At 48.1% G+C, this 89,976-nt stretch carries 81 protein-coding genes and 8 pseudogenes; 40 read left to right on the forward strand and 49 right to left on the reverse strand.

What is annotated here, in order from left to right:
- The 8 genes from A2F46_RS06630 to cmk form a co-directional block, all read right to left on the reverse strand.
- The coding region (locus tag A2F46_RS06630; protein ID WP_156471588.1) for a RodZ family helix-turn-helix domain-containing protein at positions 1 to 443 on the reverse strand (443 nt) is incomplete at its 3' end.
- A complete protein-coding gene (gene pilW, locus A2F46_RS06635) occupies positions 443 to 1,210 on the reverse strand; it encodes a type IV pilus biogenesis/stability protein PilW (RefSeq protein ID WP_066568325.1) in 768 nt (255 codons plus the stop codon). The genes A2F46_RS06630 and pilW, both read right to left, overlap by 1 nt.
- A gap of 4 nt (positions 1,211 to 1,214) precedes the next feature.
- Positions 1,215 to 2,297, reverse strand: coding sequence for a 23S rRNA (adenine(2503)-C(2))-methyltransferase RlmN (rlmN, locus tag A2F46_RS06640; protein WP_066568327.1), 1,083 nt, complete (start codon positions 2,295 to 2,297; stop codon positions 1,215 to 1,217).
- A 119-nt stretch (positions 2,298 to 2,416) separates the two neighbouring features.
- Positions 2,417 to 2,842 carry a nucleoside-diphosphate kinase gene (ndk, locus tag A2F46_RS06645; RefSeq protein WP_066568330.1) on the reverse strand — a complete coding sequence of 142 codons (426 nt, stop codon included), beginning with the start codon at positions 2,840 to 2,842 and terminating at the stop codon, positions 2,417 to 2,419.
- A gap of 118 nt (positions 2,843 to 2,960) precedes the next feature.
- A complete protein-coding gene (gene zapE / locus A2F46_RS06650) occupies positions 2,961 to 4,103 on the reverse strand; it encodes a cell division protein ZapE (RefSeq protein WP_066568530.1) in 1,143 nt (380 codons plus the stop codon).
- 189 nt (positions 4,104 to 4,292) lie between these two features.
- On the reverse strand, positions 4,293 to 4,610 hold the full coding sequence (locus tag A2F46_RS06655; RefSeq protein WP_066568333.1) for an integration host factor subunit beta: 318 nt from the start codon (positions 4,608 to 4,610) through the stop codon (positions 4,293 to 4,295).
- A 5-nt stretch (positions 4,611 to 4,615) separates the two neighbouring features.
- Positions 4,616 to 6,298: a 30S ribosomal protein S1 gene (gene rpsA / locus A2F46_RS06660; protein ID WP_066568340.1), complete on the reverse strand. Its 1,683-nt coding sequence runs from the start codon at positions 6,296 to 6,298 to the stop codon at positions 4,616 to 4,618.
- Positions 6,299 to 6,509: 211 nt separating this feature from the next.
- Positions 6,510 to 7,178 (reverse strand): (d)CMP kinase, encoded by a 669-nt coding sequence (gene cmk, locus A2F46_RS06665; RefSeq protein ID WP_066568347.1) that lies wholly within the window; start codon positions 7,176 to 7,178, stop codon positions 6,510 to 6,512.
- Positions 7,179 to 7,519: 341 nt separating this feature from the next.
- Here cmk and aroA point away from each other — a divergent pair, with 341 nt between their 5' ends.
- From aroA to A2F46_RS06690, 6 genes are all read left to right on the forward strand, one after another.
- Positions 7,520 to 8,836, forward strand: coding sequence for a 3-phosphoshikimate 1-carboxyvinyltransferase (gene aroA, locus A2F46_RS06670; RefSeq protein WP_066568349.1), 1,317 nt, complete (start codon positions 7,520 to 7,522; stop codon positions 8,834 to 8,836).
- 160 nt (positions 8,837 to 8,996) lie between these two features.
- Positions 8,997 to 10,028: a Holliday junction branch migration DNA helicase RuvB gene (ruvB, locus tag A2F46_RS06675; protein WP_066568351.1), complete on the forward strand. Its 1,032-nt coding sequence runs from the start codon at positions 8,997 to 8,999 to the stop codon at positions 10,026 to 10,028.
- A 58-nt stretch (positions 10,029 to 10,086) separates the two neighbouring features.
- Entirely contained in the window at positions 10,087 to 11,004 is a 918-nt protein-coding gene (locus A2F46_RS06680) for an alpha/beta hydrolase (protein ID WP_066568354.1), read from the forward strand.
- Entirely contained in the window at positions 11,001 to 11,246 is a 246-nt protein-coding gene (locus A2F46_RS13245) for a GFA family protein (protein ID WP_197457586.1), read from the forward strand. The genes A2F46_RS06680 and A2F46_RS13245 overlap by 4 nt, the downstream gene beginning before the upstream one ends.
- Positions 11,246 to 11,419 carry a hypothetical protein gene (locus A2F46_RS13250; RefSeq protein ID WP_255358754.1) on the forward strand — a complete coding sequence of 58 codons (174 nt, stop codon included), beginning with the start codon at positions 11,246 to 11,248 and terminating at the stop codon, positions 11,417 to 11,419. The genes A2F46_RS13245 and A2F46_RS13250 overlap by 1 nt, the downstream gene beginning before the upstream one ends.
- A gap of 63 nt (positions 11,420 to 11,482) precedes the next feature.
- Positions 11,483 to 12,874 carry a phosphomannomutase/phosphoglucomutase gene (locus A2F46_RS06690; protein ID WP_066568357.1) on the forward strand — a complete coding sequence of 464 codons (1,392 nt, stop codon included), beginning with the start codon at positions 11,483 to 11,485 and terminating at the stop codon, positions 12,872 to 12,874.
- Positions 12,875 to 12,941: 67 nt separating this feature from the next.
- On the opposite strand, the gene A2F46_RS13425 is transcribed toward A2F46_RS06690, so the two are convergent.
- The 15 genes and pseudogenes from A2F46_RS13425 to A2F46_RS06755 form a co-directional block, all read right to left on the reverse strand.
- A complete protein-coding gene (locus tag A2F46_RS13425) occupies positions 12,942 to 13,721 on the reverse strand; it encodes an amino acid ABC transporter ATP-binding protein (protein ID WP_231867738.1) in 780 nt (259 codons plus the stop codon).
- 81 nt (positions 13,722 to 13,802) lie between these two features.
- Positions 13,803 to 14,453: pseudogene (locus A2F46_RS13430) on the reverse strand (amino acid ABC transporter permease); the annotation flags it as partial.
- A 211-nt stretch (positions 14,454 to 14,664) separates the two neighbouring features.
- Positions 14,665 to 15,075 (reverse strand): bacteriohemerythrin, encoded by a 411-nt coding sequence (locus A2F46_RS06700; RefSeq protein WP_066568366.1) that lies wholly within the window; start codon positions 15,073 to 15,075, stop codon positions 14,665 to 14,667.
- A gap of 537 nt (positions 15,076 to 15,612) precedes the next feature.
- Positions 15,613 to 17,103 (reverse strand): cardiolipin synthase, encoded by a 1,491-nt coding sequence (cls, locus tag A2F46_RS06705; protein WP_066568369.1) that lies wholly within the window; start codon positions 17,101 to 17,103, stop codon positions 15,613 to 15,615.
- 87 nt (positions 17,104 to 17,190) lie between these two features.
- Complete coding sequence (hemE, locus tag A2F46_RS06710; protein ID WP_066568532.1) at positions 17,191 to 18,255, reverse strand: uroporphyrinogen decarboxylase; 1,065 nt, start codon at positions 18,253 to 18,255, stop codon at positions 17,191 to 17,193.
- Positions 18,256 to 18,333: 78 nt separating this feature from the next.
- Positions 18,334 to 19,536, reverse strand: a complete 1,203-nt coding sequence (locus A2F46_RS06715; RefSeq protein ID WP_066568380.1) for a heme biosynthesis HemY N-terminal domain-containing protein — start codon at positions 19,534 to 19,536, stop codon at positions 18,334 to 18,336.
- Positions 19,533 to 21,002 (reverse strand): uroporphyrinogen-III C-methyltransferase, encoded by a 1,470-nt coding sequence (locus A2F46_RS06720; protein ID WP_231867733.1) that lies wholly within the window; start codon positions 21,000 to 21,002, stop codon positions 19,533 to 19,535. Before A2F46_RS06720 ends, A2F46_RS06715 begins: the two co-directional genes overlap by 4 nt.
- The gene (locus tag A2F46_RS06725; protein WP_066568382.1) at positions 20,999 to 21,727 is read right to left on the reverse strand and encodes a uroporphyrinogen-III synthase; all 729 of its coding nucleotides are present in this window, start codon (positions 21,725 to 21,727) and stop codon (positions 20,999 to 21,001) included. Before A2F46_RS06725 ends, A2F46_RS06720 begins: the two co-directional genes overlap by 4 nt.
- Positions 21,727 to 22,665, reverse strand: coding sequence for a hydroxymethylbilane synthase (gene hemC, locus A2F46_RS06730; RefSeq protein WP_156471589.1), 939 nt, complete (start codon positions 22,663 to 22,665; stop codon positions 21,727 to 21,729). Before hemC ends, A2F46_RS06725 begins: the two co-directional genes overlap by 1 nt.
- 144 nt (positions 22,666 to 22,809) lie before the next feature.
- Positions 22,810 to 23,496 carry a Sir2 family NAD-dependent protein deacetylase gene (locus A2F46_RS06735; protein WP_066568389.1) on the reverse strand — a complete coding sequence of 229 codons (687 nt, stop codon included), beginning with the start codon at positions 23,494 to 23,496 and terminating at the stop codon, positions 22,810 to 22,812.
- A 1-nt stretch (position 23,497) separates the two neighbouring features.
- Positions 23,498 to 24,682, reverse strand: coding sequence for an acetylornithine/succinyldiaminopimelate transaminase (locus tag A2F46_RS06740; RefSeq protein ID WP_066568391.1), 1,185 nt, complete (start codon positions 24,680 to 24,682; stop codon positions 23,498 to 23,500).
- A gap of 66 nt (positions 24,683 to 24,748) precedes the next feature.
- The gene (gene coq7, locus A2F46_RS06745) at positions 24,749 to 25,372 is read right to left on the reverse strand and encodes a 2-polyprenyl-3-methyl-6-methoxy-1,4-benzoquinone monooxygenase (protein WP_369796317.1); all 624 of its coding nucleotides are present in this window, start codon (positions 25,370 to 25,372) and stop codon (positions 24,749 to 24,751) included.
- A 403-nt stretch (positions 25,373 to 25,775) separates the two neighbouring features.
- Positions 25,776 to 26,396, reverse strand: a complete 621-nt coding sequence (locus tag A2F46_RS12995) for an MlrC C-terminal domain-containing protein (protein ID WP_255358756.1) — start codon at positions 26,394 to 26,396, stop codon at positions 25,776 to 25,778.
- 39 nt (positions 26,397 to 26,435) lie between these two features.
- A pseudogene (locus A2F46_RS13000) lies at positions 26,436 to 27,296 on the reverse strand (M81 family metallopeptidase); the annotation flags it as partial.
- Positions 27,293 to 28,609 carry an MFS transporter gene (locus A2F46_RS06755; protein ID WP_066568394.1) on the reverse strand — a complete coding sequence of 439 codons (1,317 nt, stop codon included), beginning with the start codon at positions 28,607 to 28,609 and terminating at the stop codon, positions 27,293 to 27,295. The gene A2F46_RS06755 and the pseudogene A2F46_RS13000, both read right to left, overlap by 4 nt.
- 123 nt (positions 28,610 to 28,732) lie before the next feature.
- Here A2F46_RS06755 and A2F46_RS06760 point away from each other — a divergent pair, with 123 nt between their 5' ends.
- Positions 28,733 to 29,683: a LysR family transcriptional regulator gene (locus tag A2F46_RS06760; RefSeq protein WP_066568543.1), complete on the forward strand. Its 951-nt coding sequence runs from the start codon at positions 28,733 to 28,735 to the stop codon at positions 29,681 to 29,683.
- Between the two features lie 29 nt (positions 29,684 to 29,712).
- Here the strand turns inward: A2F46_RS06760 and A2F46_RS06765 are convergent, their stop codons facing one another.
- The 3 genes and pseudogenes from A2F46_RS06765 to A2F46_RS06775 form a co-directional block, all read right to left on the reverse strand.
- Entirely contained in the window at positions 29,713 to 30,234 is a 522-nt protein-coding gene (locus A2F46_RS06765; RefSeq protein WP_066568397.1) for a DUF2478 domain-containing protein, read from the reverse strand.
- Positions 30,235 to 30,329: 95 nt separating this feature from the next.
- A complete protein-coding gene (locus A2F46_RS06770; protein ID WP_066568398.1) occupies positions 30,330 to 32,498 on the reverse strand; it encodes a cation-translocating P-type ATPase in 2,169 nt (722 codons plus the stop codon).
- A 91-nt stretch (positions 32,499 to 32,589) separates the two neighbouring features.
- Positions 32,590 to 32,804: pseudogene (locus A2F46_RS06775) on the reverse strand (heavy-metal-associated domain-containing protein).
- Positions 32,805 to 32,897: 93 nt separating this feature from the next.
- Here A2F46_RS06775 and A2F46_RS06780 point away from each other — a divergent pair.
- The 3 genes from A2F46_RS06780 (at position 32,898) to A2F46_RS06790 (ending at position 37,490) form a co-directional block, all read left to right on the forward strand.
- Positions 32,898 to 33,338 carry a MerR family DNA-binding protein gene (locus A2F46_RS06780; protein WP_066568401.1) on the forward strand — a complete coding sequence of 147 codons (441 nt, stop codon included), beginning with the start codon at positions 32,898 to 32,900 and terminating at the stop codon, positions 33,336 to 33,338.
- A gap of 31 nt (positions 33,339 to 33,369) precedes the next feature.
- Positions 33,370 to 36,885, forward strand: a complete 3,516-nt coding sequence (smc, locus tag A2F46_RS06785) for a chromosome segregation protein SMC (RefSeq protein WP_066568407.1) — start codon at positions 33,370 to 33,372, stop codon at positions 36,883 to 36,885.
- Positions 36,886 to 37,001: 116 nt separating this feature from the next.
- Positions 37,002 to 37,490: a type IV pilin protein gene (locus A2F46_RS06790; protein ID WP_066568410.1), complete on the forward strand. Its 489-nt coding sequence runs from the start codon at positions 37,002 to 37,004 to the stop codon at positions 37,488 to 37,490.
- Positions 37,491 to 37,611: 121 nt separating this feature from the next.
- Here A2F46_RS06790 and A2F46_RS06795 read toward each other — a convergent pair whose 3' ends face one another.
- Entirely contained in the window at positions 37,612 to 38,139 is a 528-nt protein-coding gene (locus A2F46_RS06795; protein WP_082783613.1) for a TlpA disulfide reductase family protein, read from the reverse strand.
- Positions 38,140 to 38,222: 83 nt separating this feature from the next.
- Here A2F46_RS06795 and A2F46_RS06800 point away from each other — a divergent pair, with 83 nt between their 5' ends.
- The 6 genes from A2F46_RS06800 (at position 38,223) to hemL (ending at position 41,568) form a co-directional block, all read left to right on the forward strand.
- Positions 38,223 to 38,483, forward strand: coding sequence for an ArsC/Spx/MgsR family protein (locus A2F46_RS06800; RefSeq protein WP_231867734.1), 261 nt, complete (start codon positions 38,223 to 38,225; stop codon positions 38,481 to 38,483).
- Entirely contained in the window at positions 38,477 to 38,593 is a 117-nt protein-coding gene (locus tag A2F46_RS13005) for an ArsC/Spx/MgsR family protein (RefSeq protein WP_231867735.1), read from the forward strand. Before A2F46_RS06800 ends, A2F46_RS13005 begins: the two co-directional genes overlap by 7 nt.
- On the forward strand, positions 38,581 to 39,228 hold the full coding sequence (locus A2F46_RS06805) for a YdcF family protein (protein WP_066568414.1): 648 nt from the start codon (positions 38,581 to 38,583) through the stop codon (positions 39,226 to 39,228). The genes A2F46_RS13005 and A2F46_RS06805 overlap by 13 nt, the downstream gene beginning before the upstream one ends.
- A 100-nt stretch (positions 39,229 to 39,328) precedes the next feature.
- Entirely contained in the window at positions 39,329 to 39,748 is a 420-nt protein-coding gene (locus tag A2F46_RS06810) for a CopD family protein (protein ID WP_066568545.1), read from the forward strand.
- A gap of 7 nt (positions 39,749 to 39,755) precedes the next feature.
- Positions 39,756 to 40,229, forward strand: a complete 474-nt coding sequence (locus A2F46_RS06815) for a CYTH domain-containing protein (protein WP_066568416.1) — start codon at positions 39,756 to 39,758, stop codon at positions 40,227 to 40,229.
- 52 nt (positions 40,230 to 40,281) lie between these two features.
- Positions 40,282 to 41,568: a glutamate-1-semialdehyde 2,1-aminomutase gene (gene hemL, locus A2F46_RS06820; protein WP_066568418.1), complete on the forward strand. Its 1,287-nt coding sequence runs from the start codon at positions 40,282 to 40,284 to the stop codon at positions 41,566 to 41,568.
- Positions 41,569 to 41,677: 109 nt separating this feature from the next.
- Here the strand turns inward: hemL and A2F46_RS06825 are convergent, their stop codons facing one another.
- From A2F46_RS06825 to A2F46_RS06870, 10 genes and pseudogenes are all read right to left on the reverse strand, one after another.
- The gene (locus A2F46_RS06825) at positions 41,678 to 43,660 is read right to left on the reverse strand and encodes a PhoX family phosphatase (RefSeq protein WP_066568421.1); all 1,983 of its coding nucleotides are present in this window, start codon (positions 43,658 to 43,660) and stop codon (positions 41,678 to 41,680) included.
- Between the two features lie 172 nt (positions 43,661 to 43,832).
- On the reverse strand, positions 43,833 to 44,474 hold the full coding sequence (locus A2F46_RS06830; RefSeq protein ID WP_066568422.1) for a DUF4190 domain-containing protein: 642 nt from the start codon (positions 44,472 to 44,474) through the stop codon (positions 43,833 to 43,835).
- Positions 44,475 to 44,678: 204 nt separating this feature from the next.
- On the reverse strand, positions 44,679 to 46,325 hold the full coding sequence (gene groL, locus A2F46_RS06835) for a chaperonin GroEL (RefSeq protein WP_066568424.1): 1,647 nt from the start codon (positions 46,323 to 46,325) through the stop codon (positions 44,679 to 44,681).
- 68 nt (positions 46,326 to 46,393) lie between these two features.
- Positions 46,394 to 46,681, reverse strand: coding sequence for a co-chaperone GroES (groES, locus tag A2F46_RS06840; RefSeq protein ID WP_066568427.1), 288 nt, complete (start codon positions 46,679 to 46,681; stop codon positions 46,394 to 46,396).
- 343 nt (positions 46,682 to 47,024) lie between these two features.
- Positions 47,025 to 47,237: a hypothetical protein gene (locus tag A2F46_RS06845; protein WP_066568429.1), complete on the reverse strand. Its 213-nt coding sequence runs from the start codon at positions 47,235 to 47,237 to the stop codon at positions 47,025 to 47,027.
- Positions 47,234 to 47,632 carry an RseA family anti-sigma factor gene (locus A2F46_RS06850; RefSeq protein ID WP_066568432.1) on the reverse strand — a complete coding sequence of 133 codons (399 nt, stop codon included), beginning with the start codon at positions 47,630 to 47,632 and terminating at the stop codon, positions 47,234 to 47,236. The genes A2F46_RS06845 and A2F46_RS06850 overlap by 4 nt, the downstream gene beginning before the upstream one ends.
- 5 nt (positions 47,633 to 47,637) lie before the next feature.
- Positions 47,638 to 48,237 (reverse strand): RNA polymerase sigma factor RpoE, encoded by a 600-nt coding sequence (rpoE, locus tag A2F46_RS06855; protein WP_066568435.1) that lies wholly within the window; start codon positions 48,235 to 48,237, stop codon positions 47,638 to 47,640.
- A gap of 60 nt (positions 48,238 to 48,297) precedes the next feature.
- On the reverse strand, positions 48,298 to 49,005 hold the full coding sequence (gene tilS, locus A2F46_RS06860; RefSeq protein WP_369796318.1) for a tRNA lysidine(34) synthetase TilS: 708 nt from the start codon (positions 49,003 to 49,005) through the stop codon (positions 48,298 to 48,300).
- 87 nt (positions 49,006 to 49,092) lie between these two features.
- A pseudogene (gene tilS / locus A2F46_RS12310) lies at positions 49,093 to 49,658 on the reverse strand (tRNA lysidine(34) synthetase TilS); the annotation flags it as partial.
- Positions 49,636 to 50,595: an acetyl-CoA carboxylase carboxyltransferase subunit alpha gene (locus A2F46_RS06870; RefSeq protein WP_066568447.1), complete on the reverse strand. Its 960-nt coding sequence runs from the start codon at positions 50,593 to 50,595 to the stop codon at positions 49,636 to 49,638. The pseudogene tilS (A2F46_RS12310) and the gene A2F46_RS06870, both read right to left, overlap by 23 nt.
- Positions 50,596 to 51,031: 436 nt before the next feature.
- Here A2F46_RS06870 and A2F46_RS06875 point away from each other — a divergent pair, with 436 nt between their 5' ends.
- The 9 genes from A2F46_RS06875 to A2F46_RS06910 all read left to right on the forward strand — a co-directional run bounded on the left by A2F46_RS06875 (position 51,032) and on the right by A2F46_RS06910 (position 58,247).
- Complete coding sequence (locus A2F46_RS06875; protein ID WP_231867736.1) at positions 51,032 to 53,206, forward strand: acetate--CoA ligase family protein; 2,175 nt, start codon at positions 51,032 to 51,034, stop codon at positions 53,204 to 53,206.
- Positions 53,185 to 53,751, forward strand: a complete 567-nt coding sequence (locus tag A2F46_RS13010) for a GNAT family N-acetyltransferase (protein WP_231867737.1) — start codon at positions 53,185 to 53,187, stop codon at positions 53,749 to 53,751. The genes A2F46_RS06875 and A2F46_RS13010 overlap by 22 nt, the downstream gene beginning before the upstream one ends.
- A 96-nt stretch (positions 53,752 to 53,847) precedes the next feature.
- On the forward strand, positions 53,848 to 54,096 hold the full coding sequence (rpsP, locus tag A2F46_RS06880; RefSeq protein ID WP_066568451.1) for a 30S ribosomal protein S16: 249 nt from the start codon (positions 53,848 to 53,850) through the stop codon (positions 54,094 to 54,096).
- A gap of 11 nt (positions 54,097 to 54,107) precedes the next feature.
- Positions 54,108 to 54,620, forward strand: a complete 513-nt coding sequence (gene rimM, locus A2F46_RS06885) for a ribosome maturation factor RimM (RefSeq protein WP_066568455.1) — start codon at positions 54,108 to 54,110, stop codon at positions 54,618 to 54,620.
- Complete coding sequence (gene trmD, locus A2F46_RS06890) at positions 54,620 to 55,363, forward strand: tRNA (guanosine(37)-N1)-methyltransferase TrmD (protein ID WP_066568458.1); 744 nt, start codon at positions 54,620 to 54,622, stop codon at positions 55,361 to 55,363. The genes rimM and trmD overlap by 1 nt, the downstream gene beginning before the upstream one ends.
- Before the next feature lie 17 nt (positions 55,364 to 55,380).
- Positions 55,381 to 55,746: a 50S ribosomal protein L19 gene (gene rplS / locus A2F46_RS06895; RefSeq protein WP_066568460.1), complete on the forward strand. Its 366-nt coding sequence runs from the start codon at positions 55,381 to 55,383 to the stop codon at positions 55,744 to 55,746.
- A gap of 242 nt (positions 55,747 to 55,988) precedes the next feature.
- Positions 55,989 to 57,023, forward strand: coding sequence for a phosphoribosylformylglycinamidine cyclo-ligase (gene purM, locus A2F46_RS06900; protein ID WP_066568462.1), 1,035 nt, complete (start codon positions 55,989 to 55,991; stop codon positions 57,021 to 57,023).
- Between the two features lie 242 nt (positions 57,024 to 57,265).
- Complete coding sequence (locus tag A2F46_RS06905; protein WP_066568470.1) at positions 57,266 to 57,727, forward strand: Panacea domain-containing protein; 462 nt, start codon at positions 57,266 to 57,268, stop codon at positions 57,725 to 57,727.
- Between the two features lies 1 nt (position 57,728).
- Complete coding sequence (locus tag A2F46_RS06910) at positions 57,729 to 58,247, forward strand: hypothetical protein (protein WP_156471590.1); 519 nt, start codon at positions 57,729 to 57,731, stop codon at positions 58,245 to 58,247.
- Between the two features lie 42 nt (positions 58,248 to 58,289).
- Here the strand turns inward: A2F46_RS06910 and A2F46_RS06915 are convergent, their stop codons facing one another.
- Positions 58,290 to 58,562 (reverse strand): helix-turn-helix domain-containing protein, encoded by a 273-nt coding sequence (locus A2F46_RS06915; RefSeq protein ID WP_066568476.1) that lies wholly within the window; start codon positions 58,560 to 58,562, stop codon positions 58,290 to 58,292.
- Between the two features lie 100 nt (positions 58,563 to 58,662).
- Here A2F46_RS06915 and A2F46_RS06920 point away from each other — a divergent pair, with 100 nt between their 5' ends.
- Both A2F46_RS06920 and A2F46_RS06925 read left to right on the forward strand, forming a co-directional pair.
- Complete coding sequence (locus A2F46_RS06920) at positions 58,663 to 59,094, forward strand: hypothetical protein (protein WP_066568478.1); 432 nt, start codon at positions 58,663 to 58,665, stop codon at positions 59,092 to 59,094.
- 348 nt (positions 59,095 to 59,442) lie between these two features.
- Complete coding sequence (locus A2F46_RS06925) at positions 59,443 to 59,793, forward strand: hypothetical protein (RefSeq protein ID WP_156471591.1); 351 nt, start codon at positions 59,443 to 59,445, stop codon at positions 59,791 to 59,793.
- 423 nt (positions 59,794 to 60,216) lie between these two features.
- Here the strand turns inward: A2F46_RS06925 and A2F46_RS06930 are convergent, their stop codons facing one another.
- Positions 60,217 to 60,606 (reverse strand): hypothetical protein, encoded by a 390-nt coding sequence (locus tag A2F46_RS06930; RefSeq protein ID WP_066568482.1) that lies wholly within the window; start codon positions 60,604 to 60,606, stop codon positions 60,217 to 60,219.
- A 478-nt stretch (positions 60,607 to 61,084) separates the two neighbouring features.
- Here A2F46_RS06930 and A2F46_RS06935 point away from each other — a divergent pair, with 478 nt between their 5' ends.
- Genes A2F46_RS06935 through A2F46_RS06945 form a run of 3 tightly spaced genes read left to right on the forward strand, consistent with a single transcriptional unit; the run spans position 61,085 to position 63,184 of the window.
- The gene (locus A2F46_RS06935) at positions 61,085 to 61,291 is read left to right on the forward strand and encodes a hypothetical protein (RefSeq protein WP_156471592.1); all 207 of its coding nucleotides are present in this window, start codon (positions 61,085 to 61,087) and stop codon (positions 61,289 to 61,291) included.
- Positions 61,279 to 61,674 (forward strand): plasmid mobilization relaxosome protein MobC, encoded by a 396-nt coding sequence (gene mobC, locus A2F46_RS06940; RefSeq protein ID WP_066568488.1) that lies wholly within the window; start codon positions 61,279 to 61,281, stop codon positions 61,672 to 61,674. Before A2F46_RS06935 ends, mobC begins: the two co-directional genes overlap by 13 nt.
- Before the next feature lies 1 nt (position 61,675).
- Positions 61,676 to 63,184 (forward strand): relaxase/mobilization nuclease domain-containing protein, encoded by a 1,509-nt coding sequence (locus A2F46_RS06945; RefSeq protein ID WP_066568491.1) that lies wholly within the window; start codon positions 61,676 to 61,678, stop codon positions 63,182 to 63,184.
- Between the two features lie 139 nt (positions 63,185 to 63,323).
- Here the strand turns inward: A2F46_RS06945 and A2F46_RS06950 are convergent, their stop codons facing one another.
- From A2F46_RS06950 to A2F46_RS06960, 3 genes are all read right to left on the reverse strand, one after another.
- Positions 63,324 to 64,685, reverse strand: coding sequence for a site-specific integrase (locus A2F46_RS06950; RefSeq protein WP_066568497.1), 1,362 nt, complete (start codon positions 64,683 to 64,685; stop codon positions 63,324 to 63,326).
- A 244-nt stretch (positions 64,686 to 64,929) separates the two neighbouring features.
- Complete coding sequence (locus A2F46_RS06955; RefSeq protein ID WP_066568499.1) at positions 64,930 to 65,274, reverse strand: hypothetical protein; 345 nt, start codon at positions 65,272 to 65,274, stop codon at positions 64,930 to 64,932.
- An 8-nt stretch (positions 65,275 to 65,282) separates the two neighbouring features.
- Positions 65,283 to 66,074: a D-alanyl-D-alanine carboxypeptidase family protein gene (locus tag A2F46_RS06960; protein WP_066568501.1), complete on the reverse strand. Its 792-nt coding sequence runs from the start codon at positions 66,072 to 66,074 to the stop codon at positions 65,283 to 65,285.
- Between the two features lie 176 nt (positions 66,075 to 66,250).
- Between A2F46_RS06960 and ilvA the strand changes: the two are divergent.
- A pseudogene (gene ilvA, locus A2F46_RS06965) lies at positions 66,251 to 67,782 on the forward strand (threonine ammonia-lyase, biosynthetic).
- A gap of 240 nt (positions 67,783 to 68,022) precedes the next feature.
- Here the strand turns inward: ilvA and hisC are convergent.
- From hisC to A2F46_RS06985, 4 genes are all read right to left on the reverse strand, one after another.
- Positions 68,023 to 69,081, reverse strand: coding sequence for a histidinol-phosphate transaminase (gene hisC, locus A2F46_RS06970; RefSeq protein ID WP_066568504.1), 1,059 nt, complete (start codon positions 69,079 to 69,081; stop codon positions 68,023 to 68,025).
- Positions 69,082 to 69,092: 11 nt separating this feature from the next.
- Positions 69,093 to 70,082, reverse strand: coding sequence for an alpha/beta hydrolase (locus A2F46_RS06975; protein ID WP_066568506.1), 990 nt, complete (start codon positions 70,080 to 70,082; stop codon positions 69,093 to 69,095).
- 97 nt (positions 70,083 to 70,179) lie between these two features.
- Complete coding sequence (locus A2F46_RS06980; RefSeq protein ID WP_197457589.1) at positions 70,180 to 71,823, reverse strand: SulP family inorganic anion transporter; 1,644 nt, start codon at positions 71,821 to 71,823, stop codon at positions 70,180 to 70,182.
- 117 nt (positions 71,824 to 71,940) lie between these two features.
- Complete coding sequence (locus A2F46_RS06985) at positions 71,941 to 73,068, reverse strand: 5-(carboxyamino)imidazole ribonucleotide synthase (RefSeq protein WP_066568510.1); 1,128 nt, start codon at positions 73,066 to 73,068, stop codon at positions 71,941 to 71,943.
- 535 nt (positions 73,069 to 73,603) lie between these two features.
- Between A2F46_RS06985 and phbB the strand changes: the two genes are divergently transcribed.
- From phbB to phaC, 3 genes are all read left to right on the forward strand, one after another.
- A complete protein-coding gene (gene phbB / locus A2F46_RS06990; RefSeq protein WP_066568518.1) occupies positions 73,604 to 74,353 on the forward strand; it encodes an acetoacetyl-CoA reductase in 750 nt (249 codons plus the stop codon).
- A 235-nt stretch (positions 74,354 to 74,588) separates the two neighbouring features.
- The gene (locus tag A2F46_RS06995; RefSeq protein ID WP_197457590.1) at positions 74,589 to 74,930 is read left to right on the forward strand and encodes a phasin family protein; all 342 of its coding nucleotides are present in this window, start codon (positions 74,589 to 74,591) and stop codon (positions 74,928 to 74,930) included.
- A gap of 170 nt (positions 74,931 to 75,100) precedes the next feature.
- Complete coding sequence (gene phaC, locus A2F46_RS07000) at positions 75,101 to 76,861, forward strand: class I poly(R)-hydroxyalkanoic acid synthase (protein WP_197457591.1); 1,761 nt, start codon at positions 75,101 to 75,103, stop codon at positions 76,859 to 76,861.
- Positions 76,862 to 76,979: 118 nt separating this feature from the next.
- On the opposite strand, the gene A2F46_RS07005 is transcribed toward phaC, so the two are convergent.
- Complete coding sequence (locus tag A2F46_RS07005; RefSeq protein WP_066568522.1) at positions 76,980 to 79,262, reverse strand: NADP-dependent malic enzyme; 2,283 nt, start codon at positions 79,260 to 79,262, stop codon at positions 76,980 to 76,982.
- 371 nt (positions 79,263 to 79,633) lie between these two features.
- On the opposite strand from A2F46_RS07005, the gene A2F46_RS07010 reads away from it, so the two are divergent.
- From A2F46_RS07010 to erpA, 3 genes and pseudogenes are all read left to right on the forward strand, one after another.
- Positions 79,634 to 81,502, forward strand: coding sequence for a potassium transporter Kup (locus A2F46_RS07010; RefSeq protein WP_066568524.1), 1,869 nt, complete (start codon positions 79,634 to 79,636; stop codon positions 81,500 to 81,502).
- Positions 81,503 to 81,584: 82 nt separating this feature from the next.
- A complete protein-coding gene (argC, locus tag A2F46_RS07015) occupies positions 81,585 to 82,628 on the forward strand; it encodes an N-acetyl-gamma-glutamyl-phosphate reductase (protein ID WP_066568527.1) in 1,044 nt (347 codons plus the stop codon).
- 73 nt (positions 82,629 to 82,701) lie between these two features.
- Positions 82,702 to 83,048, forward strand: a pseudogene (erpA, locus tag A2F46_RS07020) (iron-sulfur cluster insertion protein ErpA).
- Positions 83,049 to 83,394: 346 nt separating this feature from the next.
- On the opposite strand, the gene A2F46_RS07025 reads toward erpA, so the two are convergent.
- Entirely contained in the window at positions 83,395 to 84,636 is a 1,242-nt protein-coding gene (locus tag A2F46_RS07025; protein ID WP_369796319.1) for a polyamine ABC transporter substrate-binding protein, read from the reverse strand.
- Positions 84,637 to 84,816: 180 nt separating this feature from the next.
- Between A2F46_RS07025 and A2F46_RS07030 the strand changes: the two genes are divergently transcribed.
- Together A2F46_RS07030 and A2F46_RS07035 are read left to right on the forward strand one after the other, a co-directional pair.
- Positions 84,817 to 85,344, forward strand: coding sequence for an RNA pyrophosphohydrolase (locus A2F46_RS07030; protein ID WP_066568528.1), 528 nt, complete (start codon positions 84,817 to 84,819; stop codon positions 85,342 to 85,344).
- A 110-nt stretch (positions 85,345 to 85,454) separates the two neighbouring features.
- Positions 85,455 to 87,433, forward strand: a pseudogene (locus A2F46_RS07035) (DNA topoisomerase IV subunit B).
- A gap of 328 nt (positions 87,434 to 87,761) precedes the next feature.
- Here the strand turns inward: A2F46_RS07035 and A2F46_RS13255 are convergent.
- Positions 87,762 to 87,893 (reverse strand): hypothetical protein, encoded by a 132-nt coding sequence (locus A2F46_RS13255; RefSeq protein ID WP_255358755.1) that lies wholly within the window; start codon positions 87,891 to 87,893, stop codon positions 87,762 to 87,764.
- Between the two features lie 123 nt (positions 87,894 to 88,016).
- Here A2F46_RS13255 and A2F46_RS07040 point away from each other — a divergent pair.
- Positions 88,017 to 89,419 (forward strand): annotated as a pseudogene (locus tag A2F46_RS07040) (DHA2 family efflux MFS transporter permease subunit).
- The last annotated feature ends 557 nt before the right edge of the window (positions 89,420 to 89,976 follow it).

Consider the following 89,976-nt stretch of genomic DNA (forward strand, 5'->3'; position numbering starts at 1 on the left):
TGCTTGGCATTCTCAGCGCTGGACTTGCTTTGCCATGCATACACCACACCACCAATAATAGCCAGTACCACCACACCCATCACCCATTTGGGTAAGGTTTTTTTCACCGGAGCGCCTTGAAAATTCAACTCTGCAGAGGTATTGGAGGAAGCTGTTGGTGCTGTTGTTTTGCTACTGGGGAACACCTGGCTTAAATACTCATTGACCTCAGTAATATCGGTATCCAAAAAACGGGCATATGTATGGACAAATCCTTTCACAAATACGGGTTCAGGCAGCCCTTCGTAGCACCCGCTTTCCAGCGCCTCAACACGGCGAGCAGGAAATTTCAACCGCTCAGCCACCTCGCCCACCGACAGGCCTTTACGCTCTCGTGCTTGGCGTAATACCGCCCCTAAGGCTGCAGCGGCATTCGGGATATCGTTGTTGTGGGTCTCACTCATTACATTCGTCCTGTCGAGATTTCTTGCAACTCATTAGAATAAGGAAAATTGGCGCGTAATTGTGCTTCATATTCATATGCTGCTTGGCTATAACCCAATGATCGGGCAATCTTCCAACCCAGCAATAAATCATCTGCGTCTAAATTATTAATGCGACTTTGGTATTGGCGAAATAGATAATCAGCATCTTGCGCATTACCCGCCAGCAAGGCCGTTCTGGCCATTTCTTTCTGTGCTGGCGCAAAATTACGATTGGCCGCTAAAGCACGTTCAAAGTACGCCTTAGCAAGACTGTACTGACCCATGCGTGTGGTACAAATGCCTTTATTCATGTTCGCTACTTCTGGCGATGGATAAGTGGGATCAGCCAAAGCCTTATCAAAATAGGCAATCGACGCCGCAGGATTATTGCGCACATCACACACAAACCAACCATAATTATTATTGACTTCCGCACTATCAGGCGCCAATGTCAAAGCCCGTTTAAAGCTTTCTTCAGCTTTAACGGGTTCCTTCAAATACTGCCAAATTTGCGCACGAATCAGCCACGCATAAACATAAGAACTATTGCTCTGCAATGCTTCATCAATGGTGCTAACCGCCTGACGATAATCACCTGAACGCATGAATTCGACAGCCAATTGGGTTTTAATTTGCGCAACTTCTTCCACGCGTTCCGCTCGCGTCGGCTGCTTCAATCCTTGTGAAGCACACCCTACCAACAGCACACCCAAGGTTACCGCCCAAACAGCTGCTTTGATGTTCATCTCATTATTCCTTCATCAATTGCCATTTTTGCTGGCGCCGGGTTTTATCATTGACCTTGCCTGCCAATTGACCACAAGCAGCATCAATATCGTCGCCACGGGTTTTACGTACAGTCACCACCAACCCTGCTTCCTGCAAAATATCGCGAAAGACACGAATACGCTCATTGCTGGACCGTTCAAATCCCGAATGAGGAAAAGGATTAAACGGAATCAGATTGAATTTACACGGTACATTTTTAACCAAATCAATCAGTTCCCGCGCATGTTGTGCTTCGTCGTTAACCCCTTGCAACATTACATATTCAAAAGTAATAAAATCACGTGGTGCTTTAACCAAATAGCGTTCACATGCCGCCATCAATGTCTTCAGCGGGTATTTTTTATTCAACGGAACAATTTCGTCACGCACCACATCATTAGAGGCATGCAGCGATACCGCCAACGCCACCGGCATCACGTCCCGCAATCGATCCATTTGTGGCACCATGCCAGACGTGGATACAGTTACGCGTCGACGCGACAAACCATAACCGTGATCATCCAGCATGATGCTGAGCGCAGTAACCACATTATCAAAATTGGCTAGTGGTTCGCCCATGCCCATCATGACCACATTGGAAATAACACGCTCATTCTTAGGCGTAACCCCCAGCGCTTTATTGGCCCACCACAATTGGCCAATGATTTCTGCAGTATTCAAATTGCGGTTAAAGCCCTGCCGACCAGTGGAGCAGAACAAACATTCCAGCGCGCAGCCAATCTGCGAAGAAATACACAATGTACCACGTGTATCTTCAGGGATGAATACAGTTTCCACACCATTGCCCGTACCCACATCCAATAGCCACTTGCGTGTACCATCGCTGGACTTTTGCTCAGTAATCAAACCGGGCACTGCCACTTCGGCACGTTCCTGTAATTTAGCGCGCAGCGATTTGGCTAAATCAGTCATGTCATCAAAGTTATTGGCACCGCCCAAATGCATCCACCGCATCACTTGCTTCGCGCGAAAAGGCTTTTCACCCATTTGGGCAAAATGGGTGGTTAGGCTCGGCAAATCATAATTCAATAAATTCGTTTTCATTTCAGGCTTCAATCTTTTGGGTTAAGCTCAAACAGCCAATCAGCCAGCCAAGCTTAACGCAAAGGACTTAAAGGCTGCCTGAATAACTCAGGCAGCCTGTGTCTTAGCGACAAGGGCGATTAACGCGGGCAAATTTCGCTGTCATCAAAGAAATAAGCCACTTCAATGGCAGCATTTTCCAAACTGTCTGAACCGTGCACAGCATTGGCATCAATAGAATCAGCGAAATCCGCACGAATGGTACCTGAAGCGGCTTCTTTTGGATTGGTAGCACCCATCAATTCACGGTTTTTGGCTACGGCATTGTCACCTTCCAAAACCTGAATCATCACTGGACCGCTGATCATAAAAGCCACCAAATCAGCAAAAAATGGGCGCTCTTTATGAACTGCATAAAAGCCTTCGGCTTCCGCACGCGACAAGTGCTTCATTTTGGCCGCAATAATTTTCAAGCCGTTGCTTTCAAACCGAGAATAAATCTGACCAATCACGTTTTTGGCCACAGCATCTGGTTTCACAATCGACAAAGTACGTTCAATAGACATTTAAAACTCCAATAGTTCAATTACCGTCTGGCATCTCAAAGCAAATCCCAGACACAAAAAATCAAATGTGCCGCATTTTAGCAAGTTTTGGGCAGTTTTAATACGCTTTTAACCCTATCTAAACAGAACCTGCAACATCTAAAGTCAAATGTGGCAATGCCAAATATGCCTCAGACTGCATTTCTGTCAATCGACTGACAGTCCGCGTAAACTCTTCAGCAAAGTCACCTTCGGTATAGAGTTCATTCATCACCACATCACTACTGGCACAAAGTTTTACTCGATAATCGTATAGCACATCAATAAGCCAAGTCAGCCTGCGCGCCTCATTGCGTTCGGTCGATGCCAATTTAGCCATACCAGAGATCAACACCACGCGGTAATGCTGAGCCAGGAACAAATAATCATTTTGCGAACGTGGGCCGCGGCATAACTCATCAAAATGAAACCAAATGCAGGCATCACTTTGCCCTTGGCTGTGGATATTTCGACCCATTACCGTAATTTGGCCTGGCGTCGGTGCTTGCCCATTACTCATCTGCATAAACAGCGTCGCCAATTTTTGCTCATTTACCGTATTGGCTGGTACATAAAACACATCTGCAGGCTTAAGCGTACGCAAACGATAGTCTTCACCCCCATCCACGTTTAATACAGTCAATTCACGCTCAATCAGTGCAATGGTCGGCAAAAAACTGGATCGATTTTGCCCTTGAGGATACAGCGCTGAAGGCATGTAATTTGAAGTAGCCACCAACACCACCCCTTCATCAAATAAACTTTCCAGCAACCGTCCCAAAATCATCGCATCGGCAATATCGCTGACATGAAACTCATCAAAACACAACACACGCACTTCCTTGGCAATATCATGCGCAACTGCCTGCAATGGATTGGCTTCACTGTGGTGTGCTTTCAAGCGCTGATGCACTTCTGCCATAAATGCATGAAAATGCACGCGGCGCTTGCGTCGATAAGGCAAACACCCAAAAAACACATCCATTAGAAAACTTTTCCCACGCCCTACACCGCCATAAAAGTACACTCCTTTGGGGGACTGCGGTGAACGCAAACTTCGTCCCAAAAAACGATTACGTTTGCGTTTAAACATCATCAAATCATCCCACAGCTTATCCAATACTTTTATGGCACGATATTGTGCTGCATCTTGAATAAAACCAGGCTGCTGTTGGGCTGCCTGATACCAAGTCAACGGGCTTTGATTTTGAAAAGAAGGGGAGACAAAAACAGGAGCAGTCATGGATTCGATATTCATTTCTCAGATGGAAACCAGGAATAAGGCTTTCCTCATGCATCAACCAACCACATGGAATAGCCCAGAAAATTAGACGGTGAACCATATCATAAGGCGACTACCCAAGCCACCATGGTGTCCAAAAAAACAAAAACGCCGCTGAAATCAGCGGCGTTCAATCAAGCCAATAAGGCTTTATTTGGTTTGATCCAGCAAAGCCTGATCCACGCGTTCGCGCAATTCCTTGCCCGGTTTAAAATGCGGCACAAATTTCTCAGGTACCGCTACTTTTTCACCAGTTTTGGGATTCCGCCCCAAACGAGCTGGGCGGTGATTCAAGTCAAAGCTACCAAAACCACGGATTTCAATGCGTTGGCCACGAGCCAAGGAGCGTGTCATGGTGTCCACCAAGATTTTCACGCTCTGCTCCACATCTTTGGCGACCAATTGAGTATTGCCATTATCCGCGGTATACAACTCCGCCAAACGAATCATTAACTCAGACTTGGTCATAATGCTTACTCGTTGTCACCAGATAATTTGGCTTTCAGCAAATCGCCCAAGCTGGTGGTGCCCGCATTGGCATTATCTACAGACAAGGAACGCAACGCTTCATTGTTTTCTTTAGCGTCTTTGGCTTTAATAGACAAATTAATGCTGCGGTTTTTGCGATCAACCGTAGTGATGACTGCTTCGACTTCTTCGCCTTCTTTCAACACGTTGCGGATGTCTTCCACGCGGTCGCTGGAAACTTCAGAAGCACGTAAGTAGCCTTCCACGTCATCAGCCAAAGCAATCACTGCGCCTTTAGCGTCCAATGATTTCACGGTACCTTTAACCAAGCTGCCTTTGTCGTTGACGCTGATGTAGTTATTGAAGGGATCACCAGCCAATTGTTTGATGCCCAAAGAAATGCGTTCTTTGTCGACATCAATGGCCAATACCACGGCTTCAACTTCTTCACCTTTCTTGAATTGACGCACAGCTTCTTCGCCGCCGTCACTCCAAGACAAATCAGACAAGTGCACCAAACCATCGATGCCACCCGGCAAACCAACAAATACACCAAAATCAGTGATGGATTTAACCGCACCAGTGATTTTGTCGCCTTTGTTGTAATTGGCTTCAAATTCTTGCCATGGGTTGGCTTGGCATTGTTTCATACCCAAAGAAATACGGCGACGATCTTCGTCTATTTCCAGAATCATCACTTCTACTTCATCACCCACTTGCACTACTTTGCTTGGGTGAACGTTTTTGTTGGTCCAATCCATTTCAGACACATGTACCAAACCTTCAATGCCTTGTTCAATCTCCACGAATGCACCGTAATCGGTCAAATTGGTTACTTTACCAAACAGACGGGTACCTTGCGGATAACGACGAGCCAAACCATTCCAAGGGTCTTCGCCTAATTGTTTCAGACCCAAAGACACGCGGCTGCGCTCTTGATCGAATTTCAATACTTTGGCTTCGACTTCTTGGCCCACTTCCAATACTTCGCTTGGGTGTTTCACGCGGCGCCAAGCCAAATCGGTGATGTGCAACAAACCATCGATACCACCCAAATCCACAAACGCACCATAATCGGTAATGTTTTTCACAATACCTTTCACCACAGCGCCTTCGGCCAAGTTTTCCAACAACGCCTTGCGTTCTTCGCCTAAGGTTTCTTCCAGTACGGCACGGCGAGAAACAACCACATTATTACGGCGTTTGTCTAATTTGATTACTTTGAATTCAATTTCTTTGCCTTCAAAGTGAGACGTATCCTTAACCGGACGCACATCAACCAAAGAACCCGGCAAGAAAGCACGGATGCTGTTGATCATCACAGTCAAGCCGCCTTTGACTTTACCATTGATCACGCCAGACAGGATTTCGCCATTTTCCATGGCTTCTTCCAATTTAATCCAATCGGCGGCGCGTTTGGCTTTTTCACGTGACAACTTGGTTTCACCAAAACCGTTTTCCACGGATTCGATGGTCACGGTTACAAAGTCACCCACTTTAACTTCAATCTCGCCCGCTGCATTTTTGAATTCATTCACGTCAATCAGAGATTCTGATTTCAAACCGGCATTCACGGTCACGAAGTTATTATCAATAGCCACGACTTCCGCGGTGATTACTTCGCCGGGGTTCATCTCTTGCAGGGTGAAGCTTTCTTCCAGCAGTTGGGCAAAATTTTCCATAGTCATCTAATCATCTCTTGTGTACTGCCAAGGCGTACGAGGTTGGTTATGTAAAGCCGCTGCACCCTGGCTGCATCGGCTGCCTGAAACCTTTCTGGCCAACATACCCACCCCAACAAAAGTTGGGTCAATACGTTGAAGACAATCCGCCATCAGTTTCGCGTTTGATCCGACCCAATCGCTGAATCAAACCAAAGCGCGCCATTGTACATGAATTTTAGATTTGTTGATACCAATCAAGCACTTTTTGTACGCTGTGTAGAATATCCAAATTAGAGGTATCCAACACATGCGCATCCGCTGTAGGCTTCAATGGTGCCACGCTGCGATTGCGGTCTGCTTCATCCCGTTTTTCAATATCTTGCAAAATGCGCGTGTACTCGGCACTACCCACAGCCACACCCAATTGTTTGGCACGTCGCTCAGCGCGTACGGGTGCACTGGCCGTAAGGAAAATTTTCAATACCGCGTAAGGAAACACCACTGAAGCCATGTCGCGGCCATCAGCCACCAAACCAGGCGCCTTCAAAAAATCACGCTGGCGTTGTAATAAAGCGGTGCGGACAGCAGGCAACTTGGCCACCGCTGATGCACCCATACCCACGGCCTCACTGCGAATGGCTTCCGTCACATCAGCACCCGCCAACAACACACACCCTTCACCAAAGCACACTGGTAAATGTTGTGCCAATAGCGCCAGCGAAACTTCATCATCCCAAGCCACGTCTTGTTGCTGCGCGGCCAATGCCGTGAGCCGATACAACGCACCAGAATCCAAATAAGCCCAGCCTAAATGGTCTGCCACCCGAGCGGCCACCGTGCCTTTACCAGAAGCGCTGGGGCCATCAATGGCAATCACAGGATAAGGAGAAATTGGGGAGGACATACGGTCTCCAAACAGTTATCAAGCGCTTGCCCCAACACGCACAAGCTGCCCATGATTCAATCAAACGAAATTTGGCTTGTATTATAACCCATCTACATCTAACAACGACCAACGTGCTCGCTTATCCATCAACAGAATCGAAAAACATAGGTAGCAGATCACCCCAAAACCATCATCGCCAAACAAATGCCTACAACACCGCAACAAATAATGAATTTCTTTTCAGGCAACCTACACTTGCCGTACAGCACAGCCACCACATGCACCAGCAGCAGTCACAACGGTGCATTAAAGAACGGAATTGGGCATAATAAGCACCATCTGATTTTCGCGATCACACCATGAACACCCCTACTTTGCATTTACCGCCCGCCCAACTCAAAACCACCAGCTCAGTTTTGCTACCCGGCTCTAAAAGCATTTCCAATCGCACGTTGCTGCTCGCAGCACTGGCCGACAACACCACAGAAATCCGCTCGCTGCTGCATTCTGATGACACCCAACGCATGCTCGAAGCATTGGTCAAGCTGGGTATCCATATTGAGTCCTTGCCAAAGACGGCAGCTGATCCTACTGTAGGCCTACGCGTACAAGGCAGCTGTGGCCGTTTCCCCCAGCAGAAAGCCGATTTATTTCTGGGCAATGCTGGCACCGCATTCCGACCACTCACCGCAGCACTGGCGCTCTTAGGTGGCGATTATCATCTGCACGGCGTGGCACGCATGCACGAGCGCCCCATCGGCGATTTGGTCGATGCTTTGCGCGCAGCAGGTGCCCACATTGATTACTTGACTAACGCTGGTTTTCCGCCGCTGCACATCGGCCCATTCGAACACCGTCCCGATCCGTGTTTATCCATCAAAGGCAATGTATCCAGCCAATTCCTGACCGCATTACTGATGGCGCTGCCGCTGACCGGACACGCTTATCGCATTGCAGTAGTGGGTGAATTGATTTCCAAACCCTATATCGACATCACCTTAAAATTGATGGCCCAGTTTGGTGTCGCCGTGCGCCACCATGATTACCGCACATTTGAGCTGCCTGCCCAAGCGCACTACCACGCTCCGGCTGTGGTTCATGTGGAAGGTGACGCCTCCAGTGCTTCATATTTCCTGGCCGCAGGCCTGATTTCAGGCAACCCTGTGCGGGTACTGGGCATTGGTCGAAACAGCATACAAGGCGATGTGGCGTTTGCGCAGGAATTAGAGAAGCTCGGAGCCCAACTCACATGGGGCGAAAATTTTATTGAAGTATCGCGCGCGGCCAATCAAGCCGTGTTGCCGTTTGACTTGGATGCCAACCACATTCCTGATGCGGCCATGACCTTGGCCATCGTGGCTTTAGCCAGCGGCCAAACCTGTCGACTACGCAATATTGCAAGCTGGCGCGTCAAAGAAACCGACCGCATCAGCGCGATGGCAACCGAATTGCGCAAACTCGGCGCCACCGCAGTGGAAACCGAAGACAGCCTCACCATCACGCCACCGGCAAAGCTCATACCTGATGTCCACATCGATACCTACGACGATCACCGCATGGCCATGTGCTTTTCATTGGTCAGCCTGATGGATACCCCCATCTACATCAATGACCCCAGCTGCGTGAACAAAACGTTTCCCCATTATTTTGATGTATTTGCCCAACTGCATGTCTGATCAAGGGATTAAAACACCCTCAGGCTGCCTGAAACAGCACTCAGTCTGAAGCGCGTTTATTTTCAGGCAACCGTATTCTGGCGCCACCGCTACCGAGAGCCATCATCCATTTCCCATCTGCTTTGCGGTATCATGAGCGTATTCATCAGGCGAGACCGTTATGCTGCAAACCGACAATCTTTCTGGCGCCGCACCCCAGCGCGTCATCAGCCCCCAAGCAGCCTCCGGCCAAGAAGAGCTACTCGAACGTGCTCTGCGGCCCAAGATGCTGGCCGATTACATCGGCCAAGAAAAAGCCAAAGAACAGTTGGCGATTTTCATTCAGGCCGCCAAAAAACGCGGCGAAGCCTTAGACCACACACTACTCTTTGGCCCGCCCGGCTTGGGCAAAACCACTTTGGCCCACATCATTGCACGGGAAATGGGCGTGAATTTGCGCCAAACCTCTGGGCCTGTCTTGGAGCGGGCGGGCGATTTGGCAGCCTTACTCACCAACCTTGAACCTCATGATGTGTTGTTTATTGATGAAATCCATCGCTTAAGTCCAGTGGTGGAAGAAATTCTCTATCCAGCTTTAGAAGACTATCAACTCGACATCATGATTGGTGAAGGGCCGGCGGCGCGCTCAGTCAAGATTGACTTACCCCCATTCACGTTGGTAGGGGCCACCACCCGCGCCGGCATGCTCACCAATCCGCTGCGCGATCGTTTTGGCATCGTGTCACGCTTGGAATTTTACAATCACACTGACTTAACCACCATCGTATCTCGCTCGGCAGCACTGCTGCAGCTCCACATCGATGAAAGCGGTGCAGCAGAAGTCGCCAAGCGCAGCCGCGGTACTCCACGTATTGCCAACCGCTTATTGCGCCGCGTGCGTGATTATGCAGAAGTCAAACACCAAGGCCGCATTGATGCAGGCGTGGCCGATGCAGCACTCAAAATGCTGGATGTGGACGACAAAGGTTTGGATGTGATGGATCGCAAATTCTTAGAAGCCATTTTATGCAAGTTCAGCGGCGGTCCCGTGGGCTTAGACAACATTGCTGCAGCGATAGGCGAGTCCACTGACACCATTGAAGACGTGATCGAACCCTACTTAATCCAGCAAGGCTTTTTACAGCGCACGCCGCGAGGGCGCATGGCCACCGAAAACAGCTACCTGCATTTTGGCTTGCCTTATTCATCTTAATTCAGGCTGCCTGAATTCGACGTAGTGGCATCCATCACCAATCGAAAGGAAAGGCAACATGCACACCACGATTTGGCAGCAATGGCAAAAATACAGCATAGGCTTGCTTAACCACGCATTTTTTCACCCACTGGTGCCTTTTGCTTGGCAACGATTATGCACCGACAGTTTGGCACAAAACCCATTGCTGCTGACACCAGGAATCACAGAAACAACACTGAAGCTCAACGGCGTTTCCGCACGTTGTTTCAGTCCGCCCAACCCCAGCCTCGACAGCCTGATGGTCTTTTTTCATGGGGGTGGATTTACCACCGGCTCCAGCCGCAGTCACCGCCCCTTATGCCAACAACTGGCCAAAGCCTGTGGCATTCGGGTATACAGCATTGATTACCGCTTGGCGCCAGAGCACCCTTTCCCTGCAGCGCTGGATGACTGCGAGGCCGCTACCCATGCCTTAATGCAACAATCCGATCCAAATCAAGCACACGTGATACTGGCGGGCGATTCGGCGGGCGGCAATTTGGCTTTGGCCACCGCCAAACGCTTGCAGAAACAATCATACCAACCGTCTGCATTGCTATTGTTGTCGCCTTGGGCAGACCCCACTGATGCCCAATTGCCATGGGTGTTTGACCCCATCATTAACCCGTTATGGGGATGGGTCAGCGCCCAAGCCTACCGGGGCGATACAAGTATCCACAACCCTGAATTGGCTCCGCTTTATGCCGACCTACATGGCCTGCCGCCCACTCTATTGCAAGCAGGCAAAGAAGAATTTTTATTGCCGCAAATACAGCGTTTAGCCAATGCATTACAGGATGCTGATGTGCCGCTCACATTTACGGTTTATGATGGACTCTGGCACAGCGGTCAAATCGCCGCCAACCTCAACCATGATGCGGCCAGAGCCATTGCACAATGTGGCACATTTGTGGCCAATATTTTGGCCACAAATGCACCAGTGAGCCATTCATGATGATGCCCACCCGTCTTGAGGGTGGTTGTTTGTGTGGGCGCCTGCGCTACTGCATTCAGGGCGCGCTGATTGACGCTGGCTTTTGTCACTGCCGCATGTGCCAAAAAAGCAGTGGCGCGCCAATGATGGCATGGGCTACTTTTTTCGCCAATGACGTGGTCTACACCCAGGCTCTGCAGCCATTTACCACAGCAGTGCTTCAGCACAACGCGAATTTTGTCAACATTGTGGTAGCCCTTTGATGTTTCGCCACCAACACCAATCCAATCTGGTGGACGTATCCTTGGCTAGTTTAGATTTGCCCGACACCATCAGTCCGCAATATCATATTTGGGTGGCCAGCCGCCGAACGTGGTTGCATTGTCATGACCGCTTGCCTCAGTTTATGGATGGCGGCCCAGATGGGCGCCTTTGATGCAGGCAAGTTGCCTCAACACACCCATGAATATAACTCATCTTCAACTTTTTAAGGAACACCATGTCTGCCCATTCTACGGATCCTGGCATTTTCAAAGCATACGACATTCGCGGCATTGTTGGCCAAACGCTCACCCCTGAAACTGCCTATTGGATTGGCCGCGCAGTGGCCGCCGAAGCAGTAGCACGCCAAGTCAATGAAATTGCCGTTGGCCGTGATGGCAGGCTCTCAGGCCCGCAGCTGGCGCAAAGCCTGATGGCCGGAATCACTGAGAGTGGCATCAATGTGGTGGACGTGGGCATGGTGGCCACACCCATGTTGTATTTTGCTGCTGTACAACATTGCGGTGGCAGCGGCGTGATGATTACCGGTAGCCACAATCCGCCCGATTACAATGGCTTCAAATTGATGCTAGCGGGAACCACCCTAGCGGGTGACGACATCCAAGCTTTGCGCCTGCGCATTGACAACGCCGATTGGGTAAAAGAAGTTGCTGCTGAAGGCAGTGTGGCAACATTATCCATCGCACCAGAATACACACGCTACATTGCGGCACACATCCAATTGAAGCGACCGATGAATATTGTGATTGATGCGGGTAATGGTGTAGCCGGCGCATTTGCAGGCGATCTTTACCGTGCTTTGGGCTGTCAAGTCACCGAATTATTTTGCGATGTTGATGGCCATTTCCCCAATCACCATCCTGATCCAGCCAAACCCGCCAACTTACAAGATTTGATTCGCGCATTGCACAGCAGCGATGCCGAAATCGGGCTGGCTTTTGATGGTGATGGCGACCGTTTGGGGGTAGTGACCAAAGAAGGCCAAATCATTTATCCCGATCGCCAACTGATGCTGTTTTCCGCCGATGTTTTGAGCCGCAACCCTGGCGCGAAAGTGATTTTTGATGTCAAATCCACCCGTCTTTTAGCCCCTTGGATACGGGCGCATGGTGGTGAACCCATTATGAGCAAAACCGGCCACAGCTTCATCAAAGCCGCCATTAAGCAGCACGGTGCATTGGTGGCTGGAGAAATGAGCGGTCATGTATTCTTCAAAGAACGCTGGCTGGGTTTTGATGACGGGCTATATGCTGGTGCACGCTTGTTGGAAATTCTCTCGGCCAGTGATGATCCTTCGGCGGTGCTCAATGCCTTGCCTTCTGGCGTGTCCACACCAGAATTAAACATTGATGTCCCTACTGGATTGTCAGGTCATGATCTGATTGATGAGTTGGCTAAAAATGCGCATTTTGATGGTGCACAGGAGTTGATTACGATTGATGGTTTGCGCGTGGAATTTGCTGATGGTTTTGGGCTGATGCGTGCATCCAATACCACACCCGTTTTGGTGCTGCGTTTCGAAGCCGACAATGCAGCAGCCTTGGCCCGTATTCAAAACCAATTCAAAACAGTGATTGAACAAAATCCAGCTTTGGTTTGGCCGATGTAAATCCATCGCATCACCATAAAAAGGCTGCCTGAAAAGCGTTCAGGCAGCCTTTTTTATTGATGCCTACTTAATCATCGTGGCGGTGCATAAAAGCATCCAAGCGTTCATGGTTCATGCTCAACAATGCCTGCGGTGTGCCGCTCACCACCACATGGCCATTTTCCATAAACACCACTTTATTGGATACTTTAAAGGCAAAGCTCATTTCATGGGTCACAATCACCATGGTCAGTCCTTCTTGCGCCAACTGTTCCATCACTTTCAATACTTCATTCACCAGTTCTGGATCCAGCGCTGAGGTAGGCTCGTCAAACAACACCACCGATGGCTCCATCGCCAAAGCACGGGCAATGGCCACCCGTTGCTGCTGACCACCAGAAAGCTGATGCGGATATTTATTGGCATGCGCCTTCATCCCCACTTTATCCAACATAGCCAAAGCCGTCAGCTTGGAAGCCAACTTGTCACCCAAACCATGATAAAGAGGCGCCAACATCACATTTTCTAATACCGTTTTGTGCGGAAACAGATTAAAGCTTTGGAACACCATACCAATGTGCACAATGCGCTGCTTATATTCGGCTGAATCGGGTGTCAACGTATGATCTTTCAAAAACGGTTCGCCCAACAGATTCACTTCACCTTGATCCAAAGACTCCAACCCATTGAGGGTGCGGATAAAAGTGGTTTTCCCTGAGCCAGACGGCCCGATGATGGACACCACTTCCCCCCAACCCACATCCAGATCAATGCCCTTGAGCACTTCATGATCCCCATAGGCTTTGTGGATGTTTTTGGCTTGCAAGGCAAACGCGCCTTTGTGTTCCACGTCCAAATGCTTGCGCATGGCCACGGCCACGCTTTCGGCCGGGATGCTTTCATTGTTTTCCAACAAGCCTGGTTTGCGACGGCTCACATCAATTTTGCGTTCAAATGATTTAATCAACCAATCAAACACCGTCACAATCAGCACATAATAAAAGGCCACGCCCAACAACGTTTCCATAACCAGAAAATTTTGCGTATACAGGCGTTGCCCCACCAGTAGGATTTCTGCCAGCGAAATCACCGACACCAGCGAAGTCAGCTTCACGATGGTAATGTATTCATTACCCAAGGCTGGCAAGGCTACCCGTATGGCTTGAGGAATCACAATCAGTCGCTGAATACCCAAATATTTAATGCCTAAGGCTTTGCCTGCCTCTACTTGACCGTTGGGGACCGCAGATAAACCGCCACGGTGAATTTCAGCAATATAGGCCGCTTCGCTCAAAGTCAGCGCAATCAAACCGGAAATAAACGGCGATGACAAAATAACACTACTGGCTTGCCACATCTGTGGAACGTTATAAATAAACACCAACAGCACCAACAGCGGCAAACTGCGGAAAAACCAAATATACACGCCACAGGCTTTGGATACCGCCCAAATTTTGGAACGCTGACCCAAAGCCAAAAACAATCCAAATACAATCCCCAAAATCCATGCCGCAACACTCAGTTCGATAACCGTCAGCGTGGCATGCCAAAAATCCTTATTGGCCAAGAGGCCCAAGGTATAGGACCAATCAAATCCCATGGCTAGCTCCAAATGGTGTGTGTATAAAAGTCATCATTGGCCTGCACTTGATGACTTAGATTGGTTATAAAGCATCGCTCTCGATTAATACATTTTTAAAAACCGATGCACCCATAATGAAAAACCGATGGCTGCCACCAAAACACCAACAAAACAGGCTGCCTGAAAGGTTTCAGGCAGCCTGTAATCAGATAAAAAGTTTACGAAGAGGCTATTCTTGCATCGCCGCCATGGCTTCACGAACCACCGGCACATAAGCCTTGTCAGCATGGCCTAAATGGCTAAAAGCCCAAGACTGCAAGAACAATAGGCTGTCGTCCACTTTATCCTCACCATCTTGCCACGCTTTGGCTTGTGCCATTATTTTTGCCAAAAACTGTTGGTGCATTTGTCGGTGTCGCGCCAACAGGTGATAACCCGCCAACTCCATTAAGGCTTCTTCATCGGTGAAATGCGCCTCGGCCAAAGACTGTAAATCTGCATATATTTGGGTTACAGCGGCTTTATCCCCTTGTTCATGCGCGTTGTTTAAGGCATTGGTTAAATCAAAAAACTGCCGATGTTGCTCATCGATGCTGTCAAAACCACTGACCAAATCACGGGTCCACTCCACAATATTCATTGCTGCTCTTCCTGAAGCCCATCATGGGCTTTAATGATCGCTTGTTTATTGGTTGGGTATTTTACCTGTTGTGACCCAAACATTCATGCCATTTTCATGAATAATTGTTCTAATTTTATGGTAATCGCATGATATTTTTGATCATCAAATTTGTCGGTATAACTCGATCTAGCCAAGCGGTACAGCTCAATCGCGCATGCCAACCAACAAGCAAGCAAAGAACCACAATCCACCCCATCTACGAGGCATTTCGCCGCTGGTTATTTTTCACAACCCCATGCACCATTGATAAGGCGGTGATGAAATGATTATTTATCGACACCCAGGATAACGAAAAGGGTGTATGGGATCCAAATAAAAATGGTCTGAACAAAGCCAACAGAAGATGAGATATAGACAGAGATCAGATGAATCAACGATGCAAGCGGGCAACCTATCTGCCACACAGCAAGCGCAATCACTCAGTGGACAACTAGCCCACCGGCCATACCAACGACCCAAATGCCTTTCAGGCAGCCTTTAGGACATGAAATCCAATTATAACAATGGACTAAATAATCGCACGGTATTTTCCACCAAGCCCCACCATTTGGCCCGAGCTTGCCAAGCTTTCAACTCAATGTAAGTGCATTGCTGTAGATACTGATTTTGCAGTGCAACCACTTGTTTGGTGGTTTTTTCATCAAAAATCTGCAGGCTGATTTCCAAATTCAGATAAAAACTGCGCATGTCCATGTTGACCGTGCCGAATAAGGTGTAATGGGTGTCTACCGTAAGCGTTTTGGCATGCAACAAACCGCCCGTGAACTGAGCAATATTGACGCCCGCCTTCAATAAATGCGGGTAATAAGCGCGTGAAGCGTATTTCACCAATTTTGAATCGACGTGTTTGGGCACCACCAAGGTCACGTTTACGCCGCGTTCGGCGGCAGTGGTCAACGCCAACAACAAAGCATCATCGGGCACAAAATACGGCGTGGTGATAATGATGCGGCGCGTCGCAGAGTGAATGGCACTGATGATGGTAGCATAAATGGCATGATTACCCGGTTCGGGTGACGAGGGAACTACTTGGGCAATAATGCCACGATCCGCTATTGCGACAGACCGAGGACGCGGCAGCGCCTCAGCGCCATAGCGATCCAACCAGCCTTGAACCTGCTGCAAATTAGGTTCATTTTCTACCGCAATATCCACCGCGCACACCGCCGCCATCGCCTGCACCATACTGCCTTCACAGCGCATCATCACATCGACCCATTGGCCCACGCCGGCATCTTGTTTGAAATAACAAGGATCCACCAGATTGAAGCTACCGGTATAACCAATTTGTTGATCCACCACCAACAATTTACGGTGATAACGCAAATCCGCACGCACAAATAACGTGCGCAGCAACCCTACAGGCAAAGCTGGCGTCACCACAATGCCCACTTGGCGAAGTTTTTGCGGCCATTCACTGCGCCAAAATCCCAAGCTCCCCACTTCATCGGCCAAAATACTGCACACCACACCGCGCTCTGCCGCCGCCATCACATCCATCATCAGGCCTTCAATCATCCCTTGCACATCAATGATGTAAAACGCCAATAAGCAGCTGCTTTGGGCTTGTTGGATATCATGACGCATGGCCGCAACAATCGCTGCATCGTGATCAAGCAGTTGCAAATGATTGCCTTCTGTGGCTACCAAGCCGGTTTTGTCGGCGGCAATCAGGCTGATACCGTGATAGCGCTCATCCAGTTCATGGCTGACATTGTGGTTGATGTCGATTAAATTGCTGTCACTGAATGCATGATAAAAAGCCGTCATTTCATCTCTTCGGCGCAAGCGATCATTCCCCAATCGGGGCTCACCAACCAACGCATACGCCAGTGCACCGGCAAATGGGAAGGCAAACAAAATCACCAACCACGCCACGCTCACACCGATGTCACGTTGATGATACAAAACCCGAATCATCAAGCCCACCACAATAGACACGTGCACGACCAGCAGTATTTCACCCCAAGGAATATGAAAAGGCATACGCCAAGCTCCCGAATCTCACACCCAAACAAACAGGCTGCCTGAACCGTTCAGGCAGCCTGCATATTCGCACAAACCACACCAAACTTAAACCGAGTGGTAGGCACGCGATAAATGATGCACAGCATCCACCAAAATTTTGGCGTGTTCAGGATCAGCATACTGACTGATGCCATGCCCCAGATTGAATACATGACCACTGCCTTCGCCATATGCCGCAAGCAAACGGGCCACTTCTGCTTCAATACACGCAGGAGAGCCAAACAAGGCCATGGGGTCAAAATTTCCCTGCAAAGCCACTTGATCGCCCACCCGCGCGCGCGCCTGTGCAAGCGAGCAGGTCCAATCCAAACCCAATGCATCGGCACCACACGTCGCCATAGCCTCTAGCCATTGGCCCCCACCTTTGGTGAACACAATTACCGGCACTTGTCGCCCTTCAGCCTCGCGCGTGAGCCCTGCAATGATTTGCTGCATGTAGCGCAAACTGAATTCGGGATAAGCGGCGTCACTGAGCACACCGCCCCACGTATCAAAAATTTGCACAGCTTGGGCACCAGCAGCAATCTGCGCATTCAAATACGCCGTGACCGCTTGGGCATTGACCGCCAGAATATGGTGCAACAATTCTGGCCGACTATACATCAAGGTTTTGATGGTACGAAACTCTTTGCTACTGCCACCTTCCACCATATAACAAGCCAAAGTAAACGGGCTGCCTGAAAACCCGATGAGCGGTACACTACCGGCCAAAGCCTGGCGGATGCTGGCAACCGCATCAAAGACATAGCGCAGCTGATTCATATCGGGTACAGCTAAGGCGCGGATAGCGGCCTCGCTTTGCAATGGGTGGGTGAATTTAGGCCCTTCCCCTTCTGCAAAATACAGACCCAAACCCATGGCATCGGGCACAGTCAGAATATCTGAAAACAAAATGGCTGCATCCAAATCAAAACGACGCAAAGGCTGTAAGGTCACTTCCGTGGCCAATTCAGTGTTTTTACACAACGCCAAAAAACTGCCCGCTTGCGCCCGCGTGGCCTTATATTCAGGCAAATAGCGCCCTGCCTGACGCATCATCCATACGGGCGTATAAGGCACCGGCTGCTTCAACAAAGCACGTAAAAAAACATCATTTTGTAAAGGCTGCATGCCATCTCCGCAAAAAGCCTTCATGCAGTGCTCCAAGATGGACGCCGCGTGAAGGCCGGTTACTGTCAAATCGTTTGTTTAAAGCTCATCGTCGCTGTCTAAGCTGGCCAACACATGGTTGCGTTGTGCCTGAGCAGCTGAATGATCACCAGATTGGTCCAATACCTTTGCCAGCACCAATCGTGCTGAAGCGCCATCTTGAATGCCCAAGCTGGCTTCCAGATAACTTTGGGCCTTACCCCATAATTGCTGCCCATAGGCCATTTCACCCAAAGCCAACAACAACTGAGCATCTTGCGGGCGGTCTTTCAACCAATCTTCAGCCACATCCATGATCTTTTGTTGCTCTTTGTCACCCAAATATTGGGCTGCCTGAAGCAACGGCGGCAACAAAGCCGCTTCGTGTTGGCGAGGATAAAGCTTTTTAACCCATTTCACTACTTGCGGGTACATCCCAAGCTGTACATATTTTTCCGCCACCACCACACTCAAATCCTGCTCGCGTACATCCGCAGGAATGCGTTTCAAAGTGGTTTTCAACAGATCGGTCGTCGTGGCGCGACTCAGCCATTCTCGATAAGCCCACAAGCTGTACTGGTTGTATTCCTCTTCACTCAAAGCACCGGCACGGTTGAGCTTGCCCGCTGTTTCCAATACCGCATCTGCATGGTTTTGGTCAAACGCATAGCGTAATTGTAATTTCACCAACCGCGTGAGATTGGGGTTGATAGCGGCAGCCCCTTGAATCGCTTTTTCAGCGGCCACATAATCGCGCTTGGCCAAAGCCGATTCGGCCAGCAGCAAATAGCGTGACAACTGCTGCTTTTCAGGCAGCCCGGCCAAATCGTGCAAATAGGCATCACGCGCCTCAGTATCATCCATCTGATCAGCACTGTGTGCAGCCAGCATCAAAGCCAAAGTTTTATTGTCACCACCGCGCTTATTTTGTAACACCTTGCCAGCTTGTGTTTCAGCTTGTTCAAATTTACCTTCAAAATAGGCCAAACCTGCGTGGTTCAACGCCACCACGCTTTTGTGTGTTTGGTGTTCGCTATACCAGCCAGACACACGCTTCGGCAAATGTGCCGTCCCCAAAACCAGCCGCAGCAACACATACAACAGCACCACGGTCAGCAGCATCACACCCACAAACAAATGCAAATTAACACGCACCGTCGTCTCTTCAGTCACGATATACACATTGCCACTGTAATACTGCGCACCCAGCACCAAAGCCACGGCCACCACAAACAGCACAATAATCCAAATTAAGCCCTTCATAAGGCATGACCTCCCTGATGCGCTTCAGAAGCGGTTTTGGCTTCTGCTTTGGGTGTGGGCACGACTGCTTGTGGCGAGGTTGCCGCATTTGCAGGTGCACTGGCCGTGGGCGCAGATGCGCCTAAATCGGGCAGTGCCGTACTCATGTCCATACCAGCCTGCTTCTGATAGCTGCGTACCGCCGCCAAACTGGCCGACAACACATTGCCTTGCTGTGCACTTTGCACATCCATGGTTTTCAATTGCGCCAATTCTTTCAACCACGACTGGGTGGCAGCCGATTGGCCATCAAAATATTGTTTTACAGTGGCTTCGGCCGTATTTAAATCACTGGCATACACTTCACCGCTGCGCTGCATCAGTGCCAAGCGGGCATCCATCAGACGCATACGTAAATTTTCACGCACAAAATACAACTGATCAGGCGACATCAACATGGCGTCGTTGCTGTTCACTCGTCGCACTTCCACCATTCCTTTGAGGCTATTCAAAGTATTTTGCCACGCGCGCTGCCACCAAGTTGCATTGGGGTTAACCGGTGCGGGCGTGTTGCTGCCTGGTTTCAAGGTATTATCAATGATGAGCGGCAAGCCAGATACCGCGGTTTCCAAGCGATTCAGACGCAGCGAGACACTGGCCACATCCAGATAAGGTCGGTTTTTTAGTTGCGTTAAATCACTGCTGATGGCTTGTTTAATGGGCAATAATTGCGGCTGATCAAACCGCGCCAAACGGGCATCCAAGCTCTCTAACACGCTCACTGCCACCGGCACATTACCGGAAATCAGCAATTGTTGGGCCGCCAGATTCAAGGTGGCTTCCACTTCATCCACCAACCAATCGGCACGGGTTTTTACCAGCTCTTGGTAAGCCTTATTAGCCGCACTGATTTCATCTCCTTGGGTCTTGCTTTGCTGCTGCAAAGTCGCCAGTTCCTGACTCAGTTCATCAATCTTCGCTAGGTTGCTTTGTAACAAAAGGGCATTTTTACTTTCACCCAAACCAGCAGCATCAAGTTTGTGCGAAAAAGATTGGTCTTGGCTTTTCAATACATTTTGGCCCTGCACAAATAGAAAGCCACTGGCACCCAATGCCAGAATAGACAATACCAACGCACCCAATGCCACACCTTTGCCACCAGATTGTTTGATAACCACCGGTGCTACGGTAGGCTGAGAAGAAGCATTTACATCAGGCATGGTTGTTCCTGTTGGGGGTAAAGACGTTGCTGCGGTTTGAGGCACATCCGCAGCGGTTGTGGAAGATGAGGATTGAGCCCGTATCGGTTCTATCTGAACATGTTTAGGCTGTTCAATATCAGCCTTGCCAGTTTGAGCCTCGGGCTTGGTATCGGCTTCAGTTGGTTCGTCAGCAGGCGGTACCGATACATCGCCAGCACTGTTCACCACCATAGGGGCAGTGGGTTTGTTGTTGCGGTTATCGCCAGCATCATGCTGTTCACTCATGGTGTAAGGCTCCCTGTTGAGTTGAGATGCGCTAGCCCCTGAGCCAGCGTATTCACCACTTTAACGTTTAGTCCGTGATGCCGTAGCACCGCGGCCACGCGTTCATGATGAGTCAAGTATAACAAGCTTTGCCATGAATCGCGCAAAGACGGTGGAATTTGCCCCCACCAAGCTTCAAACATCGAAGAAGCGGCCACATACACTGCATTCAGGCTGCCTGAATGCAAATAAGGCAGCAGTCTTGCCCAATCAATGGTTTGCGCTACCCGCCGATACACCTCAGCCACCTGTACCACCCAACCACGTGCACGCAAAGCATCGACCAAAAAATCACGGCCACCGACACCACGCACCACCAGCACGCGTTTGGGGGCATCTTGCCACAAAGGCAAGCGCAATACGGCTTCACTGTCGTGGCCATCAGATGGGAGCAAGACCTGTTGCACTCCCTGAGCGCGTAATGCGCGGGCAGTCGCATCGCCCACAGCAACGTGTATTGTCGACGCTGTTTCTGGCAACACCGCAGCAGCCACAGTTACCGCTCCTGGGCTCACCCAAAACACCACATTAGCGTCTTGAATGGCTTCAGGCAACGTAGACAGTACAGCCGACTCCGCAACCAAACACATGGGACTAACCACCACGGGCAGCCAACCCAATTGTTGACACACCGCCACATCGGCGACAGCCTGTGCAGCGGGACGCAACAACAACACTGTCGGCATCAGCTTGGCTCATACGCCAAAATCGCGGCAATCAACGCAGGCGCACCGGCTTCGCTTAACTCTTTGGCGGCGGCGCGCCCCAGTGCATCCGCATACGCCACGGGCGCGGATACCTCTGTGGTGTAGGTAACAGAACCATCGGGATGACCCACCAAACCGCGCAAGGTCAACACACCCGCGTCTTCCGTACAATACGCCGCCAACGGCACTTGGCAACTGCCACCCAATGCCCGCGCCAATGCGCGCTCAGCAGTCACACACGCAACGGTTTGCGCATCATTCAATGGTGCCAGCAAAGTCATTAAGTCATCACGCTGGGCAGCAATCTCGATGCCCAAAGCGCCCTGACCGGCGGCAGGCAAACTTTCTGCGGGTGAGAGCACTGTTTTGATGCGTTCATGCAAGCCCAAGCGTTCCAAACCCGCAGCAGCCAGGATAATGGCATCGTATTCGCCTTCATCCAATTTGCGCAAACGGGTTTGCACATTACCGCGCAATGGTTTGACCTGAAGCTCTGGGTAAGCAGCCCGAATTTGCGCTTCTCGCCGCAAGCTGGCCGTACCGACGACCGCACCTGACGGTAATTCACCCAAACCCGCATAATGATTAGAAACAAATGCATCAAACGGATTGGCCCTAGCCGTAATCGCGGCCAAAGCAAAACCCGGTGGTAGTTCCATGGGGACGTCTTTAATCGAATGCACCGCAATGTCACCGCGACCATCTTGCAAAGCCTGTTCCAATTCTTTGATAAACAGGCCTTTACCGCCGATTTTAGACAGCGTTTTATCCAGTATTTGATCGCCCCGAGTACTCATTCCTTCTATGCGTACGGTGAGGGTTGGGTAGAGTGTTTGCAAGCGGCTCTTGATGTATTCAGCCTGCCACATCGCCAGCATGCTTTCGCGGCTGACAATCACCAAAGTATTGTTGTTCATGCTGTGCTGCTTTATAAAAAATGATTTGGATTTTAACATGGCTGCGCCATATGCGTTTTCAGGCTGCCTGAAGAAACGCCGCTTATCTGGCAATACAGCCACGATGAAGCAATCAGCCCCTTTTAATTGGGGGGCATTTAGTACTTATTTCAACCATGATGACACCAGTGGCGGAACGCCCTCTTTAGCAATTTTGGCAATCACCTCTATCTCCGTTAAGCCCGTTGGTGGATGTGGGTCAACCAAACTGACTTCCGCTTGAGGCGACGCATATTGCAGCAAGCCTGCTGCTGGATACACCTTCATCGACGTCCCCACCACCAACACCTTATCCGCATCGCGCATCCACTCAATGGCCGTATCAATCAATGGTACGGCTTCGCCAAACCACACGATAAACGGGCGCATCGGTGCGCCATGAGGATCAACATCTGCCAGAGTTTGATCACCCAAACACGGCACCACATAAGCCTCATCCACGCTGCTGCGGGCTTTGGCTAACTCACCATGTAGATGCAAAACACGGGTACTGCCCGCACGTTCATGGAGATTATCAACATTTTGCGTGATGATGGCCACGTCGTAAGCAGGCTCTAGCGCGGCCAGTGCCTTGTGCGCAGCATTCGGAGCCGCAGCCAGCATTTGCCGTCGGCGTTCGTTATAGAAATCCAACACCCGTTGTGGATGGCGGGCAAAAGCTTCTGGCGTGGCCACATCTTCTACTCGATGCCCTTCCCACAGCCCGCCACTGTCTCGAAATGTTTTTAGCCCACTGTCGGCGCTGATCCCCGCACCCGTCAGCACCACAATTTTGGCCTTGGCATGGCTCATTTCAAGCCGCCACAAAATCAGCCACAGCGGCCCGCAGTCGAGTCATGCCTTCATTCAGATCTTCGTCAGAAAGCAATAAGCTCGGCGCCAAACGCAATACATTCGGACTGGCCACCAACACCAACAAACCATGCTGCAAAGCTTTGCCAACCAGCTCACCAGCACGGCCTCGATAGGCATCTGCCAATACACAGCCTATCAATAAACCTTTACCGCGCACGATTTCAAAAGCACCGGTGTCTTGGGCAATGGCACGCAAAGCCGCTGCGAGTTTTTCACCTTGCTCGTTGACCCGTTGCAGCGTTTCTGGCTGGCTGATAATGTCGAATGCGGCACAGCCCACAGCGCACGCCAGCGGATTGCCGCCAAAAGTACTGCCATGGCTGCCTGGGGTGAAACTGGCACCCACTTTGGCGGTGGTAAGCATGGCACCAATCGGGAATCCGCTGCCCAAGGCTTTGGCACTGGATACAATATCAGGTGTCACGTTGTAATGCTGATAAGCATAGAGCTTACCCGTGCGGCCCATCCCCGTTTGCACCTCATCCAACACCAGCAAAGCATGGTGTTCATCACACACCGCGCGGGCGGTTTCCAAAAATTCGGCACTCGCAGGCAACACACCACTCTCCCCTTGAATCGGCTCAATGACCACAGCACAGGTGCGCCCGTTCACCGCCGCCCGCAAGGCTTCAGCATCATTAAATGGCACATGCGTGATGCCACTGGGTAAGGGCGCAAAATCCTGACTGTATTTGGGCTGGCCGCCCACCGATACCGTAAACAAAGTGCGGCCATGAAAACCATTCACACACGCCACAATCTCATTCTTGCCATCACCAAAATGATCACGCGCGTATTTGCGCGCCAGTTTAAATGCAGCCTCATTGGCTTCGGCACCAGAATTGGCAAAAAACACCTGATCCGCAAACGTGTGCTCTACCAAGCGTTGCGCCAATGCTTGCGCAGGTTTAGTGGTGTATAAATTGGAGATATGCCACAGCTTGTGTGCCTGTGCATCTAAGGCTGAGATCAATGCCGGATGGCAATGACCCAGCGCATTCACCGCAATGCCGCCCGCCAAATCGACGTATTCGTGATTATCGGTACTCCACACTCGGCTGCCCAAGCCATGATCGGGGATCATTTCGGCAAAAGCAAAATTGGGGGTCAAATAATTGTGCATGGTGAATTTTCCAAATATTCGGTGAGGTAAAATGGTTTTCAGGCAGCCTTTAGGCTGCCTGAAAGATTAGATTCGATAACTGATTGTAGTCATTATTTTCGACGTCAATGTCATCATTTTTTTGACCGGCAAAGGCAAATTGGCCGCGCCGATTTCATGCGCCATCTGCGCGTGTTTCATTTCATCTTGCTGCATTTGGGCCACAATAGCGCGGCTCTTGTCATCCTGTTCCGGCAACCCTTCCAAATGGCTTTGCAAATGAGCGGCCACTTGGTGTTCGGTTTCCTCCAAAAAACCCAGATTCCATTTATCGCCCAACAGCCCAGCACCCACGCCCACGGCAAATGATGACGCATACCACAGCGGATTGATCAAGCTGGTGCGCCCGCCCAACGCGTGCACTCGATGTGCCGTCCATGCCAAATGTTCTATTTCTTCATGCGCCGCATGTGCTAAAGCCGCTTTATTATCCACATCCCGCGCGGTTAATGCCTGCCCCGCATACAACGCTTGAGCACACACTTCACCTACGTGGTTAACCCGCATCAAGCCCAAAGCGTGCTGCTTTTCGGTGTCGTTTAAATCGGCTTCGGCCACGTCTGCATCTGGGTGTGGGCGCGTCGAATGCGCCTCGGCAAACAAGGTGCGTAAGGCCACATCCACCTGACCAATGATTTTGTCGGCCAACATCATGACCCTTCCATTCTGCTCAAGATTAACGCCATTATAACAATTTCGCGTGTTTTGTTGCAGAGCCTCATTCATTGACCACACAGCCTCTAATAAAATCAGTTCAGGCAGCTTTTTAAGCTGCCTGAACTGATTATTTCTCCTGTTACAGGTTAATTACGGCGCATCATTAGAAGCACCAAGACATCCTTTCTACCCGCTGCTACACCAACACTGGTTACACAATCATCAAGCAACAAGATCATGGAGCCACAACCAGGCCTGCCATGTCATCTCAAATCGTTCACGTCCAATTCACTTTTCTTGTAGTGACCTGATTGACACGAGCCATCACAGACATACGCAGCGTAGATGCCATAGATTCAGAATAGAAGCCGATGCCCGTCTGCTCCGGCAGCGGCAATCAACTGGATATGTCCGTGGTTGCCGCAATCATTTCCAACCGAGTTTTGCCCAAGGGCGAGGTACGCCGCTGCGGATCCAGATTCTGCCATGGCAAATCGGCTGGGTCAGCAAACATCGGTCCTGGGGCTTTACCAATTAAAATGGTGGACGCAATAGGTTGAAAATCAGCACGAAAGTGAACAGAGCTCTTCACCACCACAATGGCCTTTTGTTCGGGCACGATCCCCGCCATTTTAAACAAGTTGCGATCCAGCATTTGAGCTTTCCCAGAAGTCAGCACAATTTCCACACCGCCCACCGATAAACGCACAGCATCACCAACATCCACCAGCACACCGTGCATCATTGGACCATCGTAACGACATTTACCCTGGTAAAATCCTTCAATCCGGCAATCCACAGTGAACGGTTCATCCCCTTTTGCACCCGATTGTCCACCGAGCGTCAACGTCATTCGCTCACCCACATTATGTTGCTGCACTTGTTTCACTGCATCTGGATCGCTAATCAACCCAATGGCGGCATTGCTGGCTTGATTCGCCACCAATGCACGTAACATACCGGTGGTGTTGGAATCACCACCAGCACCTGGATTATCTTGGGTATCAGCAATAACCACGGGGCCGCTGTGTTGTTGCGACAATGCTATAGCCTGTTTAACAGCTTCATCTGGTGGCAAAAAATCCACCACCCAAGCTGCTTCTTGATTGGCCACCAGCGCAAATAGCCGATCTACGGCGTTAATCACCTGCTGTTCATCTTCACCATAGCCAAATACCGTACCCCCGCACTCTGCGATGTCTGCAGCTGGGAAACCCTGTGCAAAAGACAAGCTGGTTGCAGTGCCTTTTTCCCACTCTGCTAAGCGTTGATAAACGGTTTTGGCTGGTTCCAAAAAAGTACTCTGAGCATTGATCGCAGTCAGAAAAGGCAATCGTCTGAAGTGGCGGTATAGATGATCACCTTGCAACAATCGATGCATCACGTGCGCGCAACGCTGGCCTGTTTGCGCCATGTCTACATGTGGATACGTACGAAATGCAGACAATACGCTGGCTTCATCAAACATTTTTTGGGTCACATTGGCATGCAAATCAAGACTCACGACAATGGGCATTTCTTTGCCCACAAGCTGACGAATCCGCTGCAATAGTTCGCCTTCCCCATCGGTTAAATGCTCCGGCACCATGGCGCCATGCAAATCCAAATAGATGCCATCTATCTGATGTGTCTTCACGCCTTCCAGTATTTCTGCCACGATGGACTCATAGGTTTGCTGTTCAACAAAAGATGATGGTGTGGCAGCAGCCCAAATGATCGGAATCATTTCATAACCCAAGGATTCTGCCTTCTAAATAAAACCGCCAATGGGGATATTCATCGATTCCATATCAAGAATCGCTTGGCCACGAGCCATGGGCGGAAAACCGCCACCATTTTCAAAATGTTCATAACGTGCCATTGAAGGTGCAAATGTATTGGTTTCATGTTGAAAACCGGCAATTAAAATGCGTTTCATGATTTCACCTCTTGTTTCAAAGCAAAGGCACCCAGCAAAGCCAAACCGCCCAAAGCCAATAAAATGGCCATCACAATCCAACCAGCCATCAGCGATTGGGTCATGGATTGCGCCATGCCCATGATATTGGGACTGATAAACCCACCAATCAGGCCAATACTGTTAATCAAAGCAATGCCCCCAGCTGCTGCGGTATCCGTCAGGTATCTAGATGGAATGGCCCAAAATATGGTATACGCAGCCCACATTAAGCCTGTGGCCAAAACAATGCTGACAAATGCCGCCCAGAAATGCGTGGTAAACGAAACCGAAACCAACAACAAAACACCCGCGCCCAAAGCAGTGAGCGACCCATGCCACTTCCGCTCTTGCATGGCATCAGATGTTTTGGCAAACACCAACATAAACACAATACTGACCAAATAAGGTATCGAAGTGAGCCAACCCACCGTATTCAAATCATGGATGCCACTGTTTTTCAGTAAGGTAGGGAACCAAAAACCGATGGCATAGATGCCACTAATGATGGTCAAATAAGCAAATGCCATGCAGTAAATCCATGGATCCTTCAATACAGTTTTAAATCCGGTATGGGTCGTGGTTTGATGCACCTGGATTTCTTGTCGAATTAGCTGTTTTTCGCTTTCGGTCAACCATTTGGCTTGATTGGGGTGATCAGTTAGGTAGAAAAAAGTCACCATCCCTAAAACCACCGTAGGAATGCCTTCAATCAGAAATACCCACTGCCATCCTGCCAACCCATGGGTGCCATCGAATAACGTCATGATGTGTGTGGATAAAGGGGAGCCCAACATTCCGCCCAATGGTGCCGCCATCATCACAATAGCCATCACTCGCGCCATGCGCGCACCCGAATACCAGTAGGTCAGAAAGAAAATCATCCCCGGCGCAAAACCCGCCTCAAACACCCCCAATAAAAAACGCAAAACATAAAACATGGTGGGCGAGGTCACAAACAACATTGAAGCAGAAGCCAGGCCCCAGAGCACCATAATGCGGGTAATCGTTTTCCGAGCACCAATTTTTTCTAGTAACAAATTGCTGGGAATTTCAAACATCACATAGCCCAGAAAAAAGATCCCGGCAGCCATGCCATACACCGCATCGCTAAACCCCAAATCCTGTTGCATTTGCAATTTAGCAAAACCGATATTGATGCGATCCAAATAAGAAAAGAAATAACACAGCAATAACAAAGGCAGAAGCCGCCAACTGATTTTTTTATAAACGCGATTCAGTTGTTCGGCATGGGCTGTGTTCAGGTTTGATACAACGGCATTGGGTGTATCCATCATCACTCCCTAGAATGTGAATTGAATGAAATGTGTGTACTGCCAACGCAGTATAGGGAGCTGATTTGCTGACAACAATGTTATGATTAGGCACTATTGATGTTTTTTTATCATCAGGCCACCATGAAAAAAAATTTTACATATGATTTTTTAATACAAAGTGTTAATGAAAAACGCCTGCGTTATTTTTATCTGGTGATGATTTCCGGCTCAATGCGCCAAGCCGCGGAAATTTTAGATATTGATCAAGCCGGAATCAGTCGGCAAATTCAAGTATTCGAACAAGAATTAAACATCAAATTATTTGAACGAAAAGGCAGAAATATTATACCCACGGAGGCGGCATATATTGTCTTGGACTATTTCAAAGAGCAAATGCGCTGTGAAAATGCCTTGTTTCATCAATTGCACGAACTCAAGCAATCACGTCAACAAAATGTTTCCGTGGTATCCAGTGAAGGCTTTATCTATACCTTAATCAATCAAGTTTTGAAGCCTGTTAATCAACAATATGCTGATTTGTCGATTCGCTTAGAACTGATGGATGTCAATTATATTGTCCGGCTTGTGGCTGAAGGAAAGGCAGATTTGGGCTTGGCTTACAACCCGCCACTACACCCTGATGTGTGTATATTGGGTCAAAAAAACGACCCGGCCATTTTGGCGGTGCCATTCAATCACCCTTTAACCAAGCTGAAAAGAGCCATTCGTTTTGAAGAATTATCCGCTTTTCGCTTTGCAGTAATGCCTTTAGGATATGGGTTTAGGCAAATCATGGACAGCGAGCTGGCACGCACCCAAACCAGCCTAGACATTGGTCTGGTCACCAACTCCATGTCTGCCTTAAAAAATTACGTGGCAGCAGGACATGGTATTTCTATCCTGCGTGCAGTGGATGTCCATCAAGAAGTAGGCAGCAAGCACATTCAAATGTTGCCATTGGATTCCGAACTCTGTTCACAAGCCCAAAGTCAGTTATTGATGCGAAAACACGTCACTGTATCTGATTCATGTCGGGTATTGATTCGACAAATCCAAACCAGCTTTGGATTAACAGCCATTACGGACGTTTGATGGCTACTGCACACCAAGCAAATTGCGCATCATTGTGGTGACTGATGCTGCCTCCACCATACTTCAATGGCCTCTGCATCGGGTGGCAATACGGTCACATATTCGTCACCAAATGCGCGCCACGCTGTCTGAAAAGAAGGCGAAAGCAAACACAATACTGGCAAAGATGCTGCGGCAGCAGCCCCATATTCGGCCGCAAAGCCCCGCCCTTCTGCCTCAGCATGACCAAATTTATTGATGATGAGTAAATCTGGCTGGGCAGCCATGTCGCGTCGCAATACGCTGGCCGCATCAGCCAAGGCTTGCTCATCCAACAAACAGCTGCTTGAGCCCGTTCCCAAACATTGCAAAATGCTAAAGCATGTGCCATCGGCTACCGATTGAATGACATCACTTTGCCGCAAACCTTGCTCATTACACGCATTCAACAATCCCCCTAGGTGCCATCCCTGCTGCTGCCATTGTTGAATCAAGCGCCACACCAATGCCGTGGTACCATCAGCATCCTCATACAGCACGCCCGCCATTAATGCATTATTCGCCACGCCCATACTGAAATACCTGTTTTGAAATCAAATTGTCACCATGACCAAGCACCTGCGCCACAAAATACGCCATCAACTTCAGCGCGTCGATGAACCTATTTTTATTCCGACAAGCGGCTATTTTTCAAACGTAACGCATTACCCAACACCGAAATCGAGCTTAACGCCATGGCTGCGCCGGCAATGACCGGACTCAACCAACCCATCGCGGCCAAAGGAATACCCAGTATGTTGTAGAAAAACGCAAAAAATAAATTTTGCTTAATGTTGCGCACAGTGTCTTGAGCCAAGGCCAAAGCATCCGCTACTTGATTCACAGAATGCTGCATAAGTGTGGCGCTCGCCGTGTGCGCCGCCACATCGGCGCCGCCATACATGGCAAAACTCACGTCAGCCGCCGCCAAAGCCGGCGCATCATTCACGCCATCGCCCACCATGGCCACAACTTTACCCTCTTTCATCAAAGCTTCCACAGCCTGTGCCTTGTCGCGCGGGCTCATCTCCGCTTGATAGTGGCCGATATCCAATTGTTCAGCCACATGCTGTACCACACCGAGGTGGTCTCCGCTCATAATGTGCACATCCATGCCCTGTTTCTGCAAACGGCGCACGGCTGCCAACGAATCGGCCTTGAGGGTATCGGCCAAGGCAAAAGCACCCACTACCTCGCCGGCCAAGCTCACCGCCACCACGCTCGCACTCTGCCATTGCACATGGGTTTGCAATTGCTCAGGCAACTGCCAGCCCACATATTTCGGCTGCCCCACTTTAACCACGCCAAAACCCTGGACTTCGGCGGCGATGCCTTGTCCAGTTTCACTGTGACTTTGTGCCGCAGTAGGCCATACCAATTCTTTCTGCTGGGCTTCCGCCACAATGGCCTGTGCCAAGGGATGATTAGCCAAACTTTCAACTGCCGCGCTGATACGCCATACGTCTTCCGCTGTTAATTGACCATGTTCAGGCAACCACTGTGCCACTACCTGCGGCTGCCCCGTGGTCAAAGTGCCTGTTTTATCCAAAATGACGGTATTCACTTTACTGGCTCGCTCCATCGACGCCGCATCTTTAAACCACACCCCAAAACCGGCGGCCTTACCCATACCCACCATGATGGCTGCCGGTGTGGCCAAACCCAACGCGCAAGGACAGGCAATCACCAATACCGCTACCGCGCGCATCAAGGCATCATTCAGGTTGGTTGTTAACCACGCATTAAGGACAAAAGTCAGCACGGCAATGGCCAATACCACGGGTACAAATACCGCCGCCACTTTATCCGCTAAGCGCGCAATCGGCGCTTTGCTGCCTTGGGCTTCCGCCAACGCCGCCATCATGTCGCCCAAAAGCGTCTTACTGCCCAAACTGTGTGCCTGATACACCACGCTACCATCGGTCACCAATGCGCCGGCCAGCAAGGTATCCCCCACTGTTTTCAGCAAAGGCCGCGATTCGCCCGTGAGGTGGCTCTCGTCCACCCATGCTTCGCCGCGCTCGATGGCACCATCGGCTGCCACGCGTTCACCTGCGTTCACCTGCAAAATGTCGTTCACGTGCACTTGATCCAAAGGCACAGATTCCCAAGCTGAGCCATTTTGCTTACGCACCATTTGGGGCGTCAGCTTGAGCAATAAGCCCATACTATTGAGGCTCTGTTTTTTGGTGCGCGCCTCCAAATACTTACCTAACGAAACGAATGCAATCACCATCACACTGGCTTCAAAATAAATGTGCCCATGTCCATTCATGTCTGATGGCGCAAACAACATATAACTGGAATAGAGCCAAATCGACAGCGTACCCAGACTCACCAATACATCCATATTGGCCAATCCACCTTTAATCGATGCCCATGCGCCTTTATAGAATGGCCAAGCCAAGCCCCACTGCATGATGCTGGCCAAGACGAATTGCCAAATGGGTGACAACATCCAATCGTGTCGTCCTAAAAACATGCCCACCATGCCCACCAGAAAGGGCAATGTAATCAGCCATTCGAGCGCCAACCGTGCCGAAAATTTCGGCATCGCGCCCAATTGCGGCAAAGCATGCTCGTCAATGGGCTTGGCGTCATAACCTGCTTTTTGGATAAAACCCACAATATCCGCCGGTTTAAGCTGGCTATCGTCAAAATGGACTTGCGCTTCCTCTCCAGCAAAATTCACACTGGCCGAACTCACTGACTGCTGACGATTCAGTACTTTCTCAATACGCGTGGCGCATGCTTGGCAAGTCATGCCTTCAATCTGAAAACGGGCTTTTTGCATCATGGCCTCCTTCTTCTTAATTTATGCCTCAATGCGTCAACATTCAGGCAGCCCCAAGGCTGCCTGAAACCACACTAAAACCAATGCATCCCATTTACTGTTCAATTTTTACATCGTAGCCCGCATCTTCCACTGCTTCGACCAATGCTGTTGGGCTGGTTTTGGCCTCATCAAATTCAACTTGGGCTTGGGCATGGGCCAAATCCACATGGCTTTTACCACGCCAGATACCGCGAGTAATGCTCGGGTAACACTTTTAACACACCCGCCACAACTCATACCGTCTATGTGTAGAATCACATTTTGCATGATGAATCTCCTTATCGATCAAGTGGAAACAGCATAAACCTTTACCCTATGTTAAAGTCAAATTTTTAAACTTCACGCTTAGGCACAACAACCATGATCAATATTAGTCAAGCCGCCAGTGCCGTTGGGCTATCAACCAAAGCCATACGCGATTATGAGACCGCCAATCTGATCCACCCAATGCGTGCCGACAACGGCTATCGACTCTACAACGCCAATGATATCGAAACCTTACGCTTCATCAAGCATGCCCGCGATGTGGATTTTTCACTGGCTCAAATTACCCAATTGCTGGCTTTGCGCAACAATCCACAACGCGCCAGTGCTGACGTCAAAACACTGGTCGGCCAACACATCCATATGCTCACCCATAAAATTGAACGCTTAAGCTCCATGAGAACCACTTTGCAAGGCTGGTATGACCAATGTGGTGGCAATCATCAACCCGACTGCGCCATATTGACCGGACTGAGTAAAGCCGCTGATCACGGTGCCAACAGCCAACCGGCAGCCAAAGTGCCCAAAATTCGCTAAAATAGCGCGTTTTGTTGCCACTTATTTCTCCATGCGCCTAACCCACATCAAGCTTGCCGGTTTCAAATCCTTTGTTGACCCCACTACCTTAACCGTTCCGGGCCAGCTGGTTGCAGTCATCGGCCCCAATGGTTGCGGTAAAAGCAATGTGATTGATGCTGTGCGCTGGGTATTGGGCGAAGCCTCAGCCAAACAATTGCGCGGCGAAAGCATGCAAGACGTGATTTTCAACGGAGCCAACACGCGAAGACCAGCACCGCGCGCCTCTGTAGAGTTGGTGTTTAACAACAGCGATGGCCAATTGCAAGGCCCTTGGGGACAATACACCGAGGTGGCCATCAAACGCCAACTCACACGCCAAGGTGAATCAACTTATTACATCAACAATCAAGTGGTACGTCGTCGCGACATTACCGATTTATTTTTGGGCACGGGTGTTGGTGCTCGTGGTTATGCCGTCATTGAACAAGGCATGATCTCGCGCATTATTGAAGCACGGCCCGAAGAATTACGCGCCTACATTGAAGAAGCTGCAGGTATTTCCAAATATAAAGAACGCCGCCGCGAGACTGAAAGCCGCCTCAAGGACACCCGAGAACACGTACAACGCTTGGGTGATTTACAAAGCGAATTGGATCGCCAAGTTGAAAAATTACAACGACAGGCCAAAACCGCAGAGCAATACCAAGCCCTTAAAGCGCAATTAACCCAACAGCAAGATTTACTCGACTACGTGCAATGGCAACAAGCTTTACAACAAGCCGATGAAGCCACTACACGGCATCAGCAACATCAAGCCACACAAACTGAACTCACCGCTCAAATCAACGCGCTTCAGGCCGCCGCACACGCCATGCAGCAACAAGAACAGCAACAACAGCAGCAAGTGCATGAATGGGGTAATGAGCGAGCACTTCTGCGCGAACAATGGGCGCGTTTAGAAGAGCAAATCCGCCATCGACAAAGCCTGCAACAACGCTTTGAGCGCGAACAAAACCAAGCACAAACCCACTTACAGCGCCTACAACAACAAACAATAACACTGGCTGAAGAATCAACGGGCCTAGATGAGCAATTGGCAGAGCAGCAGTTGTCACTAGAAGAATGGGCGTGGCAAATCACTGAGCATGAAACCCTATTGCCTGAGTTGGAAGAGCAAGCCCAACAAGCTGAATTGGCGCGCCAAAGCCAGCAAAGCGAGTGGGCACGCCTACAACGTGAATATGCGCTCAAGCAACAACAACAAAAACATGCCGAGCAAAATATTACCCAGCTACAACAGCGCCAATTACAACTCGCCGACGAGCAAAAACAACTGGCCTTGCCTGAAGAATCGGTCGTTGCGGCTGCCCAAGAGGCCGCGGCCCTGGCTGAAGCCGAGGTATTGGTGCTGGAAGATGACTTAGTACAGAGTGAAGCACATCATGCCGATATGCAGGCAGCCTATCAAGCTGCGCAAGCACAGTTGCAGACCTTAGAAAAGCAGCAACTAACATTAACGGCCCAACAATCGGCGCTGGCGGCCTTACTGCCGGCTGTGGAAGCCGACGACTTTTGGGCACAAACCGCACACACACAAGCCCTTTCCGTGTGGCAACAAATAGAAGTAGACACCGATTGGCAGCAAGCATTGGGTGTGGCTTTGGGCAAACGCCTGCAAGCTCGATGCTTGCCCAATTTTCAACCACCGGAACCGCTCCCCCCTGGCAGTGCTCAATGGATTAACCGCAACATGACACCCAGCAGCCCCATCGCGGATCCTTTAAGTGCACACGTACACGCGCAAAGCAGCCCGCTTCTTCAGGCAGCCCTACACCACTGGCTTGATCACATTGGCTGCGCGGAAACGTTGTCTGAGGCCATAACTCGCCAATCGGAACTGACCGGACAACAAGCCCTGATTACCCCACAAGGACATTGGGTAGATGCTGTGAGCATCAGCTTATTTGCCGAAACCGACGGCGAACCTTTGCTACAACGCCAACAACAATTACGCCAATGGGAAATAGAATCAGCGGCACTGGAAGTCCCTTTGCAACAGGCACAGCAGGCTTTGGCTCACTGCATGGATGAAATGGCCTTGGCCAAGCAACAACAGCAACAGCAACAAAACCAACTAAAACAGCACCAACAAACGCTTCAGGCAGCCAGCAAACGTGCCACTGAATTGTTGACGCAGACCAATCAAGGTCAAATGCGGCAAGAACGCATTCGACAAGAATGGGCACAAATCACCGCTGCACTGAGCCAAGAAAGCCAACAACGGGATGCTGCCGCTGCCGATGCAGGCACTTTACAACAATCCATCGCAACATTAGCTGATCAACAACAACATCAGCAGCAACTGCATCAGCAGCAATTGCAGTCACTCAAACAAACCCAATTGAGCTTATTAGAAGCACGCCGAACCCAAGGCATGGTTGAAATGACCGTGATGCGCCTGCAACAACGGCAACACGCCATTGCCCAAGAACAATCGCGCATTACGCAAGAGCGTGAAGAATGGCAAGAGCGCCAAAGTGAATTGGCACTCCACCATGAGCAAGAAAGCTTAGATGGGGAGTGGCAAGCGCAACTGGCAGAGTTGAATGCTCAAATGGAAGCAGCCAATGCCCGCTATGATGAAGCGCAAAGCCAATTAAATGCGCAGCAAAAACAGGTTCAAGCAATCTACGAACAACAACAAACACTCAGCAACAGGCTGCCTGAAAGCCAAGCCGCGACACAACAGGCATTGTTGCAGCAACAAGAAGCACTACTCAATGCCAAGCGTTATCATGAAACCTTAAAAAATAATGGCGCTGATCTAGATGCCTTGGCTCAGCAACACAAGGACAGCAGCCCTCAGGCATTGGGCAATGACATAGCAACTTTGGCCCAACGCATCGCTGCTTTGGGTGCAGTGAATCTCGCGGCACTGCAAGAGCTGGCAGAAGCGACAGAACGGCAGCACTATTACACCGCACAGAGAGATGACGTCCAAGCGGCCATCGCGCTATTGGAAGAAGCCATTGCCCAAATCGACCATGAAACCAAAGCCCGTTTCAAGCACACCTTCGACGCCGTCAATGAGAAAGTACAAGCCTACTTCCCCACGCTGTTTGGTGGTGGCGAAGCCGCTTTGCACATGGTTGGCGATGACCTGCTCAGCGCTGGCGTCTCCATCATGGCGCGACCGCCTGGCAAAAAAAACAGCACCATTTACCTGTTGTCGGGCGGCGAAAAAGCGCTGACAGCAATGAGCTTGGTGTTCGCCTTGTTTAGCCTCAATCCAGCGCCTTTCTGCTTGCTGGATGAGGTGGATGCGCCACTGGATGATGCCAACACCAGCCGCTTTTGCCAATTGGTCAAAGAAATGTCGGCGCAAACCCAGTTTTTGTATATCTCACACAATCGCCTCACCATGGAAATGGCCGAGCAGTTAGTGGGGGTTACCATGCAGGAAAAAGGCGTCTCGCGCATTGTGGCGGTGGACATCCAGCAAGCATTGAGCATGGCAGAGCCTAATCGGCATAATGTCATTCATAAAAACTGCCCCGCCTCGTGACGCACGGCCAGTACACAGCAATATTGGCCAGCAATCCATATTGACAATGGCATAATTATCGCCAATGATGTTTTCATGTTGCGCTTTCCGCTGTCTCCCATACAAGGAAAACAATCATGAAGACACAGAGAAACCTTCGACAGCAACATCAATCCAATGGATTTGGCTTGATTGAACTGGTAATGGTGGTGGCAATATTGGCCGTGCTGGCGGCCATTGCCATCCCAAGCTATCGGTATTACCTCAAAAAAACACGGCTGTCTCAAGCAAAACAAATTTTACTCACCAACAGCCATGCGCTGGATCAATATTATCAGCGCCACCTAAGCTACAAAGCCAATTCCACCACATGGATGACCTTGCCACTAACACAAAACGATCATTTTTGCTTCCGCCTGGTTGGCAACCCGCGCGGCGCAACCAATGAGCGTTATAACGTGAAAGCAGTTGCTTTGGACTCTGAAGAAGAATCTCGGGTGATGAAAATCAGTCAAGATGGCACAGTTTTGCTGTGTGCACAAAGCAGCAGCCGTTGCAGTGATCCCAACCCTTATTTCAGTGGCGGCAGTGCCGTGGATAAAGAATGCCGTGTTTTTGGTACCTAGTTACTTTCTCATACGAAACGATATGCCATTTCGACTGCCTAAAATACTATACGACCATGGTAAGTCAGACTGGCACACCGGTAGCTTCTCTTGATTATTTGTTGAGCCGCTGCTAAGCAACTCAATGTACCGCGATGCGTCTGGACGCACATTGCTGCTTCGCTTGTTTCACCAATAGATCCAACTTTGCGGCGCTGATTTCACCCAATACTGCTTGCTGGAAACCACATTTTGGCGCGCGCACCAGCGTAAATGGCAAAGCCCCCACTGCATTACCCAAGCCTTGCATAAACTGGCGACTGTCCTGCCCCACATAGCGCCACAGCGGATAGCGTACATTTACCTCGCGGGTAAAACGCTGTAAATTGGCGTCTGTATCCAAAGCAATGCCAATTAACTGCAGTGCCGTATTTTTGCCGCCATAACCATGTTGCCGATACCAGCGATTGAGCATGGGCATCTCTTTGCGGCACGGAGCACACCAAGTAGCCCAAACATTCACGACCTGAATCGGCTGAGCAACGGTAGCCAAACCCACAGGCTTCCCCGCCGGCCAAGTTTGCAAATCAGCCGCCCATACCGGGGCACAAAAAATAAAACCGATTCCCCCAAATAAAGCCTGAACGCATAACGCTGAGGTGATTTTCATGGATAACACTTGCATTCACTCCGTTCGCACATACAATAGACACATAATCATCATACTATTGAATCGCGATACGAGAACACTTCATGGCACCCAATACCATCATCCTCTACCACAACCCCCGCTGCTCCAAATCACGCGCAGCACTGGCACTTTTACAGGTGCGCGACATCAAAACCAAAGTCATCCCCTACCTCACTGAGCCATTGAGCCGTGAACAAATTCAAACGTTGATCCGTCAACTTGGCATCACATCGGCGCGGGCAATGATGCGCACCAATGAGCCAGAATATCAAACACTGGATTTGGCCCATGCCGATGAAGAGAAATTGATTGGCGCATGGTGATTCACCCTATTTTGATTGAGCGTCCTATTGTGGTTTGGGGTGACCGGGCCGTCATTGGCCGCCCATTAGAAAACATCGAGGCGTTGCTGGATTCGTCATGCCAGGCATAAATGCGGGGCGCGGTTTTTTTTATCATCTGCGCACGGGCTTTTTTGTGAGCCTGCTGTTTGTGTTGGCGAATTATTTACTCAGTGTGGCCGAAGTCTACAACATGAGCAAACCCAAGATGCCCAGACAAGCGGATGCGGCAGTGATTCTAGGCGCAGCGGCGTGGGATAAACGACCTTCGCCAGTGTTTCGTGAGCGCATCAATCACGCCTTATATTTGTATCAAACCGGCATGGTGAAAAAATTGATTTTCACCGGTGGCACGCCGAAAGCAGGATTTATGACCGAAGCCGCAGTGGGGCGTCGTTATGCCTTGCAGCATGGTGTAGATGCCGAAGATATTCTATATGAGAATATGTCGCGCGATACCTATCAAAACCTAGTGAATGCCAAAGCATTGGCTGATGACAACAACATCGACAGCGTGATTATTGTGAGCGATCCATATCACATGGCTCGCGCTGCGTTCATGGCTCGTGATCTCAACATGCAGGCGCAAACATCGCCCACCCCGACAACGCGTTTTACGGCCACCCAATCGCAATTACGCTTTTTGGCACAAGAAGCTTATTTGTTAATGGCTTATCAGTGGATGCAAACCGTGCATCGTGCCAGCACGCGGTTCCAACTCATCTAAATAGCAGCTACAATCACACCAGACACACTTTTACAAATCGATCGCACCTTCAGGCAGCCTGTAAACCTGTATTTTGCGCTTTCACTCAATGGTATCTGCTATGTATCTTTGGCTTAAATTTTTCCATATTGCTTTAATGTTTGCGTGGCTGATCGGTTTATTTTCATTGCCTCGGCTTATGGCCCATTTGGCCGCCACATCGCCTGGCAGTGTGGAATACCAGCGCCTATTGTTTATGGTAGAAAGACAGTGCAAGCCATTGTTGTATTTGGGTGTCCCAGCGCTCTTAGTGGGTTTGGCGATTCCGTTTGTCAATCATTGGTGGGGCCAAGGCTGGGTGCATACCGAGATTACATTGGGGGTGATTTTGTTGGGTTACAACGGGTTTTGTTGGAAATTACTGCAAGACTTTCAAGATGGCCGCAATCGTTATTCTCTTACTTGGTATCGCGGCCTCAGCACCGTGCCAGTGGTGGTGATGTTATTGGCGCTGTATTTAGCCATTTTTCAACCTTTCTGAATAAACGATGGCTTTAGAAATTGAACGTCGGTTTTTAGTCAATGGCACAGAATGGAAAACGCTGGCTACACCGCAGTTATTGCAACAAGGCTATTTAAAACTCAACGCTGAAAATGATATTCGTGTACGCATTATTGATGATGAGGCGTGGATTACCATCAAAAAAAGGCGTACTGACGTATCACGCTGGGAATTCGAATACCCCATTCCAGTAGCCGATGCCAAAGCCATGCTGGCACAATTATGCACCCAGCAATTGAGCAAACGTCGCTATCGTGTCTGCTATCACCAGCAGTTTTTTGACATAGACGAATATATGGGCAATCAATCACCTTTAATACTGGCTGAAATCGAATTGACCAGCGAAAATACCCTCATTGAACCACCCCCTTGGTTGGGTACGGAAGTCACACACGATGAATGCTTTCAGTTGGCTTATTTAAGCCAGCACCCTTATGCCACTTGGTCTGACCCAGCATAAACTCAACCACTGGGTCATCATTCACACAGCAATAACGAACAAGGATTGTGTTATGGATCGCAACGAAGCACTATTTCAGGCTGCCAAAAAGGTGATTCCTGGTGGCGTTAATTCCCCTGTACGTGCCTTTGGCAGTGTTGGTGGTGTCCCTCGCTTTATCCACAAAGCCAAAGATGCCTGTGTATGGGATGAAGACGGCAACCAATACATTGACTATGTGTGTTCTTGGGGCCCAGCTATTGTTGGCCATGCCCATCCTGAGGTAGTGGACGCGGTGCGCGAAGCCGCATTGGGCGGTTTGTCCTTTGGTGCGCCCACCGAAGGAGAAGTGCGCATTGCTGAAGAAATTGTGAAACTGATGCCAAGCGTAGAGCAATTACGGCTGGTCAGCTCTGGCACCGAAGCCACCATGAGCGCCATTCGTCTGGCCAGAGGCTACACAGGCCGTGACAACATCATTAAATTTGAAGGCTGCTACCATGGCCACTCCGACAGTTTATTGGTGAAGGCAGGCTCCGGTCTACTGACATTTGGCCACCCCAGCTCAGCCGGTGTACCAGAAGACTTCACCCGTCACACATTGGTTTTGCCTTACAACGATGTGGCGGCCCTAACGCAAACGTTTGCCGAGCAAGGTGACAGTATTGCCTGCGTGATTGTGGAGCCGATTGCCGGCAACATGAACATGGTGCAAGCGTCAACAGAATTTGTACGCGCTTTGCGATCGCTCACCGAAGCACACGGCGCCGTATTAATTTACGATGAAGTCATGACTGGATTTCGAGTGGCTTTGGGCGGCGCTCAAGCCCTGCATGGTGTCACACCCGATTTAACCACTATGGGTAAAGTGATTGGCGGCGGCATGCCCATGGCCGCTTTTGGTGGTCGAGCCGACATTATGGCATGCATTTCCCCACTGGGCGGGGTGTATCAAGCCGGTACCCTTTCAGGCAACCCTTTGGCTGTAGCAGCTGGTTTAAAAACCTTGGAAATCATTCAGCGCCCCGGTTTTTATGAAACCTTAACGGCTCGTACCCAAGAACTCTGCAAAGGTTTAAAAGCGGCTGCGGAAGAATTGGAGCTACCGTTTAGTGCACAAGGTGTCGGCGGTATGTTTGGCTTTTATTTCATGAATGACCTGCCGCACAGCTTCGTTGATATGCAACGCAACAATACTGAACACTTCAAATTATTTTTCCATGGCATGCTGCGCCGCGGTGTGGCTTTCGCGCCATCCGGCTTTGAAGCCAGCTTTATGTCAGCTGCGCACACCTCCGAGCACATCGCCGACACACTGGGCACAGCCGCCGATGTATTCACAGAAATGGTGCGTGGCTAATGCCAAAGTAGCCACGCCCAAAATTGTTTTCAGGCAACCCAAAGGCTGCCTGAAAACACCGAAACCGCAAGCCCAGATAGGCTTGCGGTTTGCTATTGATAATGCAACATTAACTACCGATTACACCTCCATCATCTTTGGTGATGACCACCGTAGAAGCACGTGGCCGCCCACCTTTAGGACCATCTGGCCAACTAGAAACTGCCTGCGGATGAGCTGGATCGGAATCGCCTTCTTTGGGCTCGCCCGGATGCTGAATATTCACAAACAATGTTTTATTGTCGGGCGCAAAAGCAATCCCAGTAATTTCACACCCATTGGGCCCTGTTAAGAAACGACGGAACTCATTACTACCCGGGATGGTGGCCACCATTTGATTATTGCCCAAACCCGCATACTCATCCATATTTAAGGTAGAGGTAGACACATCTGTTTGAATCCACAATACCCCGCGGTGATCAAAACTCAGACCGTCTGGGCTACCAAATTCGGCGCCTTTCATGCTGCCTTTAAAGCGCGCATCTTGAGTATCATGTCGGCCAGCCAGCACCAGAATATCCCAGTTAAACGAACCCGCCGTGGGATTGCCTTGTTTTTCTTGCCAATGCATGATGTGGCCAAACAAATTTTTAGCGCGCGGATTGGCCGCGTCTACACCAGGTTTGCCTTCGCTACCCCGTTGGCTGTTGTTGGTTAAGGTGCAATACACGCTGCCTGCACGATACGGATCGACAGCTATCCATTCCGGACGATCCATTTTGGTGGCACCCACCACATCTGCAGCCATACGTGTTTTCACCAGCAATTCACCTTGATCGGCAAACCCATTTTCAGCAGTCAGCTTGCCTTCACCCTGTACCAAAGGCAACCAGTCGCCACTGCCATCTTCATTAAACCGGGCAACATACAGCACGCCCTCAGTGAGCAGGCGCTTGTTGGCCGCACGGTTACCCGGCTGATAAGGCTGTTTGCTGATGAATTTATAAATATATTCGAAGCGCTGATCATCCCCCATATACACCACCACACGGTTGTCTGGGGCCAGCGTGACTGCTGCGCCTTCGTGTTTAAATCGGCCCAAAGCAGTGTGTTTGATGGGTGTAGATTGGGGATCATAAGGATCGATTTCCACGACCCAGCCAAATCGGTTCGGCTCATTCGGGGTGGCACTGGTATTAAACCGAGCATCTTGCTCATTCCAACGATACACTTCATCTTTGGTACCGATACCATAGCGTTTTTCCAATGCAGTGGGCGTTGTTCGCGTGGTAAAAATATCAGCCCAGTTTTCTTCGCACGTTAAGTAAGTCCCCCACGGTGTTTCACCGTTGGCACAATTTTGCATTGTCCCCAAAATGGTTTCGGCACGAGGATCTGCCGCCGTTTTCAGCAAAGTATGATTACGGCCAGGGCCGGAAATGCTCATGGGCGTATTGGCAGTAATACGGCGCGCATATCGAGAAGGACGCACCAGTTGCCACTGCCCGTGGGCATCTTTTTTAATTTCAACAATGGATACGCCCATGGCATTTTGTGCCTTGCGGACCTTTTCTGTGCTCCAATTAGCCGCACCATCTTTGAAAAGTAAACCATTGTCAACATATTCGTGATTCATGGCCAACAAGCCATGGTCACTGCGTTTGCTGCCCATGGGCAAAGAAAAATAAGACATGCCGTCATGGTGCATGCCTGCCTGAAAGCTTTGTTCTATTGCACTATTGGTCGCATCTGTTTTAAACGCAGGCATGCGGCCAACCAAGCCCACGGCGTCACCCCATTTGTAAAATGCCCGTGCGCTATAGCCTTTGGGCACCACCACTGTATCTTGACTGGACAAGCCAATTGCGCTGAAGCCCAAATGTTTGGCTTGACCAATATTATCGCGCGGGAATACCCCTGCTTGTGCCTCGTTGCTCAGCCATGCAGTGGGCAATACCGCAACAGCACCGAGTGCCGTACCGGTTTGCATCAAACTGCGACGCGATAAGCGCGCCTGCCACACAGCAGACAGTGCTTGATTGCTGGATTCATTACTGATGACATCTTCATTAATGTGTTTTAAGAGTGTTTTTTTGGTCAGTGGTTTGCCCATTCGATTATCCTTACAGTGGGTTTTGTGTCTACAATTAAGCCCCGTAAGTGTACAAACCCGATGTGACAGACAAATAAAAAAATCATGACTGTTTTATGACCTTTTGATGACAAAAAAACCGATGGCGTCCCATCGGTTTTTTTGTTGTGTCTCCCCGTCTTACTAATTTTATTTACAAGCTGGCACAATAATCATTGGCTTCGCGAGGAATTTTCCCTGCACACGCCCATTGCATTTTCTTGCCAGCTTGAACCGACATCAATAATAAAGGCTCTGAGCTGCCTGAACGCGGATACGCATAAATACTACCTTGACGAATATCGATTTTTTGCCAATATTTTTGCTCTTCTGGATTCAACGTCAGCGGTTCGGTCACCTCATTCAAATTCGTTCCTTTTGCAACCCGAGTTTCTACCCAAAGCGTCGCCATTTTTAATGCCGCGTCAGACCCAACATCGCTATAAACAGAGTCTTCATCATTGTCCGTTTTCTGGGTAGCCATGTGTTGCTTGGCCAGAGCGGTATATTGCTGATAATACGATATGCTCCAGTACCCCAAAAATAGGGTCAATATCAAGGCCAAATACCCCAAAAGCAATCCAGCCAAAGCCAGGCCTCCGCGGCCGGCTCCTTTTTTTGCCTTTGCTCGACCCATATGCCCCGTGATGATGGCCAGCAAAGAGCCTATTAGTGGCAGCACCAAGAAACCCAGAATACCAAATATCAAACTCAATAATGCTGGCGTATTGGATTTGGGTTGACTGTTTTGGTTGGATGTTACTGCTGCTGTCTTGGGCAATACCAGTTTCCCCATAATTTCCCCCTTTAAAATATACAACTAAATTTCAGTAGCTATCCAAACATGAAAAGCAATTCATATTCCATCTTTCCCCATTACTTTGCGATGCATCACAAAATTATTTAAATCGTTGTTATCAAATAAATAAAATATATTTTATTGGCTCATAAAAAAATCGCTTCCTTATGGAAGCGATTTTTTAGGTCAGTTTAAGGCAGATTACATCATGCCGCCCATACCACCCATACCGCCCATGCCACCCATATCAGGGGCAGCTGGTTTGTCTTCAGGTAACTCAGCAATCATGCAGTCGGTTGTCAGCATCAAGCCAGCAATAGACGCCGCATGTTGCAAAGCAGTACGCGTAACTTTAGCTGGATCCAATACACCCATTTCCAACATATCACCGTACTCACCTGTGCCAGCGTTATAGCCATAATTACCTTTGCCAGCCAAAACATTGTTTACAACCACACTAGGTTCGTCACCTGCATTGTCCACGATCTGACGCAATGGCGCTTCAATGGCTTTCAAAACGATTTTCACACCAGCATCTTGATCGGTGTTTGCACCTTTCAGCTCTTCAATGGCAGAACGGGCACGCAGCAAGGCCACACCACCACCAGCCACCACACCTTCTTCCACTGCAGCACGGGTGGCATGCAAAGCATCATCTACGCGGTCTTTCTTTTCTTTCATTTCCACTTCAGTAGCGGCACCCACTTTAATCACAGCCACGCCACCCGCTAATTTAGCCACGCGTTCTTGCAATTTTTCTTTATCGTAGTCGCTGGTAGCGGTTTCGATTTGCTTGCGAATTTCGCCCACACGTGCTTCAACTGCAGCTTTATCACCCAAACCATCAATGATAGTGGTGTTTTCTTTACCCACTTCAATGCGTTTGGCTTGGCCCAAATCTTCCAAAGTGGCTTTTTCCAAAGACAAACCCACTTCCTCAGCAATCACGGTACCACCAGTCAAAATAGCGATATCCTGCAACATGGCTTTACGGCGATCCCCAAATCCTGGCGCTTTCACAGCCACAGTTTTCAGAATACCGCGAATATTATTAACCACCAAGGTAGCCAAGGCCTCGCCTTCTACATCTTCAGCAATAATCAATAACGGACGGCTGGTTTTGGCCACTTGCTCCAACACCGGCAACAAATCACGGATATTGCTGATTTTTTTATCAAACAGGAGCACATACGGGCTATCCATACCAGCAACCTGTTTGTCTGCATCAGTAACGAAGTATGGAGACAAGTAACCGCGGTCAAATTGCATGCCTTTAACCACATCCACTTCATTTTCCAGTGATTTTCCGTCTTCCACGGTAATCACACCTTCTTTACCCACTTCATTCATGGCTTTGGCGATAATTTCACCAATGGATTCGTCTGAGTTGGCAGAAATAGAAGCCACTTGAGCAATTTCTTTGGATTTTTCTGGGACTGGTTTAGCGATTTTCTTCAATTCGCCTACCAGCGTGTCTACGGCTTTATCAATACCGCGTTTCAAATCCATCGGATTCATGCCAGCCGTTACATATTTCATGCCTTCGGCAACAATAGATTGGGCCAACACAGTTGCTGTGGTAGTACCATCGCCGGCCACATCATTGGTTTTAGAAGCCACTTCTTTCACCAATTGTGCACCCATGTTTTCAAATTTGTCTTTCAGTTCTACTTCTTTGGCAACAGACACACCATCTTTGGTGATGTGTGGGCCGCCAAAAGCACGTTCCAACAACACATTGCGACCTTTAGGGCCCAAGGTTACTTTGACAGCATCAGCCAAAATATTGACACCTACCACCATTTTTTGGCGGGCATCATTACCAAACTTCACATCTTTTGCAGCCATTTGAATACTCCTCAATCAATATAGATATAGTTCATCCGGGTTGCCTGAAAGCAACTCAGTATCACAGGTTATTCGACAATACCGAAGATGTCTTCTTCACGCATAACCAGCAGCTCCTCACCATCCACTTTAACGGACTGACCGCTGTATTTGCCGAAAATCACTTTGTCACCTACTTTAACGTCCAATTTTTGGCGTTCACCGTTTTCCAACAGTTTGCCATTACCCACCGCCAACACTTCACCCATATCTGGTTTTTCGGCAGCAGCACCTGGTAAAACGATACCAGAAGCAGTTTTTTCTTCAGCTTCCAAACGTTTCACAACCACACGGTCATTCAAAGGACGAATAGTCATGTTTCGATTCTCCACAATGTTCGTGCTTTCGCACATTCAAGTTGGTTAAATACAAATCCGCTTTCCACCAAACAGCGAAAAACAGAGCAGCAAACTTCTTTCGCCGCTTTAGGTAAGGGTAGATGCAAACAATTCAAGTGCCCGCGACCATTTTTTTTTAATTGTAAAAACAATTTCTTGTTTGAAGATGATTTAGCAGAGCCTTTGTTCATACTTCTAACACCAATCAACTAAAACAAAAGACTTTCGGGATATCCGAAAGTCTTTTCAAAACAAGCACACAATAAAACACATTAAAATCAACACACGCTACTTTATTGATTATTGATAGATACAACGCTAGTTAAGGTGTAGCAGTGCGTGGCGTTGCATTATCTTGTGGCTGCGCTTGTTTTTGTACGGCTGGCGTCATGCTGCTGTCACCAGAGGCAGGATTTGAAGCAGCTGTTGGCATAATGGTTGCAGCAGGAGCGACATCACTCAATGCTTGAGCGGCTTTGGGTTGAACCACTGAGTTTGAAATGGTTTCCGCAGGCGTTGATTGGGTACTGCTCACAATTGTGGTCGCATGATCAGAAGGCCAGAGCTGCCATACTGCCACGAATACTGCGGCCACGCCGCTACCGCCATCAAATACTGATAAACCGATTGGTTAGCCGCTTTGGGTAAGTTTGAGGTCACGTTATTTTTAATTGGTTTGCCAGTCACAGCAGTTTGCATCACTGGATCTTGGACACATTGCAGCAGACTTTCGTGCAAACACGCGCGGCGAGGCTGGTCTAATGGCAATCCCATGCCTTGAGGGCGACCTTCATTCAAACTCACCCGAATAGCATGATAAGCGTCCCATCGCTCTGAACCCACTTTATCCACAGCATCCAGTACTGCTTTTGCATCCGTCTCCCCGTCCAAGCCGGCAGACAATACTTCAAAGTATTCCTCTTGTTTCATCGATCTCACCACCGTTGGCCTTCTGTCGTTTCCAAAATTGGGCGTAATTCCTTTGCTATCACTTCTCGCGCCCGGAAAATGCGTGATCGGACGGTACCGATTGGGCAATGCATGACCGTTGCAATTTCCTCATAAGATAAACCTTCCAGCTCACGCAGAATAATGGCTTGACGCAAGTCTTCAGGCAACCTATCCACTACCGATTGGACTGTTTGCACGATCTCTTGATTCAGCAAATGAGATTCTGGCGTTTGCCAATCTGGTAATTGTTCCGTTAAATTCAGTTCATCACCTTCATCATTGGTCACCATCGCATTTGTTTCCAACTTCCTGCTTTGGCTGGTCAGGTAATTCTTTGCGGTATTGATACCAATTCGATACAACCAAGTATAAAAAGCACTGTCACCCCTAAAATTAGGCAATGCTTTATATGCTTTAATGAAAGTCTCTTGGGCAATATCCAATACTTCATGTTCATCTTTGATTAATCGACTCAACAACCGTGTCAACCGGCGCTGGTATTTACTCACCAGCAATTCAAATGCCGTCACGTCACCTTGTTGCGCCTTCTCCACCAAAGCCTGATCGATTTGTCGATCATTCATACCAGACCTTTATCATGTTGATAGCAGCCTGAATTTATTAATAGGACAGGCTGAGAGTTATTATAGTTCCAGACAATTTACTATTTTATTATGATATGCACGAGGTAAAGTTGACATTACAGGCAGCACGCCTTGGGTAACGGCCTTATCAACTGCAACCGCCACATTCACAATGGCAATGCATTCATCACCCTCACAGACAACGGGCCAAATCTTACGCAAAAAAACGGGCACTTTCCGCTCTTGCAGAATTCTTTTCACGCTTTTACGCCCGCCTTGCAATCGTAAAGTGTCTTGACTGGTGGTAATCCGCACCTGCCAATCCGGATGAATATGAGGCAAACCCAGCACATGCTCGTCCCATTTTAAAAAATGCGACAGCTCTGGCAACGTCACTGCACACGGCAAAATAGCCAACCACGGCCACTGAAGATGAGCCTGCTCCCCAAGCGGCCATAAACAATCTGCATAATACACGGCTTGCCCATGCGGCAACGACCAGGTGGCCGTTTTGACTGAAGTTTGCTGTAGTTGCCGAGTGAATGCCGCAATAGATGCGGCACGAGGTGAACCCAATTGATGTTTTTGGGCAAAGCAGTGTAACAATTGGCGCTGCCGAGCTGCGCCAAACTGGCGCCAGCGGCTCACGCAGAAAAAACCATGGCTACACACATCAACCCAGTCCTGAGTTGAGACTTCATTTAAAATACTCAACTCATCCTGCAAACACGCAATGGCTGCCTGAATTTGCCTATTCATGACTGGCATATGAGTACGCCATTCGGGTAAGCCGATGTGGCGCAACCAATTCCGCAAAAAACGCGTATCGTTGTTGCTGTCGTCATCCACAAAAGACAACTGGTAATGCCGCGCATAGGCCAAAATTTCTGAGCGCGTGCGCCTCAATAACGGGCGCCACAGCTGCGTCTGTGCTGTCAGAGTGCGCCATGTGGGCATCGCTGAAAGCGCACGAACCCCCCACCACGCAATGCCGCCAAAAAAAATGTTTCTACTTGGTCATCTTGGTGATGAGCCAACACCACAACATTGGCTCGGCTGCCTGAAAAAATAGCATATCTTTGCTTACGGGCAGCGGCCTCAATGCCTTCTCCCACAACATTTACCTGCACCTGCGCTGCTTGCAAAGGAATACCCCAATCTGCGCATAGATTTTGGCAAAACAGCAACCAGGCATCGGCGTATTCACTTAAACCATGATGCACATGAATCGCTTCAACTTGAATAGAGAGTTGTTGACGCAAGCGCATCAAAACGTGCAGCAACACCACCGAGTCCATACCGCCGCTTAAACCCACCGCCAAAACAGAATGGCCAGCCATACTGGCTGACCATTGTGCGGCCACATCCTCGGCCAAATCGACAAAATCGGGATCTAAATTACTTGCTGTGAAATTTTCCATAAGCCATCAATCGATCAAATCGGCGCGACAACAAATCAGCGGTCGTCATATTTTGAGCCTCTTGTAACTCACGCTCCAACAGCGCTTTCACCCGTTTCATTACTTCAGGATAATTGCGGTGCGCGCCACCCAAAGGTTCCTCAATAATCTGATCAATGAGTTTTAAATCATGCAATCGCTTAGCAGTAATCCCCAAGGCCTGAGCCGCATCAGCAGCCTTTTCCGCCGTTTTCCACAAAATAGAAGCACAGCCTTCGGGTGAGATTACCGAATAAGTGGAGTATTGAAGCATATTGACATAGTCGCCAACGGCAATGGCCAAAGCACCGCCTGAACCACCTTCACCAATAATCGTACACAAAACCGGCACACGCAAACGCGCCAACTCATATAAATTAAGACCAATGGCCTCAGACTGGCCACGTTCTTCTGCACCAATACCGGGGTATGCGCCCGGCGTGTCCACGAATGTCAACACCGGAATCTGAAATTTCTCAGCAGTTTTCATCAGGCGTAAGGCTTTGCGATAGCCTTCCGGTTTGGGCATACCAAAATTACGACGAATTTTTTCTTTGGTATCCCGGCCTTTTTGGTGACCAATCACCATCACCGATTCCCCATTGAATCGTGCCAAACCACCGACTATAGCGGCGTCATCTGCATAATTTCGATCGCCATGGAGCTCCTCGAAATCGGTACACAATGCATTAACATAATCTAAAGTATAAGGACGCTGGGCATGGCGAGAAATCTGAGATACTTGCACTGGCGTCAGTTTAGAAAAAATCGATTTGGTTAAATCATCACTTTTTTTCTTCAGTCGAGCAATTTCCTCAGAAATATCCACCACCGAATCGTCTTGAACGAAGCGCAGCTCATCAATTTTCTGCACCAACTCGGCAATAGGTTGCTCAAAATCAAGAAAAATCTGTTTCATTGTAATGGGTTCCAACTCAGCTAAATTGCTGGTTATGATACGCGAAGATAATCTGCTGCGCAGCAAAAAGGCATTAATTTTGCCCTACTTTCAATCTAAACAGCACATTTATTAAGTAATTTGCACTATCGTCCTAGCAACGATCATCGCTCTGGCCATAGACAATCTCAAAATCAATAACACTGCATCCAGCGCCCTATTTTGAATCATTGTTTTGTTCGAATAGCCACGAATTAAAGTGCAATTTCACCCGCTTAAGCGCAACACAAAATTTACCAATAATATCCTAATGATACGACCGCCAACATCCATCACCTCATCAACGAAAAAAATCTTTTTGATTCAATATAATATTTCATTAATTCCATCTTTCAGGCAGCCTAAATTAGGCTAGAATAAGCACTGTCTTTATCCTATCTAGGTAGGAATTTATTTTATGAAACCACACCCTTTACACAGTTTATTTGCGCCGAAGCACATCGCTGTGATTGGTGCCAGCGATAAATCCAACAGTGCTGGGCAACGCCTATTGGCCAATCTACTCGCTTCTGCGTTTAAAGGGAAAATCACTCCAGTCAACATCCGCCATAAAATGGTGGGCGGTTTAACCGCTTATGCCAATGTGACCCAAATCCCACAAGCAGTGGATGTAGCCATTGTACTAACCCGCATTGATTCTCTGGCGGCCATTTTTAAAGATTGCCACAAAGCGGGCATCCGCTACGTTATCTTGGTTAAAACGCTGGAGCATGTCCAACCCAAAGACCGTGAAGTTTTAAAGAAAGCAGTGGATAGGGCCAAAAAACTTGGCGTTCGCGTGTTGGGCCCCAGTTTACTGGGCCTTATTCGCTCCAATATCGGTTTGAATGCCAGTATTTACAGTGGTCACATTAACCCCGGTAACCTAGCAGTTATCAGCCAATCCAGTGCATTGTGCACTGCTATGCTCGATTGGGCATACAGTCGTGACATCGGTTTTTCAACAGTGCTGTCTTTGGGCGAAACCACATGGGACGTGGATTTTGGTGAAATTCTGGATTATTTGGTCAACGACAGCGCAACCAAAGCCATCCTATTGCACATCAACCAAGTAACCGATGGGCGACAATTCCTCAGTGCACTGCGTGCAGCCGCCCGGGCCAAACCCATCGTAGTCATTAAATCTGGTCATAATTTGGATCACGTTACTGGCCTCACGCAAGCCAGTCGCGCACTCAAAAATGCTGATGTATTTGCCAGTATTTTGGCGCGGGCGGGCGTTCTACAAGTCAACTCTATTTCACAAATGTTCACTGCAGTAAAAGTATTAACGGCCAATTATCGAAGCCACGGGGATAAACTGGCCATCATTTGCAACGGCATAGGCCTGGGTATTTTGGCCGCAGATACAGCCTATGACTTGGGCGTGCCTTTAGCCACCTTAAGTGAAGGCACCTTGTCCAAACTCAATGAAGCCCTTCCAGAAAACTGGTCACGCAGCAACCCCGTCGATGTGGTGGGCGACGCAGGCCCTTTGCGCTTTCGCACCGCCGTCAAATTGTGTTTGGACGATGATCAGGTGGATGGCGTATTGGTGATTTTTTCACCCCAAATCGGTACAGATCATCTGGCCACAGCACAAATGATGGTGCAATTACAAAGTGAAACCGAAAAACCACTTTTGCTATCGTGGCTGGGTGAACAAAAAGTGAAAGAAAGCCGAGCCTTGTTTACTCAAGCAAAGCGTCTGCATTTTAATGCCCCGGATAACGCCATTGAAGTTTTTAAAAAACTGGCCGACTTTCACCACAATCAACAACTGTTATTGCAAACACCAGCACCATTAACGCAAGCCCAATGCGAGCCTGATTACACTGCCGCACATCGCTTACTGCACATGTTGCAAGACGCGCCAGACACCATTGTTTCAGAAGCCCTATCCAAACAACTTTTGGGCCTATTTGGCATCCACACCAACCAAACCCTGTTGGCGCAAAATGAAGCAGCTTCCTGTGCATTAGCTGACAAACTGGGCTATCCCGTGGTACTAAAAATTGACTCACCTGATCTGTTTTATAAATCAGATATTGATGGCGTCCGGTTAAATTTAAATTCCAGAGAAGAAGTATGCGCTGCCTATCAACAGATGATTCAGGCAGCCCAACGCACGCAACCACCCATTCGCATCAACGGTGTCACTGTTCAGCCTATGTATCGACATAAATACGCCCGAGAAATGGCCATTAGTGTTACCCGTGACCCTACTTTCGGCCCCATCATTACACTGGGTGCGGGCGGCTGGGCTGGCAACTTGCAACAGCAGCGGGCAGTGTCTCTCCCGCCTTTAAACGACATCTTGATTCAAGATATGCTCTCGCACACTGCCATCGGCCATACTTTAGGTACTTTTAAAAATATGCCGCCAATAGACAAGCTGGCGCTGCATCATGCCTTACTGCGTATTTCGGAAATGGTGTGCGAGTTGCCTGAAATCGAAGAAATGGAAATAGATCCATTTATGGTTACGCCAGATGGCGTCATGGCACTGGATGCCCGAATGGTCATCAATAAACAAAAAAAATCACCCCGCCGCTATGGCATATGGCCATTATGCCCTATCCACATTTTCTAGAAACCCATACTGACCTCAAAGATGGTACCAGCGTATTTGTGCGCCCGTTGCGCCCAGAAGACGCCCAAATGGTGCAGAATTTTGTACGCAACATGTCAGATCAAAGCCGATACAATCGCTTTATGTCGAGCATTAAGCAATTATCACAAAACGTTTTGGTGCGCTTTACCCAGCTCGACTATGACCGCGAAATGGCTTTGGTGATGATCAAGCAAAATCAAGATACCGAAGACGAAATATTGGCGATCGCCCGTTACACCACAGATCCTGATATGGAGGTATGTGAATTTGCCATATCGGTATCCGACCAGTGGCAAGGACATGGTATAGGCATGATTATGATGAATCTTTTATTTGATGCCGCTCGTCACCAAGGGTTGCACACCATGCGAGGTGAAATCCTCACGGCCAACACTGGCATGCAAAAGCTCACCCGAAAATTGGGGTTTACGATACGCAAAGACCCCGAAGATGGCAGCGTTTGTTTGGTAGAAAAACCACTACTGGCAGCAGCAGAAAGTACTTCTGCGACAACAGCAGGATAAATACCTTGCAAAGATAGGGATTTATCACCTAAAATTGGCGGTTTTCTTATTACCGATTTACCGCAACACTTCGATTTTCTGATGAAGGAATAAATAATGGTCGTAATTCGCATGGCACGTGGTGGCTCTAAACACCGTCCTTTCTTTAATATTGTGGTGGCTGATTCCCACAACCGCCGCGACGGTCGTTTCATTGAGCGTATTGGTTTTTACAACCCCGTTGCCAATGAAAAACAAGAACGCGTGCGTCTGAGCGCAGAACGCTTAAACCACTGGGTGGCACAAGGTGCACAGGTGAGTGAAGCCGTAGCCAAACTGGTTAAAGAACAACAAGCTGCTGCTTAAACCTCCTGGTTATGAGCAACAGCAAGCCACAATGGGTGGCCATGGGCTACATCAAAGGTGTATTTGGTGTCAAAGGCTGGCTAAAAGTTAGCGTGAGTACCGAATATACCGATAGCTTACTGGATTACTCCGAGTGGCGCTTATGTAAAGATGGCCACAGTCAACGCATGACTGTGGTCGAAGGCAAAGTTCATGGCGATGAACTGCAAGTCAAATTCGACGGCATTGATGATCGAGATGAAGCTGCGCGTTTGCGTGGTTACACGATCGAAGTCGATCGGGCTGACTTTGCCGCAACCGAAGACAATGAGTTTTATTGGGCCGACTTGGTTGGTTTGAGTGTCACCAACCGTGAAGGCGTGATGCTGGGGAAGGTAGAATCGCTGATGGAAACTGGCGCACATGATGTTCTGGTTATCCGCGGCGAGTACGGCGAAAAATTGATTCCATTTGTCAATCAATTTGTGGATGAAGTTTCTCTACCCGAACAACGCATGGTAGTGGACTGGGGCATGGATTACTGATGCACATTCAGGCCATCACACTGTTTCCGGAAATGTTTTCTGCCCTCACCCAATCAGGCGTCACCGCTCGAGCGTTACACAAAGATTTGTGGCAATTTGAAGCGATTAATCCGCGTCAATTTGCCGACAATGCTTTGGGTTATGTTGATGACCGCCCTTTTGGCGGCGGCCCAGGTATGATTATGATGGCTCCGCCTTTGCAGGCAGCCATCGAAGCAGCCCAAGCATCCTGCCCCCAGGCTCAGTTGGTTTATATGAGCCCACAAGGGCAGCCGCTCACGCACAACATGGTGGCAAAACTAGCTGAAAAACCAGGTTTGACAGTGGTCTGTGGTCGCTATGAAGGTATTGATGAACGGGTGCTGGAGATAAATGATATCGAACAAATCAGCATTGGCGATTTTGTCGTGTCGGGTGGTGAACTCCCAGCAATGATGTTGATGGATGCAGTGATTCGTTTGCTGCCCGGTGCGTTGGGTGATGCGCAATCAGCGCTGGAAGATTCGTTTGTCAACGGTTTACTAGACTGTCCGCATTACACGCGCCCAGTCGAATTTCGAGGCGTGGGTGTTCCCGATATTTTGCGCGGTGGCAACCACGGTTTGATTGCGCAATGGCGGTTAATCCAATCGCTATCGCGTACTTTGGCACGCAGGCCGGATTTATTGGCCAGTCGTGTGTTTACCCCAGAGGAATCTAGGCTCTTGCACGCAATCAAGCAAGAGGAACGAGATGTCCCATGATAATTAGGAAGCCAACAATGAACTTGATTCAACAGTTAGAGCAAGAAGAAATCGCTCGCTTAAATAAAGACATCCCTGAGTTTGCCCCTGGCGATACCGTGGTTGTGTCTGTCCGCGTAACCGAAGGTAGCCGTACTCGTCTGCAGGCTTATGAAGGCATCGTAATTGCCCGTCGTAACCGCGGCCTGAACAGCAACTTCATCGTGCGTAAAATTTCAAGCGGCGAAGGTGTGGAACGTACTTTCCAATTGTATGCACCGAGCGTGGAAAAAATCGAAGTGAAACGCCGTGGTGACGTGCGTCGTGCCAAGCTGTATTACTTGCGCGGCTTGACTGGTAAAGCGGCTCGCATTAAAGAAAAATTGCCGGCTCGTAAAGGCTAAATCGGATTTTTGCCTGGTTTCAGGCAAGCCGATAATCATGAGGCCGAATCTGTTGATTCGGTCTTTTTTTATGGTGTCATTGCCAACAGCTGAATCACGCCAGCCCCGCCAACTTTAATTGGGCTGCCTGAAAGAAATACGTGATCCCAATTATCGACCATACGCGCAAGCAGGCGAAAAATGTTAAAATTGCGCCGTTTTGTATTTTACCCTTTGCCTAAGCCAAATAAGGACCCCAACCCATGAGCCAATCCCTCAGTTACCGTGATGCCGGTGTGGACATTGATGCCGGAGATGCACTGGTGGAAAACATCAAACCTTTTGCCAAACGCACTATGCGGCCAGAAGTCTTGGGCGACTTGGGTGGCTTCGGAGCTTTGGTTGAAATCAGCAAAAAATACCAAAATCCCGTACTGGTTTCCGGCACCGACGGTGTGGGCACCAAATTGAAATTGGCCTTCGATTGGGACAAGCATGACACGGTGGGGATTGACCTTGTGGCCATGAGCGTCAACGATATCTTGGTGCAAGGCGCCGAGCCTTTATTTTTTCTGGATTACTTTGCCTGCGGTAAATTGGATGTGGGGCGTGCCACCGATGTGATCAAAGGCATCGCCGCCGGATGCGAAGAATCTGGCTGCGCCTTAATTGGCGGTGAGACTGCCGAAATGCCAGGCATGTATCCCGAAGGCGAATACGACTTGGCCGGCTTTGCTGTAGGCGTAGTGGAGAAAGACCGCGTCATCAATGGCCGCAGCATTACCCCAGGTGATGTGTTATTGGGCTTAGCCTCAAACGGTGCACACTCTAATGGCTACTCATTGGTACGCAAAATCATCGAGCGCGACCAGCCCGAACTGGATGCCCCATTTGATCAGGGAAAAACCCTGCGTGATGCCATCATGGCACCCACCCGCTTGTATGTGAAGCCCATCTTAGCGGCACTGAAGCAATTCACCATTAAAGGCATGGCGCACATTACCGGGGGTGGCATCACTGAAAACGTACCGCGCGTGTTGCCTGAAAATACCGTAGCTCAAATTGATGCGCAAACATGGACACTGCCAAAACTTTTTCAGTGGCTACAACAGGCAGGCAATGTGAATACTCAAGAAATGTACCGCACCTTTAATTGTGGTATTGGCATGGTATTGATTGTGGCTCAAGAAGATGCTGCGGCCATTCACGACTTTTTAGCCAATGAAGGTGAAACTGTGTATCGCTTGGGTACCATTCGTGAACGTCAGGGAACAGAGCACCAAACCCAAGTGGCCTAAACTCAGCCGCCACTTAAAATGGCAACGAATTGATAAAAAACCGTTTCAGGTGCCTCCAATCTCTCTTTTGATTTTTATTATTAAAATCAATAACTTATGATTTTGGCAAGAGGGTTTTGTCAAATTTTTGACAAAGCTTGAGCTACTCAATCTTGAGATTTTGTAAGGTGCAATTTCGCTTGTTGATTTTTTCTGTTTGATATGATAGAAGGATCGGAGCGAAAATATTTAGGGGAAATGAAATGGCAGCACACAAAGCAACTGATGTTGCAAATTGGTTTATCGGAAAATTTGCAGAGTCGGGTGATGTTGTTACTCATTTAAAAGTTCAGAAGCTACTTTATTATTCAGAAGCCTGGAATCAAGTTATTAACGGTGAGGAGCTTTTTGAGGGGCAGATACAGGCGTGGGCACATGGCCCTGTAGTCCCGGAAGTTTTTCATGAGTTTAAGCAACATGGATGGAATCCATTGCCTATGCCGGAAGAAGATCGGATTCCAAAATTCTCGGAAGAAACCGAGAATGTACTAAACCAAGTTATTGATACTTATGGTGAGCTACCAGCCAAAACACTTGAGAATATGACTCATGAAGATGAGCCTTGGATTCAGGCTCGTGGCAATCTTGAGCCTGAAGAAAGATGTGAGGCTCCTATCCCCAAAGAGGAAATAAAGACCTTCTTCGAAAAAAAATATGGGGATTAATATGGCCAAAGGACAGGCAAAAAAAATACCTAAAGACAAGATTCAGGACGAAGCAAAAGACAAAAGCTCTCTCGGAAATGTGCAAGGTTCTGAATTAGAGAAGAAAATATTTGATCTTCCCGTTTATAAAAAAGATGGCTCAAGAGAGAGTGTAAACGGAAAAAATCCATATGTTGTTTTAAAGTATTTTCAGGATGGCTGGGAATGCTTTTCTGTGTGGACAACCGAAGAGCTTAAGTCGTTTTCAAGATTCCTGACTACTTTCTCTGGGCATACTTGGGATAGTGTCTATAAGTCAGCGGGGAAAGGGCCAAATAAAGGCAGTCTTGGCTATACCCCCTATGACATAGCCACAATGAAGGCAGGTAAAGATATTTTAGAGAAGGTAAGAGATTCAATCTCTCCCGATATCGGCTTTTTTGAGCTTAGAGTAAGTGACAAAATCCGACTTCATGGCTTTCAGTCGCAATCAGCTTTTTTCTTGGTAATGCTTGACAGAGAGCACAGAGTTTTTCCTTGAAATGGAATAAATTAAGAAAGCCAGTCAAGTGACTGGCTTTTTTTATTCAATCAGCACTCCCTCTTCTGGTGGTTTGAGCAACAACCAAGGTTCAACCTCAAGAGCTTTTGCTATCGCTTCTATGTTGGAAAGAGACACGTTCCAACGAGATCGCTCCACAGCAGACACGTAGGTACGGTCCAACCCAGACTCTAGAGCCAGAGCCTCTTGTGACCAGTTCTTCCCTACTCTCAGCAGTCGCACATTGAAGGCCAGCACACCACGAAGATCGTCAGGTGCTGGAAGTTCTGTTGGTGGTTTGGGCTTGGCAGACATGCCGTCAAGCTACCCATGTGATACATTTGCATCTACGGAGTTTGCTTCACATATGAGCAGCGACGTATGAGTAGCTTGTGAACCAGCACATGGAGTGAAAATGTCAATTCAATGTCCCAAATGTGGAAGTGACCACATTCAATCAATCAGGGCCGTACTTCAATCAGGAACAACTTACAGCACAGGTTCTGTTGTTGGTGTAGGTGTTGGAACTAGTGGAGCTGGCACTTTTGGAGGCACTACTTCCAACACCAGCCAAACTACATTGGCTGCACGATTTTCCCCACCCAAAAAACCAAAGAAGTTGGAAATTATTGCTGGTGCAATAATGTCGCTAGCTACAAGTCCTTGGCTATTCAGCAAAAGTCCACTCATGGCAATTACCATTGGTATTATCCTTTGGTGGCTTTGGGAAATTCGTGCTTACAAGAAGCGAGACAAAATCTATAAGGAGCAATATCCGATTTGGAAGAACATGCAGGACTATGGTTATTACTGCCATCGGTGTGGAAATGCTTTTCCAGTAAAGTGAGCATCGCAAAAATATAAAGCCACTCGTTGAGTGGCTTTTTTTGTTCATAAAAAAAGCCCCATTGCTGGGGCTTGATTTTTTCTTGAATTCTGCTTTATTGAATATTGTCTAGATAAACATAAGGAGAATTCAATGTCTAACATTATCAATTGAAACAATAAAAATCAAAATGTCAACAACTCAAATCAAGAATTTGACTATTTTTCTCTCAACAAACGAGTATTTAGTGAGCTTGTTCTAACAAGTAGACCGAAGCTCATTCTCTATCAAATAATCTCCTATCTTGCTTGCACATGCACCTATAAAAATGGGTTCGTTGGAATTCATAGTGAGATTAAACAAGCAACCTTGTGCGAAGCACTAGGAATAGATAGAAGAGATATAGCAGGATACTTAAAGCAGCTTGAAGCTATGAGGCTCATTAAGGTCTTCAACACAAGCCCATTAGTTCTACAAGTGCTAGAAGTTCCACAGGCACCCCAAATAAACGACATTAAGGGGCTATTGCTCTATGCACTTACTAACCCACAGCAATTCAATTTTCATAGAAATTTGAAGAGAAAAGCAGCATTCTTTGAGACATTCAAAGAATACAACTCTCAAATTCTTGTTGAAAAAATGAAGAAAGCAGAGGTCCCAGAGGATCACCAAACAACAGAGCAAGAACCAGACGACTACGATCCATTTGGCTTTAAATAATAATCCCCGAAAGGGGATTTTTTTGACCACATAGAAGTAAAGCACTTACAAGTCAACGACCCAAAAACTCAACCCGACAAGTCAACCCGACACTAGAAGTCTTTATTAACAAGCCTTTAGATTATGCCGTCCAGCACACTCAACCCGACAACCTATTTATTCAACCCGACACCCGCACCCTTATCAATCAGCACTTCAGAGAAAACCTACCGACAGTTTTCGCATGTTTGATAAAGAATGTTTGACTTTTCGCACCCTATATCAATCATTCCTTCTCATATTAATGATCATTCATAAGAAGAATAAAGAATAAATTTCCCTGCGCCAAAAAATTCCCACAGTCCAAATAGAAAAGTTACTCATTGAGTAGCTTTTTTTATTCCAGGAGGACCCAGACGAGCTGGTCCATTTTCACTATCGTGATCAGCCAGCAGAAGAATTCCAAGCAAATTGATCAACAGGTTCTTGTTCTGTCTGCTGATCATGCTTTTCGACTTCGCAATTTAATTTAATCAACTCAATCATGGTGGCTTCAATTTCTTTTCCACAGTAAGCAGAAAGTTGAACAAGTTCTTCATAAACCTGATCACCAAGAATTTTCTTCAAAATGGTGAGCTTTTGCTTTTTGTCTTTTTCAATGAAGACATCCACCGCACTTCTAACGACCAACGACATATTTGAATTATTTGATTCAATGTGTTCTTTACTCAAATACTCAACCTGGTCATTTCTCAAAAATACAGAAATCTTCACATGATCTTTTTCAAACTTGCTTTTTTCTTTGGTGCTCTTTTCTTGTTCTAGTTCTTCCATAAATTCTCCTTGAATGTTATTTCATAATAACAACTCAAAAAGAGCAAACAAGGATAAGAAGCTATCGACCTCGGATTTAATCGGATTGGGTCTTGTGTCTTCGACACCCTTCAAAAAAGTCTAGTCAATCAATCGGATTAAATCTTATTAGGCAAATCATATTTAATCAGACAACAACCAACCACTTTAAAAGCAAGCAGATTAAATCAGATTGCCCATTCTTGCTTGTCTTCTCTAATCTGATTGGTTGGTATTACATAAAATTTTCTGCCTTTTTCCTTGTCTTCTTCAATCTGATTGCTATCGAATTTCACTCAGATCGTGGACATTTCATTTCTATTTCGTAAGATTAATACATATAAAGCAAGGCCAATTTTTCCAGACGAAACTTTCGGCTATTTCATAGCCTCGTTTCTGGAAAAATCCCTTGCTAGGGCTATGCCCTAGAACCCTTATAAAAACAACTACGGAGAAGAAAATGACATTGACAGGAAAAGATAAAGAAATATATGAACACCTATTGAAAGACTTAAGATCAACAGGTGGGAAAATCGGCAAAAGACAAATTTTGAAGCAGTTTGATTGCCTGTATTCAAAATGGTTTTCTAGTCAGGTTAACACTCAAGAGCTTAGAAAGGATTTTGAGAAACAGATAGATATTGAGGAAAGAAAATGGCAACATTAAAAACACACCCAGGTCGAACCAATGACGATCACAAGTTCAAGCGAGATACACGATTCGAAATCAGACTTTCAGAGATCGAATATGAGGCCCTTGTAGCCCAATGGCACAAATCAGGTAAGCACAATTCTATGGCCCGTTATGCTCGTGCCTGCATTTTTGGTGAAGAGGACAAGATAGAAATTCACATCAACCAGAAAAAGCAAGCCGGGATTGATCGTCTCAAGGTGCAAGGTGCCCTTGGCAAAATTGGCTCCAATTTCAATCAGCTTGCCAAGCAGTTGAATTCGAAATATGACTTCATCACTGCCAAGACCTTGATCGCTGAAATGGAAAAAATCAGGATTGAACTTGAAAAGATTTCCAATCTGAACGACGGAGAATGAAATGCTCCATGTCCGAATGAAACATGGCAAGGGAGATCCACAGAAAGCCGCTGATTACCTTTTGAGTGACAAAGACCACACCGGCAAGTCTCGCTCTGTCAAACCTGAAATTCTAGATGGTGATCCGAACAATGTCGCCAAGATTGCCAGCATGACCACCAGAGCCCACAAGTATGCAACTGGGGCCTTGGCCTTCCGTGACACAGAAAAGCCCACCCTGGCCCAGCAGCAGGCCGTTATGAGGGACTTTGAAGCCACCTTCCTTCCAGGTCTTGAGAAGGACAAGAACTATGCGATTGCATGGGTTGCCCATTGTGACAAGGGCAATCTTGAATTGAACTACTTTCTTGCTACTACTGAGCTAACCACTGGAAAGCAGTTGAACCCTTTTCCACCAGGCACCCTTCAACATGAGTTCAATGATGCTTGGGTTCAGAACACCAATCAACAACTTGGCTACGACCAAGTCGTCACTGATCCGCTGAAAATCTCTCGCTCAAAATTTGAACAGAAGATTCTTCCACTTAAAGAAGCCACTGCCGAAATCTGTCAGCAGGCAAAATCACACAAAGAGATCAGGGACAACCTAGAAGAGATTTTCAAGTCAGCCATTGAACACGATGAGATCAAGAGCCGCCAAGAGATTATTGACTTGCTCAAAGAGCATGGTGATATAACCAGAGTCGGCAACGATTACATTTCATTCAAGCCAGAAAGTGAAGCAAAAGCCATTCGCTTGAAAGGCCCCGTTTTTGAAGAAGGGGCAGACTATAAAGAATTGAAAGAGAAGTCCAAGGAATATCAGCTATCCAAGCAGCAGCCCAAGGACTTGACTCAAGAGCAGTTCAAGCAGAATAAGGAAAAGATTGATCGTTTGAAAAACTCTCGCCTTGAATACTTCAAGAAGCAATATCAGCAGAAGGAGAAGAAGGTTCGCACCTTTGGCCCAAAGTCCATGCAGGCTAAAAAGCCTGCTTCTCCAAAATCAGCACCACAACCGCAGCAGCAACCAGACGGACAGCCGGAGGATGCTATGGCTGCAATGAAAAGAATGATGGAAGAAGTCAGGCAGGAAAATCAGGAATCATTGAAGAAGCAGGAATCACTTGAGAAGTTGGATAACAAAAAGCAGGAAGCCGCCAAGCCTCAAGATCCTATCGTGGTGAAGTCCAACAGCAGCAAGCAGGCCCAACCTACCAGGAACGACCACAAGCCCGCTATAGCCTCGTTTGGGCAGGTTGCCACAGGTTCAAGAGCGGCATTCTTCACTATCCAGATTAATCATGTGCTGGCTTCCAAGCATTCATTGGAAATGCAGATCGGCAGTTTGAGCATGTTCAAGCTATCCGACATAGTGAAGAAGCAGGAGTTAATGCGACAAATTTACTTGTTGCAGCAGCAGATTGAAGTCTTGAAGGCACAGCAGGAACAGGCAGCAACCGCCGAGCTTATCCAGCAGCAGGCAGCCCGCTACAAGAACACCACCACACCTAAGCCGAAATGGGTTTGATCCCTGCCGGTGGCTCCTACTTCATTTGGCCTTGCCAAATAAAGTAGGTCGAAAAAAAAGCACCTCACTATGGAGGTGCCGCTAGGCTGGCTGTTTGGACCGCTTCGTCGGGTCCTTCCGAGATATTCAAGAAGGCCGTTTACTTCCTTGTTGGCAATTTGATAGGGCTATACCTCTTGGTGGTCTGTTTATTGCTATGGCCGACTGACTTCATGATTTGTTCTTGACTACTCAGGCCAGAAGGAGGCAATTCACTGATATGGTTCTTTTCTAAGGTGCGGACATTCTCAATGCCCAATAACTCACTAATGAGAATGGAGAAATTTGCTCCGTCCATTCCTGTGATCTGTCCGATATTGAAAACAAGATTGCTGATTGCCTCACGACGGAAGAAATGGAAACGGAATTTGTCCAGCTTGTGCCGCTCAATGAACTTATCAAACGAGCCGGAGAAGCCCAGCAGGGTATAGGTGAACAACCTAGGGTCATTGTCCCTCTTGGGGATGGCTTCCAAAATTTGGCGAGCTTCCTTGGTGACAACTACTTTCCTAGGTTTACCCGACTTCGTTTGATAAAGCTGGATATAGTTTTCGTCCAAATGGACTTGTTCCCATGTGAGCGGCACAACCTCACTACGACGAAAGCCACAATGATAGGCAAGCAATGAAATTTGTTTCAATTCTGGATTTGAGTATTCATCCAAAGCCTTGAATAAGGTTTCTTTTTCTTCATTGCTCAGGCGATAAACATTTTTTGGATCTCGGTTTTTGAGTAGTTCTTTATCATAGTCAGCAACAGGATTGCGAAGTCCTTTGAATTTTGCTTCTTGGTGCCGCAGGTTATTAAACAGCTTTTTGATAAACGACAGTTCACGAGAGACAGAAATCTTGGAGACATTGCGGCCCAGTCCTTTCTTTCTGTTGCCAGTCATGGCAGGGGTGGCAAGTCGTTCCTTGATATAGTCGTTAACTTCAATGTAGGTGATTTGCTCAGGCTTGAAACTGCCAAATGGTTTCTTTTCACCATTGGAAATTGCCTTCTGTGCCATTTGAGCAATCAAGCCACCCACCTGCAACAAAGGGGCGGCAATCTCGTTATGACGGTCAGGAATGGGTGTATTTTCAATCGTCTTGAAAAATGACAAGACACTGACTCGATTTCTTCGCTTCAAGTCGTCGCCCTCCGGTGCCTCTGGCACATACTGGGCAATGTATTGCTTGATATAGAAGGACAAGGGGGGACTTGCCAGCAGTTCAGCAATCTGCTTGGCTTTTTCGTCCCGATCAAGTTCAATCTTGTTCAGGGCTTGCCGCCCTATGTTGGACTGGCAGGTAGCAAGGAAGTCCTTGGCCTCTTCCAAGGTGTCAAACAGACGGTCTACCTTGAGAGGGCTACCATTGACATTCCTGCTCATACGAACCCGGAAGGCGACCTGTCGGCCCTTGGCCTTGGTCTTGTTCTTCCAGACAACTTGGGTGATACCACGAGGCAATGCAGACACTTCTAGGCTCCTTCACAGCACCCAACAGCCAGCTAGGTCATGGGTGTTCTTTGGCAAAATTTTGCCAAATTTTAGCGTGGATCAGCCCTTTTTGCCAAGAAAGCAGAAGCCATCCAAAGGGTAAAACTTATGGAAAATCAACGAGATAAGAAATTTGAGACGATAGTTTTAGGGGGTGGCTGTTTCTGGTGCCTTGAAACGGTTTTTTATCAATCAAACCAACAAAACCAATCAATACAAACCACTACGAAAACAGCGATTTGATGCGCATCACCACGCCATCCCAAGTGCGCCCCAACCAACCTGCTTCAGCCACATCAACCAAGGCCACAACATTTTTTTGTGCCACCAGCCTAGTGCCATCATATAGTTTTAACGTGCCTAAGTTTTGCCCTTTGCGTATTGGCGCCACCACTGGCTGTACCATTTCCAATACAGGCCTCAGTTGTTTGGCACTACCACTGGGCACCGTCACATAGGCTGCCTGCAAAAAACCAACAGGCACGCTGTGACTCGACCCTTTATAAACCTTCGCATCTGACACGGCCGCTTGCGCCGCATACAATTGAGTGGTTTCAAAAGCCTGCAAACCCCAGTTCAGCAGCTTGCTGCCTTCGGCTGCCCGCGCCTCAGGCTCTCGGTTCCCATGGCAATGGCCACCACCAACCGGCCATTGCGATTACTACTGGCCACCAAATTATAACCACCAGTGAGCGTGTACCCTACCGCCAATCCACGCACACTGGCATCGCGAAACAACAATAAATTGCGATTGGGCTGGCTAATGCCATTATAGCTGAAACTTTTCTGTGCAAACCAAGCGCCATATTGTGGAAAGTCACGCAGCAAAGCTTGGGTTAATACCAGCAAATCGGCCACCGTGGTGTACTGTTTTTCATCTGCCACACCTGTGCTATTGGCATAATGAGTTTGATCCATGCCCAGACGTTGTGCCATCTGGTTCATCATCGTCACAAATCCAGCCTCACTCCCACCCACCGCCTCGGCCACCGTAATGGTCGCGTCATTACCAGAAACCACCAACATGCCTTGCAACACAGATTTGGCCGGCAAAGGCTTTTTGGGCTGCATAAAAATGCGCGTACCCGCTGCTTTCCAGCCTGATTCTGATACTGTTAACGGCTGCTCTAAAGACAATTTACCCGTTTGAATGGCCTGAAACGCCAAATAGGCGCCCATCAGTTTCACCAAAGCGCCAGGCTCCACACGATCATGCAGCCCTCGATCGGCCAAAATTTGCCCACTTTGCGCATCGGCCACCGCATAGGCACTACCGGTCACCCCAGGAACTGGGGTTTGTGCCCAACTCAATATCGGCCACACCAAGCACAATAACGCCAAACCAATGATTTTTTTAAGCTGCACCATGCCGAAACCAACCTCAAGGCAAACCCTCTGCCTGTAGTAAAAGAAAACGCGTTATTATAGGCGCACTCAAACGCCTGACACAGCGTTTAACTGGATTTTGCTTGCGTTCAGCCAGCCTGCGCGCTATCTTAAAAACTTTTCCGCTACGCAAAATTCTATTTATTTCAAATACCATCATGAATAACCACAACGACTACCTAACCCGCATCCTCACTGCTTCGGTGTACGATGTAGCTGAAGAAACCCCGCTCGACTACGCGCACAATCTGTCCGACCGCCTGAACAACAAAATTTGGATCAAACGCGAAGATCTGCAACCGGTCTTTTCTTTCAAGATTCGCGGTGCCTACAACATGATGGCCAAGCTGCCTGAAGCTGCATTGAAAAAAGGCGTGATTACCGCTTCTGCCGGCAATCATGCACAAGGGGTCGCGTTATCTGCACAAAAACTCGGTTGCCAAGCCACAATTGTCATGCCCAAGACCACACCACAAATCAAAGTGGATGCCGTAAAAAAACGCGGTGGTCATGTGGTGTTAGCGGGAGAATCCTATAACGACGCGTATGACCATGCCATGAAATTGGTCGCCGAAAGCGGACTCACTTATATTCCACCGTTTGATGCGCCAGATGTGATTGCGGGCCAAGGCACAATCGGCATGGAAATCGTACGTCAACACCCAAAGCCCATTGATGCAGTATTTGTCGCGATTGGTGGTGGCGGATTGGCCGCTGGCGTAGCCGCTTTCATTAAAAATGTACGCCCCGACATCAAAGTCATCGGCGTCGAAACCGATGATGCTTGCGCCATGAAGCAATCTATTGCCGCAGGCAAACGAGTCACGCTCAAAGATGTGGCTTATTTGCCGATGGCACTGCGGTGAAGCTGGTGGGTGAAGAAACCTTTGCGCTCTGCCGCGACTTACTCGACGATATTGTGATTGTCGACACCGATGCCATTTGTTCTGCTATTAAGGATATTTTCGACGATACCCGCAGCATCACCGAACCTTCTGGCGCCTTGGCATTGGCAGGTCTGAAAGCCTATATCGCCGAGCATCATTGTAAAGGACAAACCTTAGTGGCGGTCGCCAGCGGCGCCAACATGAATTTCCACCGTTTGCGACACGTGTCTGAGCGCTCTGAAATCACCGAAGGTCAAGAAGGTATTTTTGCGGTCACAATTCCAGAGCAGCCTGGTAGCTTCCGCCGCTTTATTGATGTACTTGGCAGCCGCAACATCACCGAATTCAATTACCGCTATGGTAACGACAAACAAGCACACATCTTTGTGGGCATTCAAACCAGCGGCCCAGCAGATTTAAAACACATCGCACAAGAATTAAATAGTGCGGCCTTACCCGCTTTGGATTTAACCCACAACGAAATCGCCAAAATCCACATTCGCTACATGGTGGGTGGACGCACCAACCAAGTCCCCAATGAACGTTTGGTTAGCTTTGAATTTCCAGAGCGACCAGGGGCGCTGGGGCTGTTTTTGAACAATATGCAGTCTGACTGGAACATCACCCTCTTTCACTATCGCAATCATGGCGCCGACTTCGGCCGTGTACTGGTGGGGGTTGATGTGCCATCCGCAGACCTTCACGCTTTTGAAAATTTCTTAGATCATGTGGGCTATGCTTACCAAGACCAAACCGATAACGCTGCGTACAAATTGTTTTTAAGCCAAGCATCGGTTGCCTGAAAAAGCAAAATTTACATCGCAATCATAAAGAAAAAAGCAAGCCTTTACGCTTGCTTTTTTCTTGCCATCTTCCTTTAAAATAATTGTACTTCGTCGCCGCATCAGACTATGTGCATCCCCATATCCGCCATTACTTGGCATGCTTGCACGTTGATTCAGCAAAAATGGCGACTATATTGTCGACACAACAGTACAAATCCATACAATCCGTCAAGCCAAGATGCAGATCCGCCCCATGCCTCAAGCCAACAAAGACGTCAATACCGAAATTAACCGAGACTGTTGTGTTTCCGTACCAATGCTGATGCGCAAAAACTGATTAATCCGCGATTGGCTGAAGTGGCGCACGATCACGCCTTGTTGGCGCAAGCCTGTGCTGATGGCTGCGGCATCGCGTTGTGGATGGCGGGCAAACACAAAATTGGCAAACGAAGGCAGCACTTCAAAGCCAAGCGCTTGCAACGCTTGTGTTAATGTTGCGCGATTCGCCATGACTTGTTGGCACGTACAGCGAAAATAATCCTCATCTTCAAATGCCGCCGCGGCGCCAGCTTGTGCCACGCGGTCGAGTGGATACGAATTAAAGCTGTTTTTAACGCGCTCTAAGCCTTCAATCAAATCGGCTTGACCCAACGCCAATCCCACCCGCATGCCCGCCAAAGAACGTGATTTAGACAAGGTTTGCGTGACCAACAAGTTCGGGTAGGTTTGAATCAAGTTCACCGCCGAGTCCCCGCCAAAATCAATATAGGCTTCATCCACCAACACCACACTGTGGGGATTGGCTTGCACTATCTGTTCGATTTGCGCCAGGCCCAACAAACAGCCAGTGGGCGCATTGGGATTGGGGAAAATAATGCCATCATTTGGCTGGGTGTAGTCGCTGGGGCGAATACAAAAATATTCATCTAGCGGCACGGTCTGATGCGCCACCCCATAAAGCTGACAGTAAACAGGGTAAAAACTATAGGTCACATCTGGAAACAATACGCGTTGTTTACCTTGAAAGAAAGCCGCAAAAGCATGCGCCAATACTTCATCCGAGCCATTGCCCACAAACACTTGGTTTTTTTGCACACCATAATAATTAGCTATGGTTTGCTTGAGCGCATCGGCATTGGGATCAGGATACAGGCGTAAATCATCATTGATTTTTTTTTGCATCGCCTCCAATGCTTTTGGTGATGGGCCAAAAGGATTTTCATTGGTATTTAATTTCGTGAGATTGCTGATTTTCGGCTGTTCGCCAGGCACATAAGGCACCAGCCGCTGCACCGCTTCACTCCAATATTGACTCATTTTTTACTCGATTAGGGATTGTCTACCGTGGATACCATATCATCCACGCCTTCAAAACGTGTATTTAAAAAATCATGTATTAAACCATAGGCTGCCTGAACCTCTTCGATACACAAGTCTTCCATGTTCAAGAAAGCATGTATTAACGATTCAAAACAATGGTACTCAACCGGTACACCGGCCGCTTCCAGCTTCTGTGCGTAAGCTGCGCCTTCGTCCCTCAATGGATCATAGCCAGCGGTAAGCACCAGTGTAGGTACATGATTCATGTTTACAGGAGCATGCAGACTGGAAGCGGCGCAATAATCCTCGCCATGCTGAAAATAATTTTCGAAATACCAGCGTATCGTTTCCGCCGTCAGCATATAGCCACAACCCAAGGACTGTATTGATGGACTGCTCATGCAAAAATCCACACTGGGATAAATCAACACCAATGCCGTGATCGCTAAATCAACATCGGTTTGCGCTCGCAAAGCCACCACGCTGGCCAATGCGCCGCCGGCTGAATCACCACCAACAGCAATCCGATTGATGAACTTCAAATGATTTTGCTGCAATACTGCACGTACACCACGCACCACGGTCAAGGCGTCGGTTTCACCTGCCGGGTAAGGGCACTCTGGCGCCAACCGATACTCAGGCGCCACCACAATATGCCGTGACTGCACCGCCAAACGCCGCAAAATACCATCGTAAACGCTGACACTGCCACACATTCCACCACCGCCATGCAAATACACCCATATCGGCAAATCCTGTTGTGGCTCTGGATGATAAATGCGTACAGGGACGTTATAGCCACCCATAGTTGCAGACACCGTATCATCTTGTATGCAAGCAACCGCAACCGTTTGCGTCACAAAACGAGAGGTTAGTCCGGCCAATGCTTCACGCGCATTGATGGGATTGCGCTTAAAACCTTGAGCCATCAAGGCGGGAGTCAATACCTGATTGAGGTGGTCCAAAAACAATTGGATACGAGGTGCAACCGACTTCATCGCCCACTCCTTATCACTAAAGCATCCTATGTCATTGCATATTACGGTGTTTCAGGCAGCCTAAAACCAAGCTCAGGGACATCCGCAATGTGCTTGATTACGCGTGCTGTTGCTGCTGCCACTTTTGTACCATGTCGTCCACACTAAGTGGATTTAGCTGGTCTGGCAACAAATAAGGCAAGTGGGCCTGTATCAATACGGTTTGCGCCTGTTGGTGCAAACGACACAAATACAGCGTCAAGCCTTGTTGGTGCAGCTGCCACGCCAACTGACCTAAGGCCTCAATGCTGGTGCCATCCAAATCAGGCACTTCTTCCATACTCAACACCACCGCAGCCAAGTCCTGTTGCCGCGCCACAAAATGCGTTTGTGCTTGAATCTGCTTCATCATCGGTTCGGCATTGGCAAAAAACAACGGCTCATCCAAGCGTAAAATCAATAACCTTGGTACAGGCGCTGCCGCAGCAAAACGCCGCACCGCCACGTAATCATGACCCTCACCCAAACGCCCGAGAATAGATAATCGCGGCTGTGCAAAATGCACCAACGTCAACACCACGCTCATCCCCACCGCCAGAAGCAAACCATTGAGAACACCCAACACCACCACCCCAATGAACGACAGCAAGACCAGCAACCGGTCGCGCCGCCACCGGAAATAAGGACGCACCGGCCGCCAACTCAAACCCTTACTCACCGCATGGATGACAATTGCGGCCAACACCGCCTCTGGGATACGACCCACATACGGCAGTAAGTACAACAAAGCAAACATCAACACCAGCCAAGCAGTCCATGTTGCCCATTTGCTTTGTGCACCAGCCACCGCATTGGCTCCTGTGGCCGAAAATCCAGCCCCCACAGGCAGCCCGCCAGCCAATCCTGAAGACACATTGCTCAGCCCCAATGCCCACAAATCCCGATTGGGTGCAGTGACAACACCTCGACGCAAAGCATAGGTGTGAATGCTGCTGTAGGATTCCGCATAAATCATCATGGCCAACGCAAAACTCAATTGCAGCAACACGAACCAATTAACATCAGTTAAAACCGACCAATCTGGCAGCGACCCAGACAAACCGATGCGCCCTACTTCAGCCACACCCATACTGGGCAAAGGCCAAATCAGCCCCAGCAACAACGCCAACACAATCACCCATAACGCCACAGGTTGCCTGCGCGATCGCCAACAACACAAAATTAGCAACGCCAAACCACCCATCACCAAGCTGGGCCACTGCCATAATGACCACTGCTGAGCCAATTTAACGACGGCCTGCCAATCTGACGCGGCCGCAGGCAGTCCTACTAGCTTGGGTAATTGGGTGAACGTAATCACCACCGCCAAACCCAAGCTAACGCCACGCAAAACCGGTTTGGCAATAAAATCGGCAATGGTCCCTAACCGCAATAAGGCAGCCAACACAAACCACCCACCAGCCAATACCACCAGTAATGCAGCCAATACCACCCGATCACCAGACCCTGACCACTGGGCCAACGTCATCAGTGCCGCGGCAAGCACCACGGCCGAAGATGAGGTCGCAGAAACCACAGCAACACCACTACTGCCGAGCAAGCCATAGACCAGCAACCCACAAAACAAACCAATCAAACCGGCTTGAGCGGGTAATTCAGCCAGGCTGGCGTACGCTACCGCTTCCGGAATCAACAAACCGATGAGCGATAAACCCGCCAACATATCAGCACGTAAATCAGGGGATTTTGGCAATGTACACATGGCCTGCATCCATTTTAAAAGCACCCAAATACCAATCTCATTATTCATTCACTGGTTGGATGGCTTCAGGCAGCCCAAAGGCTGCCTGAACAGTACAGCACGGCAGCCTCTTTGCATTCATCCAGCCAATTTTTTATGCAGTAAAACCGCTTGCTGCCAAGCCGTGTCAGCATCATCAGCCAATACCGTAAAATGCCCCATCTTGCGGCCATGCCGAGCAGTTTTTTTACCATAAAGATGCAAATGCGTTTGAGGTTGCTCCAATACTGCGAGCCAATTAGGCTCACCTTTATCGGGCCACACATCACCCAAAATATTGGCCATACAACAAGGTGAAAGCAAGTCAGTTGTAGCAGGCGGCAAACCACACATCATGCGCACTTGCTGTTGGAACTGATCGCTGGCGCACGCAGCCAATGTGTAGTGACCTGAGTTATGCGGGCGCGGTGCCATCTCATTCACCACCAATTGGGCCTCATCGCCCACCACAAACATTTCTACAGCCAACACCCCCACATAATCCAGTTCATCGGCCAAGCGTGTGGCCAACTGTTTGGCTTGTCGCTGTAAAGTTTCGGATAGCCGAGCAGGTACCACTGAATAGGCCAAGATGCCATTTTCATGTTGATTTTCAGAAGGCGGAAAGCAGGCCGACTGCTGATGGTTTAACCGCGCCACCACTACCGAAATTTCCGCGCGCAAATCCAGCATTTTTTCTAAAACACAGCGAACACCCTGTAAAGAGGCAAACGCTGTACGCAACTCCATTAAAGTATCTACTCGCACCTGCCCTTTGCCGTCATACCCTAACGTAGCTGTTTTTAAAATACCGGGTAACAGATCGGCACAGCATTCTTGGATGTCTTCTGCTGATCGGATAACACAATAGGGTGCAGTGGGCAATCCAGCCTTGTGTATCCATGCCTTTTCCTGCTCACGGTCTTGGGCAATGGCCACACAATCACCAGAAGGTGATACTCGCGTATTTTCAGCCAGCTGACGCATGGCATCGGCATTGACATTTTCAAATTCAGTGGTTACCGCAGCACATTGAGCCAATGTCAACAATGCCGAAGCATCATCAAATTTCGCACATAAATGCACATCTGCAAAGGCCGCCGCTGGTGCTAAAGAATCAGGATCCAACACAGTGACCCGATATCCCATGGTTTTCGCTGCCACGGTAAACATGGCGCCCAATTGCCCACCGCCCAAAATACCCAACATGGCCGGCGGCTGTATCATTCTTTCTGATTGCTTCACTGTAACTCATACCTTAATCTGGATTACATAATTGTACGCGAATTTAAATCCAATTGGTCTTGGTGCGACTTTTAAGCCATTTTTACCTACTGAAAAGTGGGCACCTTTATTTTTCTCAATGTAATATTTTCATGTTTCAGTGCAACAAATTGAGATGATTTTTAATCGGAATATATTGCTTAGCAGCACAACCATACCGCACATCAACAGCAACTTCACTTACAAATATAAAAATTAGTCATACATTATTTCAAAATCATGCATAAATTAGAATATTAACACTACAAAATTAATACCGTTTTTTTTGGATTCTGCTGTGCAAAATGAACCAATTTCATTTCTCCGCACCATCAAGCATACTTCTGCGTCTTCGTTAACTGGCATTTTGCATGACTTTATCTATACTGGACCCCAGTTGTTAATTAAGGTTGGCCAGCACCACAGCCATGACCCTTGCTAAGACTCACTACGGGCAGGCGGCCGTGCGCGTCATACCCAACACCACAAGGAGAAATGCATGCTTGATTACCGCAAAATCGCTTTGGTTACTGGCGCCTTAGGTGGTATTGGCACAGCCATTTGTCGACAATTGATCCAGCACCAATACAAAATTATCGCTGTATTGACACCCAGCGATGAAAATCGAGAAGAAAAATGGTTGCAAACTGAAGCAATCCACCCCCAAGACATCCGTTTTTTGGCCGTAGACATCAATGACCACCAAGCGGTTATCGAGGGTATTGAGCATGCACTTGATACGGAGGGTCGTATTGATTTACTGGTCAACAATGCTGGAATCACACAAGATAGTGCCTTTAAAAAAATGAGCTACGCACAGTGGTGTGCGGTTTTGGATACCAATCTACGGTCCCTCTACAGCATTACTCATCCTGTATTTCTACGCATGCTGGCACAAAATGATGGTCGTATTATTAACATTACCTCTGTCAATGGTCTAAGAGGGCAATTTGGCCAAACCAACTATTCTGCAGCCAAAGCGGGCATGATCGGCTTCACTAAAGCATTGGCTTTAGAAGGAGCGCGCAATCGAGTATGCGTGAATGCCATTGCCCCAGGCTATACAGCCACACCCATGGTAAATGCCATGAAGGTCGAGGTATTGGATGGAATCAAACAACAAATACCATTAAATCGTCTCGCCTTGCCTGAAGAAATTGCCGCAGCCGTAGTATTTCTGGCATCGGATCACAGCGGCTATATTACCGGTGAAACACTATCCATCAACGGCGGCTTACACATGCATTAATTATTCATCACAACCTTTGGATGTTCATATTTAAACATCCTATTAAAATCGAAATAGAAATCATACTATACTGTTTCATTTATTAATTTTTATAGAATATTTACACTATTATATTGCATGGAAATACTTTTCATGAAAGAATCCATTCATGCAAAGCGACATACCCAAACAATCATACTACCCGTCCATAACCTGCACCATTCGATGACTTAATCCGCATGAGGAGAACAAAATAATGTATACCGATATTTTCAAAACTTTGAATGAGCAATCTCAAAATACATTTGAACCAATGGTTAAGTTCAATCAATTAGTGGCAAAAAATTTTTCTGAATTGACTAATCTTCAATTGGATTCCGCTCGCCAATATGCCGATATTGGTTTGGCTCAATTACACTTGAATAGCCAAGTTAAAGACATCCAATCCTTAATCAGCAGCGGTACCAAACAAATGGAAACCATGACCCGCATTAGCCAACAAATGATTGAAGATGGGAAAAAATTAGCGGCTTTAACCAATGATTTCAAATCTGAATTGGATAAACTGGTGGTCGAGAATATGGACAAAAAGAAATAATTTTTGTTCTTTATGAAACACGACTATTAGCCAGCAGTTAAATATCAAATCACGGTCAAATTTGTCGCGCGGGCAGGATAGCGCTTATCCTGCCTGCCTCAAATTCCGCAGTTCGGCGTCCTTTATGACACCAATATTATTCCAAACCAGCAGTCACATCGGAGATCGACATGGAGCCAAACCAATTCAAATTGAATGAATCGGTACACCAGTTGATGCAATACAACGATGATATTTGGCAAAAATTGCAAGATTTCTATTATGGGCAAAACCCTGTCAGTGAAGCCTTAGCCAAATTGAATGCAGAAGATTTACGGCATTTTTATGATGCCCTAGCTTCCAACCCCATGAGGTTGATGGAATTGCAAATCAAGTGGTGGCAAGGACAAATGGGTATTTACAAAAACTTTGTCCAACGCAGTTTTGGTGAAGGTGTTCCATCCACAATTGAAGACATACCTGGCGATCGGCGATTTAGCCATGAACTTTGGAAACAAGACCCTAATTTTGATTTACTACGGCAATCCTATATCCTTTTTTCCACAACCATCCGCGATATGATTGATGTGGTTGAAGGCATCCCAGATCAAGTTCGGTTTCGCTTGCATTTTTTTATGCGGCAACTGATTAATGCCATAAGCCCAAGCAATTTTTTTTGGACCAACCCCGAAATATTAAAACAAACGCAGGATGAAGGAGGAGAGAATTTACTGCGAGGTGCTAAATTATTTCAAGAAGATATACTTAAAAGCGGACAATATCTGAAGATTCGCATGATGCGCGATAATGCATTTGATGTGGGTAGAGACTTGGCACTGACACCGGGTCAAGTGGTTTTCAAAAATGAAATTTTTGAATTAATTCAGTATAAGCCCCAAACCGATCAAGTTTATCAAACGCCGTTACTGATAGTGCCACCCTTCATCAATAAATATTACATACTTGACCTAAAAGAAAAAAATTCGTTTATTAATTGGTTAGTGCAACAAGGGCATACAGTGTTTTTAATGTCTTGGCGCAACCCCATGAAGGAACAAGCCATGGTTGCTTTTAGCGACCTAGTAACCAATGGTGTCATGCAAGCTGTCAAAGTAATCGAAGACATTACTCACGAAAAAGAAGTGAATGCTTTGGGTTATTGCATGGGTGGTACGCTATTGGCGGCCACGCAAGCTTATTACACGGGAAAACGCTTAAAAAATCGCATCAAATCGGCTACTTACCTCACTACCCTACTGGACTTTTCCGAGCCTGGTGAGCTCGGGGTATTTATCAATGACCCATTAATCAGCGCCATTGAAGCCATGGAAAGCCAGGTGGGTTATTGTGATGGTCGGCAATTGGCAGTAACTTTCAGCCTGTTGCGCGAAAATTCTCTCTATTGGAATTACTATATTGAAAATTATTTGAAAGGGAAAGAGCCTGCTGATTTTGATATTCTTTATTGGAACGGGGATGGTACCAATGTCACTCCACCCGTACACAGCTTTATTTTGCGTAATTTATATTTGAATAATGAATTAGTTCAGCCCGGCAAAATCAAACTGAGCGGAACGGGACTGAATTTATCCAAAGTGAAAAGCCCGAGTTTCTTTATTTCCACCAAAGAAGATCATATTGCTCTTTGGGAAGGCACATTCAAAGGTGCTCAAGCATTGGGCGGCGAGCACACTCTTGTCTTGGGCGAATCTGGCCACGTGGCAGGTATCGTGAATCCCCCTGCCAAAAATAAATATGGTTATTACACCAACGCTGAACCTTTTGAACAGGGCCAAAGCTGGTTGCTGCACGCCCAATTTCACCCAGGTTCTTGGTGGCTTTACTGGCAGCAATGGATTTTGCCTTATGCGGGCACCCAAATCACTACCTACCCATGGGCAGCGATAATTATCCCATTTTATATGATGCCCCAGGCGAATACGTTAAAGTAACCTTGCGCTAATAATGTACTCCCCTACTTACGTTGATTGATATTAATTAGCAAACAAACGACCACAAAAAAGGCTGCCTGAATCCTTTCAGGCAGCCTTTTTTCATCTGTACTGCAATTTAGAGTTTCAATTTACGCTGTGCATCAACGGCAGCCAAAGCCACCATATTCACGATACGGCGTACAGAAGAAATTGGCGTTACGATGTGAACCGGTTTAGCCATACCCATCAAAATCGGACCAATGGTGACACCATCTGACGCAGACACACGCAACAAATTGTAGCTGATGTTGGCAGCCTCCACATTGGGCATCACCAAAAGATTGGCAGACCCCTTCAATGTGGTGTCAGGCATGATTTGATGACGCATGGATTCGATTAATGCCACATCACCCTGCATTTCCCCATCAATATTCAAATCGGGCTTGGCTGTCTGAATCAAAGACAATGCCTGCTGCATTCGCGTGCTGCTGCATTGGTTAATGGCACCAAAATTCGAGTTAGACAATAAAGCCACTTTCGGTTCAATACCAAAGCGCTGCATCTCTTCTACACACATTAAGGTGCTGGCGGCCAATTGATCAGCGCTCGGCTCTGCATTCACATACGTATCTGCAATAAAAATATTACCCGAACCCAAAATCAATGCATTCATGGCACAAGCATTTTTTTGCGGATTATCGTAACCAATCACCTCTTCCATGATGGTGAAATGATCGCGGAAACGACCCATAGTGCCGCAAACCAAGGTATCAGCATGACCCAAATGCACCATAATGGCGCCAATCAGTGTGGTATTACCAATCATGCGGCGACGTGCCATTTCTTCGGTCACGCCGTGACGCTTGCGCATCTGATAATAGGTTTCCCAGTATTCACGATAACGTGGGTCATTCTCGTTGTTTACCAACTCGAAATCTTTACCCGCCTGAATGCTCAAACCCAGTTTTTTCAACCTGGCTTCTACCACTGAAGGACGGCCAATCAAAATCGGGAACGCCAATTTTTGTGACACAATTTGCTGGGCGGCATGTAATACACGTTCATCTTCACCTTCGCACAGCACCACGCGTTGAATATCACTTTTCGCCTGAGTAAACACCGGCTTCATGAACAAGCTGGATTTATAAACAAATTGGTTTAACTTCTCAACATAAGCATCCATATCCGCAATGGGTCGCGTTGCCACACCAGAATCCATAGCTGCTTGAGCCACCGCAGGAGCCACAACCGCAATCAAGCGCGGATCAAACGGCTTGGGAATTAAATATTCTGGCCCGAATGTCAAATCCGCATCCCCATATGCACTCGCCACTTCATCGTTTTGTTCCGCCATGGCCAAATCAGCAATGGCGCGAACGCAAGCCAGCTTCATTTCTTCATTAATGGTGGTAGCGCCCACGTCCAAGGCACCGCGGAAAATAAACGGGAAGCACAATACATTATTTACCTGGTTTGGAAAGTCAGATCGGCCGGTACCAATAATGGCATCTGGTCGAGCTGCCTTCGCTTCCGGCGGCCAAACTTCAGGGGCCGGATTAGCCAAAGCCAAAATAATCGGCTCTTTCGCCATGGTTTTGAGCATATCCACAGACAACACATTGGGGCCGGATAACCCCAAGAAAATGTCTTTGTCTTTAACTGCATCGGCCAATACACGCTGCCCGTTATCAACAACCGCATAACGCTTTTTGGATTCATCCATGCGCTCATCGCGCCCCTGGTAAATCACCCCTTTGGAATCGCATACGGTCACGTTTTCGCGCTTCATGCCCAATGCCACGAGCAAATCCAAGCAAGCAATGGCCGCAGCACCAGCACCGGAACACACCAACTTCACGTCACCGATGGCTTTATTCACCACACGCAAACCATTATGGATGGCTGCTGCCGTGATAATGGCAGTACCATGTTGGTCATCGTGGAATACAGGGATATTGCACCGCTCGCGTAATTTTTTCTCAATATAGAAGCATTCTGGCGCTTTAATGTCTTCCAAATTAATGCCACCAAAAGTGGGTTCAAGCGATGCAATGATTTCAACTAATTTATCGGGATCGGTTTCATTCACCTCGATATCGAACACATCAATACCGGCAAATTTTTTGAATAGCACCCCTTTGCCTTCCATCACTGGCTTCCCCGCCAGCGCACCAATATTGCCCAAACCCAAGACTGCTGTACCATTGGAAATCACTGCCACCAAATTACCGCGTGCCGTATATTTGTAGGAATTAAGCGGATCATTGTGAATCTCCATACAAGGCGCAGCTACCCCTGGTGAATAAGCCAATGACAAATCATACTGAGTAGCCAGAGGCTTGGTTGGGGTGACCTGAATTTTGCCCGGATGGGGAAATTCATGAAACTGTAGTGCGGCTTCTTTAATTAACTCGTCCATATCCTGTCCAATGTAGGTAAAACATTATGACCCCCGCCCGGATTTACTTTCGGCCAGTTGCCAAGCAACATAAACAATAAAATAGGCCAATTATAAAACTATTTTGGAATGATTGCCTTGAAGTCGCGCAATTTATTGAAAGGCATCATAACAATGCTGGAAAACACCACCCCAATACATCATTTGTTGTTACAACAACATCAAATTCAAATACTGGATCAGCATTCAGTCTCATAACCATTCCAATGCGTATTCTGATGACCATCAGCCTCCACTGGCTTTGTATGACGTGCCCTCAAAAATACCTAGTCGCCATTCTGCGGCGGCGCTACACTGCGCGTAATGATCACAGTGCAAAGTAAAATAAATTGATGGATAAAAAGCATGGCGTCGCAGCCACCACACTGGCCGCATTGGGTATTGTTTATGGTGATATTGGCACCAGCCCGTTGTATGCCTTAAAAGAAAGTTTTGCGGCATCACACATAGAACCGAATCAGATGAATATATTCGGCTTTGTTTCACTGATTTTTTGGTCTTTATTGCTGATTGTGACCTTAAAATATGTGGTGTTCATTCTAAGAGCCGATAATAAAGGCGAAGGCGGGGTGATCATCTTAATGCAACAAGCATTGCGCTATTTACATGGAAAGCCGGCGTGGTTGGTGATGATGATGGGACTGATTGGCACGGCTTTATTCTATGGCGATGCCATGATTACGCCTGCCATCTCCGTGTTATCAGCCGCCGAAGGTTTAACCGTTATCCACGCTGGCTTCCGCGATTGGGTCATGCCCATTGCCTTAGTCATCTTAGTCGGTTTATTTGTGATTCAAAAGCACGGCACTCAAAAAATCGGCACTTTTTTTGGCCCAGTTATGCTGATTTGGTTTGCGTCCATAGCATTGATCGGTCTGTATCAAATTGCACAACATCCACGCATTCTCTTGGCCATTAATCCGCTATATGGGCTCACGTTTGCATGGCATCACGGCTGGGGTGGTTTTATTGGCTTAGGGTGCGTGGTTTTGGCCGTTACTGGAGCGGAGGCACTTTATGCCGATATGGGTCATTTTGGGCGGCGGCCAATACAGCTGGCATGGGTTAGCCTAGTCCTCCCCAGTTTGGCCCTCAACTACATGGGGCAAGGTGCATTATTGATGCATTCCCCAAGCGCATTGAGTAATCCATTTTTCCTAAGCGTGCCACACTGGGGTTTGCTGCCGTTAATTGCATTGGCCACGCTGGCCACGGTGATCGCCAGCCAAGCCGTGATTTCGGGTGCCTTCTCATTGACACGCCAAGCCATCCAATTGGGTTTTTCGCCCCGCATGAGCATTGTGCACACCAGCGCAGAAGAAATGGGCCAAATCTATATGCCTACAGTGAATTGGATGCTGCTCGGTGCTGTGACCCTAGTGGTCATCACCTTTCACGATTCCGCGCACTTGGCCTCGGCTTACGGCATTGCTGTCACTGGTACCATGGTCATGACCACCATCATGTTTGCTTTGGTGATGCGCAACAGCTGGCGCTGGCCAATTCCGGTGGTATTGGGATTGACCGGTCTATTTTTGAGCTTTGATCTGGTGTTTTTTGGAGCCAATTTACTCAAATTGGTGCATGGTGGCTGGTTTCCCATGCTGGTGGCCTTGGTGGTGGTATTCGTGTTCAGTACATGGCGACGCGGCCGTTTGCTGATTCAAGATGCCCAACGCGACAACAGTGGCTCATTGGCCGATTTTTTGCAAAATCTACAAGACTATCCACCGCAAATTGTGGATGGTAATGCAGTGTTCATGGTCAGCGACCCATTTAGCATTCCTCGTGCTTTATTGCACAACCTGAAGCACAATCGCGTGCTGCATGAATACAATGTTTTGCTCACCATCCAAACCAAAGATGTGCCCCATGTAGCCAATATTGACCGAGTGGCTATCAAACAATTAAGCCCGCGTTTTACCCGCATTATTGCCAATTATGGTTTTCAGGAAACCCCAAATATCACCCAAATCCTGGCATTGGTAGCCGAGCAAGGCATAGAATTGTCCACGATGGAAACCTCTTTTTTCTTATCAAGAGACAGCATTACGGTGGCTGAAAAAACCGCACCAGGCCACATGGCACGACTGCGCACTGGCTTTTTTAAATGGCTGTACAAAAACAGTACGGCACCCACGGATTATTACCGCATTCCCGGTAACCGGGTGGTCGAACTGGGGGCACAAGTTTCATTATAATGACTTATTGATTCAGGTAGTCGCTTACGACTAGGCTGCTTGAAAAACCATTATTATTGATCATTTCCTTTCAGGAGCACACATGAACAAAATCAAGGTCGGCATTGTTGGTGCCACAGGCTACACTGGCGTGGAATTGCTGCGGCTGCTGGCACATCATGCTCATGTTGATGTAGCAGTGGTTACCAGCCGAGGCGAAGCTGGCGTGGCGCTGGCAGATTATTTTCCGAGCCTGCGCGGCATTTATAACGGCTTGGTATTCCAGGCACCAGATGAAGCCGCCTTAACCCAATGTGATGTGGTATTTTTTGCCACGCCCAACGGTGTCGCCATGAAAGAAGCACCAGCTTTACTGGACAAGGGCATCAAAGTGGTCGACTTATCAGCCGATTACCGCATTCAGGATGTGGCCGAATGGCAACGTTGGTATGGCATGGAGCATGCCAGCCCAGATTGGGTAGCGCGCGCCGTATATGGCTTAAGCGAGTGGCAACGTGGGGCTATAGCCAATGCGCAATTGGTGGCCAATCCTGGCTGCTACCCCACCTGTGTCTCCTTGCCTTTGGTGCCTTTATTGCAACAAGGCTGCTTGAAAGGTAATGCACCGCTGATTGCGGATTGCAAATCAGGCGTATCCGGTGCCGGGCGTAAAGCGGCTGTGGGCAGCCTATTTGCTGAAGCAGGTGATAATTTCAAAGCTTATGGTGTGGCCGGCCACCGCCATCTGCCGGAAATCAAACAAACCATCAGCCGCCTACAACCCGATGTAGACAAAGGTTTCGTGTTCGTCCCCCACCTTACCCCCTTGATACGCGGCATGCATGCCACCATATACCTACAACTCAACGATGGCATAGATCCGGTATCGATATTAGCCAATCACTACCAAGACAGTGCGTTTGTGGATGTGATGCCAGCGGGCAGTACACCGGAAACTCGGTCTGTGCGCGGCGCCAATTTATGCCGCATCAGTGTCCAAAAAGCACCACACAGTAATACGTGGATTGTTTTATCGGTGATCGACAACTTGGTTAAAGGTGCGGCTGGCCAGGCAGTGCAAAATATGAACATCATGTTTGGAATTGATGAAACTGCCGGACTTAACATCATGCCACTGTTGCCTTAATTCCTTGCCAATACACAACATTTAGGCGGAAAATACACCTACACACACCCAATCAGACATAAGGATAAGCACCATGTCAGAAGCTGCTACCGAAACCCCCATCACATTCACCGAAAGTTGCTGCGTTAAAGTCAAAGACTTGATCGCGGAAGAAAACAATCCCGATTTGAAATTGCGTGTATTCGTCACCGGTGGCGGTTGCTCCGGTTTCCAATATGGATTTACTTTTGATGAAATCGTCAATGATGATGATTTCCAAGTGGAAAAAGATGGTTTAACCTTTTTGGTTGATCCCATGAGCTACCAATATCTGGTGGGCGCCGAAATTGACTACACCGAAAGCTGCATGGCTCGCAATTTGTGATTCGCAATCCCAATGCCACCACAACGTGCGGCTGCGGTTCCTCATTTTCCGTTTGAGCCAACACAGGAATATCAGTAACCAAGTAAACTGCATTGTTTACGTTCACTTGATGCCCACTTAAGGCTGCCTGAAACATTCAGGCAGCCTTTATCAATGCTCGTTTTATTATGCAGGATTACCTTAACACAGAGTCCAGTTGGCCATCTTGAATGCAATATTGATCCTGTTCAAAAGCAATGGCTTTATGTATTGATTGCTAACTCAAAGCGACCCGCTTTCACTGCTGCGCGATGATTTTTCTTAAATCTGCTCCAAACATCAAAAATCATGAGATATTTTAAACATCAAACCATTAAAAACGGGTTGCCCGAATATGCAGGCAACCCGCTTTCACTGCTTGCTTTATTTGTATTGACCAGCTTTGATTTGCTGGAACAAACGCACGGTTAATTTCATGGCATCGGGCGATTTGGGCAGCATCACAAAACTGTTCTTCATGGTTTCATCGGTCGGGAAAATAGACGGGTCGTTAATGTAATCTTTTTCCATCAACTCACGAGCAGGCTTACTGGCGGGCGCATAAGTCACAAAATTACCATTTGTGGCAGCGGTTTTGGGATCCAATGTCCAATTGATGTATTTCAATGCATTCAACACATTGGTGGCATCTTTCGGGATGGCGAAAGAATCAATCCACACACCCACACCCTGCTTGGGCACCAAAGCTTGGACTTTGACGCCATTTTTAGCATCTTCCGCCCGTTTTTTGGCAATGTGGAAATCGCCATTGTAACCAATAGCCACACACAAATTACCATTGGCCAAATCATCTATATAGCCAGATGAGCTGTAACGTTTGACATCGGGTGCCACTGAATTCAATAAATCGGCAGCGGCTTTGATGTCTGCGCTCTCATTGCTGTTGGGGTCTTTGCCCAAATAATTCATCAGCAAGGGGAACAACTCTGAGGGGCTATCTAAGAATGAAATACCGCATGATTTCAATTTATTAGCATACTCCGGTTTGAACACCAAATCCCAAGCATTCTCAGGCAAAGTATCCGTGCCCAAAGCCTTTTTCACTTGATCTGGATTGATGCCCACGGTATTGATACCCCAGAAGTATGGCACCACATATTTATTGCCAGGATCAACCTTATCCAGCAATTCCAGCAATTTGGGATCAATGTTTTGATAATTGGGAATTTGTGATTTATCAATCGGCTGATATGCGCCAGCTTTGATTTGGCGCGTCACAAATGCCAGCGAAGGCACCACCAAATCATAGCCAGACTTGCCGGTCAGCACTTTGGCTTCCAAGGTTTCATTGCTGTCGTAAAACGCTTGATTGACTTTAACCCCATTGGCTTTTTCAAAAGCGCTCACAGTGGCTGGATCCACGTAATCAGACCAGTCGTAATAATTGAGTTCTTTGGTTTGCGGTAAATTCGATGCGGCTACATTCGATGCGGCGCTGGCGCCTGTGTTTGTGTTGCTTTGTTGTGCCGATTGCCCACCGCCGCAGGCGGCCAACACAACGCTCATCATGCTGGTCAACAACCAAGTTTTCTTCATACCGCAACCTCGCTTCCCGTCAATGGAGATGATGCATGCGCAATCCACATCCAGCGTTGCTGCCGCCAGCTGATTGGCTGCCTGAAAAATGTTGCTTAGAAACACATTCTTTATAACCAAAAAAAAGCAATTGTTACATCTTCATTTTCAAATGTAATAGTGCAACCATGCAAATAGAGCGGCGTTCTGGTTTCAGGCAGCCATTTGTGCGAAAATTCATCCCATTGAATATTATTTTGGGCGAACTGTATGTTAGACAGAGAAGGTTATCGCCCCAACGTCGGCATCATCATTACCAATGAGCGCAATGAAGTTTTCTGGGGCAAACGGGTACGAGAACATTCTTGGCAATTTCCGCAAGGCGGCATCAAGCCGGGCGAAAGCCCCGAAGCCGCCATGTATCGGGAGCTGATGGAAGAAGTGGGCTTACTCCCGCACCACGTCAAGATTATCGGACGCACCCGTGACTGGTTGCGTTATGACGTGCCGACGCATTGGGTAAAACGCGAGTGGCGCGGCTCTTATAAAGGCCAAAAACAAATTTGGTATTTGCTGCGCTTGGTGGGCCGAGAAAGTGACGTGCATTTGCGCGCCACGCACCATCCTGAATTTGACGCTTGGCGCTGGCATCAGTATTGGGCGCCCATAGATGAGGTCATCGACTTCAAGCGAGATGTGTACATTGGCGCATTGCAAGAACTGTCTCGGTTTTTGCATGAATTACAAAGCTGGGATTACTTTTTGCAGCACCAAGAGACTGAATCCTCCACCAAATAGTCCAAATTCGGCCAATGACTACGAGCGCATATTCCTTTTTTGTTCAGGCAACTTATTTTTGTTTCCCGGTTGCCTGAAAACCCATTTTTATCCAAACGCAGACAATCCGCATGACAACACCGCACTACGATGAATCGAGCGTCACCGTCCTCAAAGGCTTGGAACCCGTCAAAGAACGGCCGGGCATGTATACGCGCACCGACAGCCCCACTCACATCATTGAGGAAGTCATTGACAATGCCGCCGATGAAGCTTTGGGTGGTTATGCCGATGCCATTAACGTTACACTACACACTGATGGCTCTGTGAGCGTGGCCGACAATGGCCGCGGCATTCCGACCGGTTTACACCCCAGCGAACACATCGCAGTGGTTGAATTGGTCTTTACCCAGCTACACGCCGGTGGCAAATTCAATAAAAAAAGCGGTGATGGTGCCTACGCTTTTTCTGGCGGTTTGCATGGCGTGGGGGTTTCGGTCACCAATGCATTATCAAAACGACTGGAAGTCATGGTCCATCGTGAAGGCAAAATTCACAGTATGGCTTTTGCTGGCGGCAACGTGGTTGAGCCATTGCAAACTATGGGCAAATGTCCCGCCAAGGAAACCGGGACTTGTGTGCGGGTATGGCCAGATGCGCATTATTTTGAGAGTAGCAAGCTGAATATGGATGAATTGGTGCGGGTATTGCGCGCCAAGGCCGTGTTACTACCCGGCGTTAAGGTGACCTTAACTCAAGAACAAACAGATGCGGCATCCATCAACCAAACTTGGCACTACCCCAACGGGCTAAGCAGCTATTTACTTGATTTACTTGCCCATGCGCAAGCAGCCGTACCCATTTTTGCCAGCGATAATTACATTCATGTAGGACACGACAGCGATTTTAGTGTGGGAGAAGGTGCTTCTTTTGCACTAACATGGCTAGAAGACGGGTATGTGGCCAATGAAAGTTATGTCAACCTCATCCCTACGCCTTTGGGTGGGACCCATGAAGCTGGCCTCAAGCAAGCTGTGTTTCATGCGGTAAGCAATTTCATCAACCACCACAATTTGCTGCCTCGTGGCGTAAAAGTACAATCTGATGATGTATTTTCCAAAGCCGCATTCGTGCTGTCTGCGCGCGTGCTTGATCCCCAGTTTCAAGGCCAAACCAAAGACAAACTCACCAATCGCGATGCCATGAAATTGGTAGCCTCAGTCTGCACCGATCCGATTGAACTGTGGCTCAACCAAAACCTAGACGCTGGTAAAAAAATTGCCGATTTGGCCATCAAACAAGCTCAGTCGCGCATGCGCTCGGTTAAAAAAATCGACAAGAAAAAAGGTTCTGGCGTAGCGTGTTACCGGGCAAACTAACCGATTGCGAAAGTGAAGACATTCGCGAAAACGAGCTTTTCTTGGTTGAAGGCGACTCCGCGGGCGGATCCGCCAAATTGGCCCGTGACAAAGCAACACAAGCCATACTGCCCTTGCGCGGTAAAGTGCTCAATAGTTTTGAAACCCACCGCGATCAATTGTTTGGCAATGCAGAAATTCACGATATCGCTGTGGCCATTGGCGTGGATCCACATGGTATTGATGAACCGCTTGATTTATCAGGACTGCGCTATGGCAAAATTGCCATTCTATCTGATGCCGATGTGGACGGAGCGCATATTCAAGTTTTACTGCTTACCTTATTTTTCAAACACTTCCCACAATTGATTGCCACTGGTCACATTTATGTGGCGCAACCACCACTGTTCCGCGTAGACGTGAATGCACAGGGAAAAAATAAACCAGCCCGCAAGTTTTATGCGCTCGACCAGCAAGAATTGGATGGGATACTGGAGCGACTGCAAAAAGAAGGCGTTAAAGAAACAGCGTTCAGCATCAGCCGTTTTAAAGGGTTGGGGGAAATGAACCCAGAGCAACTAAAAGACACCACGATGCAACCGGAAACGCGACGATTGCTACAAGTGCGCATTCCCGAAAACGCCGACAACCACACCCAAGCCGTTTTCGTTAAACTCATGGGCAAAGGAGAAGCAGCTGCACGGCGCGCTTGGATGGAAGCAGAAGGTGACAAAGTCGAGGCTGATATTTAGGCTACACAATATCAACTTAAAGCTACTTGAAAGGACAAATCAGATCACCATGTCGGATTCTATTGATGAGCAGCGCAAACATGGGTTAAGCGATCATACCTTTTAACGATGAGATTACCTGATAGCTTATTGAATCAAATTACCTTACCAACTATAGAATACGGTGCGCGCGAGGCTGCCTGAAAGCCTGAAATAGCCAGAATCGCTGCCATTTTATCAGCCAAAGAATGATGGCGAGCATTAAGCTCTACGAGCGACAACCATGATGATACTCGCCAAAATCAAGCGTCACATCAGCTCAGCTTTCCCGTGGTGTCTGTAAACAGTGCTAGGCTGGCGACAAATCCAAAGAGACCTTGGTTTGTGCTTTAGCAGCATCCAAATCTAGCTGGACGCCATGCAATGTATCTATGCGGTAGCAGCATAAAGCCTGTAGGCAGTTGAGTGCCCAATGCACCATGTTGCTTAACTGCCTGGGTAACTTAGCTCAGCCCGCCTCGTCCTCACCCTATTAAGACTCGTCTTTCAGGCAACCTTAGAATCTAACTGCTGGACTGCATTGGTTGATTTGTTAGAATACGCCATGACTCGATCTGAACCTTCCCGCTTTTTACCATTGCTGTTGGCCATTGCCATTTTTATGCAGCAATTGGACGCCACCATTCTGAATACAGCTCTGCCCAAGATGGCTGCCGATTTGGGAGAATCACCTCTCAATATGCAATCCACCATCATCGCCTACGCATTAACTTTAGCATTGATGATGCCTTTGTCCGGCTTCTTATCGGATAAAGTGGGCACGCGCAAATTGTTCATGAGTGCGCTGGTGGTTTTTGTACTCGGTTCATTGCTGTGTGCGGCCTCCACCAGCTTAACCATGCTGATTATCGCTCGCGTCGTTCAAGGCGTAGGCGGCGCCATGCTCACGCCAGTGGCACGCTTAACTATGCTACAAGCTTATGACAAATCGCGTTTGTTAACCGTCATGAATTACGCCGTCATGCCTGCGCTCATCGGTCCTGTATTGGGGCCAGTAGTTGGCGGCTATTTAGTTGATTACATGAGTTGGCACTGGATTTTTCTGCTGAATGTACCCATCGGACTCATCGGATTATGGGTTACCTGGTACATCATGCCCAATTTCAGCCAAAAAGAAGGTCATTTTGATGGTGTCGGGTTTGTACTCTTTGCCACCGCTGCATTCTGTGTCAGCCTCTCTTTAGAAACTATACTGCACCCACAAGGCTCTGGTTCAGCATCATAATGGCCGCCAGCGGCATTATTACTTTAATTGCCTATTTATTTCATGCTCGTAATAACGAGCATGCCTTATACGCACCCAGCTTATTTGCCGTTCGAACCTTTCGTTTGGGTTTGGCGGGCAATTTGGTGAGCCGTTTGGGCATGAGTGCCCTACCTTTTTTACTGCCATTATTGCTACAGGTTGCTTTTGGCTATTCAGCCATCAGCGCAGGCTGGCTATTGATGCCAATTGCGCTTGCCGCTATCGCCGTAAAGCCGCTGATTAAACCCATTGTAACCCGTTTAGGCTATCGCCATACCATGGTATTGAATACTCGAATTATTGGCATATTGATTGCCTCATTGGCAGCATTAACCCCACAAACGCCACTTTGGCTAATGTTTTTCCTGCTATTCGCCATTGGTGCCGCTAATTCTGTGCAATTTACAGGCATGAATACCTTAACGATGGCTGACCTGCGCAGCCATCAAGCCAGCAGTGGCAGTAGTTTGATGGGAGTTAACCAGCAATTAGCCATCAGCTTCGGCATTGCCATAGGTGCCCTTTTATTGCAGTCTTTTAGTCAGGCGAGCTTCACTCAATACCATATTGAAACAGCTTTCCGTCTCACCTTTTTGATTATGGGATTGATGACATTCCTATCCAGCTGGGTATTTGCACGTTTACATCCTCTAGACGGCGATAATTTAGTGCATCAGACCAAAACAATTCAAATAAAGTAACATCTGATAATCATAGTCATATGAGAATATTAATTAAGCACACAGTACATCCATTGAAGAATCATACTCATGATAATAAAAAAGCCCCAAATCACATTGGAGCTAGTCACATTCATTATAAAATTTAATGCTTGGCGGGCATTGTTAGTTGCTGTTTAATCCCAATCAGCTCTGATTTATCTGCCATTCTCATAATGGATCTAATAATTTGTGTCAACGTACTCATCATTTTACCTTCCTTACATCTGAATTCTAAATATATTATGGGCATGAATTCTACGCTCAGCCTCTTAAAAATCCATCTAATTCAAAAAATTTAACATATAAACAAGATGGTTCAGTTGTAAAAAAGAGAATAACACCTAATTTTTAAATGTAATGCCAGTCTCATGATAGATTTCCAGCCGCACAACCTCGTCAAATCTCAATACATTTTCTTTGCTCTGCCGATAAAGGGTGAACAGATCCAGTTCACATCATCAAATACAGTTCAGTCTGTACCAAAATGATGAGTACTGGACAGGTTATGCTCATGCAGGCAGAGCCAGCATCGACTA

The organism is Snodgrassella sp. CFCC 13594 (assembly GCF_001590725.1).
Classification (GTDB): domain Bacteria; phylum Pseudomonadota; class Gammaproteobacteria; order Burkholderiales; family Neisseriaceae; genus Snodgrassella.

Excerpts from the sequence above, each read along its gene's own strand:
- pilW (WP_066568325.1), bottom strand. The coding sequence starts at position 1,210 with ATGAACATCAAAGCAGCTGTTTGGGCGGTAACCTTGGGTGTGCTGTTG.
- rlmN (WP_066568327.1), bottom strand. The coding sequence starts at position 2,297 with ATGAAAACGAATTTATTGAATTATGATTTGCCGAGCCTAACCACCCAT.
- ndk (WP_066568330.1), bottom strand. The coding sequence starts at position 2,842 with ATGTCTATTGAACGTACTTTGTCGATTGTGAAACCAGATGCTGTGGCC.
- zapE (WP_066568530.1), bottom strand. The coding sequence starts at position 4,103 with ATGACTGCTCCTGTTTTTGTCTCCCCTTCTTTTCAAAATCAAAGCCCG.
- A2F46_RS06655 (WP_066568333.1), bottom strand. The coding sequence starts at position 4,610 with ATGACCAAGTCTGAGTTAATGATTCGTTTGGCGGAGTTGTATACCGCG.
- rpsA (WP_066568340.1), bottom strand. The coding sequence starts at position 6,298 with ATGACTATGGAAAATTTTGCCCAACTGCTGGAAGAAAGCTTCACCCTG.
- cmk (WP_066568347.1), bottom strand. The coding sequence starts at position 7,178 with ATGTCCTCCCCAATTTCTCCTTATCCTGTGATTGCCATTGATGGCCCC.
- aroA (WP_066568349.1), top strand. The coding sequence starts at position 7,520 with ATGAACACCCCTACTTTGCATTTACCGCCCGCCCAACTCAAAACCACC.
- ruvB (WP_066568351.1), top strand. The coding sequence starts at position 8,997 with ATGCTGCAAACCGACAATCTTTCTGGCGCCGCACCCCAGCGCGTCATC.
- A2F46_RS06680 (WP_066568354.1), top strand. The coding sequence starts at position 10,087 with ATGCACACCACGATTTGGCAGCAATGGCAAAAATACAGCATAGGCTTG.
- A2F46_RS13245 (WP_197457586.1), top strand. The coding sequence starts at position 11,001 with ATGATGATGCCCACCCGTCTTGAGGGTGGTTGTTTGTGTGGGCGCCTG.
- A2F46_RS13250 (WP_255358754.1), top strand. The coding sequence starts at position 11,246 with ATGTTTCGCCACCAACACCAATCCAATCTGGTGGACGTATCCTTGGCT.
- A2F46_RS06690 (WP_066568357.1), top strand. The coding sequence starts at position 11,483 with ATGTCTGCCCATTCTACGGATCCTGGCATTTTCAAAGCATACGACATT.
- A2F46_RS13425 (WP_231867738.1), bottom strand. The coding sequence starts at position 13,721 with ATGCGCAAGCATTTGGACGTGGAACACAAAGGCGCGTTTGCCTTGCAA.
- A2F46_RS06700 (WP_066568366.1), bottom strand. The coding sequence starts at position 15,075 with ATGAATATTGTGGAGTGGACCCGTGATTTGGTCAGTGGTTTTGACAGC.
- cls (WP_066568369.1), bottom strand. The coding sequence starts at position 17,103 with ATGCCTTTTCATATTCCTTGGGGTGAAATACTGCTGGTCGTGCACGTG.
- hemE (WP_066568532.1), bottom strand. The coding sequence starts at position 18,255 with ATGCAGCCTTTACAAAATGATGTTTTTTTACGTGCTTTGTTGAAGCAG.
- A2F46_RS06715 (WP_066568380.1), bottom strand. The coding sequence starts at position 19,536 with ATGAAGGGCTTAATTTGGATTATTGTGCTGTTTGTGGTGGCCGTGGCT.
- A2F46_RS06720 (WP_231867733.1), bottom strand. The coding sequence starts at position 21,002 with ATGAGTGAACAGCATGATGCTGGCGATAACCGCAACAACAAACCCACT.
- A2F46_RS06725 (WP_066568382.1), bottom strand. The coding sequence starts at position 21,727 with ATGCCGACAGTGTTGTTGTTGCGTCCCGCTGCACAGGCTGTCGCCGAT.
- hemC (WP_156471589.1), bottom strand. The coding sequence starts at position 22,665 with ATGAACAACAATACTTTGGTGATTGTCAGCCGCGAAAGCATGCTGGCG.
- A2F46_RS06735 (WP_066568389.1), bottom strand. The coding sequence starts at position 23,496 with ATGAGCCATGCCAAGGCCAAAATTGTGGTGCTGACGGGTGCGGGGATC.
- A2F46_RS06740 (WP_066568391.1), bottom strand. The coding sequence starts at position 24,682 with ATGCACAATTATTTGACCCCCAATTTTGCTTTTGCCGAAATGATCCCC.
- coq7 (WP_369796317.1), bottom strand. The coding sequence starts at position 25,372 with ATGTTGGCCGACAAAATCATTGGTCAGGTGGATGTGGCCTTACGCACC.
- A2F46_RS06755 (WP_066568394.1), bottom strand. The coding sequence starts at position 28,609 with ATGGATACACCCAATGCCGTTGTATCAAACCTGAACACAGCCCATGCC.
- A2F46_RS06760 (WP_066568543.1), top strand. The coding sequence starts at position 28,733 with ATGAAAAAAAATTTTACATATGATTTTTTAATACAAAGTGTTAATGAA.
- A2F46_RS06765 (WP_066568397.1), bottom strand. The coding sequence starts at position 30,234 with ATGGGCGTGGCGAATAATGCATTAATGGCGGGCGTGCTGTATGAGGAT.
- A2F46_RS06770 (WP_066568398.1), bottom strand. The coding sequence starts at position 32,498 with ATGATGCAAAAAGCCCGTTTTCAGATTGAAGGCATGACTTGCCAAGCA.
- A2F46_RS06780 (WP_066568401.1), top strand. The coding sequence starts at position 32,898 with ATGATCAATATTAGTCAAGCCGCCAGTGCCGTTGGGCTATCAACCAAA.
- smc (WP_066568407.1), top strand. The coding sequence starts at position 33,370 with ATGCGCCTAACCCACATCAAGCTTGCCGGTTTCAAATCCTTTGTTGAC.
- A2F46_RS06790 (WP_066568410.1), top strand. The coding sequence starts at position 37,002 with ATGAAGACACAGAGAAACCTTCGACAGCAACATCAATCCAATGGATTT.
- A2F46_RS06795 (WP_082783613.1), bottom strand. The coding sequence starts at position 38,139 with ATGAAAATCACCTCAGCGTTATGCGTTCAGGCTTTATTTGGGGGAATC.
- A2F46_RS06800 (WP_231867734.1), top strand. The coding sequence starts at position 38,223 with ATGGCACCCAATACCATCATCCTCTACCACAACCCCCGCTGCTCCAAA.
- A2F46_RS13005 (WP_231867735.1), top strand. The coding sequence starts at position 38,477 with ATGGTGATTCACCCTATTTTGATTGAGCGTCCTATTGTGGTTTGGGGT.
- A2F46_RS06805 (WP_066568414.1), top strand. The coding sequence starts at position 38,581 with ATGCCAGGCATAAATGCGGGGCGCGGTTTTTTTTATCATCTGCGCACG.
- A2F46_RS06810 (WP_066568545.1), top strand. The coding sequence starts at position 39,329 with ATGTATCTTTGGCTTAAATTTTTCCATATTGCTTTAATGTTTGCGTGG.
- A2F46_RS06815 (WP_066568416.1), top strand. The coding sequence starts at position 39,756 with ATGGCTTTAGAAATTGAACGTCGGTTTTTAGTCAATGGCACAGAATGG.
- hemL (WP_066568418.1), top strand. The coding sequence starts at position 40,282 with ATGGATCGCAACGAAGCACTATTTCAGGCTGCCAAAAAGGTGATTCCT.
- A2F46_RS06825 (WP_066568421.1), bottom strand. The coding sequence starts at position 43,660 with ATGGGCAAACCACTGACCAAAAAAACACTCTTAAAACACATTAATGAA.
- A2F46_RS06830 (WP_066568422.1), bottom strand. The coding sequence starts at position 44,474 with ATGGGGAAACTGGTATTGCCCAAGACAGCAGCAGTAACATCCAACCAA.
- groL (WP_066568424.1), bottom strand. The coding sequence starts at position 46,325 with ATGGCTGCAAAAGATGTGAAGTTTGGTAATGATGCCCGCCAAAAAATG.
- groES (WP_066568427.1), bottom strand. The coding sequence starts at position 46,681 with ATGACTATTCGTCCTTTGAATGACCGTGTGGTTGTGAAACGTTTGGAA.
- A2F46_RS06850 (WP_066568432.1), bottom strand. The coding sequence starts at position 47,632 with ATGAAACAAGAGGAATACTTTGAAGTATTGTCTGCCGGCTTGGACGGG.
- rpoE (WP_066568435.1), bottom strand. The coding sequence starts at position 48,237 with ATGAATGATCGACAAATCGATCAGGCTTTGGTGGAGAAGGCGCAACAA.
- tilS (WP_369796318.1), bottom strand. The coding sequence starts at position 49,005 with ATGCCAGTCATGAATAGGCAAATTCAGGCAGCCATTGCGTGTTTGCAG.
- A2F46_RS06870 (WP_066568447.1), bottom strand. The coding sequence starts at position 50,595 with ATGAAACAGATTTTTCTTGATTTTGAGCAACCTATTGCCGAGTTGGTG.
- A2F46_RS06875 (WP_231867736.1), top strand. The coding sequence starts at position 51,032 with ATGAAACCACACCCTTTACACAGTTTATTTGCGCCGAAGCACATCGCT.
- A2F46_RS13010 (WP_231867737.1), top strand. The coding sequence starts at position 53,185 with ATGCCCTATCCACATTTTCTAGAAACCCATACTGACCTCAAAGATGGT.
- rpsP (WP_066568451.1), top strand. The coding sequence starts at position 53,848 with ATGGTCGTAATTCGCATGGCACGTGGTGGCTCTAAACACCGTCCTTTC.
- rimM (WP_066568455.1), top strand. The coding sequence starts at position 54,108 with ATGAGCAACAGCAAGCCACAATGGGTGGCCATGGGCTACATCAAAGGT.
- trmD (WP_066568458.1), top strand. The coding sequence starts at position 54,620 with ATGCACATTCAGGCCATCACACTGTTTCCGGAAATGTTTTCTGCCCTC.
- rplS (WP_066568460.1), top strand. The coding sequence starts at position 55,381 with ATGAACTTGATTCAACAGTTAGAGCAAGAAGAAATCGCTCGCTTAAAT.
- purM (WP_066568462.1), top strand. The coding sequence starts at position 55,989 with ATGAGCCAATCCCTCAGTTACCGTGATGCCGGTGTGGACATTGATGCC.
- A2F46_RS06905 (WP_066568470.1), top strand. The coding sequence starts at position 57,266 with ATGGCAGCACACAAAGCAACTGATGTTGCAAATTGGTTTATCGGAAAA.
- A2F46_RS06910 (WP_156471590.1), top strand. The coding sequence starts at position 57,729 with ATGGCCAAAGGACAGGCAAAAAAAATACCTAAAGACAAGATTCAGGAC.
- A2F46_RS06915 (WP_066568476.1), bottom strand. The coding sequence starts at position 58,562 with ATGTCTGCCAAGCCCAAACCACCAACAGAACTTCCAGCACCTGACGAT.
- A2F46_RS06920 (WP_066568478.1), top strand. The coding sequence starts at position 58,663 with ATGTCAATTCAATGTCCCAAATGTGGAAGTGACCACATTCAATCAATC.
- A2F46_RS06930 (WP_066568482.1), bottom strand. The coding sequence starts at position 60,606 with ATGGAAGAACTAGAACAAGAAAAGAGCACCAAAGAAAAAAGCAAGTTT.
- A2F46_RS06935 (WP_156471592.1), top strand. The coding sequence starts at position 61,085 with ATGACATTGACAGGAAAAGATAAAGAAATATATGAACACCTATTGAAA.
- mobC (WP_066568488.1), top strand. The coding sequence starts at position 61,279 with ATGGCAACATTAAAAACACACCCAGGTCGAACCAATGACGATCACAAG.
- A2F46_RS06945 (WP_066568491.1), top strand. The coding sequence starts at position 61,676 with ATGCTCCATGTCCGAATGAAACATGGCAAGGGAGATCCACAGAAAGCC.
- A2F46_RS06960 (WP_066568501.1), bottom strand. The coding sequence starts at position 66,074 with ATGGTGCAGCTTAAAAAAATCATTGGTTTGGCGTTATTGTGCTTGGTG.
- hisC (WP_066568504.1), bottom strand. The coding sequence starts at position 69,081 with ATGAGTCAATATTGGAGTGAAGCGGTGCAGCGGCTGGTGCCTTATGTG.
- A2F46_RS06975 (WP_066568506.1), bottom strand. The coding sequence starts at position 70,082 with ATGAAGTCGGTTGCACCTCGTATCCAATTGTTTTTGGACCACCTCAAT.
- A2F46_RS06980 (WP_197457589.1), bottom strand. The coding sequence starts at position 71,823 with ATGTGTACATTGCCAAAATCCCCTGATTTACGTGCTGATATGTTGGCG.
- A2F46_RS06985 (WP_066568510.1), bottom strand. The coding sequence starts at position 73,068 with ATGATACAGCCGCCGGCCATGTTGGGTATTTTGGGCGGTGGGCAATTG.
- phbB (WP_066568518.1), top strand. The coding sequence starts at position 73,604 with ATGCTTGATTACCGCAAAATCGCTTTGGTTACTGGCGCCTTAGGTGGT.
- A2F46_RS06995 (WP_197457590.1), top strand. The coding sequence starts at position 74,589 with ATGTATACCGATATTTTCAAAACTTTGAATGAGCAATCTCAAAATACA.
- phaC (WP_197457591.1), top strand. The coding sequence starts at position 75,101 with ATGGAGCCAAACCAATTCAAATTGAATGAATCGGTACACCAGTTGATG.
- A2F46_RS07005 (WP_066568522.1), bottom strand. The coding sequence starts at position 79,262 with ATGGACGAGTTAATTAAAGAAGCCGCACTACAGTTTCATGAATTTCCC.
- A2F46_RS07010 (WP_066568524.1), top strand. The coding sequence starts at position 79,634 with ATGGATAAAAAGCATGGCGTCGCAGCCACCACACTGGCCGCATTGGGT.
- argC (WP_066568527.1), top strand. The coding sequence starts at position 81,585 with ATGAACAAAATCAAGGTCGGCATTGTTGGTGCCACAGGCTACACTGGC.
- A2F46_RS07030 (WP_066568528.1), top strand. The coding sequence starts at position 84,817 with ATGTTAGACAGAGAAGGTTATCGCCCCAACGTCGGCATCATCATTACC.
- A2F46_RS13255 (WP_255358755.1), bottom strand. The coding sequence starts at position 87,893 with ATGGTGCATTGGGCACTCAACTGCCTACAGGCTTTATGCTGCTACCGC.